This window comes from Streptomyces incarnatus (assembly GCF_001027185.1).
GTDB classification, from domain to species: domain Bacteria; phylum Actinomycetota; class Actinomycetes; order Streptomycetales; family Streptomycetaceae; genus Streptomyces; species Streptomyces puniciscabiei.
This window is the reverse complement of sequence record NZ_CP011497.1, coordinates 6,751,367-6,863,214: the sequence shown is the minus strand read 5'-3', so window position 1 is coordinate 6,863,214 and position 111,848 is coordinate 6,751,367. Positions and strand designations below refer to the sequence as shown.

The following is a 111,848-nucleotide window of genomic DNA, read 5'->3' as shown; positions in this document are numbered from 1 at the left end:
GGGTACGGCGGATGTCGCGGGAGACGGAGTGGTCCGGGGCCCGGGTGCCGGGAGTCGACCAGCTCGCTCCGGTGCTGCGGCCGGTGCGGGCGGGCAACGGCTTCGAGGAGGCGCTGGAGCAGATCCTCCAGGTCGTGCGGCTGGGGCTGGTGCCGGGCGGCGAGCGGCTGCCGGCCGAGCGGGAGCTGGCGGAGCGGCTCGGGATCAGCCGGGTGACGCTGCGCGAGGTGCTGAAGGTGCTCCAGGACCAGGGGCTGGTGGAGGCGCGGCGCGGCCGCTATGGCGGAACGTTCGTCCTGCCGCGCGCGGACGCCGGCGGCGAGGACGAGCTGCGGCGGCGGATCGCCGAGGTCGACATCGAGGACGTGCTGCGGTTCCGCGAGGTGCTGGAGGTGGGCGCGGCCGGGCTGTGCGCGGTGCACGGGCTCGACGACGAGCAGGCGGACCGGCTGCGCGAGGCGCTGGCCCGCACCCACGACGCCCCCCTGTCGGACTACCGCCGCCTGGACACCCTGCTGCACCTGACCCTCGCCGAGCTGTGCGGCTCGCCCTCCCTGACCGCGCAGTACGCGGCGGTCCGGGCCACGGTGAACGACCTGCTGGACTGCATCCCGCTGCTGGTGCGCAACCTGGAGCACTCGCAGCGCCAGCACACCGCGCTGGTCGAGGCGGTGCTGGACGGGGACGCGGACGGCGCGCGGGAGATGATGCGGGAGCACTGCGCGGGTACGGCGGCACTGCTGCGGGGCTTCCTGGCGTGAGCCGGTTCTGGAAAGGTATGACTGCGAACCTTTGGCGAGTGTGAACTGTCGGCGAAGGCGAACCGCCGGCGCATGTGAACCGCCGGCGAGTGGACCTTCGGCTTCCGGGGAGGGCGGCATGACCGTACGACCGCTGATCGGCCTCAGCACCTATCTGGAGTCCGGCGCGCGCTGGGGCGTGTGGGAGCTGGACGCGGCGCTGCTGCCGGCCGGCTATCCGCGGCTGGTGCAGCGGGCAGGGGGGCTGGCCGCGATGCTGCCGCCGGACGCACCCGAGCGCGCGGCGGCGACGCTGGCCCGGCTGGACGGGCTGGTGATCGCCGGCGGTCCGGACGTGGACCCGGCCCGGTACGGCGCCGAGCGCGAGCCCCGTACCGGTCCGCCGGCCCCGGCCCGCGACGCCTGGGAACTGGCCCTGATCGAGGCCGCGTTGGAGGCCGGAATGCCGGTGCTGGGCATCTGCCGGGGCATGCAGCTGCTGAACGTGGCGCTCGGCGGGACGCTGGTCCAGCACCTGGAGGGGCACGCGGAGGTGGTCGGCGTCTTCGGCGGCCACCCGGTCAAGCCGGTACCGGGGAGCCTGTACGCCGGGATCGTCCCGGAGGAGACGACCGTGCCCACCTACCACCATCAGGCCGTGGACCGGCTCGGCGCGGGCCTGGTGCCGTCGGCCCACGCGGCGGACGGCACGGTGGAGGCGGTCGAACTGCCCGCGGACCGCGGCTGGGCGCTGGGCGTGCAGTGGCACCCCGAGATGGGCGAGGACCTGAGGGTGATGTCGGCCCTGGTCACAGCCGCCACGCGGGGCACGGGCGGGCGGGCGTAGCGCCGGGTCCGGACAGCCGGGGCCAGTACTCGGCCCGGACAGCCGTGGTCAGTTTCTGGCCCGGACAGCCGGGGTCAGTTTCTGGCCCGGACAGCCGGAGTCAGTTTCTGGCCCGTCAGTTCCTGGCCCCGACAGCCGTGGGCAGTACCCGGCCGGGCGTCGTAGCCGGTGTCCGGCCGGGCTGCCGTGCGGTGCCGGATGTGGTCACAGCCGCTTTCTGAGCCACTCCAGCGCGGCGTCGCCCTGGGCACGCTGGAAGGGGCGCAGGGTGGGCAGGCCCGGTGGTGCCGGGTTCAGGGAGCTGCGCAGGAAGTAGCCGCTGAGGCCCGCCAGCGCGGCGGTCACGGCGTCCCGGTCGGCGTCCCGGCCCAGCGGGTGCGCGCTGAACACCTCCTCCGGATCGGGCCCGCCCTGGGCCCGCACGCACGGCAGCATGACGAGCAGGTCGAACCAGGGCGCGGCGCGCAGGGCGTGCGGCCAGTCCACGAAGGCGACGCCCCCGTCGGCCGTGAGCAGCACGTTGTCCGCGCGCAGGTCGGCATGGGCCAGGGTGTCCCCCGAGGCGCCCGCCGCCCAGCCGGCCTCCAGCGCGGCGAGGTCGGGCAGATGCTCGGCGGTCCAGGCACCGAGCCGCTCCCGCACGTCACCGGCCTCGCCGTCGAGCAGCCGGCGCCACCCGTCGAAGGTGTCCGCCAGTTCCTCGGCGACGGGCGGTACGTCGATGGGACACGGTGTGCCGGTGCGGCCGAGCACGGTCACCGCGTCGAGCACCCGGCGCAACTCGTCCGGCCGCCAGGGCACCTGCGGCTGGTGGCCTGCCACCTCCTCGAAGACCAGCGCCACCCAGGTGCCGTCGTCGTACGTCCCGAGCAGCCGCGGCGCGGGTACGGCGGCCGGGAGCGCGGCGGCGATCCGGGCCTCCCTGCGGTGCAGGCCGGGGCTGTGCGGGTTGGCCGCGGCGCTCACCGCCTTGACGAACCCGGTGCCGCCCGCCGCGGTCCGCACCCGTGCGGCCACGCCCGGCGAGAAACCGCCGGGCTGCGTCCGCGACCGTACGACCGGCGCGCCGAGCACCTCGCCCACGGCGTCCCGGACGGCGGCGGGGAGCTCTTCCCAGGGGGCGCGGACGCCTGCGGCGGGCGGGGCGGTGATGGTCATGCCAAGCATGGTGCCGGGTCGCTGCGCGGCCTGGCCAAGGATTTTCGGTGCGGGTCCGTTGTGGCGGCGGGCGGGTGAGCGCCGTAGGGGGTGCGGATCGCTGCCGGGTGCGGGTCCGTGGTGGGCTGGTCGCGCCCACGCGGCGGAGCCGCATATCGACACAGCCCCGCGCCCCTTATCGGGGCGCTGCACTGCCGGCGCCTTCGAGGCGCCGCCGCCGCTGCGGGCAGTCGTGCCGCTGGGGCGGCACGGGTGGGCGCAGCGGCACCCCGCAAGCGCGGGCAAGCGACACCCACCCCCGCCCAGCTCCAGCCGGGCTGCACCACGAAGCGGCCCCGTCATCCCCGTGTCAGCGACAGCAGTTCCCGTGCCGGGCCCGTCGGGCGGTGGCCCGTCGGCCAGACCGCGCGCAGGTCCCGGCGCAGGGACACACCCTCGACCGGGATGCTGACCAGGCGCCGCATGGCCAGCTCCTCCCCCACCGCCAGTTCGCTGAGGACGGAGGGGCCCGCGCCACTGACTGCGGATGCCTTGACCGCCGTGGTGGAGGACAGTTCGATCAGGGGCCGGGCGAGCCCGCCGAGCGCCGCGTCCAGGACCTGCCGGGTGCCGGAACCGCGCTCGCGCAGGATCAGCGGGGTGCCCGCCAGCTCCTCCGCCGTCACGGGACGCCTGCGGCGGGCCCAGGGATGGCCGGGCGCGGTGACGACGATCAGGCGGTCGCGGGCGATGACGGCGGAGTCCAGCCCCGTCGGTATCGACAGCCCCTCCACGAACCCGAGGTCCGCCTCCCCGCCCAGCAGCAGTTCCGCGACCTTCGCCGAGTTGCCGGCGAGGAGGGACACCGCCGTGTCGGGGCGCTCGGCGTGCAGCGCGAGGAGCCAGCCCGGCAGCAGGTACTCGGCGATGGTCATGCTCGCCGCGACCCTGAGGCGCGAGTCCCGGCGGTCCCGCAGCGCCCGCGCGCCCGCGTCGAAGGCCGCCGCGGCCTCGACCACGCGGCGGGCCCAGTCCGTCACCAGGGCGCCCGCGTCCGTGAGCCGGGAGCCGCGCGGCGAGCGGTCGACGAGGGCCACACCCAGCTGCCGTTCCATGGAGCGGATCCGGCTGCTGGCGGCGGGCTGGGTGATACCGACCTCGCGCGCCGCCGCACCGAGGCTGCCCAGCCGCGCCACCGCCAGCAGCAGTTCCAGCGCGGCCAGGTCCGGCACCCGGTGCGCCAGTGACGTCGTGCGCTCGGGTTCCGTGCCCTCGCGGCCCTCTCGCTGTCCCTTCACCTCACTCATAAACACAGCTTATGCCCTGATAGAAAGGAACTCCCTGGTCGGTGGCGGACGCCGGCGGGACCGTGGGGACCATGGTCACCGCAGCCCAGCCCTTGCCCGCCCCTTCCCTTCCCCGCGCCGCCCGGGTCCGTCACCTGGGCCCCAACTGGTACGCCGCCGTCATGGGCACCGCCATCCTCGGCTCGGCCGGCGTCGCGCTGCCCGCGCACGCGGCGGGCCTGCGCGCCGTCTTCGCCGGAGCCTGGGCGGCGTCCCTGCTCCTGCTGGTGGCCCTGCTCGCGGCCCGGGCCCTGCACTGGGCCCACCACCGCGACCGGGCCCGCGCGGATCTCCTGGACCCCGCCGTGGCCCCGTTCTACGGGTGTCTGTCGATGGCCCTGCTGGCGGTCGGCGGCGGTGCCCTGACGGCCGGGAAGGACCTGATCGGCCCGGGCACGGCCGTCGTCCTGGACGCCGTGCTGTTCACCGCCGGTACGGCGGTCGGGCTCGCGGCCGCCGTGGCCGTGCCGTACCTGATGGCCGTACGGCATCGTGCCCAGCCCGCGCAGGCGACGCCCGCCTGGCTGCTGCCGCTGGTGGCGCCGATGGTGTCGGCCGCGCTCGGCCCGCTGCTGGTACCGCATCTGCCCGCGGGCCAGCCCCGCGAGACCCTGCTGCTGGCCTGTCTCGCGCTGTTCGGGCTGAGCCTGCTCGCGACGCTGCTGATGCTCTCGCTGGTCTTCGCCCGGCTGGTCTCGGGCCCGCTGCCGCTCGCGCTCACCCCGACGCTGTTCCTGGTCCTGGGTCCGCTCGGCCAGTCCACCACCGCGGTCGCCAAGATCGGGGACGCGGCTCCAGGGGTGGTACCGGCCGCGGACGCCCGTGGCCTCGCCGTCCTCGCCGTCCTTTACGGGGTGCCGGTCATGGGGTTCGCGCTGCTCTGGCTGGCCCTGGCGATCGCGCACGTGGTGCGGGCCCGCCGGCAGGGCATGCGGTTCGCGATGAGCTGGTGGGCGTTCACCTTCCCGGTGGGCACCTGTGTCACCGGCGCCATGGCGCTCGCCCGCCACACCGGCCTGGCGGTCTACGACGCGCTGGCCGTCGGCCTGTACGCCCTGCTCGCCGCCGCCTGGGCGGTGGCCGCCGCCGGCACCGTACGGGGTCTGCTCAGCGGCGAGCTGCTCGCAGCGCCTCGGCGAGCACCCGTGGCGCCTCGGCCAGTGACGGGCCGTACCAGGTCAGGTGCCGCCCGCTGACCAGGGCGCAGGCCAGGCCGGGGAAGGCCTCCGGGCCGTCGTCGGCGGTGAAGCGGTAGGGCTCGTCGGGCAGCACCACCAGGTCCGGGGCCGCTGCCCGCAGCTCGTCCAGGGGAATGCGGGGGTAGCGGTCGGGGTGACCGGCGTACAGGTGGTCGACGCCGAGCCGGGCCAGCACATCGCCGGCGAACGTGTCCCGCCCGAGGACCATCCAGGGCCGCCGCCAGACCGGTACGACCGCGGTCCCGCGCTCGGCCGGCTCCGGCAGCCCCGCCCAGGCCGCCTCCGCATCCTCGAGCCAGCGGGGCCGCCCCGGCGCACCGCACGCGCCGAGCACCCGCGCCAGCTCGGCGAAGGCCTGCGGAACGCTGCGCACCTCGGTGACCAGCACGTCACGGCCCGCGGCGCGCAGAGCCCCGAGGTCGGGGGCGCGGTTCTCCTCCTCGTTGGCGATCACCAGGTCGGGGGCGAGGGCGAGGATCCGGTCGAGGTCGGGGTTCTTCGTCCCGCCGGTCCGGGTGACGTCCAGGCCGGCCGGACGGCTGCACCAGTCCGTGGCGCCGACCAGCACCCCGGGCAGCGTCAGCGCCACCGCCTCGGTGAGGGACGGGACCAGGGAGACGACGCGCACTACCGCGACCGGTCCTGCACGGCCTCGATGTGTTCGGCCACCGCCACCACGATCACCCGCGTGTCCGGCACGGTCGCCCGCCACCGGTGCCGCACCCCACCGGTCAGGTACAGGGTGTCGCCCCGTCCGAGGCGATAGGCGCGCCCCTCCGCCTCGATCTCCACCGCGCCGTCGGCGACGTACATCAGCTCGTCGTTGCGGTGCTGGAACTCCCGGCCGGCGTCGTGGTCGCCGGTGAACTCGGAGGCGTGCAGCTGGTGGTGGCCGCGTACCAGGGAGCGGGTCCGGGGCTGGAAGTCGCCCTCGGCGACCGGGTCGGCGCGGACGACGTCCACGCTGGCCGCCGGGTCGGCGGCGGCGAGGAGTTCGACGGCCGTGGTGCGCAGGGCGTCGGCGAGCTTCTCCAGCGAGGTGCGGCTGGGGCGGGCCCGGTCGTTCTCGACCTGGCTGAGGAAGGGCACCGACAGGCCGCTGCGCTCGGCCACGACGGCGAGGGTCAGTTCCAGGGCACGGCGGCGCCGCCGGACGGCCGCGCCCACCCGCACGGGCTGTTCTTTGTGGTCGCCCATCGCTCCGGCTCCCTCCCTCGCTCGTCGTGCCGCTCTCCGGGTGCCCGCGTCGCGGCACACCTCTTCTGATGACTTCTCTGCACCCTACGCATGTTCGGCAAACCGTTTCACGCGGCTGTCACATCCCCGTCATGCCGCCGGGCCCGCACCCTCACGGTTCGCGCCAGTGGGAGGGGGCCCCGGGCCGGTCGTGGGCGGGGTCGCGGCCGCGGGTGAATATGCCGACCAGCAGGGCGGGGGCCCCGGGTGTGGGCCAAGGCTCGTCACGGACCGTGGTTGGCCGGATCCTTGCCGTGCCCGGTGCAGCGGGCCTCATGTACGCGGTGATACCGCCAAGGGCGGGCCGCGCCGGACGCTCGTCGATCACGGCGGCGGTGGTGCCGTCGGCGCGCAGCTCCTTCCGGTCCGCGCCCTGCCGCAGGCGTTCCACCGCTCGGTCCGGTCGTCCGCCGAACACCTTGAACAGGTGCCCGGCCTGAGATGGTCAAACTTTTAAGTGACTCACCGCACAGCGCGGCTACGATGCCCGCCTACCGCAGTTGAGGGGGCAACCGTGGAACGACCCGACGACAGGGTCCCGTCCGCTTTCCGATTCGCCACGGAGCTCGTCGCCTGGGTGGCGACGCCCTGGGCCCTGGCCGGGTACTCCTGGCCACTGGCCGTGCTGTCGCTGGTGGTGCTCATCGGTGTGCCGACGGTCTTCGCCACTCCGGGCGACAAGGCCAAGGTGATCCTGCCCGTCCCCGGCTGGGTCACCATCCTGTTCGTGCTGCTGCAGCTGGTCGCCGCGGTGGTGTCGGCGTGGTGGCTGTGGCCGGCCTGGGCCGCCGTGCCCGCGACCCTGCTGGCCTGCGCGGCGCTCGTCCTGGAGCAGCCGCGCTGGAGGTGGCTGCTGTCGCTGACCGGGTGACCGTCGGTGCCGGGTGACTGTCAGTGCCGTACGGCATGATGCGAGCGTGACCGGACGACTCATGCTGCTCGACACCGCATCGCTGTACTTCCGCGCCTACTTCGGCGTCCCGGACTCCGTGAAGGCGCCGGACGGCACGCCCGTGAACGCCGTGCGCGGGCTGCTGGACTTCATCGACCGGCTGGTCAGGGACCACCGGCCACAGGAGCTGGTGGCCTGCATGGACGCGGACTGGCGGCCGCAGTGGCGGGTGGACCTGATCCCCACCTACAAGGCGCACCGGGTCGCCGAGGAACACGAGGACGCACCGGACGTGGAGGAGGTGCCGGACACCCTCTCCCCGCAGGTGCCGGTCATCGAGGAGGTGCTGGACGCGCTCGGCATCGCCCGGGTCGGCGTCGCGGGGTACGAGGCGGACGACGTGATCGGCACGTTCACCGCGCGCGCCCGGGGCCCGGTGGACATCGTCACCGGCGACCGGGACCTGTACCAGCTGGTGGACGACGCGCGCGGGATCCGGGTGCTGTATCCGCTGAAGGGCGTCGGCACCCTGCAGCTGACCGACGAGGCGGTGCTGCGCGCGAAGTATGGCGTCGACGGGCGGGGGTACGCGGATCTGGCGCTGCTGCGCGGCGACCCGAGCGACGGCCTGCCGGGCGTGGCCGGGATCGGCGAGAAGACGGCCGCCAAGCTGCTCGCCGAGTTCGGCGACCTGGCCGGGATCATGGCGGCGGTCGACGACCCGCGGGCCAGGCTCACGCCGTCGCAGCGCAAGCGGCTCACCGAGGCCCAGCCGTATGTCGCGGTCGCGCCCAAGGTGGTGCGGGTGGCGGACGACGTGCCGCTGCCGGACGTCGACACGGCCCTGCCGCACGCGCCGCGTGACCCGGCGGCCCTGGAGGCGCTGGCCGGGCGATGGGGGCTCGGCGGGTCCCTGCAGCGGCTGCTGACCACGCTCGCCGAGCGTCCCGTGTGACCTCGACCGGAATATTCCGGCAAAGGGCTCTCAGCCGCCGCTCGGGAAAGGGGTGTTCCAGGGAAGCGAGATGCTAACTTAGGTAAACCTAACCATCCTGCTGGAGGTCGTGATGGCAGAGCGTCCGGTACGAAAGCCGCGCAAGACCCGCACCGCCCATGTGGTCCGCACCGAGCGGCTGACCCCGCACATGCAGCGCGTGGTGCTCGGCGGCGGGGGTCTGGCCGACTTCGCGGCGGACACCTGCACCGACCACTATGTGAAGCTGCTCTTCAGCCCCGACGGCGTGACCTACCCGGAACCCTTCGACCTGGAGCGGATCCGCGCGGAGTTCCCGCAGGAGCAGTGGCCGGTCACCCGCACCTACACCGTGCGCGCCTGGAATGCCGAACACCGCGAGCTGACCCTGGACTTCGTCGTCCACGGCGACGAGGGCCTGGCCGGCCCGTGGGCCACCCGTGTGCGGCCGGGCGAGACCGTGCGCTTCATGGGTCCCGGCGGCGCCTACGCCCCCGACCCCGCGGCCGACTGGCATCTGCTCGCCGGTGACGAGAGCGCGCTGCCCGCGATCGCACGGTCCCTGGAGGCGCTGCCCGCCGGCGCCCGCGCCCATGCCTTCGTGGAGGTGTCCGGCCCCGAGGAGGAGCAGAAGATCGACTCCGATGTGCGGGTGGTCTGGCTGCACCGCGGGGACCGGCCGGTCGGCCAGGCCCTGCTGGAGGCCGTACGCACGCTGGAATTCCCCGAGGGCCGGGTGCACGCGTTCGTGCACGGCGAGGCGGGCTTCGTGAAGGAGCTGCGCCGGCTGCTGCGGGTCGAGCGGGACATCCCGCGCGAGGACCTGTCGATCTCCGGCTACTGGCGCCTGGGGCACAACGAGGACGGCTGGCAGGCCTCCAAGCGGGAGTGGAACGCCCGTATCGAGGCCGAGCAGGAGAGCGGCGCGGCTGCGGCCTGAGCGCGGCCCGCTCAGCTCTCGTTGATCTTCCCGAACGGGATGTGCACGCTCGGTGTGGTCCGGGACGTGCTCCGCAGGTGTGTCACCTGGTCGTCGAAGAAGATGTGGGGCCTGAGCACCTTCATGACCGCGCCCTTCTCGATGCCCCCGAGGAAGAACGCGCCGTTGACCGTCACGCCCCACTGCTTCAGGCTCCGCACGGCCCTCTCGTGGGCCGGCGCGGCGCGCGCGGTCACGATGGAGACGTGGACCCGGCTCGGGTAGTCCGGGTCGGTCCTGCGCCGCGCCTCCTCCCGGCGCTGTATCCGGTTCACCCCGGCGAGGAAGTCCCGCAGCGGTCCCGGGTCGTGCGGGGTCGCCGCGTTGCGGGTCTCGTGCGCGCGGAACTCCTCCAGGCCGCCGGACTGGTACACCTGCTCGGCGGCGTCACTGGCGAGCACCCCGTCGAAGTCGAAGGCGATCCGCAGTTCCCGGTCGTCCGGGTCGTCCGCGTACGACGATCCGAGCACATGCCCGGCCGGCAGTCCGGCCGCCACCGCCCCGCGCACGTCGTCGCCGTCGGCGGACAGGAACAGGGACATGTTCAGCGCGGTCATGAACGCGTACGGCGCCCGGCCCTGCATGAACACCGCCCGGCTGACCGGCAGTTCATGGGCCTCGATCGACCGCATGACCCTGAGGCCCGTGTCCGGGTCGTTGCGGGAGAGGATGATGACCTCGACGAGCGGGTCTCCCGGCTCGCCGAGGTCGTTCAGCGACAGCAGCCTGCGGATGAACGCGAACGCGACCCCGGGCCGGAGCGTGTCGTCCACGTGCTGCTCCTGGTAGGCCCGGTAGGCCTCCTCGCCCTGCTCGCGGAAGACCGCGTCCGACTCCCGCAGGTCGAACAGGGCGCTGGAGGCGACACCGACGACGAGCCGGTTCGCGAGGTCGTAGGGCGGCATGCCCTACATCATCACACCGACCGCTGGTACGAGCGGAAGGTGCGGATCGACAGCCACACCGCCGCGACCGCCAGCGCCAGCAGCGCCCCGCCGCGGCCCAGGACGTCACCCCAGTCGGGATGCTCGGACAGCGCGGAACGGCCCGCCACCATGGCCCAGTCGAGCGGGTTGAAGTCGGCGATGTGCCGTATCCAGCCGGGCATCTGCGAGGGTGCCATGAAGGCGCTGGAGAGGAACGTCAGCGGCAGCAGCAGGAACGTGTTGATGCCGATGATCGACTCGCGTTCGCGCACGAGCATGCCGAGCGCGTTGGACAGCGCCCCGAAGACCGTGCCGAGCAGCACGGCAGCCAGCACGAGAATCGCGACGCCGCCGACACCGCCGGGGTAGTGCGCGCCGCCGAGCAGGCCGAGCAGCACGATGACCAGCGACTGGAACGCCGTCACCAGGCCGTTGTTGACGACGTTGCCGTTCATCAGCGCGGCCCGGCTGACCGGGGTGGTCAGGAAGCGGTCGAGCGTGCCGCGCTGGATCTCCTCCAAGGTGGCCATCCCGGCCCACATGTTGGAGCTGAGCGCGCTCATCACCACCACGCCCGGCACCAGGTAGTCCAGGTAGGAGGTGGTGCCGAAGCCGCCCAGCTGGACGATCTTCTTGAAGAGGCTGCCGAACAGGAACAGCCAGATCACCGGCTGGATCAGGGTGATGGCCGCGTAGGCGGGCTGCCGGGCGAACACCCGGAGCTGACGCTGCGTCATGTACCAGGTCTGGGTGAGGGCGGCGCTCATCGCACACCTCCGGCGAGTACGGCCCCGGTCTCGGCCTCCGCCTCCGCGTACCGGCGGCCCGCGTGGCGCAGATAGACGTCGTCCAGCGAGGGCCGGGCGACGGTGGCCGAGGAGACGGTGACCCCGGCCCGGTCCAGCGCGGCGAGCAGGGCGGGCACACTGGCCGCCCCGTCGTCGGCGCGGACGCTGATGCGGCGCCCCTCGCACAGCGCCTCGTGCACCCCGGGCAGCGCGGTCAGGGCGCCGGTGAGCAGCGTGCGGCCGGCCTCGCCGACCGGCTCGCTCAGCTCCAGGTGGACGGCGTCGCCGCGCAGTTCGCCCTTGAGGGCGTCCGGGGTGCCCTCGACCACGATCCGGCCGCGGTCGACGATCGCGATGCGCTCGGCGAGCCGGTCGGCCTCCTCCAGATAATGCGTGGTGAGCAGGATGGTCAGGCCCTCCTCACCGGCCAGCCGGCCGATCTCGTCCCACATCGCGGTGCGCGCCTCCGGGTCGAGGCCGGTGGTCGGCTCGTCCAGGAAGAGCACCTCGGGCCGGTGCACCAGCCCGAGGGCGACGTCCAGGCGGCGCCGCATGCCGCCCGAGTAGCCCTTGACGGGCCGGCGGGCGGCGTCGGCCAGGGCGAACCGCTCCAGCAGCTCGTCCACCCGCCGGTTCAGGGCCGTACCGGTCAACCCGTAGAGCCGGCCCTGGAGGTGCAGGTTCTCCCGGCCGGTCGCGACGGGGTCGGCGCCGGACTGCTGGGCGACCACGCCGATCGCGCGGCGCACCCGGTCGGGGTGGCGCAGCACGTCGTGCCCGGCGACGGTGGCGGTGCCGGAGTCGGGGCGGGCCAGGGTGGTGAGGATCTTGACGGTGGTGGACTTGCCGGCGCCGTTGGGGCCGAGGAGTCCGAAGACGGTGCCCGGTGCCACGGTGATGTCCATACCGCTCAGGGCGGTGACGTCACCGGGATAGGTCTTGACGAGCCGGCGCGCCTCCACGGCGGGCGCACGGGTGTTCATGACGACTGCTCTCCTGCGTGTGTGAGGGATGGAAGATCCACGTGAAGAGCGCCGGGCTATCCTGGGTGTGCCGCACCTCGATGGCCCGGAGCCGCCGCACGGCGGATCCGTTTCGGGGTTCGAGACCCCGGCGGAGCTGCTGCAACAGCCCCGCCGGGGTCGTGTCCTGGGTCAGCTGTGTCAGGTGGACGCGGTGAACTCCGGTGGCAGCTCCCCGGTCTCGTGGAAGTGCCGCCAGCCGTCGACGCCCGGCAGTGTGCCCTCCTCGATCTCCGTCAGGAAGCCGCGGACCCACTCGGCCTGCGCCGCGGTCATGTGCAGCTGGTACTCGGTCTCGACGAGGAAGAGCCGGGGCAGCGTCTCGGACAGCTTCTCCAGCGCTCCCCGCCCGCTCGCCACCTGGACCTCCAGCGCACTGAGCCGCTCCCGAAGGAGCCGCACCACCTCGTCCGGGTGCAGCGCGCCCATGAGCGACAGGGCGGTTTCGAAGATCGGGTACTCCTTCACCGGGACGGCGACGAGGTCCGACAGCCACTCGGTCAGCTCCTCGCGCCCGGCGTCGGTCAGCCCGTACACCGTGCGCTCGGGGCGGTTCCCCTGCCGCTCGACGTCGGTCACCTCGACGAAGCCGTGCTTCTCGAGGTTCTGCACGACCGTGTAGAGCGAGCCGTAGTTGATCTTCGTGCTGGTGTCCTTGCCCTGGCGGCGCAGGGTCTGGGCGATCTCGTACGGATGCATGGGTTTCTGCCAGAGGGTCGCCATCACCGCGAGCGCCAGCGGGTTGCCGAGCTTGCGGCGCTTCATGGCCATGGCATCACCTCGCTTCCGAATATCCGCACACGAACATATCGCGTTCGACTCGCGACAGTCAATACTCACGATGTATCGTGTATGGAGTAGTCACGCACCGCGGTCAGTCGCCCCGCACGCGTGCGTGGAGATGCATGTCGTGCCAGCCGTCGGGGTGGAGCAGGGCGCTGCGCCTGGTGCCCTCGGCGGCGAAACCGGCCTTGGCGGCCACGCGGCAGGAGGCCTCGTTGGCGGTGGCGTGCGAGAGTTCGAGGCGGTGCAGGCCGACCTCCTCGAACGCCCAGCGGGTCAGCGTGGTGGTGGCCCGCACCGCGACGCCCCGGCCACGCGCGCCTGCCACCGTCCAGTACGCGACCTCGGCGCAGCCGTCGCCGAGCAGGATCTCGCGCAGCGCGACCCGGCCCAGCAGTGCGTCGGTGTCCGCGTCCACGACGGCCCACTGGGCCTCGCGCTCGTCCTTCCAGCACTGCTGCCACTGGGTGATCCAGCCGGCCACCTCCTCCTCGGAGTCGGCGGCCTTGATGTGCCACTGGTGCATCAACGGGTCCTGGAAGGCGGCGTGCACCGCGGGCGCGTCCCGCGCGTGCCAGGGGCGCAGCAGCAGGCCGTCGCCGGTGGGAAGGCTGGGCTGAGGGACACGGTTGAGGGTGCCGGCCGGCACGACCGGGCTGGTGAGATACGGCATGAGGGGCATCCTGGCCGACGGGACGGCCGCCGGCCCACCGGTTTCCGCCTCGTACCCTTGACCCCGATGAGACGCCGTACGCCACCCCCTCCTGCCCCGCTCCCCCAGCGCGACGGGGTCGACCCCGTGCGGATCCGGCTGCCGTACGGCGGGACGTGGGCCACCGTGCGCGAGCATCTGGTGGAGCGGCTGACGGGGGCGGCACCCGGGATGATCGAGTCGATGCTGGACTCCGGGCTGATCGTCGGCGCCGACGGGCACGCGGTGGCGCCGGACGCGCCGTACGAGCCGGGGATGTTCGTGTGGTTCCACCGCGAGCTGCCCGCCGAGGTGCCGGTCCCGTACCCGGTGGAGATCGTCCACCGGGACGCGCACATCGTCGTCGCCGACAAGCCGCACTTCCTCGCCACGACCCCGCGCGGCAGCCATGTGGCCGAGACCGCGCTGGCCCGGCTGCGGCGCGAGCTGGGCATCCCGACGCTGACCGCCGCGCACCGCCTGGACCGGCTCACGGCGGGGCTGGTGCTGTTCACCGTGCGGCCCGAGGAGCGCGGGGCGTACCAGACGCTGTTCCGGGACCGGCGGGTACGCAAGGAGTACGAGGCGATCGCCCCGTACGACCCCTCACTGGCCCTGCCCCGGACCGTGCGCAGCCGGATCGTGAAGGAGCGCGGGGTGCAGGCGGCCCGCGAGGTCGTGGGCGAGCCCAACGCCGAGACGTACGTCGAGCGGGCCGGGCACCGGGGCACCCTGGCCCGGTACCGGCTCGTCCCGGCGACCGGGCAGACCCATCAGCTGCGGGTGCATCTGAACGCGCTCGGCGTGCCCATCCTCGGCGACCCGCTGTACCCGGAGGTGACCGCCCCGGTGCCGGCCGGCGACTTCCGGCGCCCGCTGCAACTGCTCGCACGGAAGCTGGAGTTCACCGATCCGGTCACCGGCGCGGAGCACACGTTCGTCAGCGGGCGTGTGCTCCGGGCGTGGGAGTCGTACGACGGCTGGGCGGGCGGGGACTGAGCCGCCGCTGGACCAGCCGCGCCCCCTCGGGCGCGGTCACTCGCCCCGCCACCAGTTGAGCAGCCGCCGCCAGACACCCTTCCGGCGGGCCGCCGGTTCCGCGGCCTGAGCCGTGGGGATGGGCGCGGGGGCCACCGGAGGGAGCGGGGCGGGGCGGGGTGCGGCGGCCGCGGGCTGCTCGGGGCCGCGCGGGACGCCGGTCTGCCAGGTCCGCTGCGGCGGGACGGGCATGGGCCTGGGTAGCACGTTGACGTCCTGCTGCGGCTTCGGCTCGAAGCGCACGGGCAGGGACACCAGGTGCCGGGAGGCGATGGACGAACGCCAGCGCAAATCGTCGACGGCGCAGTCGAGCTGGATGTCGGACAGGCGGATCAGCAGCGCGTCGACGCCGACGTCGGCGATGGCGCGGCCGATGTCCTGGCCGGGGCACTCGTGCGGACCGCCGCCGAAGGCGAGGTGGGAGCGGTTGCCCTGCATGCTCGCGGACAGGTCGGGGCGGATGCGCGGGTCGAGGTTGCCCGGCGCGGGCGCGAAGAGCAGGCCGTCGCCCTTGCGGATGCGCTGGCCGCCCAGCTCGGTGTCCTGCTTGGCGTAGTAGCCGAGGACGGTGCTGAACGGCGGCTCGTCCCACAGGGACTGCTCGATCGCCTCCGGCACGGTCATCTGGCCGCCGCTGAGCTGGGCGCGGAAGCCGGGCTCGGTGAGGACCATGCGCAGCGCGTTGGCGAGGAGGTTGGCGGTGGCCTCGTAGGCCGCGAAGAGGACGAGCCGCAGGTGTTCGCGGACCTCGTCGTCGCTGAGTCCGGCCGGGTGGGTGATCAGGTGACTGGTCACGTCCTCCTCGGGCCGGGCGCGGCGCCGGGTGGTGAGCCGGCTCAGCGCGTCCATGACGTAGGCATGGCTCTGGATGGCGGTCTCGGTGCCCTTCAGGGCGTCCCGGGCGGCCTGCACCATCCGGTCGTTGTACTCCTCGGGCATGCCGAGGATCTCGCACATGACGGCCATCGGCAGATGCTCGGCGAACTGGGAGACCAGGTCGGCCCGGCCGCGTTCGCAGAAGCTGTTGACCAGGCCCTGGGTGTGACGGCCGATGTGGCGGCGCACGGTGCGGTGGTCGATGGTGTCCATGGCCGCCGTGACCGCCGCGCGCAGCCGCTGGTGCTCGTCGCCCTCGGCGTGCGAGCAGATCGGCTGCCAGGCGATGTGCGGCATCAGCGGGTGGTCGGGCTTGACCATGCCCTCCACCAGCGGGGTCCAGATCCGGCTGTCGCGGGTGTACACGGAGGGGCTGCGCACCAGGTGCTGGTTCTCGGCGTGCCCGAGGACCACCCACATCGGTACGTCGTCGTGCAGCAGGACGGGGGCCACGGCGCCGTGCTGCTCGCGCAGCCGCTCGTAGAGGCCGCCGAGGTCCTCCGCGTCGGGGCCGTAGAGCCGGTGCAGCCCGCCGGGACCGGTGCGGTGCGCGGGGCAGCCCGGCGGCGGTGCGGGGGTGGAGTCTGTGTCGGTCAGGGACGAGGGTTCAGACGTCACGGTGTCGCTCCGGAACGAAAGGGGTGGGGGTCGGTCGGCCGGGGTTCAGGCGAGGGCGCGGGACAGGGCGATCGAGTGCAGGAAGCGCATCAGGGTCATCAGCACGTCCTTGCTGGAGGCCCGGCGGCGTACATCGCACTCGACGATCGGGATCTCCGGGGTCAGGTCGAGCGCGGTGCGCAGTTCCTCGACCGGGTAACGGGGGGCGTCCGGGAAGGAGTTGACGGCGACGACGAAGGGCACGCCGCGCTCCTCCAGGCGGCCCATGACGTCGAAGCTGACCTCCAGACGCCGGGTGTCGACGAGGACGACCGCGCCGAGCGCGCCCTCGAACAGGCCGTTCCACAGGAACCAGAAGCGTTCCTGGCCGGGGGTGCCGAAGAGGTAGAGCACCAGTTTGTCGGTGATGCTGATGCGGCCGAAGTCCATGGCCACGGTGGTGGCGGTCTTGGACTCGGAGCCGTAGTTGTCGTCCACGCCGATGCCGGCCTGGGTCATGGTCTCCTCGGTGGTCAGCGGCCTGATCTCGCTGACGGAACCGACCATGGTGGTCTTGCCGACACCGAAACCGCCCACGATCACGATCTTCACCGCGGTCTCGGCCGTGTGCGGCAGATGGTCCTCGGTGCGTGGTCCGGGGATGGTGTCAGAGCCGTTGAAGTCCATGCATCACCGCTTCGAGGAGTGAACGGTCGGGGAGCGCCCGGCGGACGACCGGGGCGCGCACCTGCACCAGTTCGGCCGTGATCAGCTCGGTGATCAGGACGGTCATCGCGCTGAACGGCAGGTTCAGGTAGGCCGAGAGCTCGGCCACGGACAGGGGGTTGGCGCAGAGCCGCAGGACGGCGGCCTGCTCCGGTGAGGCGGCCAGGTGGGGCTCGTCGCGCGCCACGATCAACGTCACGAGGTCGAGTTCGGCGCGTGCGCCGTCCTCGGATCCGGCGACGGTGTACAGCCGCTCGGGGTTCTTCGGCTTGGCCTCTCCGTCCGCCGGCTCGGGCGCCGGTGGCCGCGGGGGCGGCGGGGGCTTCGGCTCGCGCCGTTTGCGTCGTGGAGGAGTCATACGGTCTGCCCGTTCCGCCGGGGCGGACTGGTGAGATGGGCCCCGATCCGGACGACGAGGTCGCGCATCATGCCGCTCATCCGGCCCGGCTCGCAGGTGACGTCGGCGAGCACGGCGAGGTAGGCGTTGTCGCCGGCGTTCATCAGGTAGAAGTAGCCGCCCTCGATCTCGAAGACGACGACCTTCATGTCGCCGGCGCCGGGCAGCTCCTTGATGATGGCGCCGGCCAGGCTCTGCACGCCCGCGCAGGCGGCGGCCACCCGGTCGCAGGCGTCGGGGTCGCTGCCGTAGCGCGCGATGCGCAGTCCGTCCGCGGAGAGGACCACGATCATCTCGATGCCCGGCACGCCGTCGTTGAGCTGCTTGAGCATCCAGTCGATGTTGCCTCGCTGCTGGATCACTTGAGGTCCCCCTCGTCGTCGGCCTCGGTGGTGCCCTCGACGGGCTCGTCCGCATAGTCGTTGAGCAGGTGCACGTACTTTTCCGGGTGCCTCGTGAAGTCGGTGAGCTCGGGCCCGGTGGCGTCCTCGGGCATGCCCTTGCGCAGGCCGTTCCAGAAGTCCTCGATCCCCTGGCCGAGCGGCCGTTCCATGAGCTTCTTGCGCTCGGGGTCGATCTCGGGCTCCGGTGCGGGCTTGGGCTGCGACCAGATGGTGGGCCTGCCCTCGCGTTCGGCCTGCTCGACCTCGGCCTGCTCGGCGAAGCGCTGGCTGATCGGGGTCTTCATCCGGCTGCGGCGCTGCGGCAGGCCGCCCGCCGTCCACTCGGTGACCACCGGGACGTCGTCCTCCATGGAGATCCCGGCGGGGATCTTGGGGCTGGTGGGGCGGCGCCGCTTCGGCGGGCGCTTGGGTCCCTCGACCGCGCCGAGCGCGGGAATCGGCGTGCCGGTGGCGCCGATGCCGTGGGCGGCGCCGACACCGGGCTCGGTGGTGGTCATCACGCGCGGCACGACGAGGATCGCGCGGCAACCGCCGTAGGCGGAGGCCCGCAGCGAGACCTCCATGTCGAACATCTTGCACAGCCGGCCGACGACGGCGAGGCCGAGGCGCGGGTTCTCGCCGAGGTTGTGGGCGTCGTCGAGGTTCTTGGCGTCCTCGATCATCTTCTCGATGCGGGCGCGGGACTCCTCGCTGAGGCTGACGCCGGCGTCCTCGATCTCGATGGCGATACCGGCCTGCACCTCGGTGGCGGTGACGTGCACCTTGGCCGTGGGCGGCGAGTAGCGGGTGGCGTTGTCGAAGAGCTCGGCGGCGGCGTGGATGACCGGCTCGACGGAGGTGCCCTTGATGTTGATGTTGACGATGGAGTTCAGCTGGATGCGGCGGTACTCCAGGATGCGCGACATGGCACCGCGCAGCGTGCTGTAGAGGGAGACCGGAAGCGGCCACTGGCGGCCGGGTCGGCCGCCGCCGAGGACGGAGATGGTGTCGGCGAGACGGCCGATCAGTGAGGTGCCGTGGTCGATGCGCAGCAGGTCGTCGAAGACCTCGGGGTTGCGGCCGTGGTCCTCCTCCATCTCGCGCAGTTCGTTGGACTGCTGGTGGACGATGGCCTGGACGCGGCGGGCGATGCTCACGAAGGAGCGCTCGGTGGCGTCGCGCATGTTGATCTCGCGGTCGGCTCCGCGCATCGCGGCGCGGAACATCTCCCGGTAGGGGTCGGGCAGGGCGCGCAGTTCGGGGTCGACGTCGTAGCCGTTGACCATCACGTCCCGCAGCGGTTCTCCGGCCCGCAGGCGCAGATGGCCGTGCGGGATGACGTCGGTGGCGAAGCGCTGGATGAGGTCGTCGTGGGCGGCGAGCCGGTGCTCCAGATACGCCCTGTGACGGGCGTGCTCGGCCTGTTCCTCGCGGAGCCTCCGGCCGCGGCGGGCGGCCTCCGAGCCGGTGGCCAGGATCAGCAGCAGGGCCACCGCCCCGACCACGCCGACGGCGATCCGGGCCGACGCCGGCCCCAGGGCTACGGCTGCGGCGGTCGCACCGGCCATCACTATGGCCGGCGGCAACAGGACGCGCGCATAAGGACGTTCACGGCCACCGGGAGGCTTCTGAACACTCACCATGGATGCCTTCTGAGATGAATCGGCTGGGTGTCGGGGGAGCTTTCGGGGGGAAGGTTCATGGAACTGTCGGGATCTATCGCATGTTTGGGAACAGACGCACGAATTCGCCTCAACTCGGTGCGCCGCGGGCGAGCTTAGTCCGACCGGATCATCGCCGTGTCATATTCGGCAAGCACCTGAAATCGCCCGTGCGGCAGGAGTACGCTCGGCTCCATTTACACGCCCAGCTTCAATTCGAACACGTTCGGTCACGGCGTGCGGGCATGCGAAAGTGACTCACCGTGATAAGTGAAAAGGGGGGCCGAAACGGCCCCCCTGGCACCGTCAGGTGCGGCTCACCCCACCGAGGAGTAGGCGACGACTCCCCGCAGCAGCTGATCGACGGCCTTGCGCGCGGCCTTCGCCACGGTCGAGCCCTCGGCGGGAGCCGCCGCGGAGATCTGGCCCAGCACGTCGATCACCTGCTTGCACCACCGCACGAAGTCCCCCGCGGGCATCTCCGCCTCGCGCAGCACCTCGTCGAGCCCCTTGCCCGAGGCCCACATGTACGCGGCCCAGGCGAAGCCGAGGTCCGGCTCGCGCTGCCCGACCCCCTCGGTCTGGTTGATCCGGAACTCCTCCTCCAGACCGTCCAGCCGGCCCCAGATCCGGACCATCTCGCCGAGCGCGGCCTTGGCCCTGCCCGAGGGCAGCTTGGGCGCCATCGCGTCGTCGCCGACCCGCGCCTCGTACACCAGCGCCGAGGCGCAGGCGGCGAGTTCGGCCGGGTCGAGCCCCTCCCAGACCCGCTCGCGCAGGCATTCGCTGGCCAGCAGGTCGAGTTCGCCGTACAGCCGGGCCAGACGCTTGCCGTGCTCGGTGACCTCGTTGCCGCGCAGGTAGTCCAGCTCGGTCAGCAGGGCCACGATCCGGTCGAAGGTCCGCGCGATGGTGTTCGTACGGCCCTCGATGCGACGCTCCAGCTGCGAGGTGTCGCGCAGCAGCCGGTGGTAGCGCTCGGCCCAACGGGCGTGGTCCTCACGGTCGTTGCAGCCATGGCAGGGATGCGCGCGGATCGCGGTCCGCAGCCGGGCGAGCTCGCGGTCGTCGGCGGCCTGCGAGCGCTTCTTGCGGGCCCGCTCCGGCGGGATGTGCCCGGCCTTGCTGCGCAGCGCGGAGGCGAGGTCCCTGCGGGACTGCGGCGAGCGCGGGTTGAAGGACTTCGGGATCCGCATCCGGTCCAGCGGCTCGACCGGCACCGGGAAGTCCATCGACGCCAGCCGCTTGACCTGCCGCTCGGCGGTCAGCACCAGCGGGCGCGGACCGTCGAGGTGGTCGAGGCCCCGGTGGCCGTTGGACCGGCCGGCGGGCAGCCCCGGATCCAGCACCAGCGCCAGGCCGGCGTACTTGCCGGTGGGGACGTGGATGACGTCGCCCGGCTTCAGCCGCTCCAGGGCGACGGCGGCCTCCGCGCGGCGCTGGGCCGCGCCCTGCCGGGCCAGCTCGGTCTCCCGGTCCTTCAGTTCGCGGCGCAGCCGCGCGTACTCCTCGAAGTCTCCGAGGTGGCAGGTCATGGAGGCCTTGTAGCCGGCCAGGCCCTCTTCGTTGCGCTGCACCTGGCGGGAGATCCCGACGACCGACTTGTCGGCCTGGAACTGCGCGAAGGAGGTCTCCAGCAGCTCGCGGCTGCGGTGCCGGCCGAACTGCTCGACCAGGTTGACCGCCATGTTGTACGACGGCTTGAAGCTGGAGCGCAGCGGGTACGTGCGCGTGCCCGCGAGACCGGCGAGGTGCTCGGGGCTCATGCCGCGCTGCCACAGCACGACCGCGTGGCCCTCGATGTCGATGCCCCGGCGGCCGGCGCGGCCGGTGAGCTGGGTGTACTCGCCCGGCGTGATGTCGGCGTGCTGCTCGCCGTTCCACTTCACGAGCTTCTCCAGCACCACCGAGCGGGCGGGCATGTTGATGCCCAGCGCGAGGGTCTCGGTGGCGAACACCGCCTTGACCAGGCCGCGGACGAACAGCTCCTCGACGACCTCCTTGAACGTCGGCAGCATGCCCGCGTGATGGGCGGCGATACCGCGCTCCAGGCCCTCCAGCCACTCGTAGTACCCGAGGACGTGCAGGTCCTCGGGCGCGATGTGGGCGGTGCGCTCCTCGACCAGGGCACGGACCTGTTCCCGCGCCTCCTCGTCGTTCAGTCTCAGGCCCGCGTACAGGCACTGCTGTACGGCGGCCTCGCACGCGGCGCGGCTGAAGATGAAGGTGATGGCCGGGAGCAGGCCCTCGGAGTCCAGTCGCTCGATGACCTCGGGCCGGCCCGGTGTCCACACCCGCGAGCGCTGTCTGCGCTCCCGCTCCCGGTCGGCCTCGCGCATGGCGCGGCCGCGCCGCCGGTCCTGGTACGACGGCCGGGTCGCCTCCATGCGGGCGAGGCGGAGCAGGTCGGGGTTGACGGCCTTCTTGTGGCCCTCGCCCTCCTCGAACAGGTCGTACATCCGCCGCCCGGCGAGCACGTGCTGGAACAGCGGCACGGGCCGGTGCTCGGCGACGATCACCTCGGTGTCGCCACGGACGGTGTCCAGCCAGTCACCGAACTCCTCGGCGTTGGACACGGTCGCCGACAGCGACACCAGGGTCACCGACTCGGGCAGGTGGATGATCACCTCTTCCCAGACGGCGCCGCGGAAGCGGTCGGAGAGGTAGTGCACCTCGTCCATGACCACGTAGCCGAGGCCGAGGAGGGTCTGGGAGCCGGCGTAGAGCATGTTCCGCAGGACCTCGGTGGTCATCACGACCACCGGGGCGTCGGAGTTCACGCTGTTGTCGCCGGTGAGCAGGCCGACCTTGCCGGTGCCGTAGCGGCGGCACAGGTCGGCGTACTTCTGGTTCGACAGCGCCTTGATGGGTGTCGTGTAGAAGCACTTCTTGCCCTGCCCGAGGGCGAGGTGGACGGCGAACTCGCCCACGATCGTCTTGCCCGAGCCGGTGGGGGCGGCCACCAGTACGCCCTTCCCCTCCTCGAGTGCCTGGCAGGCCTCGATCTGGAAGGGGTCGAGGCCGAAGTCGTACATCTCGCGGAAGGACGCGAGCGCGGTGGCCTGCTCGGCTGCCCGCCTGCGGGCTGCCGCGTACCGCTCGGCCGGTGAGAGGTCCTCTGTCATCGTGCTTTCGAGCGTACCGGGCCCCACTGACAACAGGACGATCATTATCCGGAACGTGGGCTGATCGACCAACGCCGATGCCCCCGTCCCTCATCAGGGGCGGGGGCATCGTGCGCGGTTCGCCGGGCGCCGCGGCGCCGGGCTCAGGTGACGTCGTCGTAGCCGTTGATCCGGTCCGGGCCGGCCTGCTCGGGCAGGGCCCGGCTGGCGGCGACGGGCTCGACCTCGCCGATGTCCTCGGGCGTGAGGTCCAGCTCGGAGGCCTCGTCGTCGGCGGGACCCGCCGCCTCGCGGCGCGCCCGGCGCCGGTCGTTGAGCAGCGAGATGGCCACGGCGATGAAGTACAGCGCCCAGATCGGCGCCGCCAGCGCCAGCATCGTCCCCGGGTCGGGGCTGGGCGTGGCCGCGGCCGCGAAAGCCGCGATGCCGACCACCATGCCGCGCCACCAGCCGAGCATCCGCCGGCCTGACAGCACGCCGGTGAGGTTCAGCATGACCAGCAGCAGCGGCATCTCGAAGGCCAGTCCGAAGACGACGACCATGCGTGTGACCAGGTCGAGCAGGTCATCCAGCGGCAGCAGGTTCTCCGCGCCGCTGGGCGTCAGGTCGATCAGCACCTTCGCCGTCATCGGCAGGATGTTGTAGGCGAGGTAGCCGCCGCCGAGGAAGAGCGGGAAACCGAATCCGACGAACGCGTAGGCGTACTTCTTCTCGTGCCGGTGCAGGCCCGGCGCGACGAAGGCCCACAGCTGGTAGAGCCAGATCGGTGCCGCCAGCACGACGCCCGTGGTCAGCGCGACCTTCAGAGCCAGCGTGAACGGCGCCAGCAGGCCGCTGACCGTGATGTGCGCGCAGTGAACGTTCTTGGTCTTGGCCAGCTCCCCGAAGGACTGCCCGCAACCGACCGAGTCCAGCACCGGCCTGGTGATGACGTCGATGATGTCCTTGTAGAAGAAGGCCGCGATCACCGCGACGACGATGATCGCCAGGATGCCCTTCGCGAGCCTGTTGCGCAGCTCACGCAGGTGATCCGCGAGCGGCATCCGCCCCTCGGGATCTCTCTCCTTCTTGCGGGCAGACTTGAGCAACCCACATCCTCATCTCATGCAGCGGACCGGATGTCCCGGTCCTCGCCTCAGCGCTGGGTCGTGTCCGTCGGCTCGCTGACCGGCCGGGAGCTGGTCACGTCGCCGGGCGCGGCCTGGATGGTGCGCTGGGCAGGGGACTGCTCCTCGGCGGGCTCCGGGGAGTTGTAGGCCTGCTTGCCCTCTTCCTTCATCGCCTTGGCCTCGCTCTTCAGGATGCGCGCGGACTTGCCGAGCGAACGCGCCATGTCCGGAAGCTTCTTGGAGCCGAACACGAGGACGATCACGAGAATCAGCAGCACCAGGTGCCACGGCTCAAGTGCGCCACGAAACATAAGTCTTCACCTTCTCGCTGAGGCGGGGCGGCGGGGCCTGTCCGACCGGTCGGACAACTGTCTGACCATCGTGCTAGGCAGCGATCGTAACGCCCGGGGGTGAACGTAGAACAATCCCCGTGCGTACTCCCGCTCCCTCTGCGGACCGCGCCTCAATTCTCCGGGCCGCGATCAGCAGCGTACCTGGACGGACCGGTCGGGTGACAGGGCGAAGTGACCCAAAGCGCACAGCCGTGCGGTCGTCACAGCGCGTCCACGGCGCGGGCCGCGCCGGCCGCCGCCCGCTCCAGGTCCTCGGCGGCCCTGTTGATGCGGCGCGCGGAGTCCGCCACCTGCTGCCCGAGCCGCCGCGCCTCCAGGAAGACCCGGACGGCGAGCACCCCCAGCACCGCGAGACCCAGGAAACCCAGCACTACCGCGCACATCGGCCAGAACATGACGTCGAGACTAGACGGTGGTGTGCAGCCGCAGCGTGCGGACCCCGCCGCCGGTGAGGAGCTCGACGATGCGTTCCCCGGCGGGCTTGCGGACGGCGGCGCCGCACTCGGGGCAGGTGAAGGAGTAGAACGTCGTCCGGCTGGTGGCACCGATGGCGAGCCGCAGCGCGCTCGCGGCGAGCTCGAAGCGGCCCCGGCAGTCCGGGCAGCCCGCCTTGAACACCACGGGGACCGCTCTCCTCATCCCGGCGAAGGCGGCCGCCACCGTCATCTCACCCGCACCGGTCACCGGAGACTCGCTCACAGGCCTCGCTCCTTCTCGTGGTCGTTCACCGGCCGTCGCGGCGCCGCTGCCGGCTGCGGCGCCGTCGCGGCCGGTCGCTCCCCGCGGCGGAGCCGCATGTTCAACACCGCCTCGCGCCCCCCTAGGGCGCCCAGCGCCCCGGCGGCTCACTCCGACGGCGCCGTGTCGTACGCCGCCAGGGCCTCGGCCGCCGCGCTCCGGGCGCTCTCCGCCAGCTCCGGCGGGGAGACGATCCGGCCGTCGCGGCCGAGTCGCAGCGCCAGGCGGCGCAGGGAGGCCGGGTCGGGGGTGCGCAGAGTGATACGCAGCCCGCCGTCGGCGAGCTCATCGGCGCTGTCGTGCGGGTAGTACTCGGCCACCCAGCGGCCGCCCGGGCCGACCTCGACGACGACCTCCGGGTCCTCGGCGGCCGGCTGCACCAGGGCCTCGGAGAGGTCGCGCAGCTCTATCTCCGGCGGCGCGGACGGCTCGTCCAGGATGCGGATCTCCGCGACCCGGTCGAGCCGGAAGGTGCGCCGGGCCTCGGAGCGGCGGCACCAGGCCTCGACATAGGTGTGGCCGACGCTGACCAGCCGGATCGGGTCGATCTCGCGCTCGGTGACCTCGTCGCGGGCCGGGGAGTAGTAGCGGATCCACAGCCGGCGGCGCTCGGAGATCGCCCGGTCGACGTCGGCGAAGACCCCGCCCTCGGACTCGAAGGTCACCGACAGCCGGGAGCTGGCACCGGCGGCCTCACCGGCGGCGGCCTCCACCTTCGCGGTGGCCCGCAGCAGGGCCTGACGGTCGCTCTCGCGCAGGCCCGGCAGGGTCGAGACCGCGCGGGCGGCCACCAGCAGCGCGGTGGCCTCGTCGGCGGCCAGCCGCAGCGGCTCGGCGGCCTCCTCGCCCAGCGCGGCCGCGTTGTGCCACCAGATCCGCTCGCCGTCGGTGTCGATGTCCAGCAGGTCGCCGCCGCGGAAGCTGGTGCCGCACATCGGCAGCAGATCGAGGTCGGCGACCAGCTCGTCCTCGGTGATCCCGAAGGCACGCGCGACGTCCGCGATGCGGGCGCCGGGCCGCTCCCTGAGATACGTCACCAGGGACAGCATCCGCCGGGTCTGGTCGATGGCGTTCACGGGCCTGACCGGTTTGCCTGCCACAGTCCTGCTCCCCCTGTCAGCCCTTGGCCACGGCACGCAGCCGGTCCACCACGTCCGCACGCAGCTCGGCCGGCTCCAGGACCACCACGTCCGGCCCGAACTCCACCAGCCAGGCGTCCAGGCCGTGCCCGTACGGAATCTCCAACTCGTCCCAGCCGTCGCCGAGTTCCCGCACCCCGGTGGCCTTCGCCCGAAGGGGGTAACCGGCGCCGGAGCGCAGCCGGATCAGCGCCGTACCGTCGGCGATCTCGCCCGCCCAGCTCGCCACGGTCTCGCGTACCGTGACGACGTCGGGCACGGGCGCGGTGAAGCCCGTACCGCGCGAGCGGACCCGGCCGGTGATCCGGGAGAGCCGGAAGACGCGCTCGGCACCCCGGTCCCGGTCGAAACCGGCCAGGTACCAGTGGCCGCGCCAGCACTCCAGCGCCCATGGCTCCACATGCCGGGGCTCGGGGTGCGCGGCGGAGGCCTTGCGGTAGTCGAAGACGACCGGGCGGCGGTCCCGGCAGGCCAGCATCAGCGGCTCGAAGGCGGCCTCGTGCACCGGGATACGGGGCTCCAGGGCGCCGTGCGCCTCGTACGGGTCGACGTCCTCGGGCAGCCCCGCTGCACGCAGCTTCTGCAGGGCACCGCTGGCCGCGCCGGCGAGCCGGGCCTGCTGCCACACCTTCGCGGCCAGACCGAGCGCCGCGGCCTCCTCGGCGTCCAGGGTGATGGGCGGCAGCCGGTTGCTGTCCCGGCGGGCGAGGTAGCCGACCTCGCCGTCCAGGTTCTCCACCGTCTCGATGACCAGGCCCAGCTCGCGCAGATCGTCCTTGTCCCGCTCGAACATGCGGTTGAAGGAGTCGTCACTGCCCGCTTCCAGGTAGGCCTCGATGGACTCCCGCAGCTCGCGCTTGCTGAGAGGCCGCCGTGTGCCGAGCAGACACAGCGCGAGGTTCATCAGCCGCTCGGCCTTGGCAATGGCCATCGACGCCCTTCGCCTTTCCTAGTGCTTCCGACCGATGACCGTACCGCTCCCGGGTGCGGTGGCAAAAGCCGAGGGCCCATGCCCGGGCAGGCATGGGCCCCAGGTGATCGGAACCGGTCGGATCCGGCCGGTCGATCAGATGTGGATCAGCTGCGGATCAGGTGCGTCATCCGTGGACCAGAAGCGGAACCAGGCGGGGCTCAGACGCCCAGCAGGTCCACCACGAAGATCAGCGTCTCGCCCGGCTTGATCGCCGGGGTCGGGCTCTGGTCGCCGTAGGCGAGGCGGGCGGGGATGGTCAGCTGGCGCCGGCCGCCGACCTTCATGCCCTGCACACCCCGGTCCCAGCCCGCGATGACACGGCCCGCACCCAGCGGGAAGCGGAACGGCGTGCCACGGTTCCAGCTGGCGTCGAACTCCTCGCCGGTGCTGAAGGCGACACCCACGTAGTGGACGGTGACGGTCTGACCCGCCTGCGCCACCGGCCCGTCGCCCTCCCAGATGTCCTTGATCTCGAGGTCCGCCGGGGGCTCGCCACCCGGGAAGTCGATCTCGGGCTTATCGATGCTCACGTCAAAAGCTCCTGCTTGTGTACGACACGAAACGCGGACAGTCTTTCATCCCCACACCCCGCCACCCGTCACGGACACCCGCTCTCCAACCCGCCACGGACACCGGCTCCCCACCCGCCACGGACAGCGCCGGCTACATCGCCGCGAGAATGTCCACCGTGTAGACGAGCGTGGAGTCCTTCTTGATGACTCCACCGGGCGGCGGGCTGGCGTAGCCCAGCCCCGGCGGTACGACGACCAGCACGCGACTGCCCACCTTCTTGCCGGTCAGACCCTGCGCCAGCCCCTGGACCAGCTGCCCGATCCGCGGCAACGAGAGCTGGCTCAGCCGCCCCGAGCCGTACGTCTGCCCCAGGCTCTTGCCGCTCTCCCACACCAGACCCTGGAACTGGCACAGAGCCGTCTGGTCCGCCGTGAGCTCGGGACCGTCGCCCTCCAGGACATAGACCGACACGAGCTTCTTCGGCGGGGCGGTCTTGGGCACGGTGACCTTCGGGACGGCGCCGTCCGTGTTCGTCGCGACCTTCGGCAGCGCCGCGTCGGTCTGCGGAACCGGCTTGCCGTGGGAGGAGCTCTTGGAGTTGAAGACATCGATCACATCGACGACGAACACCATCGTGTCGGTGCCCTTGATGCCCGCCCGCGGCTCACCCGACGTGCCGTAGCCCCAGGCGGGCGGCACCGCCATCAGGACACGGCTGCCGGCCTTCCTGCCCGTCAGTCCATACCGCCAGCCGTCGATGCTGCTGCCCTGCGCGAGCTGGATGACCAGCGGGGCCTTGCGGTCGTAGGAGTTGTCGAAGACCCTGCCCGTGTCCCAGATCTGACCCAGGTAGTTCGCCTGGACGAAGTCGTTCTCCGCGATCGTACGGCCACCGCCCGCGATCACCGTCCGCACCGCCAGGTTCTTCGACGGCTCGCCCGGGCCCTTGGCCACCGTCGGCTTCTCACCGAACTTCGTGCCCGCCGTGATCGCCGGCAACGGCCCCTCCACAATCTTCGGCGGAGGCACCGAGGACACCGAGGGCGCCGGCGAGGCACTCGCCTTGCTCGAGCCGGACTTGCCGCCACCGCAACCGGCGACAGTGACCAGTCCTGCGGGTACGGCGGCGAGGAAGAGGGAACGTCGGCGCACGGAAGAGCCTCGTAATCGATCGATCTTGCGGATGACGTGCGCGCAACTCTACGACGCGAGAAGGGCGCCGTACGGGAAACGTACGACGCCCGTGTGGCGTTCCGGCATGACGCGCCCGAAACGCTCTACTCGCCTGCCTTTCGTCACATTCCGGCGATCAGCTTCTCCACCCGGTCGTCCACCGAACGGAACGGGTCCTTGCACAACACCGTGCGCTGCGCCTGGTCATTGAGCTTCAGATGCACCCAGTCGACCGTGAAGTCCCTGCGCTGCTCCTGCGCCCGCCGGATGAAGTCACCGCGCAGCCGCGCCCGAGTGGTCTGCGGCGGAACGGACTTGCCCTCGAAGATCTTCAAGTCGTTGCAGACCCGGGCCGCCTGACCCTTCTTCTCCAGCAGGTAGTACAGACCCCGACGACGATGGATGTCGTGGTACGCGAGGTCTATCTGCGCGACCCGCGGATGCGACATCGTCATGTTGTTCTTGGCCCGGTACCGCTCGATGAGCTTGTACTTCATCACCCAGTCGATCTCGGTGGCGATCCGGTCCAGTTCCTCGGTCTCGATCGCGTCCAGCGTACGGCCCCACAGCTCCAGGACCTGCGCGACCGTGCCCGTACGGATCCCACGCCGGTCGCAGAAGTCCACGGCCTTGTCGAAGTACTCCCGCTGCACCTCCAGCGCGGAGGCCTCCCGGCCGCTGGCCAGCCGCACCTTGCGCCGCCCCGTGATGTCATGGCTGACCTCACGGATCGCCCGGATCGGGTTCTCCAGCGTCAGGTCACGCATCACGGTGCCCGCCTCGATCATGCGCAGCACCAGATCCGTGGCACCGACCTTCAGCAGCATCGTCGTCTCGGACATGTTCGAGTCACCGACGATCACATGCAGCCGGCGGTACCGCTCGGCGTCCGCGTGCGGCTCGTCACGCGTGTTGATGATCGGCCTCGAACGGGTCGTCGCCGAGGACACACCCTCCCAGATGTGCTCCGCACGCTGACTCACGCAGTACACCGCACCACGCGGCGTCTGCAGCACCTTCCCCGCCCCGCACAGCAGCTGCCGGGTCACCAGGAACGGAATCAGGATGTCCGCGAGCCGCGAGAACTCCCCGTGCCGCGCCACCAGATAGTTCTCATGGCAGCCGTAGGAGTTGCCCGCCGAGTCGGTGTTGTTCTTGAACAGGTAGACGTCGCCCGCGATTCCCTCCTCGTGCAGGCGTCGCTCCGCGTCCACCAGGAGTCCTTCGAGAATGCGCTCGCCGGCCTTGTCGTGGGTGACCAGTTCGATCACGTTGTCACATTCGGGGGTCGCGTATTCCGGATGTGAGCCCACGTCGAGATAGAGCCGGGCGCCGTTTCGCAGAAAGACATTGCTGCTGCGGCCCCATGACACGACACGGCGGAAGAGGTACCGCGCCACCTCGTCAGGAGACAGGCGCCGCTGTCCCCTGAACGTGCACGTGACACCGTACTCGTTCTCCAGCCCGAAAATGCGGCGGTCCATGACTGAACATTACGCCCGATCCCCCGAGCTGAAACGGGGTTCGACAGCACGATTTGGATCATTTTCCGGTGAACACGCAACGACCCCGCCCCGCGCGGGAGCTGCGAGGACCCTCCCCGTGGCCAGCAACACCAGCAACGACACCGCCCCCGCCGCCCCCGGCACCGCGAACCCCCACACCGTGCCACCGGCCTGCACCACCGGCCCCGCAACCCCCGTACCCACCGACGCACCCACCGTGAACGTCGTCACGAGCCAGGAGAACGCCTCGGTGACCGTCCCGCCCGGCGCATGCCGGTCCACGATGATGAACGCACAGGCGATGCACGGCGCGAGGAACACCCCCGAGACCACCGTGAGCAGCACCATCGCCACCGCGCCCGGCACCAGCATCAGCGGCAGGTAACACACCGCCAGAAGAGCCACCAGCACCCGCAGTCGCCGCTCCGGCGAACCCGCCCACCGACGGGCCCCGTACACCGTGCCACCCACCAGCGCGCCCAGACCCAGCCCCGCCATCATCCAGCCGTACACCGCGTCACCGCCATGACCGTCGGCGTACGACACCGACGCCACCGTGATCGAACCCAGCGCGATCCCCACGAACAGGAAGGCACCCAGCAGCACCAGCAGGCCCGGCGAGCGCAGCGCACCCAGCCAGTGCGCCTCACGTGGCGCCGACCGCCACGCGCGCGAGGGCGGCGACACCACCACGGACAGCGCACCCAGCACACCCAGCAGGTTCAGCACCAGCAGCGCGGCACGCTCGTCCCACACGGACACGCACAACGTCACCAGCAGCGGCCCCACCGTGAACATGATCTCCTGCGCGATCGCGTCCATGGCGTACGCCGTGTGCACCTGCTCCTCACGGCCCAGCACCGACGGCCACAGCGCACGCAGGCCGCCCTCCAGCGGCGGAGTGAACAGACCGGCGGCCGCCACGGCCGCGTACGCCAGCGGCAGCGGATCGGTGCCGGAGAAGGCGAACACCGCCATCGACAGGGCCGCCAGGACCGCCGCCGGCAACTGGACACGCGGCTGACCGTGCAGATCCACGAGCCGCCCCAGCACCGGCTGGCCCACCGCGTTGGCAACGCCGTAGACGGCGGCGAGGGCACCGGCGAGGCTGTAGGTACCGCCCTCGGCGCGGACGAACAGCACCAGGGCGATCGCGGCGGTCGCGTTCGGCAGCCGGCCCACCAGGGTGCCGGTCAGCAGCCGCAGCGCATGCCGCGCCCGGAGTATCTCCAGATAACCCGTGGCCATGTGCGCCCTCCAGCCTCAAGTTTTACGTATAACGTCCCTGCTCATACGTACCATGTGCCCTGTTCACACGTCCACACGAAGAGGCAGGCCCACGGTGGCACGCAGCAGCACGCGCCCGACCAGCCGGGACGTCGCCCAGGCGGCCGGAGTCTCCCAAGCCGCCGTCTCCCTCGTCCTCGGCGACAAATGGCGCGGACGGGTCTCCGAAACCACCGCCGAACGAGTCCGCCACGCCGCACGCGAACTCGGCTACCGCCCCAACCTCGCCGCCCGCAACCTCCGCCTCGGCCATACCCGCACCGTCCTCCTCGTGGTACCCGCACTGACCACGGAGTTCTTCGCCGGCGTCTACACCGGCGCGGCGCGCGTAGCGGCACAGAACGGCTTCGGCGTCGTCCTCTACCCCTCCCCCGAGGGAATCGGCCCCGCCCGCGACCCCTTCGCCTCCGCCCAGACCGCCCTCGACGGCGTCATCGCCTCCTCCATGGCCGCCGACGCCCTCACCGCCATCCACGGCGACCAACTACCCCTCGTCATGCTCGACAGCGACCCCGAAGGCAGCCTCGGCGCCGCCACCGTGAACCTGGACATCACCGACGGCATCCGCCAAGTCACCGAACACCTGCTGGGCCTCGGCCACCGCCACATCCTGCACCTCGCCGCCGACGTGCCCTCCTGGACCTTCGACGTACGCGCACGAGAACTGGCGGCACGCCTCGCCGCCGTACCGGGCACCCACGTACGTACGGCCCGGGCACCCATCTCCATCGAAGGCGCCCTCACCGCCACCGAGGCCGCACTCACCGCGCCCGGACCCCGGCCCACCGCAATCGTCTGCGACGACGACAAACTCGCCGCCGGCGCCTACAAGGCCCTGCGCCGCCTCGGCCTGCGCATCCCCGACGACATCTCCGTCACCGGCGTCGACGACCTCGGCCTCGCCACCGCCATCGACCCCGAACTGACCACCGTACGACTCGACGCCGAACTCTTCGGCGAACACGGCATGCACGCCCTCCTCGCCGTCCTGGAAGGCCGCGAACCGCAGAGCGGAGACATCCCGGTCCAGCTGGTCGTCCGCGCCTCCACGGCACCGCCACGGGCCGCCTAGACGGGGTCGCGCGGTCCCTGGAACGCCGTGTGCCCCGGCCAGGAGAACGGCCGGGGCACACGACAGCAGGCAAACAGGGCAGCGGGTCACTCCTCCTCGGAGCCGTCCTCCTCCGAGCTCTCCGCCTCGGTGGCCGCACCGTCCGCCGCCAGCAGACGCGACAGCTGACGCCCGACGATCCGCTTGAACTTGCGCTTCTGCGGACGCGTACGATCCAGCACCGCCACCTCGAGGCGCTCCGCCGGAATCTCCCGCTCACTGCCGTTCGTGTCACGGGACAGCGCCTGCACGGCCAGCTTCAGAGCCTCCGCCAGCGACATCCCGTCCCGGTGACGCTGATCCAGGAAACTGCTGATCTGCTCCGCATTACCACCCACCGCGACCGAGCCGTGCTCGTCCACGATCGACCCGTCATGCGGCAGCCGGTAGATCTGGTCACCCTCCGGCGTCTCCCCCACCTCCGCCACGACCAGCTCCACCTCGTACGGCTTCTCCGCCGCCGAGGAGAAGATCGTGCCGAGCGTCTGGGCGTAGACGTTGGCGAGACCACGAGCGGTCACATCATCACGGTCATAGGTGTAACCGCGCAGGTCGGCGTACCGGACACCGCCGATGCGCAGGTTCTCGTACTCGTTGTACTTACCGGCGGCCGCGAAACCGATCCGGTCGTAGATCTCGCTGAACTTGTGCAGCGCACGGGACGGGTTCTCACCTACGAACACGATGCCGTCGGCATACTGCAGCACCACAAGGCTCCGGCCCCGCGCGATGCCCTTCCGGGCGTACTCCGCACGGTCGGCCATGGCCTGCTGGGGGGAGACATAGAACGGCGTCGACACCGGTTATCCGTCCCTTTCTGTCATGATCACTGGATCACCTTGATAAGAACCGGGGCCCGCGCTCAGAGCAGGGCGGCCTTCGGACCGTCCGGCTCCTCCAGCCGCTTCTGCAGCACCGCACGAGCGATCTCGGAGGACTCCTCCTCCGTCAGCCGGCGGAAACCGTCCTCGGTGATCACGGTGATGATCGGGTAGATCCGGCGGGCGACATCGGGACCACCGGTCGCCGAGTCGTCGTCAGCCGCGTCATAGAGGGCCTGGACCACCAGCGTGGTCGCCTGCTCCTCGCTCAGGTCGTCACGGAACAACTTCTTCAACGAGCCACGCGCGAAGATCGAGCCCGAGCCCGTCGCCGCGAAGTTGGTCTCCTCGCTGCGGCCACCCGTGACGTCGTAGGAGAAGATGCGGCCCTTCTCCCGGTCCAGGTCGTACCCCGCGAAGAGCGGGACGACCGCCAGCCCCTGCATGGCCATGCCGAGGTTCGAGCGAATCATCGTCGACAGCCGGTTCGCCTTGCCCTCCAGCGACAGCTGAGCACCCTCGACCTTCTCGAAGTGCTCCAGCTCCAGCTGGAAGAGCTTCACCATCTCCACGGCGAGACCGGCGGTGCCGGCGATGCCGACGGCGGAGTACTCGTCCGCCGGGAACACCTTCTCGATGTCCCGCTGAGCGATGACATTGCCCATGGTGGCCCGACGGTCACCGGCCAGCACGACGCCCCCGGGGAACGTCACGGCCACGATCGTGGTGCCGTGCGGCGCCTCGATCACCCCCTGGGTGGGCGGCAGCTGCCGGTTCCCGGGCAGCAGCTCGGGCTGGTGCTCGGAGAGGAAGTCCATGAAGGAGGAGGACCCTGGCGTCAGGAAGGCAGCTGGTAGACGCCCGGTGCTACGAGTGTTGGCTTCCACGCGTTTCCTTCCACGTATGCAGCAGCCCGCCTTATGACCTCGGGCTGATCCTTGAACTGCCCCAGTGCGGCGTTGCAGCTGAAGCACAGTACGCCACGGACCCTACCCGTCTCATGGCAGTGATCCACATGTGCGGGCGGAGCCGCAAGACATATGCAGCAGACGCCACCTTGGGAAGCGATCAGCGCGTCGCGTTCGGCTTTGGTGAGGCCGTACTTGCGCCTCAGATGGTCCTCTCGTCCGAGCGCAGCGCGGCATGCCCTGCAGCGTGTCGACGGCCCATCGGAAGCGGTCGCGTTGCGATGCCATTCGCTGTGCGGCTTGACCTCCCCGCAGCTCCGACAGAACTTGTGGCCTTCGGGCGTCGCCACACGCGGCCTGATGTTCTTACCCTTTGCCAGCTGCCTGGACTGGTGGTACTCCGCCCAGCATTCCCTGCAGTAGGCCTGCAGCCCGTCACGCATGGCCTTGTTTCGCGCGAACGCTGCCCGCGGCTTGTGCTGCTTGCACCGCGAGCAGCGCTTCACGCCTTCTTCGCTTCCCAACTCCGCCCCCAGCAGCCACCTTCGATTCGAAGGAAAAAGCTACTCTCCACCCTTCTGAACGAATGAGCGCACGAAATCCTCGGCGTTCTCCTCGAGGACATCGTCGATTTCATCCAGGACGGAGTCCACGTCGTCGCTCAGCTTCTCGTGCCGCTCCTTGAGGTCCTCCGAAGCCTGCGCGTCCTGCGCCTGCTCCTCGACCTCCTCGGTGGCCCGCGTCGCCTTCTGCTGGCCGCCGCCGGTGTCCTTGGTTGCCATAACCCTCACCCCGCTCAGTTCGCCTGCCGATCGGTGATGATCAGACCCTACAAGCCGGGTCCGACATCGGCCCCGCAGTTTCTCCAACGTACGGGGGCCACCCCGATGATTCCCGGCGGGCCGGGTTTCCACCCTGCCCGCCGGGGCCGCACCGGGTACCCCCCTGGCCCGCTCAGCCGCCTGACAGGACCCTGACCAGGTCTTCTGCGGTGCGACAGCGGTCCAGTAGCTCCTTGACGTGATTTCGCGTTCCGCGTAGCGGTTCCAGGGTTGGAACGCGCTGGAGGGAGTCCCGGCCGGGGAGGTCGAAGATGACCGAGTCCCAGCTGGCCGCGGCGACGTCGTCGGCGTACTGCTCCAGGCAGCGGCCGCGGAAGTAGGCCCGTGTGTCCTCAGGCGGCTTCCTCATGGCCTGTTCGACGTCCGCCTCGTCCAGGAGCCGCTTCATGCGGCCGCGGGCGGCCAGGCGGTTGTAGAGGCCCTTCTCGGCGCGTACGTCGGCGTACTGGAGGTCGACGAGGTGGAGGCGGGCGGCGTCCCAGTCGAGGTTGTCGCGGCGGCGGTAGCCCTCCATGAGCTCGCGCTTGGCGACCCAGTCCAGCTCGCCGGCCAGGCTCATCGGGTCGTTCTCGAGGCGCGTGAGGGTGTCCTCCCAGCGGGTGAGGATGTCCTTGGTCTGTTCGTCGGCGTCGGCGCCGTAGCGTTCCTCGACGTATTTGCGGGAGAGCTCGTAGTACTCCATCTGGAGCTGTACCGCGGTCAGGGTCCTACCGCTGCGCAGGGTGACCAGGCGCTTCAGGGAGGGGTCGTGGGAGACCTGGTGGAGGGTGCGTACGGGCTGGTCGACGGCGAGGTCCACGGCGATGAAGCCGTCCTCGATCATGGCCAGGACGAGGGAGGTCGTGCCGAGCTTGAGGTAGGTGGAGATCTCGGAGAGGTTGGCGTCGCCGATGATCACGTGGAGGCGGCGGTATTTTTCCGCGTCCGCGTGGGGTTCGTCCCGGGTGTTGATGATGGGGCGCTTGAGGGTGGTCTCCAGGCCCACCTCGACTTCGAAGTAGTCGGCGCGCTGGCTGATCTGGAAGCCGTGTTCGTGGCCGTCCTGGCCGATGCCGACGCGGCCGGCGCCGGCGAAGACCTGGCGGGAGACGAAGAAGGGGGTGAGGTGGCGCACGATGTCCGAGAAGGGGGTTTCCCGCTTCATCAGGTAGTTCTCGTGTGTGCCGTAGCTGGCGCCCTTGTTGTCGGTGTTGTTCTTGTAGAGGTGGATGGGCTGGGCGCCGGGGAGCTGGGCGGCTCGTTCGGCGGCTTCGGCCATGATGCGTTCGCCGGCCTTGTCCCAGAGGACGGCGTCGCGGGGGTTGGTGACTTCGGGGGCGCTGTATTCGGGGTGGGCGTGGTCGACGTAGAGCCGTGCGCCGTTGGTGAGGATGACGTTGGCGAGGCCGATGTCCTCGTCGGTGAGCTGGCTGGCGTCGGCGGCCTCCCGGGCGAGGTCGAAGCCTCGCGCGTCCCGTAGCGGGTTTTCTTCCTCGAAGTCCCAGCGGGCCCGGCGGGCCCGGTGCATCGCCGCCGCGTAGGCGTTGACGATCTGGGACGAGGTGAGCATGGCATTGGCGTTGGGGTGGCCGGGGACGGAGATTCCGTACTCCGTCTCGATGCCCATTACTCGCCGTACGGTCATGCGGCCCTCCTTGCCCGGCGGCACCCTCGGTCGTGGGCGCCGCTCACGTACCGCTGGCGCTCCGGTGCGTGTGCGGTGCCCGTCCCCGCACTGCGCGACTCGGCGGTAGGAACGAGCCTAGAACGCCTTTGCGCTGGTGGGGAGATCATTTGCGTCATTGGCTGCTCCGGTCGTGGCCTGAAAAACGCGAGGGCTGCGGGTACCCGGTGAGGGCACCCGCAGCCGCCCTGCCGTTACAGGTACTGACCGGTGTTCGCCACCGTGTCGATGGAGCGTCCGGTGTCCGCGCCCTGCTTTCCGGTGATGAGGGTACGGATGTAGACGATCCGTTCGCCCTTCTTTCCGGAGATGCGGGCCCAGTCGTCGGGGTTGGTGGTGTTGGGGAGGTCTTCGTTCTCCTTGAACTCGTCCACGCAGGCCTGGAGGAGGTGGGAGACGCGGAGGCCCTTCTGGTTCTTTTCGAGGAAGTCCTTGATGGCCATTTTCTTGGCGCGGCCGACGATGTTTTCGATCATGGCGCCTGAGTTGAAGTCCTTGAAGTAGAGGACTTCCTTGTCGCCGTTGGCGTAGGTGACTTCCAGGAAGCGGTTCTCCTCGGATTCGGCGTACATCTGCTCGACCGCCGTCTGGATCATGCTCTGGACGGTGGTGGCCTTGTCGCCGCCGTGTTCGCCGAGGTCGTCGGCGTGCAGCGGGAGGCGTTCGGTGAGGTACTTGCCGAAGATGTCCTTGGCGGCCTCGGCGTCGGGGCGCTCGATCTTGATCTTCACGTCGAGTCGGCCGGGGCGCAGGATGGCGGGGTCGATCATGTCCTCGCGGTTGGAGGCGCCGATGACGACCACGTTCTGCAGGCCTTCCACGCCGTCGATCTCGGCGAGCAGCTGGGGGACGATGGTGTTTTCCACGTCGGAGCTGACGCCGGAGCCTCGGGTGCGGAAGAGGGATTCCATCTCGTCGAAGAAGACGATGACGGGGGTGCCCTCGCTGGCCTTCTCGCGGGCACGCTGGAAGACGAGGCGGATCTGCCGCTCGGTCTCGCCGACGTACTTGTTGAGGAGCTCGGGGCCCTTGATGTTGAGGAAGAAGCTCTTGCCGGCGGCCTGGCCGGTGACCTCGGCGACCTTCTTGGCGAGTGAGTTCGCGACGGCCTTGGCGATGAGTGTCTTGCCGCAGCCGGGGGGGCCGTAGAGCAGGACGCCCTTGGGTGGGCGCAGCTCGTGCTCCTTGAAGAGGTCGGGGTAGAGGTACGGGAGCTCGACCGCGTCGCGGATGGCTTCGATCTGGTTGCCGAGTCCGCCGATCTGGTCGTAGCCGATGTCGGGGACCTCTTCGAGGACGAGTTCTTCGACCTCGCTCTTGGGGACGACCTCGTAGACGTAGCCGGAGCGGGGTTCGAGCAGGAGGGCGTCGCCGGGGCGGATGGTGACGTCCAGCAGCGGCTCGGCGAGCCGTACCACCCGTTCCTCGTCGGTGTGCCCCAGTACGAGGGCGCGCTCGCCGTCCTCGAGGATTTCCTTGAGGGTGACGATGTCGCCGACGCGCTCGAACTCCATGGCTTCGACCACGTTGAGCGCTTCGTTGAGCATGACTTCCTGGCCGCGCCTGAGGTCGTCGAGGTCGACGCTGGGGCTGACGTTCACCCGGAGTTTGCGGCCTCCGGTGAAGATGTCGGCGGTGCCGTCCTCGTTGGCCTGCAGGAAGACGCCGAAGCCGGCGGGCGGCTGGGCGAGCCGGTCGACCTCTTCCTTGAGGGCCACGATCTGGTCGCGGGCCTCGCGGAGGGTGTTGGCCAGCCGTTCGTTCTGGGCGGACACGCCGGCCAGGTTGGTCTGCAGCTCGACGATCCGCTCTTCGAGAATCCTCGTGTGTCGCGGAGAGTCGGCGAGCTTGCGTCGCAGGACGGCGATCTCCTGCTCAAGGTAGGCGATCTGCCCGGCCGGGTCGTCGGACCCTCGTCCCGGGCGGATGCCGCGGTTCATGTCGTCGTCGTGGGCTGCCACGGTCCTCACCTCCTCCAAGGGGAGCTGGACGCTTCCAGACCCTACCTGGGTGGGTGTCGATTGAAACCCCTAGATCACAGAGACTGTCAAGGTGTGTCGTCGGTCACCCGTTGCGCTCTCCCTCGCACGGAGGGGATACCCACTCAACGTGATGCGGAAGCAGGTTGTTCCGGGCATCGGGTGGTCAAAACCCTTCGGGAGTGGCCGGAGTTGTCCGTTGCGGGGCGGGTGGGTGTGGGGGTGGGCAGCCCTGTGGGCGCTCGCGCGGTTATCACGCAGAGCGACGGTCGGGGCGGAGGGTGTCACGGCCGGCCTGGCTTGAAGTGGTGGGTTTCATGGCCGGTGTGGTGTGTGCCCTGGCAGGCGCTGCTACCCGAGGGGGTGGGGGTGGAAACCCGGTGGCGGTGGAACGTGGCTGGTTTCGGGGCGGGGGTAGGGTCGGGGGTGTTCAACGGCCGCTGGTGCGGACGCGGCTGGCCCTGGGTGTGCCGGTTCCGCCCGGCGTATTCGACGGCAGGAGAGGTGACCGTGCAGCAGGAGGCCCCGGGCGGGGAGGCGCTGGAGGTCTGGATCGACCAGGATCTGTGTACCGGTGATGGGATCTGCGCCCAGTACGCCCCTGAGGTGTTCGAGCTGGACGTCGACGGGCTGGCGTATGTGAAGGGTGCGGACGAGGAGCTGCTGCAGGCGGTGGGTGCGACGGTGCCGGTGCCGTTGCCGCTGCTGGCGGATGTGGTGGACTCGGCGCGGGAGTGTCCGGGCGAGTGCATTCATGTGCGCCGGGTTTCGGACAGGGTCGAGGTGTACGGGCCCGACGCGGGGTGAGTCCGGCCGGGTCCCGGGTCACCGGCCGGGCTCCGGGTCACCGGCCGGGCTCCGGGGCGGGCGCTGCGCCGGGTCAGACGCTGTGGGTGTCGGTGGGGGTGGAGCGGATGAACGCGTTGCCGTTCCAGTGCCATGTGGTCGGGGTTTTCAGGTCGGGGCAGCAGTTGGGGACGGCGTCGGAGGAGTAGCCGAGGAGGGTCGCGCCGACGGTGCCCGCGTGCAGGGTGAAGTCGGTGACGGTGAGCCGGTCCTTGGGGTCGACGAGGGTGGCGACGATGCGGGGGGTGTCGCTGTCGGGGGTGCGGGTGAGGACGTAGACCCCGTCGGGGGGTGTGCCCATGGCGGAGTCGCAGTGGACGACTGCGACGGTTTCGGGTCGGCCGTCGCCGTCGAGGTCTGCGGTGGCTTTCTTGGCGACGACGGCTTTCACGGGTCCGCATTGCAGGGGGAAGTCGACGCCGGTGGTGCTGGGTGGTGCGAGGGCCGCGGGGGTGGACGGGCCGCGTGTGTCGGTGTGGGTCTGGGCGGCGGTGGCCGATCCGGGCTGTACGACGGAGGAGAGGGCCACGACGCCGGCGACGGCTGTGGCGGTGGCGACCCAGTGGATGGGCCGGGTGTGGGTGTGGGCGAGCTCCGGAACGGCGGATTGCTGCACTAGGAGTGTCTCCTGTGAGGGCTGTGCCGGTGGGGGTGGCCAGCATGGTGCCACACGTCACAGTGCGGGGGAACGGCGGGGTCGGGATTGCTGTGGGCGGGCTCGCGTGTGGGGCGGGTTCGCGCGCCGTGGGGGCGGGATCCCCTGGTGCCGTGTCAACGTGCGGGCGCCGTGCCGCAGTTCCCGTGGGCGTGCGGGAACTGCGGCACGGCGCCTGTGCGTTGTGCTGTGTGCGGGTGGGTCAGCGGCCGGCGCCGCCGTCGGCGTTGGGTCCGGCGTAGTCCTCGCCGTAGGCGCCCTTGGCGGGGCGGCGGCGGCGCATGGGCGGCTCGACGCCGTCGGCGAGGCGGCGGGCGGTGAGCAGGAAGCCGGTGTGGCCGATCATGCGGTGGTCGGGGCGGACGGCCAGGCCTTCGATGTGCCAGTTGCGGATCATGGTCTCCCAGGCGGTCGGCTCGTTGAAGCAGCCGATCTCCCGGATGGACTCCACGGTCCGGGCGAGCTGGGTGGTGGTGGCGACGTAGCAGCAGAGGATGCCGCCGGGGACGAGTGCCTTGGAGACGGCCTCGAGGCATTCCCAGGGGGCGAGCATGTCGAGGATGACGCGGTCGACGTCGGTGTCGGAGAGGTTGTCCTGGAGGTCGCCGACGGTGAGCTGCCAGGCGGGGTGGGGGCCGCCGAAGTAGCGTTCCACGTTCTGCTTGGCGATCTCGGCGAAGTCCTCGCGGCGCTCGTAGGAGTGCAGCATGCCCTGGTCGCCGATGGCGCGCAGCAGGAAGCTGCTGAGCGAGCCGGAGCCGACGCCGGCCTCGACGACGCGTGCGCCGGGGAAGATGTCGGCGAAGGCGAGGATCTGCCCCGCGTCCTTGGGGTAGACGACGGCTGCCCCGCGGGGCATGGACAGGACGTAGTCGGGGAGCAGGGGGCGCAACGCGAGGTAGGCGACGTTGCCGGTGGTGCGGACAACGCTGCCCTCGGGAGCGCCGATCAGTTCGTCGTGCGGGAAGGAACCCTTGTGGGTGTGGAAGTTCTTCCCGGCTTCGAGCGTGAACGTGTAGTGGCGGCCCTTGGGGTCGGTCAGCTGTACCTGGTCCCCGACCTTGAAGGGCCCGCGCCTGCGGGCGGCACCGGTCGGTTCGGACATGTGACCAGACTACCGGCAGCCGGGCGGGTCACCGACCACTAGCTGGGTCGGGCCATGGCCTTGACGAAGGCCCGCTCGACGTCTGCCGCGGACAGGACGCCGTAGATCTCGCCGGTCTCCTCGACGACCAGGTATTCGGTGGCGGGGGTGGCGCGCAGGACGTCGAGGAGTTCTTCTCCGGCGAGCTCGGCGGAGACGCGCATGCCGTCGGTGAGTTCCTGGGCGAGGCCGCTGACGGCGACCCAGGGGCGGCGGTGCTCGGGTACGCCGACGATGGCGGACTCGCGGACCAGGGAGAGGGGGTTGCCGTGGGCGTCGACGACGACCAGGGCGCGGGCGCCGGCGGCGTTGGCGCGGCGCAGTGCCTCGGACAGCGGGGTGTCGGTCTCGACGGGTACGGCGCGCCGGGTGAGGGTGCGGGCGCGCAGTTCGGGGAGGTGTTCGCGCAGGCGGGCCATGCGCAGGCTGTTGCCGGCGCCGGTCCAGATGATGGCGGCGAGGATGGCGGCGAGCAGGGCGTCGGTGACGGTGTCCATGCCGCCGGTGTCCTCGCTGCTGCCGCCGAGGGCGCCGGACTGGTTGAGCAGGGGCAGGCCGATCAGGACGGCGACGGCGAGGGCGCGGCCGACCCAGGCGGCGGCGATGGTGCCGCTCATGGGTTTGCCGGTGATGGCCCAGACGACGGCGCGGAGCATGCGGCCGCCGTCGAGGGGCAGGCCGGGCAGGAGGTTGAAGATCGCCACGATCAGGTTGGAGATCATCAGGCCGGCCAGGAGGACGCCGGGTACGGTGCCGGGCTCGACGGGTTTCATGGCGAGGTAGAACAGGCCGGCCAGGACGAGGGAGAGCAGGGGGCCGACGAAGGCCAGGACGAACTCGCGGCCGGGGGTCTCGGCCTCCTTCTCGATCTCGGAGACGCCGCCGAAGAACTGCAGCTGGATGCGGCGGACCGGGAGCTTGAAGCGGATCGCGGCGACGGTGTGGGCGAGCTCGTGGACCAGTACGGAGGCGTAGAAGGCGACGGCGAAGAAGAGGGAGACCAGGTAGCGGGCGGCGCCCAGCTCGGGCAGCACGCGGTCGAGCTGGCCGCCGAAGACCCAGGTGATGAGCGCGGCGACGAGGAACCAGCTCGGTGCGACGTACACCGGCACGCCGAAGGGGCGGCCCATGAGGATGCCGCCGCCGGGCTCTTTGGGCCTGGGCTGGAGCGGCTCGCCCTTGGCGATTCCGGAGTGGGCGAGGGAGCGGTGCTCGGGGTGGGTGCCGTGCTGGGCGCCGGTGCCGGCCGGAGTGGTCTCGGGTGGGGCGGGGGTGCCGGGGGTCTGGGGTGGGCTGGCCGTTTCGGCGCCGGGGGTGTCGGTGCGGCCGGTGTCGCCGGTCGGGGCGCTGGTGCCGCCCGGCCCGGCGTCGGTGGGGGTGGTGTCCGAGGTGCCGGCGCCGGTGTCGTCGGTGTCCTGGGGTGTCGCGGTGGGTGTGCCGGGATGGGGCTCCGGGCCGGTGGGGTGGGTGGGGTCGGTCGTCGGGGCCGTTGGACCCGCGGGGTGCTCGGCCGGCTTGTCGTTGCCGGACCGCGGCTGCCCGCTCCCGCCGCTCACGTCCACGGTGTCCCCTCGTTCGAAGCGTCTTCCGTACCTGGCGGACGGAAGGGTCTGTGGTCGATGGTATGCGGCCTTGGTGACGCGTTCCGCCCCGGCACCCCTTGTGTTCGCCGCACGGTCGCGTGGCCGGTCGCGGGCGGCGGCTGGGTCACTGTCAGTGGTGGGCCGTAAGGTCTGTGGACATGGACAGCAGCATCGAGGACGCGGGAGCCCTGCCGGGGGGCGCCGAGCAGACGGATCCGGCGAAGGCGCCGCAGCGGACGCCCATGACGGCTGCGCCGGTCCCGGCGCCGGTGCCGGGCCCCTCGATAGCTGCGGACGAGGCCGGGGCATCCACCGTGGCCGGGGCGTCCCCCGCCGCGGAGGCGCCCGCCGTCTCCGGCACGTCCCCCGAGCCCGGCTCCGCGGTGCCGGCCGCTCAGGAGGCGCCGTCCGGCTCCGGCGCGGCCCCCGAGCCCGGCTCCGCGGTGCCGGCCGCTGCGCAGGCGCCGTCCGGCTCCGGCGCACCTGCCGCTCCCGGGGCGCCCGCCCCGTCCGGCGCGGCAGTCGAGCCGGAGGTGACCGCGGCCGCCGCCCTGCGGGAGGGCACCGAGCGCGTCGCCATGGCGCCCACCTCGCTGTCCCCGTCCCGGGCCGGCGATTTCATGCAGTGCCCGCTGCTGTACCGGTTCCGGGTGATCGACCGGCTGCCGGAGAAGCCGAGCGCGGCGGCGACCCGGGGCACGCTGGTGCACGCGGTGCTGGAGCGGCTGTTCGACGCTCCCGCGGCGGAGCGGACCGCGCCCCGGGCGAAGGCGCTGATTCCGGGCCAGTGGGACCGGCTGCGGGAGAGCAGGCCGGAGCTGATGGAGCTGTTCGCGGACGACCCGGGCGGGGAGCGGCTGGCTGGGTGGCTCGGGGAGGCGGAGCGGCTGGTCGAGCGCTGGTTCACGCTGGAGGATCCGACGCGGTTGGAGCCGGCCGAGCGGGAGCTGTTCGTGGAGGCCGAGCTGGAGTCGGGGCTGCGGCTGCGCGGGATCATCGACCGGGTGGACGTGGCGCCGACTGGTGAGGTGCGGATCGTCGACTACAAGACGGGCAAGGCGCCGCGGCCGGAGTACTCCGAGGGCGCGCTGTTCCAGATGAAGTTCTACGCCCTGGTGGTGTGGCGGTTGAAGGGGGTCGTGCCGCGGCGGCTCCAGCTGGTCTATCTCGGCAGCGGGGATGTGCTGACGTACGACCCGGTGCTCGCCGATCTGGAGCGGGTGGAGCGCAAGCTGCACGCGCTGTGGGAGGCCATCCGGCAGGCCACGGAGAGCGGGGAGTGGCGGCCGCGTCCGACCAGGCTGTGCGGCTGGTGCGATCACCAGGCGCACTGTCCGGAGTTCGGCGGCACTCCCCCGCCGTATCCGTTGCCGGTGAGGGTGGGCGAGTCCGGGAGTGTGTCGCAGGGCAGAATGGGCCCGGACTAGCGAAGGAGTGTCACGTGGCCATCCGTGTCCTACTGGTCGACGACCAGCCCCTGCTGCGTACGGGTTTCCGGATGATCCTGGAGGCCGAGCAGGACATCGCGGTCGTGGGCGAGGCCGGTGACGGCCTGCAGGCTCTCGATCAGGTGCGGGCCCTGCAGCCGGACGTGGTGCTGATGGACATCCGTATGCCGCGGATGGACGGGGTGGAGGCGACCCGGCAGATCACCGGTCCGGGCCGGGACGGTCCGGCGAAGGTGCTGGTGCTGACCACGTTCGATCTGGACGAGTACGTGGTGGAGGCGCTGCGGGCCGGTGCGAGCGGCTTTCTGCTGAAGGACGCGCCGGCGAACGAACTGGTGCAGGCGATCCGGGTGGTGGCGGCCGGTGAGGCGATGCTGGCGCCGAGCATCACGCGCCGGCTGCTGGACAAGTACGCCGGGCATCTTCCCTCGGGTGAGGAGCCGGTGCCGGACACGCTGAACACCCTCACCGACCGTGAGGTGGAGGTGCTGAAGCTGGTGGCGCGCGGTCTGTCGAACGCGGAGATCGCCGCCGATCTGTTCGTCAGCGAGACCACCGTGAAGACGCACGTGGGGCATGTGCTGACCAAGCTGGGTCTGCGGGACCGGGTGCAGGCGGCGGTGTACGCGTACGAGAGCGGTCTGGTGCGTCCCGGCGCGCAGTGAGGGCGCGCGGGTCCGGTACGACGGCGAAGGGCGCCCCTCCCGCGTGGAGATGGGCGCCCTCGGTGTCAACGGCCGTCAGCTCTTGCTGAGTTCCCAGAACCGGAACACTGTCGAGGCGTCCAGGCAGTACTCCAGGCCGTAGACGCCGTCGCGGACGACCGCGTACTGCTTGGCCTGCCAGACGGGCAGGACGGGCAGTTCGGTGGCGACGATGTTCTGCAGCCTGCCGAAGTCCTTGTCGGTGGCGGCCCGGTCGCTCTGGGCGGCGGTGTCGGGGATGAGGGTGCCGGTGATGGCGCGGTTGCTGTAGTGGTTGTCCAGCACGTTGCCCTTGCCGAAGAAGGGGGCCGTGAAGTTGTCGGCGTCCGGGTAGTCCGGGACCCAGCCCTTGACGTAGACGCCGTACTTGCCGGCCGCGATGTCCTTCTCGTACTGGTCGAAGCCGACCGACTTGACGTCGGCGTCGAACAGGCCGCTGGCGTTGAGCTGCCCGGCGATGGCCTTCAGCTCCTCGTCGGTGGCGGGGCCGTAACGCGACGGCGTGGACCACAGGGTGAGCCTGACCTTGCCGGTGATGCCGGCGGCGCGCAGTGCCGCGGCGGCCTTGGCCTGGGAGGGGCGGGCGCCGTAGGTGTCGAAGAAGGCGGTGTTGTGGCCGACGATGCCCGCCGGGATGATCGAGTACAGCGGGGTGGCGGTGCCCTGGTAGACGTTCTTGATGAGGGCGTCGCGGTCGACGAGGTAGGCCATGGCCTTGCGGACGCCGAGGTTCCCGGCGACCGGGTCGCTCATGTTGAAGACCAGGTGCTGGACTTCGGCGCTGCTGCCTTCGATGACGTCGACGCCCTTGCCTTCCTGCTGGTCGAGTCCGGCGATGTCGGCGGCGGACAGGCCTCGGTAGGCGATGTCGACGTCGCCGTCGAGGAGGGCCTTCTTCAGGGCGGCTCGGTCGCCGTGGAAGAACTTCAGGGTGACGCCGGAGTTCTTGACCTTGGCGGTGCCCTGGTAGTTGCCGTTGACGGAGAAGACCGCCTTGTCCTTGTCGAACGAGTCGAGCTTGTAGGGGCCGGAGCCGACGGCCTGGTGGTCGGCGCGCAGGCCGCCCGCGTCGTACTGGAGGTGGTCGACGATGGAGCCGGCGCCGGAGGCGATCTTGCTGGGGAAGGTGGCGTCGGAGTATTTCAGGTGGAAGACGACCGTCTTCGCGTCCGGGGTGTCGATGCTGCCGAGCATCGCGAACATGACCGCGGGCCCGGCGGGGTCGTTGATCTTCAGCATGCGGTCGAAGGAGAACTTGACGTCCTTCGAGGTGAGCGGGTCACCGTTGCTGAACTTCAGGCCGTCCTTGAGGGTGCACTGGTAGACGGTGGCCCGGGAGTCGGTGAAGGTGCATTGCCTGGCGAGTTCCGGCTGGGGTTCGGTCTGGCCCTTGGGGAAGCTGAGCAGTGACTGGAAGACGTTGTCGAACAACAGCCAGGAGCCGGGGTCGTAGCCGGAGGCCGGGTCCGTGGCGAGGACGTCGTCGGACATCCCCATCACCACGGAGGAGCCGGTACCCCCGGAATCACCGCTCCCCGAGCCGCAGCCGGTCAACAGGCCGGAGGCCAGCCCCGCCACGATGGGCAGGACTGGCCACTGGTTGCGCATGTTCACTTGAAATGTGCCTTGTCGTCGGTTCGTCACCCCGGGGCCGCCGTCCTGGCCCCGGGCAGTCCGGGGCAGCCGTCCCTGGCCCCCGGACGAGAGAGCCGTCAGCCGCTCACACCGCGGCCGAGCTCCCACAGCTGGAGCGTAGAGGAAGAGTTCAGGGCGTAGGCGACGCCCGTGATGTCGTCCCGTGCGGCGACGTACTGCTTGCCCTGCCACAGCGGCAGGACCGGGACGTCCTCGGCGACGATGTCCTGGATCGCCGTCAGGCTCTTGGCGGCGTTGAGCCGGTCGGCCTCGCGGCGGGACGCCGGGATCAGGGTGTGCTGGATGGTGCTGTTGGAGTAGGGCGAGCCGAGGAAGTTGTCCTTGTCCAGGAAGGGCGCGAGGAAGTTGTCGGCGTCCGGGAAGTCGGGGAACCAGCCCATGCCGTAGACGTCGTACTGGCCCTTCTGCTCGGAGGGGCGGAAGGTCTCCCAGGGGTGGCCCTGGATGGACGCGTCGAACAGGCCGCTGTCGTTGAGCTGCTTCTGCAGGACCTCGAACTCCTTCTTGGTGGCGGAGCCGTAGTGGTCGGTGGTGTAGTGCAGGGTCAGCTTGACCGGGGTGCTGATGCCGGCCTGGGTGAGCAGGGCCTTGGCCTTGGCGACGCTGGGGTTGCCGTACTTGTTGAAGAACGAGTTGGAGTGGCCGGTGACGGTGGCGGGGACGAGCGAGTACAGCGGCTCGGCCTGGGTGCCGTAGACCTTGGAGACGATCTCCGCGCGGTTCACGATCTGGGCCATGGCCTGGCGTACGGCCTTGGACTTCACGCTGGAGGCGTTGGTGTTGAAGGCGAGGTAGCGGATCTCCAGGCCGGGCATGTCGACCAGGGTGACCTTGCTGCTGCTGCCGGCGTCCAGCTTCTGGATCTGCGCGGGCGACATGGTGCGGGTCATGACGTCGATGTCACCCTTGTCGATGGCGGCGCCCATGGCGTCGGCGTCGGCGAAGGAGCGCAGTTCGACCTTGTCGTTGTTCACCTTCACGGCCCCCTTGTAGTTGGGGTTCTTGGTGAAGGTGGCGACGGACACCGCGTTGCCGCTGACGTCGGCCTGGAAGGTGTAGGGGCCCGAGCCGTCGACCTCGAAGCCGTCGCGCAGCTTGTCCTTCTGGTAGTCCTTCGGGTTGATGATGCCCGCGACCGGGGTGGACAGCTTGTACGGGAAGGTGGCGTCGGCGGTCTTCAGGTGGAAGATGACCTCGCGGTCGCCCTGCGTCTCGATGGTGTCGATGGTGTTCAGCAGGGAGGACACACCGCTGCTGGACTTGATGCGCAGGGCGCGCTCGATGGAGTACTTGACGTCCTGGGCGGTCACTGGGTCGCCGCTCGCGAACTTCAGGCCGTCGCGGAGCTTGCAGGCGTAGCGTTCGCTGCCGCTGTCGGTGAAGGAGCAGCTCTCGGCGGCGTCCGGCACGGGGTCGCCCTCGCCCTTGGGCTGGGCCATCAGCGTCTGCACGGTCTGGCGCAGGATGTTCCAGGTGCCGACGTCGTAGGCGTAGGCCGGGTCGAGGGGCGCCGGGGCGTCGCTGGTGGTGGTGAACCGGTCCGTGGTGCCGACGACGATGGCGTCGCCGCCCTTGCTCCCGCTGCCGGATCCGCCGCACGCGGCGAGAACCGGGGTGAGCAGGCCGGCCACCGCCGGCAGCACCAAAGTCTTGCGGTTCATGCGGGAGTTTCTCCAGAGCTGTTCGGGTCCGTGTATCCGACATGCATGGGTGGTGCGGCGGATCACGGGGGGTTGCGGCGATGTTCTCGCGATGAGATTAGTCCGCGCCCGCACGAGGGTTCACGGCCGCGTGAGTTGACCCCCCATCACGCAGTGAAACCGGGTGCGGACACACCGAAAACCCGACAGCGGCAGGATTAGTGCAGCATCCCATCAATCGGGACACAAAGACCCGTCGAGCCGGGCCGAGCAGGGCCGTTCAGCACACTTGAGCCGGATTGTCGAGGGGAGCCGAGGTGGGGAACGTCACACTTCCAACTGTGTGGGGAGTCAGTGGAATTCGACCGGGCGACCGACTGTGAATTCCACTTGGGTGTACTTCCTCGGAAATTTGTCCAGCCCGGCCAATGGACTTTTCACGCTGGGTGAACGGCTAGGGCATTTCCGTCATCAGGCCGCGCAGAAATGCCAGGTCGACCTGTTCCAGAGAGGTCACCACGGTGCGCCCGGCGGCCGGGGTGATGGGGGCGACGGAGGGTACGGCGACGACGCGGCAGCCGGCGGCCTCGGCGGCGGCGACACCGGTCGCGGTGTCCTCGACCACCGCGCATCTGTCCGGCCGGGCGCCGAGCCCGGCCGCGGCGAGCAGGTAGGGGTCGGGGAAGGGCTTGGTGCGCGAGACCTCGTCGCCGGCGACGGACAGGGTGAAGTGGTGGGCGCCGAGGATGCTCAGCACGCGGTCGATGATGCGCCGGTGGGAGGCGGAGACCAGGGCGGTGGGGATGGCGTGCTCGTGGAGTTCGGCGAGCAGGCGGGCGGCGCCCGGCATGAGCGGCAGGGCACGGTCGATGCGGTCCTCGAAGCCCTCGTTGAGCAGCACGGTGAGTTCGGCGAGGGTGATGTCGGCACCGGTGGCCTCGATGAGGAAGCCGGCGCTGCGGGTCATGGGCCCGCCGACCACCACGTGCCGCCAGGACTCGTCCAGGGTGTGGCCGAGGCCGGCGAACACCTCGACCTCGACGTCCCACCAGAAGCCCTCGGTGTCCACCAGGGTGCCGTCCATGTCGAGGAGCACCGCCTGCAGGGCGGAGCCTTCGGCCGTAAGGGTTCCGAGCGCGGGGACCGTGCTGGTCATCCGGGCGCACCTCCTTGAGGGACGAGCAGGCCGGCTCCCGACAGGGAACCGGCCTGGTGGACCGACCAGTGTACGTCTCCGGCGGCGGAAACGCCTCGTTTATCACTCGTGCGCGGGGGTATGCCGAGAATCACCCTCGCCGCAGGCCGGAGGGCCGTCGGTGTGCCCGGGTGAGGCGCCTGGAAGGGGCGGACCGGAGGCGGGCGGCGAACCGGCCGAACCGCCGGACGGCTCACCGCGCGTTGAAGTACTTCGCCTCCGGATGGTGGATCACGATCGCGTCCGTGGACTGCTCGGGGTGCAGCTGGAACTCCTCGGACAGGTGGACGCCGATCCGCTCGGGCTTCAGCAGCTCGGCGATCTTGGCGCGGTCCTCCAGGTCGGGGCAGGCGCCGTAGCCGAGGGAGAAGCGGGCACCCCGGTACTTCAGGGCGAACATGTCCTCCATGTCGGCCGGGTCCTCACCGCCGAAGCCGAGTTCGGCGCGCACGCGCGCGTGCCAGTACTCGGCGAGCGCCTCGGCCAACTGGACGGACAGCCCGTGCAGTTCGAGGTAGTCGCGGTAGGAGTTGGCCTCGAAGAGCTTCGCGGTCTCCTCCCCGATGCGCGAGCCGACGGTGACGACCTGCAGGCCGACGACGTCGGTCTCCCCCGACTCCTGCGGGCGGAAGAAGTCCGCCAGGCACAGGCGGCGGCCGCGCCGCTGGCGCGGGAAGGTGAACCGGGTGCGTTCGTTGCCGTGCTCGTCCAGGATGATCAGGTCGTCGTCCTTGGACACGCACGGGAAGTAGCCGTAGACGACGGCCGCTTCCAGCAGGTTCTCCGTCTGGAGCCGGTCCAGCAGGCCGCGCAGCCTGGGCCGGCCCTCGCTCTCCACCAGTTCCTCGTACGTCTGTCCCTCGCCGGTGCGGGCCTGCTTGAGTCCCCACTGGCCCTTGAACAGCGCGCCCTCGTCGAGCCAGCTCGCGTACTCCTTGAGCTGGATGCCCTTGACGATCCGGGTGTCCCAGAACGGCGGGACCGGCACCGGGTTGTCGACGGCGACGTCGGAGCGGACGTGCCCTTCCTCGGGGCGTTCCTCGACCGCGACGGCGGCGGTGGCCCGCACGCGGCGCTGGCGCAGTTCGGGCAGTTTGGCGCCCGGCACGCCGCGCTTGACGCCGATCAGGGCGTCCATCAGGCGCAGGCCCTCGAAGGCGTCGCGGGCGTAGCGGACCTCGCCCTCGTAGATCTCGTGCAGGTCCTGCTCGACGTAGGCGCGGGTGAGGGCGGCGCCGCCGAGGATGACCGGGAAACGGGCCGCCAGACCGCGCTGGTTGAGCTCCTCCAGGTTCTCCTTCATGATCACCGTGGACTTCACCAGCAGCCCCGACATGCCGATCACATCGGCCCGGTGCTCCTCGGCGGCCTCCAGGATCGCCGAGACCGGCTGCTTGATGCCCAGGTTGACCACGTTGTAGCCGTTGTTGGACAGGATGATGTCGACGAGGTTCTTGCCGATGTCGTGCACGTCGCCGCGCACGGTGGCCAGCACGATGGTGCCCTTGCCCTCGGCGTCGGACTTCTCCATGTGCGGTTCGAGATAGGCGACGGCCGCCTTCATGACCTCGGCGGACTGCAGCACGAACGGCAGCTGCATCTGGCCGGAGCCGAACAGGTCGCCCACGACCTTCATGCCGTCCAGCAGGGTGTCGTTGACGATGTCCAGCGCCGGACGGTCCTTCAGGGCCTCGTCCAGGTCGGCCTCCAGGCCGTTGCGCTCACCGTCGATGATCCGCCGCTTCAGGCGCTCCTCCAGCGGCAGCGCGGCCAGCTCCTCGGCCTTGCCCGCCTTCAGCGACTTCGCGGTGGCACCCTCGAACAGCTGCATGAGCTTCTGGAGGGGGTCGTAGCCCTCGCTGCGCCGGTCGTGGATCAGGTCCAGGGCGGTGGTGACCTCTTCCTCGCTGAACCGGGCGATCGGCAGGATCTTCGACGCGTGCACGATCGCCGAGTCCAGGCCCGCCTTCACACACTCGTCCAGGAAGACGGAGTTCAGCAGGATGCGAGCGGCCGGGTTCAGACCGAAGGAGATGTTCGACAGGCCGAGGGTGGTCTGGACGGCCGGGTGGCGCTTCTTCAGTTCGCGGATCGCCTCGATGGTGGCGAGACCGTCCTTGCGGGACTCCTCCTGACCGGTGCAGATGGTGAAGGTCAGGGTGTCGATGAGGATGTCCTCCTCACGGATGCCCCAGTTCCCGGTCAGGTCCGCGATCAGCCGCTCGGCGATCTCCACCTTCTTCTCCGGGGTGCGGGCCTGCCCCTCCTCGTCGATCGTCAGCGCGATCAGGGCGGCGCCGTGCTCCCGGGCCAGCCGGGTGACGCGCGCGAACCGGGAGTCCGGGCCGGCGCCGTCCTCGTAGTTCACCGAGTTGATCACCGCGCGGCCGCCGAGCTTCTCCAGCCCGGCCCGGATCACGTCCACCTCGGTGGAGTCCAGCACGATCGGCAGCGTGGAGGCGGTGGCGAAACGGCCCGCGAGTTCCTCCATGTCGGCGACGCCGTCCCGGCCGACGTAGTCCACGCACAGGTCGAGCATGTGCGCACCCTCGCGGATCTGCTCCCGCGCCATCTCCACACAGTCGTCCCAGCGGCCCTCCAGCATGGCCTCGCGGAACTTCTTGGAGCCGTTGGCGTTGGTGCGCTCGCCGATCGCCAGGTAGGAGGTGTCCTGCCGGAACGGCACCGTCTGGTACAGGGAGGCCGCGCCGGGTTCGGGGCGCGGATCGCGCTCGGGCGGGGTCAGGCCCTGGACCCGCTCCACGACCTGGCGCAGGTGCTCCGGCGTCGTACCGCAGCAGCCGCCGACGAGGGACAGGCCGTACTCGCGGACGAAGGTCTCCTGGGCGTCGGCCAGCTCCGGCGCGGTCAGCGGGTAGTGGGCGCCGTCCTTGCCGAGGACGGGCAGGCCCGCGTTGGGCATGCAGGACAGCGGGATGCGGGCGTGGCGGGCGAGGTAGCGCAGGTGCTCGCTCATCTCGGCCGGGCCGGTGGCGCAGTTCAGGCCGATCATGTCGATGCCGAGCGGCTCCAGCGCGGTGAGCGCGGCGCCGATCTCGGAGCCGAGGAGCATGGTGCCGGTCGTCTCGACGGTCACGGAGACGATGACCGGCAGGTCGAGGCCGAGGGCGTCGAGGCCGCGGCGGGCGCCGAGGACGGCGGCCTTGGTCTGCAGCAGGTCCTGGGTGGTCTCCACGAGCAGTGCGTCGGCGCCACCGGTGACCAGGCCTTCCGCGTTGCGCTGGTAGGCGTCGCGCAGGGTGGTGTACGGGGCGTGGCCCAGGGTGGGCAGCTTGGTGCCGGGGCCCATGGAGCCCAGTACCCAGCGCGGCCGCCCGTCCTTGGCGGTGAACTCGTCGGCGACCTCGCGGGCCACCCGAGCGCCGGCTTCGGACAGCTCGTGGACGCGCCCGGCGATGTCGTACTCGCCGAGGGCGGAGTGGTTGGCCCCGAAGGTGTTGGTCTCGACGCAGTCGACGCCCACGGCGAAATAGGCCTCGTGGACGGAGCGGACGATGTCGGGGCGGGTGAGGTTGAGGATCTCGTTGCAGCCCTCGAGCTGCTGGAAGTCGTCGAGAGTGGGTTCCTGGGCCTGGAGCATGGTGCCCATGGCTCCGTCGGCGACCACCACGCGTGTGGCGAGCGCCTCTCGGAGCGCGGACGCGCGGGTCCGGCTGTCGGCGGAAGGGGACGGTGGCAACGAGGCCATGAAAGGGGCTCCCTATGTGCGACGGCTGTCGGCTATGCGGTGCCCCTGGGCAGGGTTTCCTGGCAGGCGGGCATGCCGCACGGCGTCAGCGTAACCGGGAGTCGGCTTGGATGGGCACCGGCGTCCACGAGGCGGACGCCGGTGGCGGGTGTGTCACGCGCAGGTCACCTGTGATGTAACAAGTGCCGACAGACCGTTAGCGGGAGGTCGGCATGGACCGGTAGTGTTCGACATTGCCGAACGGTGTTGAATACCGAGCGGTTGTCGAAGGAGACGGAGGCAGGACGGCGATGGCACGGAACATCCAGTCGCTCGAACGGGCGGCCGCGATGCTGCGGTTGCTCGCGGGCGGCGAGCGGCGGCTCGGCCTGTCGGACATCGCCTCGTCACTGGGCCTCGCCAAGGGCACCGCCCACGGCATTCTGCGCACCCTCCAGCAGGAGGGCTTCGTGGAGCAGGACGACGCCTCCGGGCGCTACCAGCTGGGCGCGGAGCTGCTGCGCCTGGGCACCACCTACCTGGACGTGCACGAGTTGCGGGCCAGGGCCCTGGTGTGGACCGACGACCTGGCCCGGTCCAGCGGGGAGAGCGTGTACCTGGGGGTCCTGCACCAGCAGGGCGTGCTGATCGTGCACCACGTCTTCCGGCCGGACGACAGCCGGCAGGTGCTGGAGATCGGCGCCATGCAGCCGCTGCACTCCACCGCGCTCGGCAAGGTGCTCTCGGCCTACGACCCGGTGGCGCACAGCGAGGCGCTGGAGGCCGACCGCAAGCCCTTCACCGACCGCACGGTGTGCGACTGGACGGACTTCGAGCACCTCCTCGACATGACACGCGCGCGTGGCTACGCGGCCGACGTCGAGGAGACCTGGGAGGGCGTGGCGTCGGTCGCCGCGCCCATCCACGACCGGCGCCGCATGCCCGTGGGCGCGGTCGGCATCACCGGTGCCGTGGAGCGGCTGTGCCGGGACGGGGAGCTGCGTCCCGAGCTGATCGCGGCGGTGCGCGACTGCGCCCGCGCGGTGTCCAGGGACCTGGGCGCGGGGCGGTTCTGAGCGCTCGGCGCTCCCTGCAGTCACGTGCGGAGATCCCCTCGGGGGCGACCGGAACGCCGGGCGGCGTTCCGGTTCTCGCCCTACCCTGAAACCGGCATATCGGGCTAATGCGCACGTCAGCGTGCGAAGAGTGACAACCGTCAGCGATCAATAACGATCCTGTTTTCGATAACAGAACCCTTGACGCATGCGTAACGCCGAAGCAAGACTCCCGTCCATCGGTCGGCATTGTCGAACACCTAACGGCAATACGCGCTAGAGTGTGACAACGCCAAGGGCCGGCAATTCGCTCTCACCCCCGAGGGCGCCAGAACCACCGGAGGGACCCGGGGTTCGGCTACCCCTGGACGAAGGACAAAGGAGTCGCGGGTGTCCAGCTCCGACATCTTCATCGGCGAGACCATCGGTACCGCCATACTCATCCTGCTCGGCGGCGGCGTCTGCGCGGCCGTCACGCTGAAGGCCTCCAAGGCCCGTAACGCCGGTTGGCTCGCCATCACCTTCGGGTGGGGCTTCGCCGTCCTTACGGCTGTGTACATCTCCGGACCGCTGTCCGGTGCCCACCTCAACCCCGCCGTCACGGTGGCTCTCGCCATCAAGAACAGCGACTGGAGCAACGTCCCGGTCTACCTCGCCGGCCAGCTGCTCGGTGCGATGATCGGCGCGACCCTGGTGTGGGTCGCCTACTACGGCCAGTTCCACGCCCACCTCACCGACAAGGAGATCGTCGGTGGTCCGGGCGCGCAGGCCACCGCGGCCAAGGCGGTCGAGGCCCAGGAGAAGGGCGCGGGCCCGGTCCTCGGCATCTTCTCCACCGGTCCGGAGATCCGCAACGCGGCGCAGAACCTCGCCACGGAGATCATCGGCACGGTCGTACTGATCCTCGCGGTCCTCACGCAGGGCCTGAACGACAAGGGCAACGGCCTCGGCATCCTGGGCGGACTGATCACCTCGCTCGTGGTGGTGTCGATCGGTCTCTCCCTGGGCGGCCCGACGGGCTACGCGATCAACCCGGCGCGTGACCTGGGCCCGCGCATCGTGCACGCCCTGCTGCCGCTGCCCAACAAGGGCGGTTCCGACTGGGCGTACGCCTGGATCCCGGTGGTCGGTCCGCTGATCGGCGGCGCCATCGCCGCAGGCATATACAACGTCGCCTTCGCTTAGAAATCACTTCGAAGCACGCGCCGTACCACCGCCTATCACCACGGATCTTTTGGAGAACACAGTGACCGACGCCCACACCGCAGGCCCCTTCATCGCCGCGATCGACCAGGGCACGACCTCCAGCCGCTGCATCGTCTTCGACCGGGACGGCCGTATCGTCGCCGTCGACCAGAAGGAGCACGAGCAGATCTTCCCGAAGCCGGGCTGGGTCGAGCACAACGCCAACGAGATCTGGACCAACGTCCAGGAGGTCGTCGCCGGGGCCATCGCCAAGGCCGGCATCACCCGCGACGACATCAAGGCCATCGGCATCACCAACCAGCGCGAGACCACCGTGCTGTGGGACAAGAACACCGGTGAGCCCGTCTACAACGCCCTCGTCTGGCAGGACACCCGCACCGACGCCCTCTGCCGGGAGCTGGGCCGCAACGTCGGCCAGGACCGCTTCCGCCGCGAGACCGGCCTGCCGCTGGCCTCGTACTTCTCCGGGCCCAAGGCCCGCTGGCTGCTCGACAACGTCGACGGCCTGAAGGAGCGCGCAGAGGCCGGCGACATCCTCTTCGGCACCATGGACACCTGGGTCATCTGGAACCTGACCGGTGGTGTCAACGGCGGCAAGCACGTCACCGACGTCACCAACGCCTCCCGCACCCTCCTGATGAACCTGCACACCATGGAGTGGGACGAGAAGATCGCCGAGTCCATCGGCGTGCCGCTGCAGATCCTGCCGGAGATCCGCTCCTCCGCCGAGGTCTACGGCGAGGTCACCGGCGGCAAGCTGGGCGACCTGCTCGGCGGCATCCCGGTCGCCTCCGCGCTCGGCGACCAGCAGGCGGCCCTGTTCGGCCAGTGCTGCTTCTCCGAGGGCGAGACCAAGTCCACCTACGGCACCGGCACCTTCATGGTGATGAACACCGGTGACAAGATCATCAACTCCTACGCCGGTCTGCTGACCACGGTCGGTTACAAGATCGGCGACCAGCCGACGGTGTACGCCCTCGAGGGCTCGATCGCCGTCACGGGCTCGCTGGTGCAGTGGATGCGCGACCAGATGGGCCTGATCTCCACCGCCGCCGAGATCGAGACGCTCGCGCTCTCGGTCGAGGACAACGGCGGCGCCTACTTCGTGCCGGCCTTCTCCGGTCTGTTCGCCCCGCACTGGCGTTCCGACGCCCGCGGTGTGATCGCCGGTCTGACCCGGTACGTCACCAAGGCGCACCTCGCGCGCGCCGTCCTGGAGGCCACCGCCTGGCAGACCCGGGAGATCGCCGACGCCATGGTCAAGGACTCCGGCGACGAGCTGGTGGCCCTGAAGGTGGACGGCGGCATGACCTCCAACAACCTGCTGATGCAGACCCTCTCCGACGTCCTGGACGCCCCCGTGGTGCGCCCGATGGTCGCCGAGACCACCTGCCTCGGCGCCGCCTACGCCGCCGGCCTCGCCGTCGGCTTCTGGTCCAGCACCGACGAACTGCGCGCCAACTGGCGCCGGGCCGCCGAATGGACCCCGCAGATGGACGCGGACACCCGCGACCGTGAGTACAAGAACTGGCTCAAGGCCGTCGACCGGACCATGGGCTGGATCGAGGACGAGAGCTGAGCGGACCGCACCGGCTCAGACATCTCTGACGAGGAGTAAGTACCCGACATGACCAGTCAGTCCACCCTGCAGTCCGTGCCTGCCCTGGGGACGCACCCGGCCTCCGGCTCCAACCCGAGCCGGGCCGAGACCAGGGAGCAACTCTCCAAGGCGTCGTACGACCTTCTGGTGATCGGCGGCGGCATCCTGGGCATCTCCACCGCCTGGCACGCCGCGCAGTCCGGCCTGAGGGTGGCTCTGGTCGACGCCGGCGACTTCGCCGGCGCCACGTCCTCCGCCTCCTCCAAGCTGCTCCACGGCGGTCTGCGCTACCTGCAGACCGGCGCGGTGAAGCTGGTGGCGGAGAACCACTTCGAGCGCCGTGCGGTCTCCCGCCAGGTGGCCCCCCACCTGGCGAACCCGCTCACCTTCTACCTCCCCGTGTACAAGGGGGGCCCGCACGGCGCGGCGAAGCTCGGCGCGGGCGTCTTCGCCTACTCCGCGCTCTCCGCGTTCGGCGACGGCGTGGGTCACCTGCTCTCCCCCGCCAAGGCGGCGCAGGACGTGCCCGAGCTGCGCACCGAGAACCTCAAGGCCGTCGCCGTGTACGGCGACGACCAGATGAACGACGCCCGCATGGCGCTGATGACGGTCCGCGCGGCCGTCGAGGCGGGCGCGGTCGTCCTGAACCACGCCGAGGTCACCGGCCTGCGCTTCACCAAGGGCCGGGTCACCGGCGCCGACCTCCGCGACCGGCTGTCCGGTGAGGAGTTCGGCGTGAACGCCCGCCTGGTGCTCAACGCGACCGGCCCCTGGGTCGACCACCTGCGCCGGATGGAGGACCCGAACGCGGCGCCGTCCATCCGCCTGTCCAAGGGCGCGCACCTGGTCCTGAAGCGCACCTCCCCCTGGAAGGCGGCGCTGGCCACCCCGATCGACAAGTACCGCATCACCTTCGCCCTCCCCTGGGAGGACATGCTGCTGCTCGGTACCACCGACGAGGAGTACGAGGGCGACCCGGCGGACGTGTCCGTCAACGACAAGGACATAGCCCAGATCCTGGACGAGGCCGCGTTCTCCGTCCGGGACCAGCAGCTGAAGCGGGACCTGATCACCTACGCCTTCGCCGGCCTGCGCGTGCTGCCGGGCGGCCCCGGTGACACCGCCAAGGCCAAGCGCGAGACGGTCGTCACCGAGGGCAAGGGCGGCATGCTGTCCGTCGCGGGCGGCAAGTGGACCACCTTCCGGCACATCGGCCGTACGGTCATGCAGAAGCTGGAGGCGCTGCCGGGCCAGCCGCTCGGCGACGACTTCGAGCCCATCTCCTCCCTGCCGAAGAAGCTGCCGCTGCCCGGTGTCGCCAACCCGCGCGCCGTCGCCCACCGCCTGCTGGTGGACCGTCCGGCTCCGGGCCCGCGCATGGCCGCCGACACCGCCAGGCACCTGGCCACCCACTACGGCTCCCTGGCCTTCGACATCGCCCGCCTGGCGAACGAGAACCCGGAGCTGGCCGAGCGTGTCCACCCCGACGCGCCGGAGATCTGGGCGCAGGTCGTCTGGGCCCGCGACCACGAGTGGGCCGAGACGCCGGACGACGTGCTGCGCCGCCGCACCACGCTGACCATCCGGGGCCTGGCCACGGACGATGTCCGGGCGAAGGTGCAGGACCTGCTCGACAAGAAGTAGGCCTCGGTGACGGCCGGTCCGCCTCCCTGACCGGGACCGGCCGTCTCCGCAGCGCCGGACCGCCGCACCGGGTCCGGACGACCGAGAGGGGCGACCCCACGCCGATGGGGCCGCCCCTCTCGCCTGCCCGGGGGCGTTGTCAGTGCCGGGTGCTTCCATGGAGGGCATGAACAACGGGGGCAACGGGGGCAACGGGGAGCATGAACATCGATCAGGCGGATCCCGGCGAACTGGCGGCGCTGCGGGAGGCCTTCGAGGTGGACCACGGCGACCCCACCGCTTCGCCGCCTGGGTGCGGCGCTGGGCCGCCGGCAAGGAGTGGGTCGACGCGCCGCCCGCATAATGGCCGCTGAGACATCCGATGTCTGGCGACCAGGGAGGCCGGTCATGGCAGTCACCGACGAGGCGATCGAGAAGATCAAGGGCATGATCGTCTCCGGTGCGCTGCGGCCCGGGGACCGGCTGCCCAAGGAGAGCGAGCTGGCCGCCGAGCTGGGGCTGTCGCGGAACTCGCTGCGGGAGGCCGTACGGGCGCTGTCGCTGATCCGGATCCTGGACGTACGGCAGGGCGACGGCACGTACGTCACCAGCCTCGACCCGCAACTGCTGCTGGAGGCGCTGAGCTTCGTCGTGGACTTCCACCGCGACGACACCGTCCTGGAGTTCCTCGCGGTGCGCAGGATCCTGGAGCCGGCCGCGACCGCGATGGCGGCCTTCCGGATCGGCGAACAGCAACTGGACGCGCTGTCGGCCCAGTTGGACGCGCTCGGTGACGCGCCGTCGGTGGAGGAGCTGGTCGCCGCGGACCTGGAGTTCCATCGCGGCATCGTGCGCGGCGCCGGCAACTCGGTGCTGTGCTCGCTGCTGGACGGCCTGTCGGGGCCGACCACGCGGGCCCGGATCTGGCGGGGCCTCACCCAGGAGGACGCGGTCGGCCGCACCCTGCGCGAGCACCGGGCGATCCTGGCCGCGCTGCGCGACCGGGACGCGGAGGCGGCCCGCTCCTGGGCGACCGTGCACATCGCGAGCGTGGAGCAGTGGCTGCGCAGCACCCTGTGAGACCGCTGATCGGCACCCGGTGACAGCGGGGACACACCTGTGCGGATGCGTCCGGGCTCCCGTCGACGGGGGGTGTTCCACGGTGGCGAACGGGGCAGTGATCCGGTCACTGGCCCACGCAAGGGGGCTGCGGGCGCCCCCGCCGGACGCCGTAAGGTTGGTGAGTCAAGCGAGGGCACGTCGGAAGGAGGCACTGGGTGATCGAGCTGGAGGGGGTTCCCGAGCTGATCGACCCAGTCATGGTGGCCGCGTTCGAGGGCTGGAACGATGCCGGCGACGCCGCCTCCACGGCGGTCGCGCATCTGGAACGCGAGTGGAAGGGCGAGGTGTTCGCGGCGCTGGACGCCGAGGACTACTACGACTTCCAGGTGAACCGGCCCACGGTGTTCATGGACGCCGGTGTGCGCAAGATCACCTGGCCGACGACAAGGTTGTCGGTGGTGCGGGTCGGCGGCGAGAAGCCGCGCGACCTGGTGCTGGTCCGGGGCATCGAACCGTCCATGCGCTGGCGCTCGTTCTGCAACGAGCTGCTCGGCTTCGCGCACGAGCTGGGCGTGGAGCTGGTGGTCATCCTGGGCGCCCTGCTCGGTGACACCCCGCACACGCGTCCCGTGCCGGTCAGCGGCGTGACGTCCGACCCGGACCTGGCCCAGCGCATGGACCTGGAGGAGACCAAGTACGAGGGCCCGACGGGCATCGTCGGCGTCCTGCAGGAGGCGTGCACCCACGCCGGCGTCCCGGCGGTGTCGCTGTGGGCGGCCGTACCGCACTACGTCTCCCAGCCGCCCAACCCGAAGGCCACGCTGGCGCTGCTCAACCGGCTGGAGGACCTGCTGGACCTGCGGATCCCGCAGGGCGAGCTGCCGGAGGACGCGCGGGCCTGGCAGGTGGGCGTGGACCAGCTGGCCGCCGAGGACAGCGAGGTCGCCGAGTACGTCCAGACGCTGGAGGAGGCCCGGGACACCGCGGAGCTGCCGGAGGCGTCGGGTGAGGCGATCGCCCGGGAGTTCGAGCGGTATCTGCGGCGCCGGGACGTGAGCCCTCCGGGGGGTAAGCCGCGTCCTGCCCCCGGCGGTTCCAAGGATGACGAGGACGACACGGAGGACTGAGGGGCCGGGGTACGGCGAAGGGGCGGTTCCCGGGGTTGGGAAGCGCCCCTTCTTTGTGGTGGCGACGCGGTTCGGGGTGCCGCTTCAGGTTGTCGGGCGGCTGCGGGTCCGTTGTGGTTGTTCGCGCCCACGCGGCGGTAGCCGCATATCAAACACAGCCCCGCGCCCCTTGCGGGGCGCCCACCCTCGTGGTGTCTAGAGAGCTACCCCCAGCAGCGCGTCCACAGCGCGCGTGACCACGCCGGGTGCGCCCGTGTCCGTGCCCCCCTGCGCTTCCTGCTGGGCGACCCAGCGGTCCACCGCCGCCAGTGCGGCCGGGGCGTCCAGGTCGTTCGACAGGGCCTCGCGGATCTCCTCCACCAGCGCGTCCGCGGGCGGGCCGTCCGGTCGGGAGACGGCCGCGCGCCAGCGGCCCAGGCGGGCCAGGGCGTCCTGGAGGACCTGGTCGGTCCACTCCCAGTCCGCGCGGTAGTGGTGGGACAGGAGGGCCAGGCGGATGGCGGCGGGGTCGACGCCGTCCCGGCGGAGCTGGGAGACGAAGACCAGGTTGCCCTTGGACTTGGACATCTTCTCGCCGTGCAGGGCGACCATGCCGGCGTGGACGTAGGCCTTGGCCATGGGGAAGGCGCCGGTGAGCACCTGGGCGTGCGAGGCGCCCATCTCGTGGTGCGGGAAGGCGAGGTCGGAGCCGCCGCCCTGGACGTCGAAGCCCATGCCGAGGTGGTCGAGGGCGATGGCCACGCACTCGATGTGCCAGCCGGGCCGGCCCCGGCCGAGGGAGCCGCCGTCCCAGCTGGGCTCGCCCTCGCGGGCCGCCATCCACAGCATCGGGTCCAGCGGGTTCTTCTTGCCCGGACGGTCCGGATCGCCGCCGCGCTCGGCGGACAGCAGCCGCATGGCGGCCGCGTCGAGGTTGGAGACCTTGCCGAAGTTCGGGTCGGACTCGACGGAGAAGTAGATGTCGCCCTCGAGCTCGTAGGCGGCGCCGAGTTCACGCAGCCGCTCCACGAGCGGGACGATGCCGGGTATCGCCTCCACGGCACCTATGTAGTGCTGCGGCGGGAGCATCCTGAGGGCGGTCATGTCCTCGCGGAAGAGGGCGGTCTCCTTCTCGGCGAGGGTGACCCAGTCGACGCCGTCCCGCTCCGCGCGCTCCAGGAGGGGATCGTCGACGTCGGTGACGTTCTGGACGTAGTGGACCTGCCGCTTGGTGTCGAGCCACACGCGCTGCACGAGGTCGAACGCGTTGTAGGTCGCCGCGTGCCCCAGGTGGGTCGCGTCGTACGGGGTGATGCCGCAGACGTAGATACGGGCGACGGGACCGGGGTCGAGGGTGACGAGGCCGCCGGTCGCGGTGTCGTGGATCCTCAGGTCGCGGCCCTGACCAGGCAGGGCGGGGACCTCGGAAGCGGGCCAGGCATGCATGTACATGAGCCTAACCGGCCACCAGCTGCGTATACGAACGGGATCACGCCTGATGGCCGGTTCTGCGGTCTTGTACATCCGCGGGCGATGTGCTTGCGGCGATCGTGCTCACACAGGGGCCCCGATGGTGCTCACACGGGTGGCCAGGGGATGGCGGGCCACTCGCCGCTGGGCTCGGGGTGCACTCCGGTGGTGAGCAGCGCCTCGACACGCGCGAGTGTGGCATCGATCTCGGCCGGGGTGATCAGTGCGGTCAGCCGTTCGCCGAGCGGCCCGCCCAGGGCCTCACGCAGGGAGTCGAGGACGTCGACGGCGTCGGTGGGCAGCGGCTCACCGGCCCAGCCCCACAGCAGGGTGCGCAGCTTGTTGTCGACGTTGAAGGTGACGCCGTGGTCGATGCCGTAGAGCCGGCCGTCCGGGGTGGGCAGCAGGTGGCCGCCCTTGCGGTCGGCGTTGTTGATCACCGCGTCGAGGACGGACAGCCGGCGCAGCCGCTCGTCGTCGGCGTGCACGAGGAGCGCGGTGCGGCCCTCGCCGACCTCGGCCAGGCCGATCGCCTTCCAGCCCGGTTCCGGTTCCTCCGCGTCGACCAGGGCGAGCAGTTCCGCCTCGGCCTGGACGTCGATCCACAGCTGGCACATGCCCTCGCCGTACGGCCCGTCGCGCAGCACGGTCGGCGGGACCAGGCCCCAGCCGGTGGCCTCGGAGACCTCGTAGGCGGCCACCTCGCGGCCCGCCAGGGTGCCGTCGGGGAAGTCCCACAGCGGGCGCTCCCCGGCCACCGGTTTGTAGATGCAGGAGGCTTCCTGTCCGTCGAGGGCGATGGTGCAGAACAGCGCGGCGTTGGACGCCTCGCGGATCCGGCCGCGTACGGTCAGCTCACCCCGCGCGAGCAGCTCGGCGACGGCCGAGTCGGCTGCGGCGTCGGTGGGCGTCACGCTCCGCGGCGGTATCCGTTCTGGCGCGGACATACGTGTCCTTCCGGATCGAGCGGGAGGCTGCACAGCGGGCACGGCGGCCGCCCGGCGTTGACGACGTCGAGGGCGCGCTTGGCGAAGGCCCGGGCCTGCGCGCCGGTCAGCCGGACCCGCAGCATCGGGGGCCCGTTCTCCTCGTCCTGCAGGAGGCGCTCCTCGGCCTCGGCGAGGTCCTCCTCGGTGTCGGCGTCCAGCTCCACCAGGGCCTGCGCCTCGACGATCATGCGCTGTTCCTCGCCGTCCCAGGCCAGCGCCATGGTGCCGACGCGGAACTCCTCCTCGATGGGGGTCTCCAGCGGGGCGGTGTCGGAGATCTCGGTGGGCGCCATGGCGGGGACGGCGGCGCTGCCGCCACTGCGCCGTACGACCTCGTCGAGCAGTTCGTCCATGCGCTCGGCGAGCGCGGCCACCTGGGTCTTCTCCAGAGCCACGCTGGTCACCCGGGAGCCTGCGGTGGCCTGGAGGAAGAACGTACGGCGTCCGGGCAGTCCGACCGTGCCGGCCACGAAGCGGTCCGGCGGGTCGTAGAGGAACACCTGACGGGACACGTCCTGTCTCCATTGAGAGTGAGTGCTGTGAGTGAGTACGGGGGTGGATTCGGGGGGCGGGTCCGGGGTTTCGGCGGTGCGGGCCGCCTGCGGACACGCGACGGTGTGGATCGCTTCACCCTACTGCGGCCGACGATCACGGTGCGCCCGCACCACCCCCGACCGGTGCGTCGCCCTCACCAGGATCCTCGCGCGGGGCGAGCGAGGCGAAATCCCCGGTGTCGCCGAGGCGAACGAGGAACGGCCGCAGCCTGGTGTAGCGGATCGCGGTGACCGAACACGGTTCCACGGAGATCCGCTGGAACAGGTCGAGGTGGAGTCCGAGGGCGTCGGCGACCAGGGATTTGATGATGTCACCGTGGGAGCACATGAGGTAGACGGCGTCGGCGCCGTGCTCGCGCTCCACGCGCGCGTTCCACTCGCGTACGGCTTCGGCGGCGCGGGTCTGCATGGCGCGCATGGACTCGCCGCCGGGGAAGGCGGCGGCGGACGGATGGGCCTGGACGACCTCCATCAGCGGCTCGTCCTTGAGCTCGGCGAGCTTGCGGCCGGACCAGTCGCCGTAGTGGCACTCCCCGATCCGCTCGTCGGTGTGGGCGCGCAGGCCGGGGCGGGCCTGAAGCAGCGGCTGTACGGTTTCCTGGCAGCGCTGCAGGGGGCTGGTGACGACCTCGGAGATCGGCAGCGCGGCGAGCCGGGCGGGCAGCGCGGCGGCCTGCGCGGCGCCGCGCTCGTCCAGGGTGACGCCTGGCGTCCACCCGGCGAGCACTCCGGAGGTGTTGGCGGTGGACCGTCCGTGCCTGACGAGGATCAGCGTGGGCATGCGGCCCAGGGTAGGCGTATCAGCACATGCACCGGGGACCGGGCGAAGGGAGAATGCGCTCCGTGATCGTCGACTGCGCCATCTACCGGCACGGGCACCGCACCGAGGGCCCGGAGGACCTGTCCGACGCGCTCGCCGAGGCGCGGGCCGAGGGCGGGTTCGTGTGGATCGGTCTGTACGAGCCGTCCGAGCGGGAGTTCGAGCTGGTCACCCAGGAGTTCGCGCTGCATCCGCTGGCGGTCGAGGACGCCCTGAACGCGCACCAGCGGCCGAAACTGGAGGTGTACGACGACTCGCTGTTCATGGTGCTGAAACCGGTCGCGTACGAGACGAGGAGCGACACCGTCTCGGCCGGCGAGATCATGGTCTTCGTCGGCGACTGTTTCGTGGTCACCGTCCGCCACGGCGAGATCTCGCCGCTGGCCGCCGTACGGCGCCGGCTCGAGGAGGAGCCGGAGATGCTCGACAAGGGCCCGACCGCCGTGCTGTACGCGATCTCCGACGCGGTCGTCGACCACTATCTGGAGGTGGCGACGGAGCTGGGGACCGATCTGGAGGAGCTGGAGGCGGAGGTGTTCCGCCCGGAGGGCGGCGGCTCGCGGGGCACCGCGTCCCGGATCTACGGCTTCAAACGGCAGATCCTGGAGTTCCGCCGGGCCACCGGCCCGCTGGCGCTGCCGCTGACCCGGCTGGCCGGCACCGGCCCGCTCGGCGGCTCGGTGCCGTTCGTGCACGACAAGGCGCGTCCGTTCTTCCGGGACGTCGGCGACCATCTCACGCGCGTGAACGAGTCCGTGGAGGCCCTGGACCGGCTGGTGTCGGACGTCCTGTCGGCGCATCTGGCGCAGATGAGCGTGCGGCAGAACGACGACATGCGGAAGATCTCCGCGTGGGCGGCGATGGCCGCGGTGCCCACGATGATCGCGGGCATCTACGGCATGAACTTCGACCACATGCCGGAGCTGCACTGGCTGTGGTCGTATCCGGCGGTGATCCTCGTGATGGCGGCTCTGGAGGTGCTGCTGTACCGCCTGTTCAAGCATCGCGGCTGGCTGTGAGGCGCTCTTCGCCGCCGAGACCTCCGCGGCTCAGGCGAACTCGTGGGCGGGGGTGGCGGGGCCGCCGAGGGGGTCGCGGTGCTCGGGCATGCGGAGGGTGACCATGCGGCGCCAGCCGGCGAGGCGCTCGTAGCCGTACCGCGCGTGGATGCCGGCCGCGAGCAGGGCGTACCGGGTCCTGGACCAGCCCAGGACGCGGCCCATGTGGGCCATCACGGCGAGGCTGACGTCCCGGTGGACGCGGATCTCGGCGAGGGCGCACGCGCGCAGGGTGCGCTGGATCAGCCGGCCGTGCCCGGCGGCGGCGAACCGCAGCAGTTCCTCGTGGGTGTAGGCGAGGTGCCGGTCCTCGTCGTCGGAGATCATGCGGACGGCCCTGCCCACCTCGGGATGGTCGGCGAACAGCCTGAGCAGCAGCTTCATCTGCTCGGCGGCGCGCTGTTCGGTGACGCGGCTGTGGGCGAGGTAGACGATGATGTCCCGCTCGCCGAGGGGCTCGTCCCGCCTGAGCCTGGCGTGGGCCAGGCCGATGCCGTGCCGCTCCAGGAGCATCGTGTAGTCGGTCTCGGGCGGTACGGCGACGGGGGTGAGCCCGCGCTTGGTCAGCAGGGCGGTGAAGATGCGCCCGTGCTTGTCCTCGTCGGCTCCGTGCCGGGCGATCTTCGGCGCCAGGGCGCGTTCGCCGTGCGGCACCAGCGCGGCGATCCGCCCGTTCTCCCAGCCGCCCTGGGACTCCCCGCTGGCGGCGATGGAGCAGAAGAGCCGGAACGACTCGTCGTGGTCGAGGATCTCCTGGAACAGACTCTTGGCCGAAAGCATGAAACGAGTCAAATGCGAGCATTTGGGGGCTCGCAACAGCTGTGCACGCCCGCTCGGCCGAAAGGATGACACCTGAGTCGTAACCCGGCGGCGCGGGGCGCGTTGTTCCTCACGACGGCCGTGGCGGGGAAGACCCCCGAGCCCCCACCACGGCCGCGGAAGCTCCCTAGGCCAGACCGGCGCGCTCCAGGGCCTCGTGGCCGGCCCGGAGGGAGGCGAGCCGCTCGTCCAGGGTGAAGCCCGCCGGGGACAGGCTGAGCGTGGTGACGCCGGCGGCGGCGTAGGCCCTCATCCGGTCGGCGATGCGGTCGACGGAACCCAGCAGGGTCGTCTTGTCGATGAGGTCCTGCGGGATCGCGGCCGCGGCGCCCTGCTTGTCGCCGGACAGGTACTTCTGCTGGATCTCGGCGGCTTCCTTCTCGTATCCCATGCGCTGGGCGAGCTGGTTGTAGAAGTTCTGCTTGGCGCTGCCCATGCCGCCGACGTACAGCGCGGTGTAGGGCCGGAAGGTGTCGGCGAGCCGGGCCACGTCCTTGTCGTCGCCGACGGCGATCGGCAGGGTCGGGCAGACGTCGAACCCGTCGAGGGTCTTGCCGGCCTTCTCGCGCCCGGCGCGCAGGTACTTCAGGGTGGTCTCCTCCAGGTGGTCGGCGGCGGGGAAGATCAGCAGGGCGCCGTCGGCGATCTCACCCGTCTGCTCCAGGTTCTTCGGGCCGATCGCGGCGATGTACAGCGGGATGTGCTCGCGCTGCGGGTGCACGGTCAGCTTGATCGGCTTGCCCGGGCCCCCGGGCAGCGGCAGCGTCCAGTGCTCGCCCTCGTACGTCAGCCGCTCCCGGGTCATGGCCCTGCGCACGATCTCCACGTACTCGCGGGTGCGGGCGAGCGGCTTGTCGAACTTGACGCCGTACCAGCCCTCGGAGACCTGCGGTCCGGACACCCCGAGACCGAGCCGGAAGCGGCCGCCGGACAGCGAGTCGAGCGTCGCGGCCGTCATCGCGGTCATCGCGGGCTGGCGGGCCGGGATCTGGAAGATGGCCGAGCCGACGTCGATGCGCTCGGTCTGGGCGGCGACCCAGCTGAGCACCGTGGCCGCGTCGGAGCCGTAGGCCTCGGCGGCCCAGCACACGGAGAAGCCCAGCCGGTCGGCCTCCTGGGCCACGGCCAGATTGTCCCCGTCCATTCCGGCACCCCAGTAGCCGAGGTTGATCCCGAGCTGCATGGCCGATTCCCCTTACCCGTGAGTAACGTCCTTGTCGGGGTGACCTTAGCGCGGGGACGGCGGCAGAGGGCAGGCACAGGGCATCCGAAAGCACCGGCCCGCAGGCCGACTCCGTTGTCCACAGGCCACCCACCGCACCGGTCGTGGCCAGTAATCTCGCCCGCATGGAGCAGAGGCATCTCGGCCGTACCGGCCTGCGCGTGTCCCGGATCGGACTCGGCACCCTCACCTGGGGCCGGGACACCGACGAGCACGACGCCGCGGACATGCTGAAGGCGTTCTGGGAGGCCGGCGGAACCCTCGTCGACACCGCGGACGTGTACGGCAACGGCGAGGCGGAGTACCTGCTCGGGCAGCTGATGGACGGCCTGGTGCCGCGCCGGGACCTGGTGATCTCCACCAAGGCGGGCAGCGTGCCCGACCCCGACCGCCGTTTCGACGGCTCCCGCGGCCATCTGCTCGCCGCCCTGGACGCCTCCCTGGCCCGCCTCGGCACGGACTACGTCGACGTATGGCACATCCACGCCTTCGACCCCGGGACCCCGCTGGAGGAGACCCTCCAGGCCCTGGACATAGCGGTCAGCAGCGGCCGCGCCCGGTACGCGGGCGTCTCCAACTTCTGCGGCTGGCAGCTCGCCAAGGCCGCCACCTGGCAGCTCACGGCGCCGGGCATCCGCACGCGCCTGGCCAGCACGCAGATGGAGTACTCACTGCTGCAGCGGGGCGTGGAGCGGGAGGTGCTGCCCGCCGCGCTGGACCTCGGCGTCGGCATGCTCCCCTCCTCCCCGCTCGGCCGGGGCGTGCTGACCGGCAAGTACCGGCACGCCACTCCCCCGGACTCGCGCGGCGCCTCCGAGCATCTCGCGCCGTTCGTGGAGCCGTACCTGGACGACACGGCGACCCGCATCGTGGACGCGGTGACGACGGCCGCCGACGGGCTCGCCGTCACCCCGCTCCAGGTGGCCCTCGCGTGGGTCCGGGACCGGCCCGGCGTGGCCGCGCCGATCGTCGGCGCGCGCAACGCGCAGCAGCTCACGGCGGCATTGTCAGTGGAGGCCCTTAGTCTTCCTGACGAGATCTGCCGGGCGCTGGACGATGTGTCGGCGCCCGTGCACCGCTATCCCGATCACGACTGGAGCACGCTGTGAGCACGGAGCCGGAGACCACGGAGGAAGCCGGGCCGGGGACGCCGGACAGCCCGGAGGCCGCGGGTCAGGACACGGCGCGCGCGGAGAGCCGTGCGGACGCCAGGGGCGCGGCGGAGCAGGCCGGGAGGGCCGGCGGCGACGGAGCGGGCGGCCCCACCGGTGCCGGGGGTGAGGGCACCGAGGAAGCGGCGGGCTCGGGCGGCGCGGAGGGCGAGGACGGGGGCGCCACCCGGTCGTCCGGGGCCGGAGGCGAACGTGCCGGCTCCGCGCAGGTGTCCGAGGCAGGGGACGAGGGCGGCGGCGAGAGCGGCGATGCTGGGTCCGCTCAGTCGTCCGAGGCAGGGGACGAGGCCGGGGGCGAGGGCGAAGGCACTGACTCCGCTCAGTCGTCCGAGGCAGGGGACGAGGGCGAAGGTACTGACTCCGCTCAGTTGTCCGAGGCCGAGGCCGAGTTGGCCGCGCAGCGGGTCGAGCGGGAGCGGATCGAGCGGCGCAAGGCCGAGAAGCAGGGCCCGATTGAGAGCGGGGCCAAGCTCAGCGGCAAGGCGGCCGACCTGCTCGCGGCGGTGCGGGCGGTGGAGAGCGGCGAGAAGCCGGTGGCCACGGTGTTCGCCGAGCCCGCGCCGGCGCCGCGCCGCCCGGCCCCGGAGCCGGTACGCCGGCCGCAGCCCGCGCCCGCCCCGGCCACCGCCCCGGCACCCGAGGCGGTGGAGGGCGTCCGCCGGGTGCTGGCCGAGGGCGGTGCGCCCGAGGCCCTGGCCGCCCAGGTGGCCGCGGCACTCGGCGAGGGCGCCGACGCGTCGCTGCGCGCAGACCCCTGGCAGCTGCTGCGGATCAGCGGCGTACGGCCCGACCAGGCCGACGGCTTCGCCCGGGCCCTGCTCGGCGCGGCCTGCGGCCCGGGCGACGAGCGGCGGGCTCGCGCGATCACCGTCTGGCTGCTGGAGCAGGCGGCCCTGGCCGGGCACACCGCGCTGGAACTGCCGACGCTCGCCTCCGCGCTGGGCAAGCAGGGCGTGCCGGACCCGGACGCGGCGGTGCAGAGCACGCTCGCGGAGGGCGAGGCGCTGGCGTTCCAGGACGCACTGGAGGAGCCGGGAGCCGCCGCGCCGCAGACGGCTCCGGAGGACGAGGGCGAGGGCGAGCAGGAGCGGCCGGTGCGGGTCCTCGTCGGCCTGGAACGGTACGCACTGGCCGAGGAGAGCCTCGCCGACGGCCTGGCCCGGCTGGTCAACTCGCTGTCCAAGGAGACCGAGCAGGCCTGGCAGGCGGCGGCCGGCGCCGCCTCGGGCGGTGCGGCCGAGCTGGTCCGCGCGGTCGCCGGGCACGGCCTGGTGCTGCACACCGGCGGGGAGGCGGCCCGCGCCGAACCGGCCGCGCTGCTCGGTGCCGCCCGCACCGCGGGGCTGCGGGCCTTCGCCGTCTGCCACACGCCCGACGGCCGCCACCGCCTCGCCGCCCTGCTGGGCCCGGACCCGGCGGAGCACGGCGTGGGCACGGTCGCCGGTCTGCTGTCCGGCGCCCAGGGACCGGGCCGGGACGCGGACGGCGCGCTGGACCTGGACCTGCTGATCGTGCTGGACGCGCCGCAGCTCGACGTGGAGAGCGCCGCCATGCTGGTGGAGTCGCTGCCCGACGGGGCCCGGCTGGTGCTCAGCGGCGACCCGGCGCTGCTGTGGTCGGCCGGGCCGGGGTGGGTCTTCGCCGACCTGCTCGCCGCCCGCGTCTGCCCGCAGCTCGTCTCCCGCCTCCCCGACCCCGGCCCGATCGGCGAGCTGGTCTCCGGCATCGGCGTCGGCGAGCTGAACCAGGTCGCGGCTCCGGGCAAGGAGGTCGTCATCGTCCCGGTGCGGGACGCGGGCGAGGCCGTGCACCGGACCGTCCAGCTGGTCGCCGACTCGGTGCCGCGGGCGATCGGTGTCCCCGCCGACCAGACCGTGGTGATCACTCCGGGGCACGGCGGCGCCGCGGGCACCCGCGCCCTCAACTCCGCGCTGAAGGAGCGCCTCAACCCCGGCCCGGGCCGCTTCGGCGGCTTCGACCCCGGCGACCGGATCGCCTACTCCCCCGCTCCGGGCCGTACGGTGCCGGGCGTGGTGGTGAAGGCCGACGCCGAGGGGCTGCACCTGTCGTGCGCGGGCGCCCCGGTGGTCGTACCGCGCGAGCGGGTGGAGGGGGCCGTACGGCACGGCTGGGCACTGACCGCGCACCAGGCGGTGGGCGCGCGCTGGCCGGCGGCGGTCGTCGTGCTGCCCGGCGACGCCGCGCAGGCGCTCAGCAGACCGTGGGTGTACACGGCCTTCGGCCGGGCGGAGCGGCATCTGTCCGTGGTCCACGGCGTGGACCAGGCCCTGCCGAAGGCGGTGGCACAGACGCCGGCCAAGCCCCGCACGACCCGGTTGCAGACGCTGCTGCGCGCACAGGTACCGACGAGCTGATCTTCCCTCCGCCGCACCCTGTTTCCCGCTGAGCACCCTGTTTCGGCCGCGCACCCAGATTCGGCCGCACCCGGATTCGGCCGCACCCGGCTTCCCGCCGCGCGCCCTGCTTCCCGAACGCGGCCCCCGGATCCCCGTTGCGCACCCTGTTTCGGCCGCGCAAGCTGCTTTGACCGCGCAAGCTGTCGCCGCCGCAGCTGTCGCCACCGCACACGCTGTCTCCGCCGCAACGGCGATCAGCCACGACGGCGGAGATCGGCGGTGCCGTACCGGCCTCAAGGCCACACGGCACCGCCGGCCGGCCTCACCTCTCGGCGCCCTCGACCTCGTCCATGTCCTCGTCTGCGTCTTCGTCCTCGTCTGCGTCCGAGTCCTCCGCCTCGTCCTCGTCCTCGACGAACTCGAGATCGTCCTCCTCGTCGGACTCGTCCTCGTCGTCGAAGACGGCGCTGACGTCGAACCGGCACACCACACCTTGCGGATCGATGTGCTCGAACGGCGCCTCCAGCCACTCCCCGGCCTCGGGTGTCTCGTCCGCCGCGGTGACCCAGAGCGTGGAGTCGCCCTCCTCCAGGCCGAACTCCTTGTGCCGGGAGGCGATCTCGTCCGGTTCGAACTCGCCGAACAGGATGCCCAGCGCGCCCGGAACCGTGGCGGCGGCATCCTCGGCCAGGCCGCCCGCGGCCTCGTACTCCGCCGCCTCGACCCGCTGGGCCTGCGCCCGCAGCCGCTGGGGTTCCACCACGGCGTAGTCGCGTCGGATCAGCACGCTGATCGCGTTCGGTTCCTCGGGGCCCGCGTACGGCGGCAGCTCCTCCGCACCGGGGATCTCGAAGGGCGTGACCTCGTCATAGCGGTCGTAGAGCAGCTCGTCGTACACCTCGGCGGCCGCGGCCAGCTGGTTGAACGCCTCCAGGACGGCCGGGTCGTCCTCACCCGACCTGCGTTCGACCGCGGCCAGATGACGGTCGAGCGCGGTCTTGACCGCCTCGGCGGCGGCGCGTACCTCGGCAGCGGTGGGCTGCGCAGCATCAGACATAGTGCAGACGCTATCCGTACCGGGCCCCAGCCCGCACAATAGATGCGATGCCGGAATACGAATTTGTCGACGTGTACGTGCCTCGCGGGGTGTCCCGCAAGGAGGCCACGCGTCTGCTGACGGACCATGCCGAGTACGGACACTGGGAGTTGGACCGACTGAGCCTGCTGCGTGACGGCAGCCGCAGGGTGCGGTTGCGCCGGCGGATCATCCGCCAGGTGCGTGCCACGTGGTGAGGCGGCAGATCTGAACGGAGCGGACCCCGCCGCCTTGGCGGGGTCCGCTCCGTCTGCCGTGCCGTAGCGCACCGGGAGGCGCCGTGGGTTACACCGTGGCCCGCGCCTTGCGGTAGAGCACCGCGCCGGCGAGCAGCGCGCCCGCGCCGACCGGCAGTGCCAGACCCACCGGCAGATCGCTGCCGGTGTGCGCGAGCTGGCCGCCGGTCAGGGACTGGCCGGAGCGGCCGCCCTGCTGGTGGACCTGGCTCGACCCATGGGGCCCCTGGGGCGTGTGGCCGCCGTGGCCGGGCGGGGTCGACGGGCTTCCGGGGTGGCCCGGGTGACCGGGGTGACCCGGCTGTCCGGGATGACCCGGCTGTCCCGGGTGCCCAGGCTGTCCCGGCTGTCCCGGCTGTCCCGGCTGCCCGGGCTGTCCCGGCTGTCCGGGCGGGTTGCCGTGGTCGCCGCCGCCGTTGCCGCAGTCGTTGCCCGCGGCGTCGTTGCCGACTCCGATCACGTTCACGCTGTTGCCGCACACGTTCACCGGGACGTCGATCGGCACCTGCACCGTGTTGCCGGAACCGACGCCCGGCGAATCGCTGCTGTGGCCGCCCGCGTGCGAGCCGCCGGAGCCGCCGTGGCCCCCCGAAGCACCGCCGTGGTTGACACACGTGTTGCCCGCGGCCGGATTGTGCAGCCCGACGACGTTCACGCTGTTGCCGCACACGTTCACGGGGGCGTCGATCGGCGCCTGGACCGTGTTGCCGGAACCGACGCCCGGCGAGCCGCTGCTGTGGCCGCCCGCGTGCGAGCCGCCGGAGCCGCCGTGGCCCCCCGAAGCACCGCCGTGGTTGACACACGTGTTGCCCGCGGCCGGGTTGAGCAGCCCGACGACGTTCACGGTGTTGCCGCACACGTTCACCGGCACGTGGACCGGTGCCTGCACGGTGTTGCCGGACAGTACGCCGGGCGAGCCGGCGGCGGTGCCGGACGCGCCCGCGTCGGCGTGGGCATAGCCGCTCGCGGCGGCGATCACGCCGGTGGCCGCCGCCATTGTCATCAGGCCCTTGCGGGTGCCCTGTCGCATTCTGATTTTCCCCTGCCTTCGATCCTGCTGTGCCTCGCGATCGCGTGGCGACCCTGGCGGATCGCTCCTCCGCGCAGTAGGCCGGTCGGCCCCGGAGCGCATGGCACGCGCTCCGGGGCCGACGGCTCGAAAGTGACGCCCCCCTCAGGAGGTCGTCGTCACTTGTTGATGCAGGTGTTGCCGAAGGCGGGGTTCAGGAGCCCGATCACGTTGACCGTGTTGCCGCAGACGTTCACCGGGACGTGCACGGGCACCTGAACGACGTTGCCGGAGACGACACCCGGGGAGTGCACGGCGGCACCCTGGGCTCCGGCGTCGGCGACAGCGAGGCCCGCGCCCGCGAGAACCAGCCCACCGGTGGCAGCCGCAGCAGCGACGACCTTCTTGATCATTATTCCTCCTTGTTGGCAAAGCGACCCCAAGGTGCGGAGTCACATCACCTGTAACGAGGAGGAACTAATGAAGCTACGAACCGATCGTCGCATTCACCCGTTCCAGTCGATCTCGTACGAGCGGCCGAATATCCAGGTCATCCCGGCCCAGAACGTCACGACGCGTCGATGAAGCGGTCCAGGACGCGGACGCCGAACCGCAGCCCGTCCACCGGCACCCGCTCGTCCACGCCGTGGAACATGCCGGCGAAGTCCAGCTCCGGCGGCAGCTTCAGCGGGGCGAAGCCGAAGCCGCGGATGCCGAGGTCGTCGAAGGACTTGGCGTCGGTGCCGCCGGAGAGCATGTAGGGGATGGCCTTGGCGGTGGGGTCCTCGGCGAGCAGCGCGGACTGCATGGCCTCCACCAGGGCGCCGTCGAAGCTGGTCTCGACGGCCTTGTCGGCGTGCACGTCCTCGCGGCGCACATGCGGGCCGAGCAGCCGGTCGAGGTCGCTGAGGAACTCCTCCTCGTGGCCCGGCAGGAACCGTCCGTCGATGTGCGCGGTGGCCTGGCCCGGGATGACGTTGACCTTGTAACCGGCGTTCAGCTGGGTCGGGTTGGCGGTGTTGCTCAGGGTCGCGCCGATCAGTTTGGCGATGCCGCCGAGCTTGGCCAGGGTGGACTCCATGTCCTCCGGGTCCAGCTCGGTCCCGAGCGCGTCGCCCAGTTCGTCGAGGAAGGCCCGGGTGGTCTTGGTGACCCGCACCGGGAACCTGTGCCGGCCGACCCGGGCCACGGCCTCGGACAGTTCGGTGATGGCGTTGTCGCGGTGGATCATCGAGCCGTGTCCCGCGGTGCCGGCCACGGTCAGCTTCATCCAGTGCATGCCCTTCTCGGCCGTCTGGATCAGATAGAGGCGGCGCTGCTCGCTGACGGTGAAGGAGAAGCCGCCGACCTCGCTGATCGCCTCGGTGACCCCCTCGAACAGCTCCGGGTGGTGGTCGACCAGGTGGCGGGCGCCGTACGTGCCGCCCGCCTCCTCGTCGGCGAGGAAGGCGACCACGATGTCCCGCGGGGGCCGCCGCCCGCTCCTGAGCCGGTCACGCACGACCGCGAGGGTCATGGCGTCCATGTCCTTCATGTCGACGGCCCCGCGCCCCCACACGCACCCGTCGGCGATCTCCCCGGAGAACGGGTCGTGGGTCCAGTCGGCGGCGTTGGCCGGTACGACGTCCAGGTGGCCGTGGATCAGCAGCGCGGGCCGGGACGGGTCCTCCCCCTCGATGCGGGCCACCGTCGAGGCGCGGCCGGGATGCGACTCGAAGATCTTCGGCTCGAGTCCGACCTCGGCGAGCTTCTCCGCGACCCACTCGGCGGCCGCCCGCTCGCCGGGGCCGGAGTGGTCGCCGTAGTTGCTGGTGTCGAACCGGATCAGCTCGCGGCAGAGGTCCACGACCTCGTCCTCGCCGGTGACGCTCCTGGCCGTGTCCGTCTCGCTCACGTGCTTCCTCCCGCGCTGTCGCTGCTGGTGGTCCTCCTCATCCTCCCCCTGCCCCCGCCCGCGGCCCAAGACCGGTCCCGGCCCGTCACGCGCCGTTCACGTGCGGCGGGCTCCGGCAGCGGGGGGTGATCAGCCACCCCGGAAAGCCTGGTAATGTTTCCTTCGTCGCCGCGAGGGAAACCCCGCCGAAAGGGATTCCGGAGCACGACAGACACCTTGTCCGGGTGGCGGAATGGCAGACGCGCTAGCTTGAGGTGCTAGTGCCCTTTATCGGGCGTGGGGGTTCAAGTCCCCCCTCGGACACCAGCGAGGCCCCTGCTCAGCAGGGGCCTTTTGCTTCTCCCCGCGGCCGGGTCCCACACTTGAGGGGTGGCCCGGCCCAATGACGAGGTCGAGGCGCTCCTGCGGGAGTACGCGGACCTCATCGCGATCACGGGAGGCGACGCGTTCAAGGCGCGCGCCTACGAGAAGGCGGCGCGTGCCATCGGCGGGTATCCGGCCGACATCTCCAAGCTGGACGAGGACGGCCTGAAGGAGATCCCGAACGTCGGGAAGTCGATCGCCGACAAGGTGGCCGAGTACCTGCGCACCGGGAAGATGGCGGTGGTCGAGGAGCGCCGGGCGAAGATCCCCGCCGGGGTGCGGGAGCTGATCACGATCCCCACCCTGGGCCCGAAGAAGGCGCTGCGGCTCTACGAGGACCTGCACATCTCCTCGGTGAACGAGCTGGCCGCGGCGATCGAGGCGGACGCGCTGGCCGATCTGAAGGGCTTCGGCGAGAAGACGCAGGAGAACATCCGGCACGGCATCGAGTTGCTGCAGCGGGCGGGCGCCCGGGTGCCGCTGTCGCTGGCGCTGGACACGGCCGAGGAGGTCGTCGCCGAGCTGTCCGGGGTGACCGGGTGCGAGCGGTGCTCGTACGCCGGCTCGCTGCGCCGGATGCGGGAGACCGTCGGGGACCTGGACGTCATCGTCGCGGCGGAGAAGTCCGAGCCGTTCATGGCGGCGCTGTGCGAGCTGCCGGCCACCGCGGAGGTCATCGCGCGCGGCTCGAAGAAGACGTCGGTCCGCACGGGCAAGGGCCTCCAGGTCGATCTTCGGGTGCTGCCGCCGGAGTCCTGGGGCGCCGGGATGCAGTACTTCACCGGCTCGAAGGCGCACAACATCCGTACCCGTACCATCGCCGTGCACCAGGGGCTGAAGCTGTCCGAGTACGGCCTGTTCGACGCCGAGAGCGGGAACTCGCTGGCCTCCCGCACCGAGGAGGAGGTGTACGCCCGGCTCGGGCTGCCGTGGATCACACCGACGCTGCGGGAGGACCGGGGGGAGATCGAGGCGGCCCTGCACGGCGAGTTGCCCGAGGTGCTGACCGAGCAGGACGTCCGGGGCGACCTGCACACCCACACCGATCTCACCGACGGGCTGGCCCCGCTGGAGGAGATGGTGGCGGCGGCCGCCGAACGCGGGTACGCGTACTACGCGGTGACCGATCACGCGCCGAACCTGTACATGCAGCGCATGACCGACGAGAAGATCCTCGCCCAGCGGGAGCGGCTGCGGGAGCTGGACGGCGCGCACCACCGGATGCGGCTGCTGCACGGCACGGAGCTCAACATCGACCCGGAGGGCGGGGTGGACTGGCCCGAGGCCTTCCTGGCCGGTTTCGACCTGTGCGTGGCCTCGCTGCACTCGCACTTCGACCTGGACCGCGGGGCCATGACCCGGCGGCTGGTGCGGGCCTGCGAGAACCCGTACGTCAACATCATCGGACACCCGACGACCCGGCTGATCGGCAAGCGGGCGGGCGTCGACGCCGACTGGGACGAGGTGTTCGCGGCCTGCGCGCGCACCGGCACCGCGCTGGAGGTCAACGCCCAGCCGGACCGCCTCGACCTGCGCGACGAGGACATCCTGCGGGCCAGGGAGCACGGCGTGAAGTTCGCCGTGAACACCGACGCGCACTCCGTGCCGCACCTCGGGCAGTTGCGGTACGGCGTCGGCACGGCGCAGCGGGGCTGGCTCGGCCGGGACGACGTGATCAACACCTGGCCGCTGACGAGGCTGCGGCGGTTCCTGCGCAAGGGCAGGTGAAGGGCACCATTCCGGACCAGGGGTCAAGCCGGACCAGGGGGCAAGCCAGGCCAGGGGTCAAGCGGGGCCAGGGGGCAAGCCAGGCCAGGGGGCAAGCCAGGCCAGGGGGCAAGCCGGGCCAGCGGGTCACCGGCCAGGGTTCGCTCCCGGCCAGGCGTCATTCCCGGTCCAGCCACAGGGGTGACAGGTCCTCCTCGGTCTCGGCCGCTCCCACCGCCTTCATGTCGCCGTCAGCGGCGCGCAGCAGGATCCGGCCCATGGCGATCAGGGCGCGTCCGGCGGCGAGTTCGTCGCCTATTTCCGGCACATCGGGGTCGTACGGGTTGCGGCGGGCCTCCGCGTGGCTCTCCAGGACGTTGTCGCCGGTGTCGAGGACGATCCGGGCGGTGGTGTCCGGGTCGTGCTCGGAGAGGTACAGGTTCAGCCGCCACTCCTTGACGGCCGGAGGACGGCTGGTCACGGGTCGGGTCATGGTCCGCCTCCCTGGGCTGCACTGCCCTTCCACTGTGCACCCCGCCCGGGACGAACGCCTCCCCTGCTCCGGGCACAATGTGGGCCATGACCTCGCGCGCCTGCCCCTGTGGACTCCCCCAGCCCTACGACGCCTGCTGTGGCCGTTTCCATGCGGGATCCGCGAGCGCGCCGACCGCCGAGCTGCTGATGCGGTCGCGGTACAGCGCGTTCGTGAAGGGGGACGCGGGGTACCTGCTGCGCACCTGGCATCCGCGGACCCGGCCCGCGCGGCTGGACCTCGACCCGGGGATGCGGTGGACGGGGCTGGAGATCCTGGACGCCACCGACGGGTCCGCATTCCACAGCACCGGCACGGTGACGTTCCGCGCCTCCTACCGGGGCGGCTCGCTGCACGAGCGGAGCCGGTTCGAGCGGGTCGACGGGGCCTGGGCGTACGTGGACGGTGACTTCCTGGACTGACGTGAACTAGGGCGCCAGGATGTCCAGTTCCTGCAGGGCGCCCACGGTGATCTCCCTGGTCAGCTGCTCGGCGCGGGTCGCGTCGCCCGCGCGGACCGCCTCCGCCACCTGGACGTGGAGGGTGACCGCCGCCGGGTCGGGGTCCTCGAACATGACCTCGTGATGGGTACGGCCGGCCAGGACCTCCGCGACGACGTCGCCGAGCCGGGCGAACATCTCGTTGCCCGAGGAGCCGAGGATGACCCGGTGGAAGGCGATGTCGTGGACCAGGTACTCCTCCAGCTTGTGGCCGCGTGAGTTGGCCACCATGCCGAGTGCGCACTCGGTGAGTTCGGCGCACTGCTCCGCCGTGGCGTGCGTGGCGGCGAGCCCGGCCGCGACCGGTTCGACCGCGGAGCGCAGCACGGTCAGCGAGCGCAGCTGGTGCGGGCGGTCGGCGCCGGCCAGGCGCCAGCGGATGACCTGCGGGTCGTAGACGTTCCACTCGGACTTGGGGCGGACTGTCACGCCCACTCTGCGGCGGGACTCGACCAGGTGCATGGATTCGAGCACCCGGACCGCTTCGCGCATCACGGAGCGCGACACCTCGAAGTGCTGGGCGAGCTCGTCGGTGCGCAGCACGCTGCCCGGCGGGTACTCGCCCGCGGTGATCGCGGGGCCGAGGGTGTCCAGAACATGGCCGTGCAGGCCCCGGCCCGGTGTGGTCATGCACTCAGCGTACGGCGTGGATCACCGACGGAAAAAGTCAGACTTATATGTCACAGACTCTTGAATTCGTCGTACCTAATGGGTTTCAGTGTGGCGACGCCGCCGTGGCGTCGGATGTCGAGGAAGACAGCGAGGCAGTGATGCGAACCCCCCAGGTCGTCGTCGTGATGGGCGTCGCGGGGACGGGCAAGACCACGATCGGTCCCTTGCTCGCCGCGCGGCTGGGCGTCCCGTACGCCGAGGGCGACGACTTCCACCCGCAGGCCAACATCGACAAGATGTCGGCCGGGATCCCGCTCGACGACAACGACCGGTGGCCCTGGCTGGACGCCATCGGTCACTGGGCGCACGGGCGGGCCGGACTGGGCGGGGTGGTCAGCAGCTCGGCGCTGAAGCGGGCGTACCGCGACCGGCTCAGGGCCGCCGCTCCCGGAGTGGTGTTCGTGCACCTCACCGGGGACCGGAAGCTGATCGAGGACCGGATGCGGCAGCGGCAGGGGCACTTCATGCCGACCGCGCTGCTGGACTCCCAGTTCGCCACGCTGCAGCCCCTGGAGCCGGACGAGGCGGGAGTCGCCGTGGACGTCACCGGCAGCCCCCAGGAGATCACCGAGCGTGCCGTGAAGGCACTCGAGGCGCTTCCCGACACCACCGCGTAGCACTCACCCCCGTCCCCCGTAACGCAAGGGAACCCCCGTGACCAGACTCAGCGTCGAGATGCTGGCAGCGGACGCGCCTCCGCCGATCACCTCCGCCGGGCACGCCCAGCTGGGCATCGCCGTCCTGGTGGGCATCGCCGTGATCGTCCTGCTCATCACCAAGTTCAAGCTCCATGCCTTCCTGGCGCTGACCATCGGGTCGCTGGCGCTCGGGGCGGCCGCCGGAGCGCCGCTCGACAAGGCCATCACCAGCTTCACCACCGGGCTCGGCACCACGGTGGCCGGCGTGGGCGTCCTGATCGCGCTCGGGGCGATCCTGGGCAAGCTCCTCGCCGACTCCGGCGGCGCCGACCAGATCGTGGACACGATCCTCGCCAAGGCCGGCGGGCGGGCGATGCCGTGGGCGATGGTGCTCATCGCCTCCGTGATCGGTCTGCCGCTGTTCTTCGAGGTCGGCATCGTGCTGCTGATCCCGGTCGTGCTCATGGTCGCCAGGCGCGGCCACTACTCCCTGATGCGCATCGGCATCCCGGCGCTGGCCGGTCTGTCCGTGATGCACGGCCTGATCCCGCCGCACCCCGGCCCGCTGGTCGCGATCGACGCGCTGCACGCCAACCTGGGCGTGACCCTGGCGTTCGGCATCCTGGTCGCCATACCGACGGTGATCGTCGCCGGTCCGCTGTTCTCGAAGGTCGCGGCCCGCTGGGTCGACGTGCAGGCCCCCGACCGGATGCTGCCCCAGCGCCCCTCGGAGGAGCTCGAGCGCCGTCCGGGCTTCGGCGCGACGCTGTCCACCGTGCTGCTGCCGGTGGTGCTGATGCTGGCCAAGGCGCTGGTGGACATCGTCGTCGACGACCCCGCGAACACGACCCAGCGGGTCTTCGACATCATCGGCTCCCCGATGATCGCCCTGCTCGCCGCCGTGATCGTCGGCTTCTTCACGCTGGGCCGGCCCGCCGGGTTCAGCAAGGAGCGGCTGCAGCAGACCGTCGAGAAGGGCCTGATGCCGATCGCCGGAATCCTGCTGATCGTCGGCGCGGGCGGCGGCTTCAAGCAGACGCTGATCGACTCCGGCGTGGGCCAGATGATCCTGGACGTCTCCAAGAACTGGTCGATCCCGGCGGTGCTGCTGGCCTGGCTGATCGCGGTCGTGATCCGGCTGGCGACCGGCTCGGCGACGGTGGCGACGGTCTCCGCGGCCGGCCTGGTCGCGCCGCTCGCGGCCGGCGCGTCGACCACCCACACCGCCCTCCTCGTCCTCGCCATCGGCGCCGGCTCGCTCTTCTTCAGCTTCGTCAACGACGCCGGCTTCTGGCTGGTGAAGGAGTACTTCGGGCTGAGCGTCGGGCAGACCGTGAAGACCTGGTCGATCATGGAGACGATCCTCTCGGTGGTCGCCGGCGGCCTGGTCCTGCTGCTCTCAGTGATCATCTAGGGGTACGGGCATGAGTCACCCGCTCTTCGACGTCAGCGGCCGCACCGCCCTGGTCACGGGCTCGAGCCGGGGCATCGGCCTCGCGCTGGCCCGGGGCCTGGCCGAGGCCGGCTGCACGGTGGTCCTCAACGCGCGCGACCCGGACCGGCTGGCCGAGGCGGCCTCCGCACTGCCCGGGGACCGGATCCACACGGCGGTGTTCGACGTGACCGACGCACCGGCCGTGGCCGCCGGGATCGCGGACGTCGAGGAGCGGGTGGGCCCGCTCGACATCCTCGTCAACAACGCGGGCATGCAACTGCGCGCGCCCCTGCTGGAGTTCACCGAGGCCGACTGGCACCGGATCCTGGACACCAACCTCACCAGCGCGTTCCTCGTCGGCCGCGAGGCCGCCCGGCGGATGACGGAACGCGGCCACGGCAAGATCGTCAACGTCTGCTCGCTGCAGAGCGAGGTCGTACGGCCCGGGATCGCGCCGTACGCGGCGACCAAGGGCGCCCTGAAGATGCTCACCAAGGGCATGTGCGCCGACTGGGGGCCGTACGGCGTCCAGGTCAACGGCATCGGGCCCGGCTACATCGAGACCGAGCTGACCCGGCCGCTGGTGGCGGACGAGGAGTTCAGCGCCTGGGTCCGCCGGCGCACCCCGGCGGGCCGCTGGGGCCGTACCGAGGACCTGGTGGGCGCGTTGCTCTTCCTCGCCTCGCCGGCCTCCGACTTCATGGGCGGGCAGATCCTGTACGTCGACGGCGGCATGTCGAGCGTGCTCTGAACGGCGCTGCGCTGGGAAAGGGGCTGCGGGAATGCTGGGTTGTGTGATCCACGGCGCGGGCGATCTGCGCGTGGCGGAGCTGCCGGTACCCGAACCCGGGCCCGGCGAGGTCCTGGTGGCCGTGCGGTACGGCGGGGTGTGCGGCTCCGATCTGCACTACTGGCGGCACGGCGGGGTCGGGGACTTCCGGCTCCGGGAGCCGATGCTGCTCGGGCACGAGGTGGTGGGCACGGTGGTGTCCTACGGCGCCGGGGCCACGGGTCCCGTCCCGGGTACGGCCGTCGCCGTGCACCCCGCCACCCCGTGCGGGCGCTGCCCGGAGTGCGCCGACGGGCGGGCGAACGTGTGCCGGGACACCCGGTATCTGGGCAGCGCGGCCCGCTTTCCGCACGTCCAGGGCGGCTTCGCCGAGCGGATCGCGGTACCGGCCGGGCAGGTGCGGGCGCTGCCGGAGGGACTCGGGCTGCGGCGGGCCGCCCTCGCCGAGCCGCTGTCGGTGGCGCTGCACGCGGTGCGGCGGGCCGGGGACGTGTCCGGCGCGCATGTGCTGGTGACCGGGGCGGGGCCGATCGGGTGCCTGGTGGTCGCGGCGGCGAAGGCGGCCGGCGCGGCACAGGTGACGGTGACGGATCTGGTGCCCGAGGCGCTGGGTCACGCCGCCGTGGCCGGGGCCGACAGGCTCGTACGGGCCGACGATCCGGACGATCCCGGGTGGCCCGGGGAGGTGGACGTGGCCGTGGAGGCGTCGGGGGTCGCGGCCGGGCTGGACGCGTGTCTGCGGCTGGTGCGGCGCGGGGGTGTGGTCGTACAGCTCGGGATGCTGCCGCCGGGGCAGTCGCCGTTCGCCGGGAACCTGCTGGTGAGCCGGGAGATCGAGCTGCGGGGGGCGTTCCGGTTCGGCGCCGAGTTCGACGGCGCGCTGGAACTGCTGGCCGGGCGGGGGGAGTTGGACGGGCTGGTCAGTGCGGTGGTTCCGGTGCGGGACGCTGCCGCCGGGTTCGAGCTGGCCGCCGACCGCAGCCGGTCCTGCAAGGTGCTCGTGGAGTTCTGAGATCGGTTGCGGTGAGTTCGGCACCGCCGGTCAACGCCGTCGTGGTGGCGTGCCGTTGCGGCGGAAGGGAAATGCGGCGGATCTCACGAGGCGAGGCGATGTGGGGAGTGCGGTGGTCTCAGGGGCGGTCCCCATGAGGCAGCGGCGAAAGGGTTACGGGCGCCACAGCGGGTGTTCCCGTTTCGCCCACTCCCTGCTCACCGTGCCCGTGCGCAGGCCCCGTCTCGCCTCCGGGTCGCCCAGGGCCATGCCGATGTGGCCGGCCAGGACCACGCCGATGGTCAGGGCGAGCCAGTCGTGGACGAAGGTCGCCGAGGTGCGCCACATCAGCGGGGCGAGGTGGGTGAACCACATCATCAGGCCGGTGCCGAGCATGACCAGGGTGGCGCCGGCGATCCAGGCGGCGTAGATCTTCTGGCCGGCGTTGAACTTGCCGGCCGGGCGGGAGCTGTGCCGCTTGTCGCGGACCAGCGCGGCGTGCAGCCAGACCTTGTCGTGCGGGCCGAAGCGGTTGAGGAAGCGCAGGTCGGCGCGGAAGGCGCGGGAGGCCAGGCCCAGCAGGACCGGGACGGGGAGGGCCACGCCCGCGCACTCGTGGATCCGGACGACCAGTTCCCGGCGGCCGACCATGACCGCCAGCTGGGGGATGTAGAGGACGGCCGCCGTGGCCACGCAGATCCCCATCAGCGCGGCCGTGGTGCGGTGCACCCAGCGCTGGGCCGCGCCGAAGCGGCGGACACGGGTGCCGGGCGGGGCCGGGGTGTCAGCTCGTAGGCTCATCGGTGCGTCCGTTCGAGCGGCCGACCCAGGCGTCGACGTCGTAGCCGAGCTTCTCCCAGTAGCCGGGCTCGACCTGGTCGGTGACCGTGATGCCGGACAGCCACTTGGCCGACTTGTAGAAGTACATGGGGGCGACATAGAGGCGGACCGGGCCGCCGTGGTCGTGGGAGATGTCCTTGTCCTGCATCCGCAGGGCCACCAGGACGTCCGGACGGCGGGCCTGGGCGAGGGTGAGGCTCTCGGTGTAGGTGCCGTCGAAGCAGGTGAAGTGGATCGCCCTGGCGGTGGGGCGGACCCCGGCCGCGTCCAGCAGGTCGGCGAGGCGGACGCCCTCGAAGGGGGTGCCGGGGACCCGCCAGCCGGTGACGCACTGGACGTCCTTGACCAGCCGGGTCTGCGGCAGGGCGCGCAGGTCGGCCAGGCTGTAGGTGCGCGGGCGGTCCACCAGGCCGCCGATCTTCAGGTGGTAGTCGGTGGCGCCGAGGTGCGGCACCGAGGCGGCGACGGAGTAGTAGCGGAAGCCGCCGCCGTTGGGCAGCAGGCCGGTCAGGCCCGTGGGGTCCTTGCCGGCGACGGAGCCGAGGAAGCCCTCCATGCCGCGTTGCAGCACGGGCGCGGCGACCATGCCGAGCGCGCCCAGGCCGAGGGTGCCGAGGAAGACGCGGCGGCCGACGGGTTTGCCGCCCTGCTCCTCGGATCGTTCAGAGTTCACGCATTCATTCGAGCACTCGGGGCCCCGGGGGGCCAGGGAATCGGGTCACTGGTCAGAGTTCTGTAATCACTTCTCACGTACGTGCCGCCGGGGCGTGCCGTTCAGTGCCCGAGGGCCTTCGGCGCCCGTGGGCTGCAGTGCCCGAGGGCTCGGGCGCGGGCCGCCCGGAAGGCCGCGCGGGCGTCGCGGTGGGCGTAGGACCAGGGCGCCCGGGTGGCGTGCGGGCCGATGCGCTGGAACAGCACCGCCGCCTCGGCCGGGCGACCGGCGCAGGACAGGGCGAAGGCGAGGTGGTTGAGGTCGATGTGGCGGCGGGGGTGTTCGTCGTGCTCCCACTCCAGCCACCAGTCGAAGCAGGCGCGCAGGATGCGGCGGGCCCGGGGTCCGGCCCAGTGGCCGGAGGCGGCGGGGTCGGCCGGGGCGGGACCGGTGGCGGCGAGGACCCGGTAGCGCTCGGCGTGGGCGACGACCGGCAGGACGGCGAGCGGGGAGTCGGCCGGGGCCTCGGCGGCGGCCAGCTCGGCGAGGTCGTACACCTCGTGGTCCTCGGCCGCCCGGCCGCCGGCGGGCCGTTCGGCCAGGCGGGCGAGGAGCAGATGGTGGGCGTGGTGGTGCTCGGGGTGGCGGCGGCACAGCTCGGCGAAGGCGGCGAGCACCTCGCACTCCGGGCCGAGGCCGCGGGCGAGCTGGAGCAGGCCGAGCCAGGGAGTGGGGTCGGCCGGGGCGAGCGCGGCGGCGGTGGCGCAGGCCTCCCGGGCCCGGTCGGGGTCCTCCCTGCCGCGCAGGGCGCGCCGGACCAGGGCGAGGGCGTACAGCGCGGCGGCGTCGGCGGAGCCGGGCTCGGCGTGCAGCCAGTCGCGGGCCCAGGCCACGGCGTACGGGTCCCCGGCGAGGACGGTGAGGCGATGGCCGCGGCGGTCCCAGTCGTCGCCGGTGTGCCGGAGCAGGGAGCGGGCGGCCTGCCGCCGGCCCTGGGTGAACGCGGCGCGCGCGGCGCGCAGTTCGGCGTCGTCGAGGGCGTCGTCGAAGCCGTCGGCGTGGGCGTCGGCGCAGGCGTGGGCGTCGGAACAGGTGTGTGCGTCGGAACAGGTGTGGGCGTCATCGATGCCGTCGGCGCAGGCGCGGGAGTCGGCGCAGGCGTCGTCGAGCGTGTCGCCGAGGCCGCCGTCGAGGGGGCCGGAGTCGTCCGGGGCGGTGTCGCCGGACTGGTCCGTGGGAGCCCGGCGCGCGCCGAGCAGGGGTGGGAGAGGGGGCACCGCGGGACTTCCTGTTTCTCGGGCTGCCATCGACCGATCACGCACAGCAAACCCCCAGCCAAGGTTTGCGTCAAGCGGAACCGGGCTGTTACTGGCTTCAACTACCGTGACGCACAGGGAACTTGGGGAACTCCGCGCAGGTGGACCCGGGCCCGGGCGGGGGTAATCGGCGGCCCGCTGTGGCGTACGCCATGGCGCCGGGCCGGCCGGCCCCGGAGCATGGCGGGTCCACCGCCCTGAGCATGGCGGGTCCACCGCCCTGTTCCGCGCACTTCCGGGCCAATGCCGTCCCGGGGACGCTACAGTCGGCCACTACGCACCCGTGGTCCGGCCGGATGATCGAGGTACGCAGCGTGTCCGTTCTGGTTCTCCTTCTCGCCGTGAGTGCTGCCTGCTGCCTGGGCTTCGGGTTCGTGCTCCAGCAGAACGCGGCGCAGAAGGCACCGCTGAGCGACTTCCTGTCCTTCCGGCTGCTGCTCGACCTGATGCGGGTGCCGCGCTGGCTGGGCGGGCTCGGGCTGATGATCGCCGGCATGGTGCTCGGCGCGGTCGCGCTCGGCGAGGGCGAGATCTCCCTGGTCGAACCGCTGCTCGCGACCAATCTGCTGTTCGCCCTCGCCCTCTCCCGGTACCAGACCGGGCAGCCCCTGGGCCGTCAGGGCTGGGCCGGACTGCTGCTGCTCGCGGGCGGGGTGAGCGCGTTCATCATGGCGGGCGAGCCGCGGGCCGGCAGCGCCGTCTCCGATCCGCTGCGGCACTGGCTGATCATCGGCGCGATGGTCGGCGCCGCCCTGGTGCTCACGACGTACGGCAAGCGGTCCCGGCTGAGCTGGGGCCCGGTGCTGCTGGCCACCGCCGCGGGGCTGCTGTACGGCGTGCAGGACGCGCTGACCCGGGTGAGCGGCACCCGCTTCTCCGCGGGCGGCTTCCCCGAGCTGTTCACCGGCTGGCAGCCGTACGGCGTGCTGGCCTGCGGGGTCACCGGTCTGGTCCTGGTGCAGAGCGCGTTCGAGACCGCCCCGCTGCGCATGTCGTTGCCCGCGCTCACCGCCGCCGAGCCGCTCGCCGGGATCCTCTGCGGTGTCGGCTTCCTCGGCGACCGGCTGCGCACCGACACCGGGGCGCTGGCCTGGGAGGCGGCCGGGCTCGCGGCGGTGGTCGCGGGCATCGTGCTGCTCGGCCTGCACCCGGCGATGCCGTGCGGCGCCACGGAGGCGGAACCGCCGGCCCGGGACCTCCAGCGGCGCTGAGCCCCGCGTCGCGCCGTCCCCTGCTCGGCGTCGCACCGTCCCCTGCTTGGATGGGGGCATGAATCCTGCTGACGAGATCCTCGACATCGTCGACGAGCACGACCGGGTGATCGCCCAGTGCCCGCGCGGCGAGGCGTACGCCCGTGGACTGCGTCACCGGTGCGTGTTCGTCCAGGCCCGGGACGCGGCCGGCCGGCTCTTCGTCCACCGGCGCACGGCCACCAAGCTGGTCTTCCCCGCGCTGTACGACATGTTCGTCGGCGGTGTCGTCGGAGCGGGTGAGTCCTACGACGACGCCGCGCTGCGCGAGGCCGAGGAGGAACTGGGCGTGACCGGGCTGCCCCGGCCGGTGCACCTCTTCACGTTCCTGTACGACGACGGGGCCGGGAACAGCTGGTGGTCGGCGGTGTACGAGGTGCGCTGCGAGCTGCCCGTGCACCCCCAGGTGGAGGAGGTCCAGTGGTACGACTTCCTGCCCGAGGAGGAGGTCGAGCGGCGGCTCGGCGACTGGGCGTGGGTGCCGGACGGGCTGGCGGCGTACGAGCGGCTGAAGGCGTTCCGGGCGGGCCGGTGACCGCCGGGTAGGGTCGGCCGCGTGAGCGAATTCGTGACGAACATCCGGCTGTGGTTCGCGCCGGAGCAGGTGCGGGACGAGGGCGGCACGCCCGACTACCGGTTCTCGCTGGCCAACGAGCGCACCTTCCTGGCCTGGCTGCGCACGGCGCTCGCGCTGATCGGCGGCGGATTCGCGGTGGACCAGTTCCTGCCGGACCTGCGCTGGGCGTGGCGGGTCGGTCTCGCGCTCGCCCTGCTCGGCGCCGGGGTGCTGTGCTCGCTGCGCGCGGTGAACCACTGGGTGCGCTGCGAGCGGGCGATCCGGCGCGGGGAGGATCTGCCCGCGTCCCGGTTCCCGGTGCTGCTCAGCCTGGTCGTCGCGGTGGTGGCCGTGGCGATGGTCGTGGTGGTGCTGGCCGGATGGGCGGGGTGAGCGCGGCCGGGCGCGATCCGGGGCTGCAGCCGGAGCGGACCCGGCTGGCCTGGCGCCGTACGACGCTCTCGGCCGCCGTGGCCGCCGTACTCGCCGTCAAGACCGCCCTGCACGGCGGCGCCTCGGTCACCGGGGTGACGGTCTGCGCCGTGTGCTGCGTGCTCTTCCTGGGCTTTCTGTGGGTGGCCCACCGCCGGATCCGGGCCCTGGCGACCGGTCCCCGCCCGCCGGTGCTCGCTCCCCGGCACGCGACGGCGGCGGTGCTGTGCGCGGTGGCACTGGCGGTGTGCGCGGCCGCGCTGGTCGTCTAGGTCCTGTCTAGAGCGTGCCCTCCTGGCTGGTGCGGTACAGGGTGCGCTCCTCGCCCCTGGTCCAGACGGTGCCCTCCGCCTCCTGCCCGCCCACGGTGACCACGATCTTCCCGCGGGTGCGGCCCTCCTGGTTCAGCCGGTGCGCGTCCGCGGCCCGCTCCAGCGGGAACGTCTCCTGGACGTGCACCGAGACAACGCCCCGCTCGGCCAGCCGGGCGAGCGTGCTCAGGTCCTCGGCGTCCGGGCGGACGAAGCAGTAGCGGCCGCCGTGGCGCACCACCTCCGGGTCGGCGATCGACGCCAGCCGGCCCTCCGGGGCGAGCAGGTCGGCCGAGGTCCTCAGGGTGTCACCGCCGACGGTGTCGAAGACCGCGTCCACGCCCTCGGGGGCGAGCGCGCGCACCCGTCCGGCCAGGCCCTCGCCGTAGCTCACCGGCTCGCCGCCGAGGCCGCGCACATAGTCGTGGTTGCGCTCGCTCGCCGTACCGATGACCCGGGCGCCGAGGTGGGCGGCGATCTGGACGGCGAGGGAACCGACCCCGCCGGCCGCCGCGTGCACCAGCACGCTCTCGCCGCGCCCCACCTCCAGCGCCTTCACCAGCACCTGGTAGGCGGTCAGCCCGGCGAGCGGCAGGCCGGCGGCCTCCTCGAAGGACAGGTTGCGCGGCTTGCGGGCCAGGGTGCGCACGGGCGCGGCGACGTACTCGGCGAAGGTGCCGCGGGAGAGGAAGTCCTCGCGGCAGTAGCCGATGACCTCGTCGCCGACGGCGAACTCGGTGACCGAGGCGCCGGGCCGGACCACCACCCCGCTGACGTCCCAGCCGGGGACCACCGGGAAGACGGCGTCCAGCAGCGCGTCGAGGTAGCCCTCGCGGCACTTCCAGTCGACCGGGTTGACGGCCGCGGCGCGGACCCTGACCAGCACCTGGTCGGGGCCGACCTTCGGGTCGCGCAGCTCGCCGTACTCCAGCACCTCCGGCCCGCCGTAGCGGCGGTAGCTGATGCCCTTCATGTACTCGACCCTCCGGGGTACTCGGGTGCCACGCAAGTGGTACCCCCGAAGGTGAGCACCATGACCACCGTTCACCAGGAACACACCGAACACGGCACGCACAGCCACGGTCCGGGCTGCGGGCACCACGCCGTGCCGCACGGCGACCACCTGGACTACGCGCACGACGGGCATCTGCACCGCGAGCACGAGGGCCACTGGGACGAGTGCGAGCCGGCCGGGCACACCGTCCACGAGGGCCACGGGCACGTGCACTACGACGAGTGCGGGCACGCCCAGGTGCCGCACGGCGACCACGTGGACTATCTGCACGGCGGCCACCGGCACGCCGAGCACGAGGGCCACTGGGACGACCACTGACGACACCGGCATCGCGGCCGGTGGCCCTGCGGGCAGCGCACCGGGGGGCCGTCGGCATATCGTGGCTCCCGTCACGTTCGGCCTCCTGATCGCTCCGCGCACTGGACGGCATACCGACCGGTCGGCATCATGGGTCGGGTCCTGTTCATCCGTTCGTAGGAGTGATGCATGAGCGCCGACCACCCGCCCGGACTCGACCTGGACCGGCTGCGCGCCCACCTCGACCGCGAGCGCCCCGGTCTGGTGACCGGCCCCCTCACCGGCCGGCTGATCGAGGGCGGCCGGTCGAACCTCACCTACGCGCTCTCCGACGGCACCTCGAAGTGGGTCGTACGCCGGCCCCCGCTCGGCCACGTCCTGGCCACCGCGCACGACATGAAGCGCGAGCACCGCGTGCTCAGCGCCCTGCACCCGACCCGGGTGCCGGTCCCGCGCCCGGTGCTGCTGTGCGAGAACCCCGAGGCCGAGGAGGTGCTCGGGGCGCCGTTCTACGTCATGGAGTTCGTCGAGGGCACCCCCTACCGCACCGCCCAGCAGCTCGCCCCGCTGGGCCCCGAGCGCACCCGGAACGCGGTGCTGTCCCTGGTGGACACGCTGGTCGACCTGCACGCGGTGGACCCGGCCGCGGTGGGCCTCGAGGACTTCGGCCGCCCCGATGGCTTCCTGGACCGCCAGCTGCGCCGCTGGGGCAAGCAGCTGGACGCCTCCCGCAACCGGGAACTGGCCGGCATCGACGAGCTGCACGCGGCCCTGGGACGAGCGCTGCCCGCCTCGCCCGCCCCCGCCGTCGTGCACGGCGACTACCGGCTCGACAACGTCCTCATCGGGGACGACGACCGGATCAAGGCCATCCTCGACTGGGAGATGTCCACGCTCGGCGACCCGCTCACCGACCTGGGCCTGCTGGTGATGTACAGCCGGCCGCTGGGCATGGCCGACTCCCCCGTCTCCACCACCGCCGAGGCCCCGGGACACCCGTCCCCGCGGGAGCTGATCGAGCGGTACGCCGAGCGCTCGGGCCGCGACGTCTCGGGAGTCTCCTGGTACACGGCGTTCGCCTGGTTCAAGCTGGCCGTGATCCTGGAGGGCATCCACTACCGGTACACCCTCGGCCAGACGGTCGGGCACGGCTTCGACCGGATCGGCGACCTCGTGCCCGTCTTCATCGACCACGGACTGACGACCCTTCAGGAAGGCTGACCGGACATGGACTTCGCGTTCGACGCGCGCACCGAGGAACTGCGCGCCAAGCTGCTCGCCTTCATGGACGAGTACGTCTACCCGGCCGAGGCGGTCGCCGAGGAGCAGCGGGCCGCGCTCGCCTCCCCGTGGGACACCCCGGCGGTGGTCGGGGAACTGAAGGCCGAGGCCCGCAGGCAGGGCCTGTGGAACCTCTTCCTGCCCGACGCCGAGTACGGCGCGGGACTCACCAACCTCCAGTACGCCCCGCTCGCCGAGATCACCGGCCGGTCCCCGCATCTGGCGCCCACCGCGACCAACTGCGCCGCGCCCGACACCGGGAACATGGAGGTGCTGGCGCAGTTCGGCGACGAGCGGCAGAAGAAGCAGTGGCTGGAGCCGCTGCTCGCCGGTGAGATCCGCTCGGCGTTCGCGATGACCGAGCCGGAGGTGGCCTCCTCCGACGCCACCAACATCACCACGCACATCGAGCGGGACGGCGACGAGTACGTCATCACCGGCCGCAAGTGGTACATCTCCGGCGCGATGAACCCGGACTGCAAGATCTTCATCGTGATGGGCAAGACGGACCCGGACGGCGCCGACATCCGCCGCCAGCAGTCCATGGTCCTGGTGCCGCGCGACACGCCCGGCGTCACCGTCCAGCGCGCCATGCAGGTCTTCGGCTACGAGGACCACTCCCACGGCGGCCACGCCGAGGTGATCTTCGACCACGCGCGCGTGCCGGTGTCGAACCTGATCGGCGAGGAGGGCGGCGGCTTCGCCATCGCCCAGGCGCGGCTCGGGCCCGGCCGGATCCACCACTGCATGCGGCTGATCGGCATGGCCGAGCGGGCCATCGAGCTGATGTGCCGGCGGGCCGTGTCCCGTACGGCGTTCGGCAAGGCGCTGGCCCAGCAGGGAGTGGTCCAGAACTGGATCGCCGACGCGCGGGTGACCGTGGAGCAGCTGCGGCTGCTGGTGCTGAAGACGGCCTGGCTGATGGACACCGTCGGCAACAAGGGCGCCCACACCGAGATCCAGGCCATCAAGATCGCCACGCCGCGCGCCGTGGTCGGCATCCTGGACCGAGCGATCCAGCTGCACGGCGCGGGCGGGGTGAGCCAGGACTTCCCGCTGGCCGAGCTGTACGCGAGCGCCCGCACCCTGATGCTGGCCGACGGGCCCGACGAGGTGCACCAGCGGTCGCTGGCGCGCAGGGAGCTGAAGAAATACCTGTGAGGGAGCACGTGTAAGGGGCGGTCCCCCTGGGCGACCGCCCCTTACCGGATCGCTCTCACGGACGCAGTGCCCGCAGCAGCAGGTCGGCGAGGTGGTCGGCGACCTGCTGGGGGGTGAGGGGGCCGTCGGGGCGGTACCAGGTGGACAGGTGGTGGACGGAGCCGAAGTGGTAGTCCACGACCAGGTCGGCCGGGGTCGCCGTGGAGAAGACGCCCGCCTGCTGGCCCTCCTCGATCAGCGCGCGGAACTGTTCGTGGTAACGCCGGCGCTCGGCGCGGACCTGCTTGTTCTTCTCCGGGCTGAGGTGGTGCATGGACCGGAAGAAGATCATCGCGTCGTCGAGGTTGTCGATCGTGGTGACGACCACGTCCGCTGCGGCGCCTCTGAGCCGTTCCTCCACCGGCGCGTCCATGCGGGCGAAGTGGTCGAGCCGCTCCTGCTGGATGCGCAGCACGCGCGCGTACACCTCGTGCAGGAGGTCGTCCTTGGAGCCGAAGTAGTGGTACAGCGCCCCCTTGGTGACGCCGGCCGCCTCCACGATCTCCTGCACGGAGGTGCGGTCGTATCCCTGCTCGGCGAAGAGCCGGGTGGCGGCGGCCAGCAGCCGCTGCGGAACGGGCGTCCCGTCTCCGTCCGTCGTCCTGGGCACTGCCGCCACCTGCCTTTCCGTGATGCTTACCGATTGTCCTGCGCCCGGGAGCGCAGTTCCCGCCGGAGGATCTTCCCACTTGCCGTCTTGGGCAGGTCGGGCAGGATCTCCACCTGCCGCGGGTATTTGTAGGCGGCCAGTCTCTCCTTGCAGTACACCGCTAGTTCATCCGGGTCCGTCTCGGTGCCCGGACGCAGGCTGATGTACGCCTTGACGGTCTCGCCACGGTAGCCGTCGGGGACGCCGACGACGGCCGCCTCGCGCACCGCCGGGTGGGTGTACAGCACGTCCTCGACCTCGCGGGGCCACACCTTGAAGCCGGACGCGTTGATCATGTCCTTCTTGCGGTCGACGACGTAGAGCCAGCCCTGTGGGTCCATGAAGCCGATGTCGCCGGTGCGCAGCTCGCCGTCCGGGAAGGACTCGGCGGTGGCGTCCGGGCGCCGCCAGTAGCCGGGGATCACCTGGGGCCCGCGGACGACGATCTCGCCCTGTTCCCCGAAGGGCACCTCCTCGCCCTGCTCGTCCACGATCCGCACGAGCGTGTCGGCCCCGGGCACGCCCACCGACAGCGTGCCGGAGGCGGGGTCCACGGGCGCCTCCAGGCCGGGCGGGACGGCGGCGCACGGGCCGGAGCACTCGGTGAGGCCGTAGCCGACGCGGATGTACGGCCCGAAGCGCTCGCGGAACTTCTCCACCAGCGCGGGGGGCACGGGCGCGCCGCCGGAGGAGAGGTTCACGAAGGAGGCGAAGTGCTCGCGGCCGGCGTCCGGGTGGGCGGCCAGCGCCATGTAGGCGGTGGAGGGGCCGACCGTGTAGTGCGGGTGGTGCTCGGCGAAGGCCTCCAGGACCAGTCCGGCCTCGAAGCGGTAGGCGAGCACGAGCGTGCCGGCGCTGTTCAGGCAGGCCCCGAACTGGCAGACCATGCCGGTGATGTGGAACAGCGGCGCGAGCGCGTAGTAGACCGGCGCCTCGGGCAGCGCGAGCCCGGTCCGCTGCCGCTCGGCGTTGTGCATGATGTTGCCGTGCGTGTTGGTGGCGCCCTTGGGGGTGCCGCTGGTGCCAGAGGTGTAGCTGATCAGCGCTATGTCGTCCGGGCGCGGGTCGCGGCCCTCGGGCGCCCTGCCACCCTGCCGGGCGACGGCCACGAGGTCGTCGGTGTCCGGCGCCTGGGGCAGCCGCTCGAAACCGAGCACGCGCGCGTCGTTACGGGTTTGGAAATCCAACTCGGATGCGGTGAGCACGATCCGCACCGGCGACCCGGCCGCGGTCTGCCGCAGATACGACTCCCAGGCCCGGTCGGAGCAGACCACCGCGGTCACCTCGCCGTCCCGCAGGATGTGCTCCATCTCGGCGGACTTGTACATCGGGTTGACCGGGACGACGGTCGCGCCGGCCTTCCAGGCGCCGAGGACGGCGAGCACGAAGTGCGGGGAGTTCTGCAGCAGCACCGCCACCCGGTCACCGCGTTCCAGGCCCCGCGCGGCGAGGTGGGCGGCCACGGAGTCGCTCAGATCGTCGACCTCGCGGTAGCTCAGCCGGGCGTCGAAGTAGGCGAGGAAGGTGCGCTCGGGCGCCTGCGCCACGGCCGCCCGCAGGGCGTGCACCAGCGAGTCGGCGGGGTCGATCGGGCCGCGCTGGGCGTCGTCGAGCAGAGCCAGCCAGGGGCGTGCCGCGTACGGGGAGGTGCTCACCGGGCCTCCTCCCACTTGCGCTGGATGTGGTTCATGCCGCTCAGCCAGCGATCCGGATCGGCGGCCCGCGCCTGGTAGTACTCGGCCACCTCGGGGTGCGGCAGGATCAGGAAGCGGTCCTCCGCGATTCCCCGGAACAGGGCGTCGGCGACCGCCTCCGGCTCGATCGCGGTCGGCTGCAGCACCAGGTCCCCGGCGCTGCCGGTGGCGGCCAGCATGTCCGTGCGCACCCCCTGCGGACAGATCGCGTGCACCTTCAGGCCCCGGTGGCGGTACGTCAGCGACAGCCACTCGGCGAAGGCGTAGGCGCCGTGCTTGGTGACGCTGTAGGAGGGCGCGCCGATCATGGTGAGCAGCCCGGCGGCCGACACGGTGGAGACGAACCGCCCGGCGCCCCGCTCCAGCCAGGACGGCAGCAGCGCGTGGGCGGCGCGGACGTGCGCCATCACATTGACGTCCCAGGCGAGGGCCCAGGACCGTTCGTCGGGCGGTCCGTCCGCGCCGCCGTCCTCGAAGGCGACACCGGCGTTCGCGCAGTAGACGTCGACGGTGCCGCCGAGCGCGTCCCGGGCGTCGGCGACCACGGCGGAGGCGTCACCCGGCACGGCGATCCCGCCGATCTCCTCGGCCACCGCCTTGGCCTTGTCGCCGTCCAGGTCGTTGACGACGACCCGGGCTCCCTCGGCGGCGAACCGCCGGGCCAGCGCGGCCCCGATCCCCCCGCCGGCCCCGGTGACGACCACTCCCGCATCCTGCACGGCTTCCACCATCGGTCTCCCTCGACACGACTTCGCGCGGCGCGCGTCGGCTCTGACCGCCTCAGACTAACCGGTCGGTATGTGTGAAGGAAGGGCCACCGCACCAACCTCTGGTCATGCATCTGTCCCGGCGGAACCTGCTCGCATCGGCACCCATGGCGGCCTTCACGCCCACGCCCACCCATCGTGCGGAACCGCACACCGGTTTCGAAAGACTCGCGGCCGACGGTTACTCCCTGCTCAAGGGCCGGCGCGTCGGCATCGTGACCAACCCCACCGGCATCACCAGGGACACCACCCACATCGTCGACGTCATGCACCGGGATCCGCGCGTCCGGCTGACCGCGGTCTTCGGCCCCGAGCACGGCTTCCGGGGCACCGCGCAGGCCGGCGGCTCCGAGGGCCGCTACGACGACCCGGCGACGGGGCTGCCCGTCTACGACACCTACCTGAAGAGCGGACAGCAGCTCGCCGGCGTCTTCACCGCCGCCGGCGTCGACACGGTCGTCTTCGACATCCAGGACGTCGGCGCCCGCTTCTACACCTACATCTGGACGCTCTACGACTGCATGGAGGCGGCGCAGCTCGCGGGCAAGCGGTTCGTCGTGCTCGACCGGCCCAATCCGGTGACCGGCCGCGAGGCCCTGGGCCCGGTGCTGCACAAGGAGTTCGCCACTTTCGTCGGCCGGCAGCCGATCGCGCAGGCGCACGGCATGACCGTCGCGGAGCTCGCCCGGCTGTTCAACGGGGAGTTCCTGAGCAGGCCGGTCCCGCTGGACACCGTCCTGATGACGGGCTGGCGGCGGAGCCGGTTCTACGACGCCTCGGGGCTGCCCTGGGTGCCGCCGAGCCCGAACATGCCGACCCCCGACACCGCGCTCGTCTACTCCGGCACCTGTATGTTCGAGGGCACCAACGTCTCGGAGGGCCGGGGCACGACCAGGCCGTTCGAACTGCTCGGCGCCGAGGGCGTCGACGGCCGCTGGGCCGCCGCGCTCAACGAACTCGCGCTGCCCGGCGTGCGGTTCAGGGAGGCGTACTTCGCGCCCACCTTCTCCAAGTTCCAGGGCAGGACGGTCGGCGGGGTGCAGATCCATGTGCACGACCGGGCCGCCTACGACCCGGTCCGCACCGGGATCGCGCTGCTGGTGACCGTCCGGAAGGCCTGGTCCGGCTTCGCGTGGCGGCCGGACAACTGGATCGACAGGCTCACCGGCTCCGCCCGGGTGCGCACCATGATCGACGCCGGGGCGACCACCGACGAGGTGACCGGCGCCTGGCAGGAGGAGCTGGCCGCGTTCCGGCGGCTTCGCGGGGAATATCTGCTGTACAGCTGAGGCGCGGTGTATGGCCAACCCTGCCCCGGAGCAGGACGATGCGTCCGCGACACAGTGCGACGCATCGTTTCCGGCGGGACGAGGGAGCCTGGCATGGCGGATCCCGGGATGAGCGTGACTCCCTACTGGGAGCTGACCTTCGACGCGGACGGGGACGTGGACGGCCCCGAACGCGACCATCTGATGGCGCAGGTCACGGAGCACGGCGTCCGTGACCTGATCGTCTTCGCGCACGGCTGGAACAACGACCGCTCGGGCGCGACCGCGCTGTACCGGCAGTTCTTCGCGCCGGTCCCGGGGCTCGCACCCCGGGCCCGGCTCGGGTACGTCGGCGTGATCTGGCCGTCGATGCGGTTCAGCGACGAGCCGATCCCCGACTTCCCGAAGTCGGTGGCGGCCCTGGCGGCTCAGGCGGCACCGGGCCCGGCGCTGGACAAGGACACCCGGCGCGCCCTGCTGGACACCTTCCCGGGGCGGGCCACGGTCATCGACCAGCTGGCCCGCATGCTGGACGAACGGCCGGGCGGCGCCGACGGGTTGGCCGACTTCGGGCGGCTGGTGCGGCTGCTGGTGGACGACGGGCGGCGACTCGGCGCGGCCGACACCGACGAGGAGGGCGAGCCGCTGGTGTTCACCGAGGACCCGGCGACCGCCTGCGACGAGTTCGCCGAGGCGCTGGCCGCCGTCCGGTCGCCCGGCGCACCGACCGGGTTCAGCATCCCGAACCCCTGGGAGGGCGCCAAGGAACTGCTGCGGCAGGCGACGTACTACACGATGAAGCGGCGGGCCGGGACGGTCGGCGAGCACGGGCTCGGGCCGGTGATCGGGCAGCTGGCGCGTGCGGCGGCCGGGGTGCGGGTGCATCTGGTCGGGCACAGCTTCGGCGGGCGGCTGGTGTCGTTCGCGCTGCGCGGGCTGCCGGACGGGGTGGGCACGGTGAAGTCCGTGACGCTCCTCCAAGGTGCCTTCTCGCACTACGCGTTCGCGGACCGGCTGCCGCAGGACCCGGACAAGGCGGGGGCACTCAAGGGCCGGCAGGGGCGGATCGACGGCCCGCTGGTGTGCTGCTACTCGCACTTCGACGCGGCGCTCGGCACGTTCTATCCGCTGGCCTCCCGGCTGTCCGGGGACGACCGCTCGTGCGCGGGCGGCGAGATCGCGGCCGTGCTGGGGCCGGAGTGGGGCGCCATGGGGCACGACGGGGTGCAGGCGGTGCCGGGCACCGCCCGGCTGGACCTCACGGCGGCCCTGGGCGGAGCGCTGCCCGCGTCGGGGTGCGTGAACGTCGACGCGGCCTCGGTCGTCTGCCACGGCGGCCCGCCGGCCGGGGCGCACAGCGACATCGTGCACCCCGAACTGGCCCGGCTGGTGCTGGCGGCGGGCCGCGTCGGGTGACCCGCCGCCAACGGCCGTTGGCCCGCCGGTGTTGGCCAACGGCCGTTGGCAGCGACCCACCGGCGCTGGCCAACAACCGTTTGCCAACACCGGTTTGCCAACACTGGGTCACCGGTGCGACGTGTACTCCACCACCTGCTGGAACGTCGGCCGGTTCTGCCAGCTGATCTTGCCGTGCTTGATGCCGCCCAGGGTGCGCTGGACGATCGAGTCGGCGCACCACTGATCGCCGGCCGAGCACTGGTCGTCACCCGGGTAGACCTGCGCGGCGGTCATCCCGGCCGCCTGGTCGAGGGTGCTGATCAGCGCGTCCCGGCAGGCACTGAGGCTGCCGCCGCCGCAGTACTTCTCGGCGAGCCCGCCCCGCACGTTCTCCCCGAGCACCGCCCGGATGTCCTTGTCGACATAGCTCCACCAGCCGAACTGGAAGGAGCTTCCGGCGTGCGAGCCGGTCGGACCGTGACCGGCGGACGGGGCCTCGTCCACCGGCAGGTTGCCGGTGAAGGCCGTGTACAGGTCGCTGCCGAGGCCCGGTTCGAACTCGGCCTTGACCAGCAGCGGCCACCAGGCGTCCAGGAGGCGGATCGCGTCGGCATCGGCGTAGGCGTGCGAACCGGCCGACGTCTCCGTGCGCCCCGCGCCCGCGTCCACCCACGCCTGCAGCTTGCTCACCGCGGCGGCGGCCGTGGCGTCGGTCACCGTCGAGGAGTTGATCACCTTGAGCAGCTTCGGCAGCACGTCCTCGGCCCGCAGGTCGGCGAGGGCGGCGTCCGCCATGGCCTGCACCAGCTTGGTACGGGTCACCCCGCCGGCGGCGACCAGCTTCTTCACCCGGTCGTCGAGCAGGTTGCCGCGGTGCACGGAGCCGTTGCCCCAGCCGGCGGCCGAGTAGTCCTGGGCCTGCTTGTTGTTCCAGGAGACGTAGTAGTCCTGGTCGACGGAGTTGGGGTGGGCGGAGGCCGGGGTGTAGTCGGCGGTGTTGGTGGCCGGGTCCCAGTTCCGCCACTCGTACGCCGGCTGCGCCCAGACCGGGAACTCGGCGTCGACGCCGGCGGCCCGGACCGGGTTGTCGCCGCTGTTGTAGTACGCGGTGTGCTGGGAGTCGGCGTAGAACCAGTTGAAGGTGTAGTTGATGTGCTGGGCCGCGGCCTGGAAGTCCTTCGGGCCCTTGACGAAGCCGGGGTCGTTCAGCATCTGGAAGCCGATGATCGAGTCGGCCTCGTGCAGGTACGAGGACCGCAGCGTGGTGTAGGCGACCTTCTTGCCGCCGACGGTCGCGCGGTACTCCACCGGCCCGTACTTCGTCCGCCACACCCGCATGGTGTACGACCCGGCCGGCGTGCTGTCGGCCGTGGTCGGCGACCAGGAGTTCTTCTGCTCGACCTGGTCCATGGCCGTACAGGTGCCGTGGTAGAGGTAGTGGTGGTCGTCCTGGCACAGCTCGACGGCGTAGGTGTCGATGATGTCCTGCCCCGAGGTGGTCGCGCTCCAGGAGTAGTCCTGGCCGCGGCCCAGTTCGACGTACATGCTCAGACCCGCGAAGGAGGCGCCGCGCGCGCTGATGCCCGGGCCCTGGATCTCCTGGAGCATGAGCAGCTGGGGGGCGAAGTAGCCGGTCTGCGGTCCGAAGACGGCGATGGGGTGGCCACTGGCGGTGTACTTGCCGCTCACGACGAGGGCGTTGGACATGCCGCGCTTCGCCGAGCTGAGCGTGGTCCTCGCGGCGCTCGCGGAGGTGCTCCTGGCGGCCGCGCTGGTCGCGCTGCCCGTACGGTCGTAGACCAGCGGTTCCTGGGTGACCGAGCCGGCGTCGGGCAGGGCCTCGCCCTTGGCGTCGGCGGGCTTGCCGCCGTAGGGGAAGCTCTCGCCGTCGTGCACGGTCAGGACGGCCTCGGGGTCGTTGCGCTCGCGGAAGGACTCCCAGACCTTGGTGCCCTCCTCGACGCCGTACTTGGCCTGCGCGGCGAGCAGGGACACGGCGTTGCTGACCTCGCCACCGCCGCCGGAGCCGAACAGGGAGCCGATGACGGAGGCCAGCGCCACGAGGTCGGTGACCTTGAAGTGGTCGATGGTGCCGGCGTTGGTGATCGGGTCCTTGTGGCCGGTCAGGTCGTACTCGCCGGGGAAGTAACGGCCGCTGTCGGAGGCGTCGATGTAGGCGTTGACGCCGTCCAGGTAGGCCTTGACGTCGGCGAGGGCCTGCTGCCCGCGGGCGCCGTTCCTGGCCACCGCGTTGTCGATCTGCGCCTGCAGGTCGGCCTCGGTGTAGGGCGCGTTGCGGTAGAACTGCTGCTCCAGGCCCTGGTTGGCGGCGGCGCCGCCCGCGAAGGAGGTCAGCTGGCCGCGGCCCACGTGCCGGAAGACGTCCATCAGCCACAGCCGGTCCTCGGCCGCCGCGTAACCGGCGCCGTACTCGGTGCCGTACCGGGTCGTGCCCGTGATGTGCGGCACACCGGACTTCTTGTCCCGGACGATCGTCACGTCACCGCGTCCGCCCGGCTTCTCGGTGGAGGCGACCTGGTCGGACGGGACGCCGAAGGAGGCGTCGTTGAAGAAGGTGTCGATCGTGGCGTCCGTGAGGCCCTTGTAGCCGGTGGCCAGGCCGGCGTACGGGCCGAGCTGGTCCTCGGCGTGCGAGGGCTGGGTGCCGAAGGCCTGGTTGAGCAGGATCTGGGCGAGCGTGGCGTTGCCGTTCTCACCGGGCGGCAGGATGTCCGAGCACTGGCCGCCGCAGTAGTCGTTCGAGGCGGTGGCGGCGGCCGCGGTCTGGGAGAGCGGGGAGAGAAGTCCGGCGACGAGGACGCATATGGACGCCGTCTTCAGGAACCCGGCGAAGCGGCGGGACGTTCTCAGTCTGTCAAGCGTGGTACGTGGGGTTCGCCGTGGCATGGCAGCTCCTAGCGACAGGGGTGGCCGAAGGTTACCGCCGGTATCCCCAGCTTTAAAGATGAACATGCGTCACTTTCCGGAGTCCGCAAGCAGAAAGAAGAAGACAGCACGCGAAGAGATGGAGCCGAATCGCCTGTCGATACGTCTATTCGGCGACGTCCGTGCGACGACGCCGAAGTGACCGAAGTACAGGTGCAGGTGTGACGGAGGTGCAGGGCGATGGCCGGTTTCCGGAGTCTGGCGAGACAGGTACGCGATCCGGACTGCGATCTGGCACTACGGCGCTACTCACTGCGCAAGTGCCTTGAGAAGTTCGCCCCTTACGGGCATCGGGCGACCTGGGACCATCTGTGCTCCCGGGCGGGCTTCGGCCCCGAGGACCGCTCCCCCGACCCGGCGCGGCTCGTGGCCGCACTGGAGGAGCTGGAGGAAGCGCGGTCCGTCTGGCTCGCCTATGAGACCGACTTCACCGAGCGGCGCAGGAAGGAGAAGCACGACGGGCTGCGCCGGCCGGGCAGCGTGGACGACTGGCACCGGCTGACCTGGGGAGGCTTCGGGGTCGCCTGGTGCGACGACCCGCGGCTGCACCCGGACGCGCCGCTGGCCGAGGTGCTGCGCCGGCTGATCACCGCGCTGAACCGGGAGCCGGGCTCGACCTGCCCCGTGTGCGGCGGCGACCGCCTGGTCTGGCGGTACGGCCTGGACCACGAGCCGTCGTCCGGCCCGGTCTGCACGGACTGCGGCATCCTCGTCCCGCGCCCCGTGCTCACTCCGCAGGCACTGGAGTACGCCAGGCGGGGGCGACTGCTGATGTCGGCCTGAGACCGGGGGGTTGGGGGATCGGGGGGTGCGCAGGGGGATGCCGCACCCCTGCGGGGGCTGGGCCGGGGGAAGGTCGCTTGCCGGCGCTGACACGGTGCCGGCGCCCCGAAGCCGACGGACCTGCAACCCCCCAGGGGCGCGAGGATCCGCGCGACCGGCCACGACGATGCCACACACGGGGGACGACACTGCCCGACTCTCAACGGGCGCCGGGAAACGCCCAGTTGGCGACGGAAGGGCTGGTCCGGTACGGCTCGTTCCAGCGGTCGGCGCGGGGCAGAGAAGGCGACGCTACCAGCCGTAAATCGGCTGGCTCCACCCGATTCCCGTCCGGACAGTGGAGGCGATGAAACCGAACCGATGAACACGGGGAGTCCCATGTCCACGCTGCGGGTCACCGCGGAAGTGCTGACCGTCCACGAGCATCCGAACGCCGACGCGCTCGAACTGGCCCAGGTGGGTCTGTACCGGGCCGTCGTCGCCAAGGGCGCGTACCGCACCGGCGAGGCCGCCGTCTACATCCCGGAGCAGTCCGTGCTCCCGGCCGGGCTGATCGAGGAGCTGGGGCTGACCGGACGGCTGGCGGGCGGCGAGGCCAACCGGGTCAAGGCGGTGCGGCTGCGCGGCGAGCTGTCGCAGGGCATCGTGTGCCGGCCGAAGGCGCTGGCGGACGTCGACCTGGCGCGGGCGGCGGCCGAGGGCACGGACTTCGCGGAGCGGCTGGGCATCACCAAGTGGGTGCCACCGATCCCGCCGACCATGAACGGCGACGTGGAGTCGGCTCCCGACCTGCTGCCCTGGGTCGACATCGAGAACATCCAGCGCTACCCGGACATCTTCACCCCGGGCGAGCCGGTCGTCCTGACGGAGAAGCTGCACGGCTCGGCCTGCCTGCTGACGTACGTCGCGGACGAGGGCCGGGTGTACGTGTCCTCCAAGGGGTTCGGCGCCAAGTCCCTGGCGCTGAAGGAGGATCCACGGAACCTGTACTGGCGGGCGGTGCGCGGGCACGGGGTCGCCGAGGCGGCGGCGCGGCTGGCCGAGCGGCTCGGGGCACGCCGGATCGGCGTCTTCGGGGAGGTGTACGGCGCGGGGGTGCAGGACCTGTCGTACGGCGCCGACGGACGGCGGGACACGCTGGGGTACGCGGTGTTCGACGTCTCGGCGGACGTGGACGGCACGGTGCGCTGGCTGGACGCGGCCGAGTTGCTGGAGGGGGAGTTGCCGGTGGTGCCCCGGCTGTACGCGGGGCCGTACGACATCGAGCGGGTGCTGGAGTTCGCGAGCGGGCGGGAGACGGTGTCCGGGCGGGGGCTGCATCTGCGGGAGGGTGTGGTGATACGGCCCGCGGTGGAGCGGTACAGCGCGGTGACGGGGGGTCGCGCCATTGCCAAGGCGGTCAGTCCGGCGTACCTGACGCGGAAGGGTGGCACCGAGTTCGAGTGACGTGCCGTGCGCCGGGGCTGGGGTGGGTCGCTTACTGGCGCCGGCAAGGTGCCGCTGCGCCCACCCGTGCCGCCTGGGGTCCCCCCCAGGCCCTTAAGGCACTGGGGGAGGCACGACTGCCCGCAGCGGCGGCACCATGAAGGCCGACGGCACTGCAGCTCCCCAGGGGCGCGGGGAACTGCGCGACCAGCCACGACGGACCCGCACCCGGCAGACCACCGAGGCCCCTCCCCGGTAGCCGAACCTCAGCGCCCCTCCGCCAACAACCGTGACCCGGTCAACCGCTCACCGAACACGTCGTCCGGGTTGGACAGCACGCAGTTCTCCAGGGAAAGACACCCGCACCCGATGCAGTCGGTCAGGTGGTCGCGCAACCGGTTCAGCTGCTTGATGCGTTCGTCGAGTTCCGAGCGCCACTTCTGCGACAGCCGCGCCCAGTCCTCCCGGGTCGGCGTCCGTTCCTCCGGCAGTTCGGCCAGCGCGTCCCGGATCGTGGCCAGCGGGATGCCGACCCGCTGCGCGGCCCGTACGAAGGCGACCCGGCGCAGGGTGTCGCGGCTGTACCGGCGCTGGTTGCCGGACGTGCGGCGGCTGCTGATCAGGCCCTTGGACTCGTAGAAGTGCAGGGCGGAGACGGCGGCACCGCTGCGCGCGGACAACTGGCCGACGGTCAGCTCGTGGATCTTCTCGGGGATCTGGGGCACCCCTCAGAGCCTAGTCGCCCGGTGCCGGCCGCGATCCGTTGACAGGCGCCCCTCACCCGACCATGCTAAGCAGTTGCTTAGACATGCGAGCGAGATGCGAGCGAGAGGCCGGGAACATGGCAGAACCGAGGACCTTCACCTCCCCCGACGAGCTGAAGGCGGCCGTCGGCGAGCAGCTGGGGTACACCGACTGGCTGGAGGTCGACCAGAAGCGCGTCGACCTGTTCGCCGAGGCCACCGGGGACCACCAGTGGATCCACGTGGACCCGGAGAAGGCCGCGGCGGGCCCCTTCGGGACGACCATCGCCCACGGCTACCTCACGCTCTCCCTGCTCCCGCTCTTCGGGCCGCAGCTGATGAGCGTCGAGGGCGTGAAGATGGGTGTGAACTACGGCACCAACAAGGTCCGCTTCCCCTCCCCCGTCCCCGTCGGCTCCCGGCTGCGCGCCACCGCGAAGATCACCGGCGTCGAGGACGTCACCGGCGGTCTGCAGGTGACCGTGGCCTTCACCGTGGAGCGCGAGGGCGGCGACAAGCCGGTGTGCGTCGCGGAGTCGGTGGCCCGGTACTACTTCTGAGCGCGGGGGCGGCTACTTCGCCCCGACCATCCGGAGCACGAGGTCGGCGTAGAGCGCGCCGACCTCCTCGGGGGTGAACGGACCGTCCACGGTGAACCAGCGGGCCACGTCGATGCACAGCGACAGCACGGCGAGCGTGGTGCCCTTGACGTCCAGGACGTCGAACTCGCCCGAGGCCACGCCGTCCTCGATGATCCCGCGCACCTCGGCGTCGACCTGGCGGCGCAGCGCGACGATCTCGGCGCGGGCCTCGGGGCCGAGGGCGTCGAGTTCGTACTGCACGACCCGCGCGGTGGTGCGCCGTCCCGCGTGCCAGCGGACGAAGGAGCCGACCGCGTCGGCCAGCCGCTCGGTCGCGGTGCCCTCCCGCCGCGCGGCCGTGCGCAGGATGTCGAGGGCCTTGTCGTGGCCGATCCGGCTGATCCGGTGGAGCAGCTCTTCCTTGGTCTTGTAGTGGATGTAGAGCGCGGCCGGGCTCATGCCGGCGCGGCCCGCGATGTCTCGGGTGGTCGTCGCGTGGTAGCCGCGCTCGGCGAAGGCCTCCACGGCGGCGACGAGCAGCCGCCGGGCCGCGTCCGGGGTGACCTCTTCCCACGGCTCCACTTCGCCGCCGGTCGTCTCCTCCGCCGTACTCATCGCTCGCTCGCCCCTCTCGATGACAGGAGCACCACCATACCGCCGACGGTGAGCGAGCGCTTAGTGCAGCCGGTCAGAGCTTCTCGAAGGGGTCGTGTTCGGCCAGCAGCTTCTCCAGGCGTGCCTGGTCGACGCGGCTGACGATCTGACCGGCCTCCTGCCGGTCCCGGATCACCTTGGCGAGCGTGAAGGCGGAGGTGACGAGATAGAGGACGGCGATGGCCAGGAAGGCGCGCACCCACGCGTCGGCGCGGAGCTGGTAGATGCCGACGGCAGTGGCCACCATGGCGACCGCGAAGGACGCGACGGCCTGACCGTAGAAGGCGGCCGTGCTCTGCTGTTTGACCGGTGTGTCACTCATGGGAAGAGCATCGGCGGATGTGGCCCGCGCCACATCCGCTCGCGTACTCAGATCGGTACTCAGAACGCCGAAACCCCGGTCAGGGAACGCCCGATGAGCAGCTTCTGGATCTGACTGGTGCCCTCGTAGAGGGTCATCACGCGGGCGTCGCGCAGGAGTTTGCCGGCCGGGTACTCGTCGATGTACCCGTACCCGCCGAAGACCTGGAGGGCGTTGTTGGCGGCGCGGACGGCGGCCTCGGAGGCGAACAGCTTGGCCTTGGAGGACTCGACGGCGAACGGCTGCCCGCGGTCGATCAGATCGGCGACGCGCCAGGTGAGCAGCCGGGCGGCGTCCACGTCGACGGCGATGTCGCTGATCAGCTCCTGCACCAGCTGGTGGTGGGCGATGGGCTTGCCGAACTGCTCGCGCTCACCGGCGTACCGCACGGCCGCGTCCAGCGCGGCCTGCGCGATGCCGACGCAGCCGGCGGCCACCGACATCCGCCCCTTGGCCAGCGCGGACATGGCCACGGAGAAGCCCCGGCCCGCCTCGCCGAGCATCGCGGACGCGGGCACCCGCACGTCCTCGAGGACGAGTTCCGCGGTGGCCTGGCCGCGCAGGCCCAGCTTGCCGTGGATGGTGCGGCGGGTCAGGCCGGGGGTGTCGGTGGGCACGAGGAAGGCGGAGACACCCTTGTGGCCGGGGGCGTCGGTGGAGCGGGCGAAGAGCAGCACGACGTCCGCCCACGTGCCGTTCGTGATGAACATCTTGGTGCCGTTGATGACGTAGTCGTCGCCGTCGCGTACGGCGCGGGTGACCAGGTTGCCCGCGTCGGAGCCGGTGCCGGGTTCGGTGAGGCCGAAGCAGCCGACGTACTCGCCGGCCGTCAGACCCGGCAGCCAGCGCCGCTTCTGCTCCTCGTCGCCCCAGGCGGCGATCGTCTTGGCGACGAGCCCGAGGGACACGGAGACGATCCCGCGCACGGAGGAGTCGCCGCGCCCCAGCTCCTCGGTGACCAGGCAGTACGCGAGGTGGTCGCCGCCGGAGCCGCCGTACTCCTCGTCGATGGTCAGCCCGAGGAAGCCGAGCTCGCCGAGCTTCTTGACGATGCCCCGGTCGACCTCCTCGGCGCGGTCCCAGGCGACGACGTGCGGGGCGATCTCGCGTTCCACGAAGTCCCGGGCCAGCTGCCGTACGGCGGCCTGTTCCTCGCTGAGCCCCAGGTTCACCACGCGATCACCCCACAGAAGACGACACCGATGACGGATCTTGAAAGCCGTACATTTAAATTAGCACTGCTAGTTTCCGTCCGCAGCCCTACTATGTGCGCCATGGCCCGACCGCGCAAGCCCCTCCTCAGCACCGACCGGATCGTCGAGACGGCCCGGGAACTCGTGGACCGGGAGGGCCTGGCGGCCGTCTCCACCCGTCGGCTCGCCGCCGAGCTGGGGGTCAGCGGGCCCTCGCTCTACAACCACTTCCGCACCAAGGACGAGATCCTGGAGGCGGTCGCCGACTCGGTGAGCGGCCTGGTGGACCTGTCGATGTTCGAGGGCGGCACGCACGGCCGGGACTGGCGCACCGCGCTGCACGACTGGGCCGTCTCCTACCGGGCCGCCCTGCGCGACCACCCGAACATCGTCCCGGTACTGGCCCGGGGTCCGGGGCGGCGGCCGGCCGCCCTGCGACTGGCCGACGCCGTGTACGGCGCGATGGTCGACGCCGGCTGGCCACCGGCACAGGCGACCTCCATCGGCGCGCTGATGCGGTACTTCGTCATGGGCTCCGTGCTCGGTTCGTTCGCCGGGGGCTTCGTGGACGACGCGAGCGCCTACGACCCCGCCGACTATCCCCACCTGGGCCAGGCCCATCTGCTCGCCGAGCAGCAGGAGAAGATCGACGAGCGGGCCTTCGAGACGGGGCTCACGGCGCTGCTGGACGGGCTGGCGCAGCAGTACGAGCAGGTACGGCGGCAGGTGCAGCAGGTGCAGCAGGGCGTGCAGCGATAGTTCGGTGGGCGCCGAAGTGTCCGTGCCGCATGCTGGGCGGTATGACCGCCAAGGACCCGCAGGCCGCCGGCCTGGCCGCGCTCGCCTCCCTGATCGCCGACGAGACCCGTGCCGCGTGTCTGCTGGCGCTGCTCGACGGGCGGGCCTGGACGGCCGGTGAGCTGGCCCGGCACGCGGGGGTCGCCGCGTCGACGCTCAGCGGGCATCTGGGCAAGCTGGTGGCCGGGGGCCTGCTCGCGGAGGAACGGCAGGGGCGGCACCGGTACGTACGGCTGGCCGACGCGCATGTGGCGCAGCTGGTCGAGGACCTGGCGGCGCAGGTGCCTCCGGCGGCTGTACGGCGGGCTCCCCGCACCCTGCGTGAGTCGAGTGCCGGGTCGGCCATGGCCCGGGGCCGTACCTGTTACGACCATCTCGCGGGGCGGCTCGGGATCGCGGTCACCGATGCGCTGACCCTGCGGGGGCTGCTGCGGCAGGACACCGGGTTCGCGCTCACGGACGCGGGGCTGAGGTGGTTCGCCTCGGCGGGGATTGCCCTTGACGTGGCGAGTCGGCGGCCGCTGGCCCGGGCGTGCCTGGACTGGACCGAGCGGCGGCCCCATCTCGCGGGGGCGGCGGGGGCCGCGTTGTGCCGGCATGCGCTGGAGGCGGGGTGGTGCGTGCGGATCGGCTCCGCGCGGGCCGTGAAAGTGACTCCGTCGGGGGAGCGGGAGTTGTCGGCGCTGCTGGGTATCTCGTGGGAAGAGCTGTGCTGAATGCGGCTACCGGGGTGGGGAGTTCTGGCCGTTGCCGGGTGCAGGTCGTGCGTGGTTGCTCGCGCAGTTCCCCGCGCCCCTGAGGGAACTGCAGTGCCCTGCGCCTTCGAAGCACCGCCGCCGCTGCGGGCAGTCGTGCCGCTGGGGCGGCACGGGTGGGCGCAGCGGCACCTTGCCGGCGCCAGTGAGCGACCCGACCCCCGCCCAGCTCCGCCCCGGGCGTCCTGTCCGATATCCGCCAGCCAGGACACACACGCATACCTAACCTCGGGAGCATGATGAACACCGCCCCACGCCCACACCTGCTGCCGGCTTGCGCAGCTGTCGTCACCGTCGTCCTCTGGGCGTCGGCCTTCGTGGCGATCCGGAGTGCCGGGCAGGAGTACTCCCCCGGCGCGCTGGCGCTCGGGCGGCTGGCGTCGGGTGCGCTCGCGCTGGGGGTCATCTGGGCCGTGCGCCGGGAGGGACTGCCGCCGAGGGGCGCCTGGCGCGGGATCCTGCTGTCCGGTGTGCTGTGGTTCGGCTTCTACATGGTCGTGCTGAACTGGGGCGAGCAACAGGTGGACGCCGGTACCGCCGCCCTGGTCGTCAACGTCGGCCCGCTGCTGATCGCCCTGCTCGGCGCCCGGCTCCTCGGTGATCCGATGCCGCCGCGGCTGCTGGCCGGGATGGCCGTGTCGTTCGCGGGCGCGGTGACCGTGGGGCTGTCCATGTCGGGCGGCGGCCGCAACTCCGTACTCGGCGTGGTGCTGTGCCTGCTCGCCGCCGTGGCGTACGCCGCCGGCGTCGTCGCGCAGAAGCCGGCCCTGGGACGGGCGAGCGCCCTGCAGGTGACGACCTTCGGGTGTCTGGTCGGGGCGGTGGCGTGTCTGCCGTTCGCCGGGCAACTGGTGCACCAGGCCGGGCACGCGCCCCTGCCGGCCACCCTGGGCATGGTCTACCTGGGCGTGTTCCCGACCGCGCTCGCTTTCACCACCTGGGCCTACGCCCTCGCCCGCACCACCGCCAGCCGGATGGGCGCGACGACGTACGCCGTGCCCGCGCTGGTGGTGCTGATGTCGTGGCTGGTGCTCGGTGAGGTGCCGGGCGTGCTCACGCTGGGCGGCGGGGTGCTGTGTCTCGCGGGTGTGGCGGTGTCGCGGTCCCGGGCTCGCGGCGGCCGCACGTCCCGGGTCGCGGCCGGTGGGAAGCCGCGACCCGAGAAGGTCCGCTGAGCCTTGCGGACCGAGCGTCGGAACCGGGCGTCAGAACACCACCAGCGCCCGGCCGCCCTTGCCCGCGAGCATGTTCTCGAAGGCCGCCGGGATGCCCTCCAGGGCGATGCGTTCGGTGACCAGCGCGGAGAGGTCGAGGCGGCCTTCCCGCACGTGCTCGGCGAGCACCGGGATGTCGCGGGCCGGGTCGGTGTTGCCGTAGACGCAGCCGGACAGGGTGCGGCCCCAGTGGAAGATCTCCAGGGCGTTGAAGGTGACCTCCTGGTCCTTGCCGCCGATGCCGACGACCGTCGTACGGCCGCCCCGGCGGGTGGAGTCCCAGGCGGCGCGGATCGACACCGCGCGGCCCACGCACTCCACCGAGACGTCGACGCCCTGCTTGCCGGTGAGGGCGCGGATCTCGCGGGGGGTGTTCTCGGAGGCGAGGACGTAGTCGGTGGCGCCGGCCGCGCGGGCCAGTTCCTCCTTCTCCGGGGAGACGTCGACGGCGATGATCCGGGACGCGCCGGCGATGCGGGCCGACTGGAGGGTGGCGAGGCCTACCCCGCCCGCGCCGAAGACGGCGACCGTCTCGCCCGCGCGGACCTTCGCCGAGTGGTGGACGGCGCCGTAGCCGGTGAGGACGGCGCAGCCGAGGAGGGCGGCGTCCGCCAGCGGCACGCCCTGCGGGAGGGGCAGTACGCAGGACGCCGGCACCACCGTCTCCTCGGCGAACGCGGCCACGTTCAGGCCGGGGTGGAGGTCGGTGCCGTCGGTGGTGCGGGCGTAGACGTCGGCGGCGCCGTTCAGGGCGTTGGCGCACAGCCAGACCTCGCCGAGCGCGCAGGCGTGGCAACTCCCGCAGGACGGGGCCCAGTTGAGGACGACGGGGTCGCCCCCGCCGACATGGGTGACGCCCTCGCCGACGGCCACGACCGTGCCGGCGCCCTCGTGGCCGAGGACGGCCGGGACGGGGACGCGCATGGTGCCGTTGGACAGGGACAGGTCGGAGTGGCAGACACCGGCGGCGGCGAGGCGGACCCGGACCTGTCCGGGGCCCGGGTCGGGCAGCTCGATGCCGGTGATCTCCAGGGGTGCGCCGATGGCGGGCAGAACGGCGGCTCGTACGGCCATGGGTTCGCGTGCTTCCTTAGAACTGGAGGGACTTGGTCTGGAGGTACTCGGTGAGTCCGTGCGCGCCGAGTTCCCGGCCGACCCCGGACTGCTTGTAGCCGCCGAAGGGGGCGAGGGGGTTGAAGCGGCCGCCGTTGATGTCGACCTGGCCGGTGTCCATGCGGCGGGCGAAGGCGACGGCCTCGGCCTCGTCGCCGGCCCAGACGGCGCCCGCGAGGCCGTACACCGTGCCGTTGGCGATGCGCAGGGCGTCCTCCTCGTCGTCGTACCTCAGGATCGACAGGACAGGGCCGAAGATCTCCTCCTGGGCGACGGTCATCTCCGGGGTGACGTCCGCGAGGACCGTGGGGCTGACGAAGTAGCCCGTCTCGCGCGGGGATCCGGGACCGCCGGCGACCAGGCGGGCGCCCTCGGCGATGCCCTTCTCGATGTAGCCGCGCACGCGCTGCTGCTGCTTGGCGTTGACGACCGGGCCGATGCGGTCGCCGTACCTGGCGGCGGCCGCGGCGGCCAGTTGGACCGCCTCGTCGTACTGGTCGCGGTGGACCAGCATGCGGGTCCAGGCGCTGCAGGTCTGGCCGGAGTTGGACATCACGTTGGCGACGCCGACGTTCACCGCCTTGGCGAGGTCGGCGCTCGGCAGGATGACGTTGGCGGACTTGCCGCCGAGTTCGAGGGCGACCTTCTTGACGGCCGCGCCCGCCACCGCGCCGATCTGCCGGCCGACGGCCGTGGAGCCGGTGAAGGAGACCAGGTCGACGCCCGGGTGCTCGGCGAGGGCCTGCCCGGCGACCGGGCCGAGGCCGGTGACCAGGTTGAACACACCGGCCGGTACGCCCGCCTCGTGCACGGCCTCGGCGAAGAGCTGGGCGGTGAGCGGGGTGTCCTCGGCGGGCTTGACGACGATCGTGCAGCCCGCGGCGAGCGCCGGGGCGACCTTGGCGACGATCTGGTGCAGCGGGTAGTTCCAGGGGGTGATCGCGCCGACCACGCCCACGGGCTCGTGCAGGACGGTGGAGTTGCCGACCTTCTCCTCGAAGGAGTGGGTCGCGGCCAGCTCGGCGTAGGAGCCGGCGACGGCGATCGGCACGGCCGCGTGCACGGCCTGGGAGAACTGCAGCGGGGCGCCGAGCTCGGCGGTGACCGTCTCGGCGATCTCGTCCTTGCGGGCCACGAGGGCGTCGCGGAGGGCGGTGAGGCGTGCGGCGCGCTCGGCCGGGGGCGTGGCGGCCCAGGCGGGCAGGGCGGCGCGGGCCGCGCGTACGGCGGTGTCGACGTCCAGGGCGCCGCCCGCCGGGACCCGGGCGATGACCTGCTCGTCGGCCGGGTTCACGACCTCGATGACATCCGTGCTCTCGGCGGGGCGCCAGGCGCCGTCGATGTA

106 protein-coding genes, 1 tRNA gene and 1 pseudogene (1 of these 108 cut by a window edge) are annotated in these 111,848 nt (G+C 71.5%); 43 read left to right on the top strand and 65 right to left on the bottom strand.

All coding sequences use genetic code 11. The annotated features are described in order from the left end of the window. Positions 1-11: 11 nt before the first annotated feature. Both ABB07_RS31080 and ABB07_RS31075 read left to right on the top strand, forming a co-directional pair. Positions 12-761: a FadR/GntR family transcriptional regulator gene (locus ABB07_RS31080; protein WP_208901829.1), complete on the top strand. Its 750-nt coding sequence runs from the start codon at positions 12-14 to the stop codon at positions 759-761. A 118-nt stretch (positions 762-879) separates the two neighbouring features. Then, positions 880-1,587, top strand: a complete 708-nt coding sequence (locus ABB07_RS31075) for a gamma-glutamyl-gamma-aminobutyrate hydrolase family protein (protein ID WP_208901828.1) — start codon at positions 880-882, stop codon at positions 1,585-1,587. Positions 1,588-1,791: 204 nt separating this feature from the next. On the opposite strand, the gene ABB07_RS31070 is transcribed toward ABB07_RS31075, so the two are convergent. Both ABB07_RS31070 and ABB07_RS31065 read right to left on the bottom strand, forming a co-directional pair. After that, positions 1,792-2,745 carry a phosphotransferase gene (locus ABB07_RS31070; RefSeq protein WP_208901827.1) on the bottom strand — a complete coding sequence of 318 codons (954 nt, stop codon included), beginning with the start codon at positions 2,743-2,745 and terminating at the stop codon, positions 1,792-1,794. A gap of 338 nt (positions 2,746-3,083) precedes the next feature. Further along, positions 3,084-4,031: a LysR family transcriptional regulator gene (locus ABB07_RS31065; RefSeq protein WP_208901826.1), complete on the bottom strand. Its 948-nt coding sequence runs from the start codon at positions 4,029-4,031 to the stop codon at positions 3,084-3,086. 71 nt (positions 4,032-4,102) lie between these two features. Here ABB07_RS31065 and ABB07_RS31060 point away from each other — a divergent pair, with 71 nt between their 5' ends. Continuing rightward, positions 4,103-5,266, top strand: coding sequence for a TDT family transporter (locus ABB07_RS31060; protein ID WP_208901825.1), 1,164 nt, complete (start codon positions 4,103-4,105; stop codon positions 5,264-5,266). On the opposite strand, the gene ABB07_RS31055 is transcribed toward ABB07_RS31060, so the two are convergent. The 3 genes and pseudogenes from ABB07_RS31055 to ABB07_RS31045 all read right to left on the bottom strand — a co-directional run. Further along, a complete protein-coding gene (locus ABB07_RS31055; RefSeq protein WP_208901824.1) occupies positions 5,178-5,897 on the bottom strand; it encodes a helical backbone metal receptor in 720 nt (239 codons plus the stop codon). The two genes, ABB07_RS31060 and ABB07_RS31055, sit on opposite strands and share 89 nt — an antisense overlap. Then, positions 5,897-6,466, bottom strand: a complete 570-nt coding sequence (locus ABB07_RS31050) for a helix-turn-helix domain-containing protein (protein WP_208901823.1) — start codon at positions 6,464-6,466, stop codon at positions 5,897-5,899. Before ABB07_RS31050 ends, ABB07_RS31055 begins: the two co-directional genes overlap by 1 nt. 358 nt (positions 6,467-6,824) lie before the next feature. After that, positions 6,825-6,932: pseudogene (locus tag ABB07_RS31045) on the bottom strand (glycine/betaine ABC transporter ATP-binding protein); the annotation flags it as partial. An 87-nt stretch (positions 6,933-7,019) separates the two neighbouring features. Between ABB07_RS31045 and ABB07_RS31040 the strand changes: the two are divergent. From ABB07_RS31040 to ABB07_RS31030, 3 genes are all read left to right on the top strand, one after another. Beyond that, positions 7,020-7,376, top strand: coding sequence for a hypothetical protein (locus tag ABB07_RS31040; RefSeq protein WP_208901822.1), 357 nt, complete (start codon positions 7,020-7,022; stop codon positions 7,374-7,376). Positions 7,377-7,422: 46 nt separating this feature from the next. Continuing rightward, a complete protein-coding gene (locus tag ABB07_RS31035; RefSeq protein WP_208901821.1) occupies positions 7,423-8,352 on the top strand; it encodes a 5'-3' exonuclease in 930 nt (309 codons plus the stop codon). 112 nt (positions 8,353-8,464) lie between these two features. After that, positions 8,465-9,310 carry a siderophore-interacting protein gene (locus tag ABB07_RS31030; protein WP_208901820.1) on the top strand — a complete coding sequence of 282 codons (846 nt, stop codon included), beginning with the start codon at positions 8,465-8,467 and terminating at the stop codon, positions 9,308-9,310. An 11-nt stretch (positions 9,311-9,321) separates the two neighbouring features. On the opposite strand, the gene ABB07_RS31025 is transcribed toward ABB07_RS31030, so the two are convergent. From ABB07_RS31025 to ABB07_RS31005, 5 genes are all read right to left on the bottom strand, one after another. Beyond that, positions 9,322-10,254, bottom strand: a complete 933-nt coding sequence (locus ABB07_RS31025; RefSeq protein WP_208901819.1) for a 5'-nucleotidase — start codon at positions 10,252-10,254, stop codon at positions 9,322-9,324. Positions 10,255-10,265: 11 nt separating this feature from the next. Then, the gene (locus tag ABB07_RS31020; RefSeq protein WP_208901818.1) at positions 10,266-11,042 is read right to left on the bottom strand and encodes an ABC transporter permease; all 777 of its coding nucleotides are present in this window, start codon (positions 11,040-11,042) and stop codon (positions 10,266-10,268) included. Continuing rightward, complete coding sequence (locus ABB07_RS31015; RefSeq protein ID WP_208901817.1) at positions 11,039-12,046, bottom strand: ATP-binding cassette domain-containing protein; 1,008 nt, start codon at positions 12,044-12,046, stop codon at positions 11,039-11,041. The genes ABB07_RS31020 and ABB07_RS31015 overlap by 4 nt, the downstream gene beginning before the upstream one ends. Before the next feature lie 180 nt (positions 12,047-12,226). Then, positions 12,227-12,856, bottom strand: coding sequence for a PadR family transcriptional regulator (locus ABB07_RS31010; protein WP_208901816.1), 630 nt, complete (start codon positions 12,854-12,856; stop codon positions 12,227-12,229). Positions 12,857-12,959: 103 nt separating this feature from the next. Next, positions 12,960-13,541: a GNAT family N-acetyltransferase gene (locus ABB07_RS31005; RefSeq protein WP_208901815.1), complete on the bottom strand. Its 582-nt coding sequence runs from the start codon at positions 13,539-13,541 to the stop codon at positions 12,960-12,962. A 66-nt stretch (positions 13,542-13,607) separates the two neighbouring features. Between ABB07_RS31005 and ABB07_RS31000 the strand changes: the two genes are divergently transcribed. After that, on the top strand, positions 13,608-14,558 hold the full coding sequence (locus ABB07_RS31000; protein ID WP_208901814.1) for an RluA family pseudouridine synthase: 951 nt from the start codon (positions 13,608-13,610) through the stop codon (positions 14,556-14,558). Positions 14,559-14,594: 36 nt separating this feature from the next. Here the strand turns inward: ABB07_RS31000 and ABB07_RS30995 are convergent, their stop codons facing one another. The 16 genes from ABB07_RS30995 to ABB07_RS30920 form a co-directional block, all read right to left on the bottom strand. Further along, positions 14,595-16,091 carry a cytochrome P450 gene (locus tag ABB07_RS30995; protein ID WP_208901813.1) on the bottom strand — a complete coding sequence of 499 codons (1,497 nt, stop codon included), beginning with the start codon at positions 16,089-16,091 and terminating at the stop codon, positions 14,595-14,597. Positions 16,092-16,136: 45 nt separating this feature from the next. Beyond that, a complete protein-coding gene (locus tag ABB07_RS30990) occupies positions 16,137-16,757 on the bottom strand; it encodes a GTP-binding protein (RefSeq protein WP_208901812.1) in 621 nt (206 codons plus the stop codon). After that, on the bottom strand, positions 16,738-17,154 hold the full coding sequence (locus tag ABB07_RS30985) for a DUF742 domain-containing protein (protein ID WP_208901811.1): 417 nt from the start codon (positions 17,152-17,154) through the stop codon (positions 16,738-16,740). The genes ABB07_RS30990 and ABB07_RS30985 overlap by 20 nt, the downstream gene beginning before the upstream one ends. After that, entirely contained in the window at positions 17,151-17,555 is a 405-nt protein-coding gene (locus ABB07_RS30980; protein ID WP_208901810.1) for a roadblock/LC7 domain-containing protein, read from the bottom strand. The genes ABB07_RS30985 and ABB07_RS30980 overlap by 4 nt, the downstream gene beginning before the upstream one ends. After that, positions 17,552-19,219 carry an ATP-binding protein gene (locus ABB07_RS30975; protein WP_244189567.1) on the bottom strand — a complete coding sequence of 556 codons (1,668 nt, stop codon included), beginning with the start codon at positions 19,217-19,219 and terminating at the stop codon, positions 17,552-17,554. The genes ABB07_RS30980 and ABB07_RS30975 overlap by 4 nt, the downstream gene beginning before the upstream one ends. Positions 19,220-19,554: 335 nt before the next feature. After that, positions 19,555-22,407 carry a DEAD/DEAH box helicase gene (locus ABB07_RS30970; RefSeq protein WP_208901809.1) on the bottom strand — a complete coding sequence of 951 codons (2,853 nt, stop codon included), beginning with the start codon at positions 22,405-22,407 and terminating at the stop codon, positions 19,555-19,557. Positions 22,408-22,505: 98 nt separating this feature from the next. Next, entirely contained in the window at positions 22,506-23,450 is a 945-nt protein-coding gene (tatC, locus tag ABB07_RS30965; protein WP_208901808.1) for a twin-arginine translocase subunit TatC, read from the bottom strand. A 47-nt stretch (positions 23,451-23,497) separates the two neighbouring features. After that, positions 23,498-23,782: a Sec-independent protein translocase subunit TatA gene (tatA, locus tag ABB07_RS30960; protein WP_208901807.1), complete on the bottom strand. Its 285-nt coding sequence runs from the start codon at positions 23,780-23,782 to the stop codon at positions 23,498-23,500. A gap of 242 nt (positions 23,783-24,024) precedes the next feature. Further along, on the bottom strand, positions 24,025-24,219 hold the full coding sequence (locus tag ABB07_RS30955; RefSeq protein WP_208901806.1) for a hypothetical protein: 195 nt from the start codon (positions 24,217-24,219) through the stop codon (positions 24,025-24,027). A 10-nt stretch (positions 24,220-24,229) separates the two neighbouring features. Beyond that, positions 24,230-24,490 (bottom strand): hypothetical protein, encoded by a 261-nt coding sequence (locus tag ABB07_RS30950; protein WP_228619074.1) that lies wholly within the window; start codon positions 24,488-24,490, stop codon positions 24,230-24,232. 179 nt (positions 24,491-24,669) lie between these two features. Beyond that, positions 24,670-25,662 (bottom strand): helix-turn-helix transcriptional regulator, encoded by a 993-nt coding sequence (locus ABB07_RS30945; RefSeq protein WP_208901804.1) that lies wholly within the window; start codon positions 25,660-25,662, stop codon positions 24,670-24,672. Between the two features lie 16 nt (positions 25,663-25,678). After that, entirely contained in the window at positions 25,679-26,632 is a 954-nt protein-coding gene (locus ABB07_RS30940; protein ID WP_055709517.1) for a helix-turn-helix transcriptional regulator, read from the bottom strand. Between the two features lie 200 nt (positions 26,633-26,832). Further along, on the bottom strand, positions 26,833-27,204 hold the full coding sequence (locus ABB07_RS30935; RefSeq protein WP_208901803.1) for an FKBP-type peptidyl-prolyl cis-trans isomerase: 372 nt from the start codon (positions 27,202-27,204) through the stop codon (positions 26,833-26,835). A 133-nt stretch (positions 27,205-27,337) separates the two neighbouring features. Then, the gene (locus tag ABB07_RS30930; RefSeq protein WP_208901802.1) at positions 27,338-28,339 is read right to left on the bottom strand and encodes an FKBP-type peptidyl-prolyl cis-trans isomerase; all 1,002 of its coding nucleotides are present in this window, start codon (positions 28,337-28,339) and stop codon (positions 27,338-27,340) included. Between the two features lie 143 nt (positions 28,340-28,482). After that, on the bottom strand, positions 28,483-29,844 hold the full coding sequence (gene pafA, locus ABB07_RS30925) for a Pup--protein ligase (protein ID WP_055709514.1): 1,362 nt from the start codon (positions 29,842-29,844) through the stop codon (positions 28,483-28,485). A gap of 9 nt (positions 29,845-29,853) precedes the next feature. Next, the gene (locus tag ABB07_RS30920; RefSeq protein ID WP_208901801.1) at positions 29,854-31,113 is read right to left on the bottom strand and encodes an MFS transporter; all 1,260 of its coding nucleotides are present in this window, start codon (positions 31,111-31,113) and stop codon (positions 29,854-29,856) included. Between the two features lie 94 nt (positions 31,114-31,207). On the opposite strand from ABB07_RS30920, the gene ABB07_RS30915 reads away from it, so the two are divergent. Then, a complete protein-coding gene (locus ABB07_RS30915) occupies positions 31,208-32,224 on the top strand; it encodes a LacI family DNA-binding transcriptional regulator (RefSeq protein WP_208901800.1) in 1,017 nt (338 codons plus the stop codon). 86 nt (positions 32,225-32,310) lie between these two features. On the opposite strand, the gene prcA is transcribed toward ABB07_RS30915, so the two are convergent. From prcA to arc, 6 genes are all read right to left on the bottom strand, one after another. Next, on the bottom strand, positions 32,311-33,063 hold the full coding sequence (gene prcA, locus ABB07_RS30910) for a proteasome subunit alpha (protein WP_208901799.1): 753 nt from the start codon (positions 33,061-33,063) through the stop codon (positions 32,311-32,313). Positions 33,064-33,125: 62 nt separating this feature from the next. Further along, positions 33,126-33,971 carry a proteasome subunit beta gene (prcB, locus tag ABB07_RS30905; protein WP_208901798.1) on the bottom strand — a complete coding sequence of 282 codons (846 nt, stop codon included), beginning with the start codon at positions 33,969-33,971 and terminating at the stop codon, positions 33,126-33,128. Next, positions 33,923-34,516: an endonuclease VII domain-containing protein gene (locus tag ABB07_RS30900; RefSeq protein ID WP_244189566.1), complete on the bottom strand. Its 594-nt coding sequence runs from the start codon at positions 34,514-34,516 to the stop codon at positions 33,923-33,925. The genes prcB and ABB07_RS30900 overlap by 49 nt, the downstream gene beginning before the upstream one ends. A 39-nt stretch (positions 34,517-34,555) precedes the next feature. Beyond that, complete coding sequence (locus tag ABB07_RS30895; protein ID WP_153544461.1) at positions 34,556-34,774, bottom strand: ubiquitin-like protein Pup; 219 nt, start codon at positions 34,772-34,774, stop codon at positions 34,556-34,558. 172 nt (positions 34,775-34,946) lie between these two features. Further along, positions 34,947-36,458 carry a depupylase/deamidase Dop gene (gene dop, locus ABB07_RS30890; protein ID WP_341845904.1) on the bottom strand — a complete coding sequence of 504 codons (1,512 nt, stop codon included), beginning with the start codon at positions 36,456-36,458 and terminating at the stop codon, positions 34,947-34,949. A gap of 233 nt (positions 36,459-36,691) precedes the next feature. Beyond that, a complete protein-coding gene (gene arc, locus ABB07_RS30885) occupies positions 36,692-38,458 on the bottom strand; it encodes a proteasome ATPase (RefSeq protein ID WP_055705750.1) in 1,767 nt (588 codons plus the stop codon). A gap of 522 nt (positions 38,459-38,980) precedes the next feature. On the opposite strand from arc, the gene ABB07_RS30880 reads away from it, so the two are divergent. Then, positions 38,981-39,283: a ferredoxin gene (locus ABB07_RS30880; protein ID WP_208901797.1), complete on the top strand. Its 303-nt coding sequence runs from the start codon at positions 38,981-38,983 to the stop codon at positions 39,281-39,283. 73 nt (positions 39,284-39,356) lie between these two features. Here the strand turns inward: ABB07_RS30880 and ABB07_RS30875 are convergent, their stop codons facing one another. From ABB07_RS30875 to ABB07_RS30865, 3 genes are all read right to left on the bottom strand, one after another. Continuing rightward, on the bottom strand, positions 39,357-39,938 hold the full coding sequence (locus tag ABB07_RS30875) for a hypothetical protein (RefSeq protein WP_208901796.1): 582 nt from the start codon (positions 39,936-39,938) through the stop codon (positions 39,357-39,359). Between the two features lie 241 nt (positions 39,939-40,179). After that, entirely contained in the window at positions 40,180-41,082 is a 903-nt protein-coding gene (locus ABB07_RS30870) for a tRNA (adenine-N1)-methyltransferase (RefSeq protein WP_030608343.1), read from the bottom strand. A gap of 38 nt (positions 41,083-41,120) precedes the next feature. Further along, positions 41,121-42,683: a site-2 protease family protein gene (locus tag ABB07_RS30865; RefSeq protein WP_208901795.1), complete on the bottom strand. Its 1,563-nt coding sequence runs from the start codon at positions 42,681-42,683 to the stop codon at positions 41,121-41,123. A gap of 464 nt (positions 42,684-43,147) precedes the next feature. Between ABB07_RS30865 and ABB07_RS30860 the strand changes: the two genes are divergently transcribed. Then, positions 43,148-44,131 (top strand): RecB family exonuclease, encoded by a 984-nt coding sequence (locus tag ABB07_RS30860; RefSeq protein ID WP_425264828.1) that lies wholly within the window; start codon positions 43,148-43,150, stop codon positions 44,129-44,131. Positions 44,132-44,145: 14 nt separating this feature from the next. Then, positions 44,146-44,817: a response regulator gene (locus ABB07_RS30855; RefSeq protein WP_055703620.1), complete on the top strand. Its 672-nt coding sequence runs from the start codon at positions 44,146-44,148 to the stop codon at positions 44,815-44,817. A gap of 75 nt (positions 44,818-44,892) precedes the next feature. Here ABB07_RS30855 and ABB07_RS30850 read toward each other — a convergent pair whose 3' ends face one another. The 4 genes from ABB07_RS30850 to metH all read right to left on the bottom strand — a co-directional run bounded on the left by ABB07_RS30850 (position 44,893) and on the right by metH (position 53,056). Further along, positions 44,893-46,470 (bottom strand): ABC transporter substrate-binding protein, encoded by a 1,578-nt coding sequence (locus ABB07_RS30850; protein WP_208901794.1) that lies wholly within the window; start codon positions 46,468-46,470, stop codon positions 44,893-44,895. Positions 46,471-46,568: 98 nt separating this feature from the next. After that, positions 46,569-48,173, bottom strand: a complete 1,605-nt coding sequence (locus tag ABB07_RS30845) for an ABC transporter substrate-binding protein (RefSeq protein WP_208901793.1) — start codon at positions 48,171-48,173, stop codon at positions 46,569-46,571. Between the two features lie 433 nt (positions 48,174-48,606). Next, positions 48,607-49,308 carry an HAD family hydrolase gene (locus ABB07_RS30840; protein ID WP_208901792.1) on the bottom strand — a complete coding sequence of 234 codons (702 nt, stop codon included), beginning with the start codon at positions 49,306-49,308 and terminating at the stop codon, positions 48,607-48,609. 232 nt (positions 49,309-49,540) lie between these two features. Continuing rightward, positions 49,541-53,056, bottom strand: a complete 3,516-nt coding sequence (gene metH, locus ABB07_RS30835) for a methionine synthase (protein WP_208901791.1) — start codon at positions 53,054-53,056, stop codon at positions 49,541-49,543. 290 nt (positions 53,057-53,346) lie between these two features. Between metH and ABB07_RS30830 the strand changes: the two genes are divergently transcribed. From ABB07_RS30830 to ABB07_RS30805, 6 genes are all read left to right on the top strand, one after another. Beyond that, on the top strand, positions 53,347-54,111 hold the full coding sequence (locus ABB07_RS30830) for an IclR family transcriptional regulator (RefSeq protein ID WP_208901790.1): 765 nt from the start codon (positions 53,347-53,349) through the stop codon (positions 54,109-54,111). Positions 54,112-54,480: 369 nt separating this feature from the next. Next, positions 54,481-55,275 (top strand): MIP/aquaporin family protein, encoded by a 795-nt coding sequence (locus ABB07_RS30825; protein WP_208901789.1) that lies wholly within the window; start codon positions 54,481-54,483, stop codon positions 55,273-55,275. Positions 55,276-55,336: 61 nt separating this feature from the next. Beyond that, entirely contained in the window at positions 55,337-56,875 is a 1,539-nt protein-coding gene (gene glpK / locus ABB07_RS30820; protein ID WP_208901788.1) for a glycerol kinase GlpK, read from the top strand. A 48-nt stretch (positions 56,876-56,923) separates the two neighbouring features. Next, positions 56,924-58,540 carry a glycerol-3-phosphate dehydrogenase/oxidase gene (locus ABB07_RS30815; protein WP_208901787.1) on the top strand — a complete coding sequence of 539 codons (1,617 nt, stop codon included), beginning with the start codon at positions 56,924-56,926 and terminating at the stop codon, positions 58,538-58,540. 387 nt (positions 58,541-58,927) lie between these two features. Then, complete coding sequence (locus ABB07_RS30810) at positions 58,928-59,599, top strand: FadR/GntR family transcriptional regulator (RefSeq protein ID WP_208901786.1); 672 nt, start codon at positions 58,928-58,930, stop codon at positions 59,597-59,599. A 197-nt stretch (positions 59,600-59,796) separates the two neighbouring features. Beyond that, positions 59,797-60,708, top strand: a complete 912-nt coding sequence (locus ABB07_RS30805) for a PAC2 family protein (RefSeq protein WP_208901785.1) — start codon at positions 59,797-59,799, stop codon at positions 60,706-60,708. 195 nt (positions 60,709-60,903) lie between these two features. On the opposite strand, the gene mshC is transcribed toward ABB07_RS30805, so the two are convergent. From mshC to ABB07_RS30785, 4 genes are all read right to left on the bottom strand, one after another. Next, on the bottom strand, positions 60,904-62,133 hold the full coding sequence (mshC, locus tag ABB07_RS30800) for a cysteine--1-D-myo-inosityl 2-amino-2-deoxy-alpha-D-glucopyranoside ligase (RefSeq protein ID WP_208901784.1): 1,230 nt from the start codon (positions 62,131-62,133) through the stop codon (positions 60,904-60,906). A gap of 131 nt (positions 62,134-62,264) precedes the next feature. Then, positions 62,265-63,104, bottom strand: coding sequence for an SCO1664 family protein (locus ABB07_RS30795; RefSeq protein WP_208901783.1), 840 nt, complete (start codon positions 63,102-63,104; stop codon positions 62,265-62,267). After that, on the bottom strand, positions 63,068-63,658 hold the full coding sequence (locus tag ABB07_RS30790; protein ID WP_055703632.1) for a DUF3090 domain-containing protein: 591 nt from the start codon (positions 63,656-63,658) through the stop codon (positions 63,068-63,070). Before ABB07_RS30790 ends, ABB07_RS30795 begins: the two co-directional genes overlap by 37 nt. Positions 63,659-63,794: 136 nt before the next feature. Further along, a complete protein-coding gene (locus ABB07_RS30785) occupies positions 63,795-64,481 on the bottom strand; it encodes a histidine phosphatase family protein (RefSeq protein ID WP_208901782.1) in 687 nt (228 codons plus the stop codon). Positions 64,482-64,543: 62 nt separating this feature from the next. On the opposite strand from ABB07_RS30785, the gene corA reads away from it, so the two are divergent. Beyond that, positions 64,544-65,539, top strand: a complete 996-nt coding sequence (gene corA / locus ABB07_RS30780) for a magnesium/cobalt transporter CorA (RefSeq protein WP_208901781.1) — start codon at positions 64,544-64,546, stop codon at positions 65,537-65,539. Positions 65,540-65,569: 30 nt separating this feature from the next. On the opposite strand, the gene ABB07_RS30775 is transcribed toward corA, so the two are convergent. After that, positions 65,570-66,358, bottom strand: a complete 789-nt coding sequence (locus tag ABB07_RS30775; RefSeq protein ID WP_208901780.1) for a ferritin-like domain-containing protein — start codon at positions 66,356-66,358, stop codon at positions 65,570-65,572. A 166-nt stretch (positions 66,359-66,524) separates the two neighbouring features. Then, positions 66,525-67,580 (bottom strand): LLM class F420-dependent oxidoreductase, encoded by a 1,056-nt coding sequence (locus tag ABB07_RS30770; protein WP_208901779.1) that lies wholly within the window; start codon positions 67,578-67,580, stop codon positions 66,525-66,527. A 164-nt stretch (positions 67,581-67,744) separates the two neighbouring features. On the opposite strand from ABB07_RS30770, the gene ABB07_RS30765 reads away from it, so the two are divergent. Both ABB07_RS30765 and ABB07_RS30760 read left to right on the top strand, forming a co-directional pair. Beyond that, a complete protein-coding gene (locus ABB07_RS30765) occupies positions 67,745-68,728 on the top strand; it encodes an aldo/keto reductase (RefSeq protein WP_208901778.1) in 984 nt (327 codons plus the stop codon). Further along, positions 68,725-71,166 (top strand): helix-hairpin-helix domain-containing protein, encoded by a 2,442-nt coding sequence (locus ABB07_RS30760; protein WP_208901777.1) that lies wholly within the window; start codon positions 68,725-68,727, stop codon positions 71,164-71,166. Before ABB07_RS30765 ends, ABB07_RS30760 begins: the two co-directional genes overlap by 4 nt. Positions 71,167-71,470: 304 nt before the next feature. Here the strand turns inward: ABB07_RS30760 and ABB07_RS30755 are convergent, their stop codons facing one another. Further along, positions 71,471-72,205, bottom strand: a complete 735-nt coding sequence (locus ABB07_RS30755; protein ID WP_208901776.1) for a hypothetical protein — start codon at positions 72,203-72,205, stop codon at positions 71,471-71,473. Between the two features lie 47 nt (positions 72,206-72,252). Here ABB07_RS30755 and ABB07_RS30750 point away from each other — a divergent pair, with 47 nt between their 5' ends. Then, positions 72,253-72,441 (top strand): DUF5703 family protein, encoded by a 189-nt coding sequence (locus ABB07_RS30750; protein ID WP_014671721.1) that lies wholly within the window; start codon positions 72,253-72,255, stop codon positions 72,439-72,441. Positions 72,442-72,529: 88 nt separating this feature from the next. Here ABB07_RS30750 and ABB07_RS30745 read toward each other — a convergent pair whose 3' ends face one another. The 3 genes from ABB07_RS30745 to ABB07_RS30735 all read right to left on the bottom strand — a co-directional run bounded on the left by ABB07_RS30745 (position 72,530) and on the right by ABB07_RS30735 (position 75,383). Further along, a complete protein-coding gene (locus tag ABB07_RS30745) occupies positions 72,530-73,510 on the bottom strand; it encodes a chaplin (protein WP_208901775.1) in 981 nt (326 codons plus the stop codon). Between the two features lie 158 nt (positions 73,511-73,668). Further along, positions 73,669-73,902, bottom strand: a complete 234-nt coding sequence (chpH, locus tag ABB07_RS30740) for a chaplin ChpH (RefSeq protein WP_055703640.1) — start codon at positions 73,900-73,902, stop codon at positions 73,669-73,671. 155 nt (positions 73,903-74,057) lie between these two features. Further along, positions 74,058-75,383: a M20/M25/M40 family metallo-hydrolase gene (locus ABB07_RS30735; protein WP_208901774.1), complete on the bottom strand. Its 1,326-nt coding sequence runs from the start codon at positions 75,381-75,383 to the stop codon at positions 74,058-74,060. 218 nt (positions 75,384-75,601) lie between these two features. On the opposite strand from ABB07_RS30735, the gene ABB07_RS30730 reads away from it, so the two are divergent. Then, a tRNA-Leu gene (locus ABB07_RS30730) sits at positions 75,602-75,689 on the top strand. Between the two features lie 63 nt (positions 75,690-75,752). After that, positions 75,753-77,474 (top strand): DNA polymerase/3'-5' exonuclease PolX, encoded by a 1,722-nt coding sequence (polX, locus tag ABB07_RS30725; RefSeq protein WP_208901773.1) that lies wholly within the window; start codon positions 75,753-75,755, stop codon positions 77,472-77,474. A 157-nt stretch (positions 77,475-77,631) separates the two neighbouring features. Here polX and ABB07_RS30720 read toward each other — a convergent pair whose 3' ends face one another. After that, positions 77,632-77,946, bottom strand: coding sequence for a dsRBD fold-containing protein (locus ABB07_RS30720; protein ID WP_208901772.1), 315 nt, complete (start codon positions 77,944-77,946; stop codon positions 77,632-77,634). Positions 77,947-78,032: 86 nt separating this feature from the next. On the opposite strand from ABB07_RS30720, the gene ABB07_RS30715 reads away from it, so the two are divergent. After that, positions 78,033-78,407, top strand: coding sequence for a YchJ family protein (locus ABB07_RS30715; RefSeq protein ID WP_208901771.1), 375 nt, complete (start codon positions 78,033-78,035; stop codon positions 78,405-78,407). Positions 78,408-78,413: 6 nt separating this feature from the next. Here ABB07_RS30715 and ABB07_RS30710 read toward each other — a convergent pair whose 3' ends face one another. Further along, the gene (locus tag ABB07_RS30710; protein ID WP_208901770.1) at positions 78,414-79,115 is read right to left on the bottom strand and encodes a FadR/GntR family transcriptional regulator; all 702 of its coding nucleotides are present in this window, start codon (positions 79,113-79,115) and stop codon (positions 78,414-78,416) included. A gap of 140 nt (positions 79,116-79,255) precedes the next feature. Here ABB07_RS30710 and ABB07_RS30705 point away from each other — a divergent pair, with 140 nt between their 5' ends. From ABB07_RS30705 to ABB07_RS30690, 4 genes are read left to right on the top strand one after another with little or no spacing between them, the layout of a single operon-like run. Continuing rightward, positions 79,256-79,774, top strand: a complete 519-nt coding sequence (locus ABB07_RS30705; protein WP_208901769.1) for a gluconokinase — start codon at positions 79,256-79,258, stop codon at positions 79,772-79,774. Positions 79,775-79,811: 37 nt separating this feature from the next. Beyond that, positions 79,812-81,209 (top strand): GntT/GntP/DsdX family permease, encoded by a 1,398-nt coding sequence (locus ABB07_RS30700; RefSeq protein ID WP_208901768.1) that lies wholly within the window; start codon positions 79,812-79,814, stop codon positions 81,207-81,209. Positions 81,210-81,219: 10 nt separating this feature from the next. Further along, a complete protein-coding gene (locus ABB07_RS30695) occupies positions 81,220-81,981 on the top strand; it encodes an SDR family oxidoreductase (protein WP_208901767.1) in 762 nt (253 codons plus the stop codon). 31 nt (positions 81,982-82,012) lie between these two features. Then, positions 82,013-83,032 (top strand): L-idonate 5-dehydrogenase, encoded by a 1,020-nt coding sequence (locus tag ABB07_RS30690; protein WP_208901766.1) that lies wholly within the window; start codon positions 82,013-82,015, stop codon positions 83,030-83,032. Positions 83,033-83,185: 153 nt separating this feature from the next. On the opposite strand, the gene ABB07_RS30685 is transcribed toward ABB07_RS30690, so the two are convergent. The 3 genes from ABB07_RS30685 to ABB07_RS30675 all read right to left on the bottom strand — a co-directional run bounded on the left by ABB07_RS30685 (position 83,186) and on the right by ABB07_RS30675 (position 85,780). Continuing rightward, positions 83,186-83,812, bottom strand: a complete 627-nt coding sequence (locus tag ABB07_RS30685) for a cytochrome b/b6 domain-containing protein (RefSeq protein ID WP_208901765.1) — start codon at positions 83,810-83,812, stop codon at positions 83,186-83,188. Further along, positions 83,796-84,524: a molybdopterin-dependent oxidoreductase gene (locus tag ABB07_RS30680; protein ID WP_208901764.1), complete on the bottom strand. Its 729-nt coding sequence runs from the start codon at positions 84,522-84,524 to the stop codon at positions 83,796-83,798. The genes ABB07_RS30685 and ABB07_RS30680 overlap by 17 nt, the downstream gene beginning before the upstream one ends. 101 nt (positions 84,525-84,625) lie before the next feature. Beyond that, positions 84,626-85,780, bottom strand: coding sequence for a hypothetical protein (locus ABB07_RS30675; RefSeq protein ID WP_244189565.1), 1,155 nt, complete (start codon positions 85,778-85,780; stop codon positions 84,626-84,628). 353 nt (positions 85,781-86,133) lie between these two features. Between ABB07_RS30675 and ABB07_RS30670 the strand changes: the two genes are divergently transcribed. The 4 genes from ABB07_RS30670 to ABB07_RS30655 are packed head-to-tail and all read left to right on the top strand — an operon-like array spanning position 86,134 to position 88,329. Next, complete coding sequence (locus ABB07_RS30670) at positions 86,134-87,030, top strand: DMT family transporter (protein WP_208901763.1); 897 nt, start codon at positions 86,134-86,136, stop codon at positions 87,028-87,030. A 58-nt stretch (positions 87,031-87,088) separates the two neighbouring features. Then, positions 87,089-87,604, top strand: coding sequence for an NUDIX hydrolase (locus ABB07_RS30665; protein ID WP_208901762.1), 516 nt, complete (start codon positions 87,089-87,091; stop codon positions 87,602-87,604). A gap of 21 nt (positions 87,605-87,625) precedes the next feature. After that, complete coding sequence (locus tag ABB07_RS30660; RefSeq protein ID WP_208901761.1) at positions 87,626-88,018, top strand: YidH family protein; 393 nt, start codon at positions 87,626-87,628, stop codon at positions 88,016-88,018. Then, positions 88,006-88,329 carry a DUF202 domain-containing protein gene (locus tag ABB07_RS30655; RefSeq protein WP_208901760.1) on the top strand — a complete coding sequence of 108 codons (324 nt, stop codon included), beginning with the start codon at positions 88,006-88,008 and terminating at the stop codon, positions 88,327-88,329. The genes ABB07_RS30660 and ABB07_RS30655 overlap by 13 nt, the downstream gene beginning before the upstream one ends. Before the next feature lie 7 nt (positions 88,330-88,336). Here ABB07_RS30655 and ABB07_RS30650 read toward each other — a convergent pair whose 3' ends face one another. After that, positions 88,337-89,341 (bottom strand): NADP-dependent oxidoreductase, encoded by a 1,005-nt coding sequence (locus ABB07_RS30650; RefSeq protein WP_208901759.1) that lies wholly within the window; start codon positions 89,339-89,341, stop codon positions 88,337-88,339. 60 nt (positions 89,342-89,401) lie between these two features. Here ABB07_RS30650 and ABB07_RS30645 point away from each other — a divergent pair, with 60 nt between their 5' ends. The 3 genes from ABB07_RS30645 (at position 89,402) to ABB07_RS30635 (ending at position 92,122) form a co-directional block, all read left to right on the top strand. Further along, positions 89,402-89,701, top strand: a complete 300-nt coding sequence (locus ABB07_RS30645) for a hypothetical protein (RefSeq protein ID WP_208901758.1) — start codon at positions 89,402-89,404, stop codon at positions 89,699-89,701. A 168-nt stretch (positions 89,702-89,869) separates the two neighbouring features. Continuing rightward, positions 89,870-90,901, top strand: a complete 1,032-nt coding sequence (locus ABB07_RS30640; RefSeq protein WP_208901757.1) for a phosphotransferase family protein — start codon at positions 89,870-89,872, stop codon at positions 90,899-90,901. 6 nt (positions 90,902-90,907) lie between these two features. Beyond that, complete coding sequence (locus ABB07_RS30635) at positions 90,908-92,122, top strand: acyl-CoA dehydrogenase family protein (RefSeq protein WP_208901756.1); 1,215 nt, start codon at positions 90,908-90,910, stop codon at positions 92,120-92,122. Positions 92,123-92,177: 55 nt separating this feature from the next. On the opposite strand, the gene ABB07_RS30630 is transcribed toward ABB07_RS30635, so the two are convergent. Genes ABB07_RS30630 through ABB07_RS30620 form a run of 3 tightly spaced genes read right to left on the bottom strand, consistent with a single transcriptional unit; the run spans position 92,178 to position 95,235 of the window. Continuing rightward, on the bottom strand, positions 92,178-92,771 hold the full coding sequence (locus tag ABB07_RS30630; protein ID WP_208901755.1) for a TetR/AcrR family transcriptional regulator: 594 nt from the start codon (positions 92,769-92,771) through the stop codon (positions 92,178-92,180). A 26-nt stretch (positions 92,772-92,797) separates the two neighbouring features. Beyond that, positions 92,798-94,465: a class I adenylate-forming enzyme family protein gene (locus ABB07_RS30625; RefSeq protein ID WP_208901754.1), complete on the bottom strand. Its 1,668-nt coding sequence runs from the start codon at positions 94,463-94,465 to the stop codon at positions 92,798-92,800. Then, complete coding sequence (locus ABB07_RS30620) at positions 94,462-95,235, bottom strand: SDR family oxidoreductase (protein ID WP_208901753.1); 774 nt, start codon at positions 95,233-95,235, stop codon at positions 94,462-94,464. The genes ABB07_RS30625 and ABB07_RS30620 overlap by 4 nt, the downstream gene beginning before the upstream one ends. 104 nt (positions 95,236-95,339) lie before the next feature. Between ABB07_RS30620 and ABB07_RS30615 the strand changes: the two genes are divergently transcribed. Together ABB07_RS30615 and ABB07_RS30610 are read left to right on the top strand one after the other, a co-directional pair. Continuing rightward, entirely contained in the window at positions 95,340-96,560 is a 1,221-nt protein-coding gene (locus ABB07_RS30615) for an exo-beta-N-acetylmuramidase NamZ family protein (protein ID WP_208901752.1), read from the top strand. Positions 96,561-96,653: 93 nt separating this feature from the next. Then, complete coding sequence (locus tag ABB07_RS30610; protein WP_208901751.1) at positions 96,654-97,955, top strand: alpha/beta hydrolase family protein; 1,302 nt, start codon at positions 96,654-96,656, stop codon at positions 97,953-97,955. A 108-nt stretch (positions 97,956-98,063) separates the two neighbouring features. On the opposite strand, the gene ABB07_RS30605 is transcribed toward ABB07_RS30610, so the two are convergent. Next, positions 98,064-100,844: a penicillin acylase family protein gene (locus ABB07_RS30605; protein WP_208901750.1), complete on the bottom strand. Its 2,781-nt coding sequence runs from the start codon at positions 100,842-100,844 to the stop codon at positions 98,064-98,066. 219 nt (positions 100,845-101,063) lie between these two features. On the opposite strand from ABB07_RS30605, the gene ABB07_RS30600 reads away from it, so the two are divergent. Together ABB07_RS30600 and ABB07_RS30595 are read left to right on the top strand one after the other, a co-directional pair. Then, positions 101,064-101,666: a hypothetical protein gene (locus tag ABB07_RS30600; RefSeq protein WP_208901749.1), complete on the top strand. Its 603-nt coding sequence runs from the start codon at positions 101,064-101,066 to the stop codon at positions 101,664-101,666. 378 nt (positions 101,667-102,044) lie between these two features. After that, positions 102,045-103,112, top strand: coding sequence for an RNA ligase (ATP) (locus tag ABB07_RS30595; protein ID WP_208901748.1), 1,068 nt, complete (start codon positions 102,045-102,047; stop codon positions 103,110-103,112). A 245-nt stretch (positions 103,113-103,357) separates the two neighbouring features. Here the strand turns inward: ABB07_RS30595 and soxR are convergent, their stop codons facing one another. Next, complete coding sequence (gene soxR / locus ABB07_RS30590; RefSeq protein ID WP_208901747.1) at positions 103,358-103,816, bottom strand: redox-sensitive transcriptional activator SoxR; 459 nt, start codon at positions 103,814-103,816, stop codon at positions 103,358-103,360. A 116-nt stretch (positions 103,817-103,932) separates the two neighbouring features. On the opposite strand from soxR, the gene ABB07_RS30585 reads away from it, so the two are divergent. Then, complete coding sequence (locus ABB07_RS30585) at positions 103,933-104,394, top strand: MaoC family dehydratase (RefSeq protein ID WP_208901746.1); 462 nt, start codon at positions 103,933-103,935, stop codon at positions 104,392-104,394. A 12-nt stretch (positions 104,395-104,406) separates the two neighbouring features. On the opposite strand, the gene ABB07_RS30580 is transcribed toward ABB07_RS30585, so the two are convergent. The 3 genes from ABB07_RS30580 to ABB07_RS30570 all read right to left on the bottom strand — a co-directional run bounded on the left by ABB07_RS30580 (position 104,407) and on the right by ABB07_RS30570 (position 106,602). Then, positions 104,407-105,030, bottom strand: a complete 624-nt coding sequence (locus ABB07_RS30580) for a TetR/AcrR family transcriptional regulator (RefSeq protein ID WP_208901745.1) — start codon at positions 105,028-105,030, stop codon at positions 104,407-104,409. Positions 105,031-105,103: 73 nt separating this feature from the next. Continuing rightward, positions 105,104-105,391, bottom strand: a complete 288-nt coding sequence (locus tag ABB07_RS30575; RefSeq protein WP_208901744.1) for a YiaA/YiaB family inner membrane protein — start codon at positions 105,389-105,391, stop codon at positions 105,104-105,106. A 59-nt stretch (positions 105,392-105,450) separates the two neighbouring features. Then, positions 105,451-106,602 (bottom strand): acyl-CoA dehydrogenase family protein, encoded by a 1,152-nt coding sequence (locus ABB07_RS30570; RefSeq protein WP_208903685.1) that lies wholly within the window; start codon positions 106,600-106,602, stop codon positions 105,451-105,453. Between the two features lie 102 nt (positions 106,603-106,704). On the opposite strand from ABB07_RS30570, the gene ABB07_RS30565 reads away from it, so the two are divergent. From ABB07_RS30565 to ABB07_RS30555, 3 genes are all read left to right on the top strand, one after another. Continuing rightward, positions 106,705-107,382: a TetR/AcrR family transcriptional regulator gene (locus ABB07_RS30565; protein WP_208901743.1), complete on the top strand. Its 678-nt coding sequence runs from the start codon at positions 106,705-106,707 to the stop codon at positions 107,380-107,382. Positions 107,383-107,423: 41 nt separating this feature from the next. Continuing rightward, entirely contained in the window at positions 107,424-108,137 is a 714-nt protein-coding gene (locus ABB07_RS30560) for an ArsR/SmtB family transcription factor (protein ID WP_208901742.1), read from the top strand. Positions 108,138-108,412: 275 nt separating this feature from the next. Next, positions 108,413-109,351, top strand: coding sequence for a DMT family transporter (locus ABB07_RS30555; RefSeq protein ID WP_425264773.1), 939 nt, complete (start codon positions 108,413-108,415; stop codon positions 109,349-109,351). A gap of 30 nt (positions 109,352-109,381) precedes the next feature. On the opposite strand, the gene ABB07_RS30550 is transcribed toward ABB07_RS30555, so the two are convergent. Further along, positions 109,382-110,464: a Zn-dependent alcohol dehydrogenase gene (locus tag ABB07_RS30550; protein ID WP_208901741.1), complete on the bottom strand. Its 1,083-nt coding sequence runs from the start codon at positions 110,462-110,464 to the stop codon at positions 109,382-109,384. A gap of 16 nt (positions 110,465-110,480) precedes the next feature. Further along, on the bottom strand, positions 110,481-111,848 hold the 3' portion of the coding sequence (locus ABB07_RS30545) for an aldehyde dehydrogenase family protein (protein ID WP_208901740.1). The gene runs 21 nt beyond the window's last position; only the last 1,368 of its 1,389 coding nucleotides appear in the window; the start codon falls outside the window, past its right edge; the stop codon is at positions 110,481-110,483.

Excerpts from the sequence above, each read along its gene's own strand:
- ABB07_RS31080 (WP_208901829.1), top strand. The coding sequence starts at position 12 with ATGTCGCGGGAGACGGAGTGGTCCGGGGCCCGGGTGCCGGGAGTCGAC.
- ABB07_RS31075 (WP_208901828.1), top strand. The coding sequence starts at position 880 with ATGACCGTACGACCGCTGATCGGCCTCAGCACCTATCTGGAGTCCGGC.
- ABB07_RS31070 (WP_208901827.1), bottom strand. The coding sequence starts at position 2,745 with ATGACCATCACCGCCCCGCCCGCCGCAGGCGTCCGCGCCCCCTGGGAA.
- ABB07_RS31065 (WP_208901826.1), bottom strand. The coding sequence starts at position 4,031 with ATGAGTGAGGTGAAGGGACAGCGAGAGGGCCGCGAGGGCACGGAACCC.
- ABB07_RS31060 (WP_208901825.1), top strand. The coding sequence starts at position 4,103 with ATGGTCACCGCAGCCCAGCCCTTGCCCGCCCCTTCCCTTCCCCGCGCC.
- ABB07_RS31050 (WP_208901823.1), bottom strand. The coding sequence starts at position 6,466 with ATGGGCGACCACAAAGAACAGCCCGTGCGGGTGGGCGCGGCCGTCCGG.
- ABB07_RS31030 (WP_208901820.1), top strand. The coding sequence starts at position 8,465 with ATGGCAGAGCGTCCGGTACGAAAGCCGCGCAAGACCCGCACCGCCCAT.
- ABB07_RS31025 (WP_208901819.1), bottom strand. The coding sequence starts at position 10,254 with ATGCCGCCCTACGACCTCGCGAACCGGCTCGTCGTCGGTGTCGCCTCC.
- ABB07_RS31020 (WP_208901818.1), bottom strand. The coding sequence starts at position 11,042 with ATGAGCGCCGCCCTCACCCAGACCTGGTACATGACGCAGCGTCAGCTC.
- ABB07_RS31015 (WP_208901817.1), bottom strand. The coding sequence starts at position 12,046 with ATGAACACCCGTGCGCCCGCCGTGGAGGCGCGCCGGCTCGTCAAGACC.
- ABB07_RS31010 (WP_208901816.1), bottom strand. The coding sequence starts at position 12,856 with ATGGCCATGAAGCGCCGCAAGCTCGGCAACCCGCTGGCGCTCGCGGTG.
- ABB07_RS31005 (WP_208901815.1), bottom strand. The coding sequence starts at position 13,541 with ATGCCGTATCTCACCAGCCCGGTCGTGCCGGCCGGCACCCTCAACCGT.
- ABB07_RS31000 (WP_208901814.1), top strand. The coding sequence starts at position 13,608 with ATGAGACGCCGTACGCCACCCCCTCCTGCCCCGCTCCCCCAGCGCGAC.
- ABB07_RS30990 (WP_208901812.1), bottom strand. The coding sequence starts at position 16,757 with ATGGACTTCAACGGCTCTGACACCATCCCCGGACCACGCACCGAGGAC.
- ABB07_RS30985 (WP_208901811.1), bottom strand. The coding sequence starts at position 17,154 with ATGACTCCTCCACGACGCAAACGGCGCGAGCCGAAGCCCCCGCCGCCC.
- ABB07_RS30975 (WP_244189567.1), bottom strand. The coding sequence starts at position 19,219 with ATGGTGAGTGTTCAGAAGCCTCCCGGTGGCCGTGAACGTCCTTATGCG.
- ABB07_RS30970 (WP_208901809.1), bottom strand. The coding sequence starts at position 22,407 with ATGATCGTCCTGTTGTCAGTGGGGCCCGGTACGCTCGAAAGCACGATG.
- tatA (WP_208901807.1), bottom strand. The coding sequence starts at position 23,782 with ATGTTTCGTGGCGCACTTGAGCCGTGGCACCTGGTGCTGCTGATTCTC.
- ABB07_RS30955 (WP_208901806.1), bottom strand. The coding sequence starts at position 24,219 with ATGTTCTGGCCGATGTGCGCGGTAGTGCTGGGTTTCCTGGGTCTCGCG.
- ABB07_RS30950 (WP_228619074.1), bottom strand. The coding sequence starts at position 24,490 with ATGACGGTGGCGGCCGCCTTCGCCGGGATGAGGAGAGCGGTCCCCGTG.
- ABB07_RS30940 (WP_055709517.1), bottom strand. The coding sequence starts at position 26,632 with ATGGCCATTGCCAAGGCCGAGCGGCTGATGAACCTCGCGCTGTGTCTG.
- pafA (WP_055709514.1), bottom strand. The coding sequence starts at position 29,844 with ATGGACCGCCGCATTTTCGGGCTGGAGAACGAGTACGGTGTCACGTGC.
- ABB07_RS30920 (WP_208901801.1), bottom strand. The coding sequence starts at position 31,113 with ATGGCCACGGGTTATCTGGAGATACTCCGGGCGCGGCATGCGCTGCGG.
- ABB07_RS30895 (WP_153544461.1), bottom strand. The coding sequence starts at position 34,774 with ATGGCAACCAAGGACACCGGCGGCGGCCAGCAGAAGGCGACGCGGGCC.
- dop (WP_341845904.1), bottom strand. The coding sequence starts at position 36,458 with ATGACCGTACGGCGAGTAATGGGCATCGAGACGGAGTACGGAATCTCC.
- ABB07_RS30870 (WP_030608343.1), bottom strand. The coding sequence starts at position 41,082 with ATGTCCGAACCGACCGGTGCCGCCCGCAGGCGCGGGCCCTTCAAGGTC.
- ABB07_RS30845 (WP_208901793.1), bottom strand. The coding sequence starts at position 48,173 with ATGAACCGCAAGACTTTGGTGCTGCCGGCGGTGGCCGGCCTGCTCACC.
- ABB07_RS30840 (WP_208901792.1), bottom strand. The coding sequence starts at position 49,308 with ATGACCAGCACGGTCCCCGCGCTCGGAACCCTTACGGCCGAAGGCTCC.
- metH (WP_208901791.1), bottom strand. The coding sequence starts at position 53,056 with ATGGCCTCGTTGCCACCGTCCCCTTCCGCCGACAGCCGGACCCGCGCG.
- ABB07_RS30830 (WP_208901790.1), top strand. The coding sequence starts at position 53,347 with ATGGCACGGAACATCCAGTCGCTCGAACGGGCGGCCGCGATGCTGCGG.
- ABB07_RS30815 (WP_208901787.1), top strand. The coding sequence starts at position 56,924 with ATGACCAGTCAGTCCACCCTGCAGTCCGTGCCTGCCCTGGGGACGCAC.
- ABB07_RS30810 (WP_208901786.1), top strand. The coding sequence starts at position 58,928 with ATGGCAGTCACCGACGAGGCGATCGAGAAGATCAAGGGCATGATCGTC.
- mshC (WP_208901784.1), bottom strand. The coding sequence starts at position 62,133 with ATGCATGCCTGGCCCGCTTCCGAGGTCCCCGCCCTGCCTGGTCAGGGC.
- ABB07_RS30795 (WP_208901783.1), bottom strand. The coding sequence starts at position 63,104 with ATGTCCGCGCCAGAACGGATACCGCCGCGGAGCGTGACGCCCACCGAC.
- ABB07_RS30785 (WP_208901782.1), bottom strand. The coding sequence starts at position 64,481 with ATGCCCACGCTGATCCTCGTCAGGCACGGACGGTCCACCGCCAACACC.
- ABB07_RS30775 (WP_208901780.1), bottom strand. The coding sequence starts at position 66,358 with ATGCTTTCGGCCAAGAGTCTGTTCCAGGAGATCCTCGACCACGACGAG.
- ABB07_RS30770 (WP_208901779.1), bottom strand. The coding sequence starts at position 67,580 with ATGCAGCTCGGGATCAACCTCGGCTACTGGGGTGCCGGAATGGACGGG.
- ABB07_RS30765 (WP_208901778.1), top strand. The coding sequence starts at position 67,745 with ATGGAGCAGAGGCATCTCGGCCGTACCGGCCTGCGCGTGTCCCGGATC.
- ABB07_RS30755 (WP_208901776.1), bottom strand. The coding sequence starts at position 72,205 with ATGTCTGATGCTGCGCAGCCCACCGCTGCCGAGGTACGCGCCGCCGCC.
- ABB07_RS30750 (WP_014671721.1), top strand. The coding sequence starts at position 72,253 with ATGCCGGAATACGAATTTGTCGACGTGTACGTGCCTCGCGGGGTGTCC.
- ABB07_RS30745 (WP_208901775.1), bottom strand. The coding sequence starts at position 73,510 with ATGCGACAGGGCACCCGCAAGGGCCTGATGACAATGGCGGCGGCCACC.
- chpH (WP_055703640.1), bottom strand. The coding sequence starts at position 73,902 with ATGATCAAGAAGGTCGTCGCTGCTGCGGCTGCCACCGGTGGGCTGGTT.
- ABB07_RS30720 (WP_208901772.1), bottom strand. The coding sequence starts at position 77,946 with ATGACCCGACCCGTGACCAGCCGTCCTCCGGCCGTCAAGGAGTGGCGG.
- ABB07_RS30715 (WP_208901771.1), top strand. The coding sequence starts at position 78,033 with ATGACCTCGCGCGCCTGCCCCTGTGGACTCCCCCAGCCCTACGACGCC.
- ABB07_RS30710 (WP_208901770.1), bottom strand. The coding sequence starts at position 79,115 with ATGACCACACCGGGCCGGGGCCTGCACGGCCATGTTCTGGACACCCTC.
- ABB07_RS30705 (WP_208901769.1), top strand. The coding sequence starts at position 79,256 with ATGCGAACCCCCCAGGTCGTCGTCGTGATGGGCGTCGCGGGGACGGGC.
- ABB07_RS30695 (WP_208901767.1), top strand. The coding sequence starts at position 81,220 with ATGAGTCACCCGCTCTTCGACGTCAGCGGCCGCACCGCCCTGGTCACG.
- ABB07_RS30690 (WP_208901766.1), top strand. The coding sequence starts at position 82,013 with ATGCTGGGTTGTGTGATCCACGGCGCGGGCGATCTGCGCGTGGCGGAG.
- ABB07_RS30685 (WP_208901765.1), bottom strand. The coding sequence starts at position 83,812 with ATGAGCCTACGAGCTGACACCCCGGCCCCGCCCGGCACCCGTGTCCGC.
- ABB07_RS30665 (WP_208901762.1), top strand. The coding sequence starts at position 87,089 with ATGAATCCTGCTGACGAGATCCTCGACATCGTCGACGAGCACGACCGG.
- ABB07_RS30655 (WP_208901760.1), top strand. The coding sequence starts at position 88,006 with ATGGGCGGGGTGAGCGCGGCCGGGCGCGATCCGGGGCTGCAGCCGGAG.
- ABB07_RS30650 (WP_208901759.1), bottom strand. The coding sequence starts at position 89,341 with ATGAAGGGCATCAGCTACCGCCGCTACGGCGGGCCGGAGGTGCTGGAG.
- ABB07_RS30645 (WP_208901758.1), top strand. The coding sequence starts at position 89,402 with ATGACCACCGTTCACCAGGAACACACCGAACACGGCACGCACAGCCAC.
- ABB07_RS30640 (WP_208901757.1), top strand. The coding sequence starts at position 89,870 with ATGAGCGCCGACCACCCGCCCGGACTCGACCTGGACCGGCTGCGCGCC.
- ABB07_RS30635 (WP_208901756.1), top strand. The coding sequence starts at position 90,908 with ATGGACTTCGCGTTCGACGCGCGCACCGAGGAACTGCGCGCCAAGCTG.
- ABB07_RS30620 (WP_208901753.1), bottom strand. The coding sequence starts at position 95,235 with ATGGTGGAAGCCGTGCAGGATGCGGGAGTGGTCGTCACCGGGGCCGGC.
- ABB07_RS30615 (WP_208901752.1), top strand. The coding sequence starts at position 95,340 with ATGCATCTGTCCCGGCGGAACCTGCTCGCATCGGCACCCATGGCGGCC.
- ABB07_RS30610 (WP_208901751.1), top strand. The coding sequence starts at position 96,654 with ATGGCGGATCCCGGGATGAGCGTGACTCCCTACTGGGAGCTGACCTTC.
- ABB07_RS30605 (WP_208901750.1), bottom strand. The coding sequence starts at position 100,844 with ATGCCACGGCGAACCCCACGTACCACGCTTGACAGACTGAGAACGTCC.
- ABB07_RS30600 (WP_208901749.1), top strand. The coding sequence starts at position 101,064 with ATGGCCGGTTTCCGGAGTCTGGCGAGACAGGTACGCGATCCGGACTGC.
- ABB07_RS30595 (WP_208901748.1), top strand. The coding sequence starts at position 102,045 with ATGTCCACGCTGCGGGTCACCGCGGAAGTGCTGACCGTCCACGAGCAT.
- ABB07_RS30585 (WP_208901746.1), top strand. The coding sequence starts at position 103,933 with ATGGCAGAACCGAGGACCTTCACCTCCCCCGACGAGCTGAAGGCGGCC.
- ABB07_RS30580 (WP_208901745.1), bottom strand. The coding sequence starts at position 105,030 with ATGAGTACGGCGGAGGAGACGACCGGCGGCGAAGTGGAGCCGTGGGAA.
- ABB07_RS30575 (WP_208901744.1), bottom strand. The coding sequence starts at position 105,391 with ATGAGTGACACACCGGTCAAACAGCAGAGCACGGCCGCCTTCTACGGT.
- ABB07_RS30565 (WP_208901743.1), top strand. The coding sequence starts at position 106,705 with ATGGCCCGACCGCGCAAGCCCCTCCTCAGCACCGACCGGATCGTCGAG.
- ABB07_RS30560 (WP_208901742.1), top strand. The coding sequence starts at position 107,424 with ATGACCGCCAAGGACCCGCAGGCCGCCGGCCTGGCCGCGCTCGCCTCC.
- ABB07_RS30555 (WP_425264773.1), top strand. The coding sequence starts at position 108,413 with ATGATGAACACCGCCCCACGCCCACACCTGCTGCCGGCTTGCGCAGCT.
- ABB07_RS30550 (WP_208901741.1), bottom strand. The coding sequence starts at position 110,464 with ATGGCCGTACGAGCCGCCGTTCTGCCCGCCATCGGCGCACCCCTGGAG.